73 protein-coding genes and 2 pseudogenes are annotated in these 87,124 nt (G+C 40.0%); 59 read left to right on the top strand and 16 right to left on the bottom strand.

The window, feature by feature from the left end; translation table 11 throughout:
- Positions 1-346: 346 nt before the first annotated feature.
- From T501_RS11325 to T501_RS11360, 8 genes are all read left to right on the top strand, one after another.
- Positions 347-655, top strand: coding sequence for a hypothetical protein (locus T501_RS11325; protein ID WP_155994843.1), 309 nt, complete (start codon positions 347-349; stop codon positions 653-655).
- Positions 656-903: 248 nt separating this feature from the next.
- Positions 904-1,929 carry an ABC transporter ATP-binding protein gene (locus T501_RS11330; protein ID WP_044914893.1) on the top strand — a complete coding sequence of 342 codons (1,026 nt, stop codon included), beginning with the start codon at positions 904-906 and terminating at the stop codon, positions 1,927-1,929.
- A 48-nt stretch (positions 1,930-1,977) separates the two neighbouring features.
- Complete coding sequence (locus tag T501_RS11335) at positions 1,978-4,038, top strand: M13-type metalloendopeptidase (RefSeq protein WP_044914894.1); 2,061 nt, start codon at positions 1,978-1,980, stop codon at positions 4,036-4,038.
- A gap of 116 nt (positions 4,039-4,154) precedes the next feature.
- A complete protein-coding gene (locus tag T501_RS11340) occupies positions 4,155-4,868 on the top strand; it encodes a response regulator transcription factor (protein WP_334291523.1) in 714 nt (237 codons plus the stop codon).
- Between the two features lie 67 nt (positions 4,869-4,935).
- Entirely contained in the window at positions 4,936-5,934 is a 999-nt protein-coding gene (locus tag T501_RS11345) for a sensor histidine kinase (protein ID WP_242845520.1), read from the top strand.
- 302 nt (positions 5,935-6,236) lie between these two features.
- Complete coding sequence (locus T501_RS11350) at positions 6,237-6,932, top strand: ABC transporter ATP-binding protein (protein ID WP_026510830.1); 696 nt, start codon at positions 6,237-6,239, stop codon at positions 6,930-6,932.
- Positions 6,929-9,520: an ABC transporter permease gene (locus T501_RS11355; RefSeq protein ID WP_044914899.1), complete on the top strand. Its 2,592-nt coding sequence runs from the start codon at positions 6,929-6,931 to the stop codon at positions 9,518-9,520. The genes T501_RS11350 and T501_RS11355 overlap by 4 nt, the downstream gene beginning before the upstream one ends.
- A 118-nt stretch (positions 9,521-9,638) precedes the next feature.
- Positions 9,639-9,986, top strand: coding sequence for a hypothetical protein (locus tag T501_RS11360; protein WP_044914901.1), 348 nt, complete (start codon positions 9,639-9,641; stop codon positions 9,984-9,986).
- On the opposite strand, the gene T501_RS11365 is transcribed toward T501_RS11360, so the two are convergent.
- Positions 9,983-10,552: an alpha/beta hydrolase gene (locus tag T501_RS11365; RefSeq protein ID WP_044914903.1), complete on the bottom strand. Its 570-nt coding sequence runs from the start codon at positions 10,550-10,552 to the stop codon at positions 9,983-9,985. The two genes, T501_RS11360 and T501_RS11365, sit on opposite strands and share 4 nt — an antisense overlap.
- Before the next feature lie 145 nt (positions 10,553-10,697).
- On the opposite strand from T501_RS11365, the gene T501_RS11370 reads away from it, so the two are divergent.
- From T501_RS11370 to T501_RS11385, 4 genes are all read left to right on the top strand, one after another.
- Positions 10,698-12,116, top strand: coding sequence for an MATE family efflux transporter (locus T501_RS11370; RefSeq protein WP_044914905.1), 1,419 nt, complete (start codon positions 10,698-10,700; stop codon positions 12,114-12,116).
- Positions 12,092-13,240 (top strand): alpha/beta fold hydrolase, encoded by a 1,149-nt coding sequence (locus T501_RS11375; RefSeq protein WP_044914908.1) that lies wholly within the window; start codon positions 12,092-12,094, stop codon positions 13,238-13,240. The genes T501_RS11370 and T501_RS11375 overlap by 25 nt, the downstream gene beginning before the upstream one ends.
- 299 nt (positions 13,241-13,539) lie before the next feature.
- Positions 13,540-13,749 carry a helix-turn-helix transcriptional regulator gene (locus tag T501_RS11380; RefSeq protein ID WP_026490098.1) on the top strand — a complete coding sequence of 70 codons (210 nt, stop codon included), beginning with the start codon at positions 13,540-13,542 and terminating at the stop codon, positions 13,747-13,749.
- The gene (locus tag T501_RS11385) at positions 13,749-14,228 is read left to right on the top strand and encodes a hypothetical protein (protein ID WP_044914910.1); all 480 of its coding nucleotides are present in this window, start codon (positions 13,749-13,751) and stop codon (positions 14,226-14,228) included. Before T501_RS11380 ends, T501_RS11385 begins: the two co-directional genes overlap by 1 nt.
- A gap of 68 nt (positions 14,229-14,296) precedes the next feature.
- Here T501_RS11385 and T501_RS22895 read toward each other — a convergent pair whose 3' ends face one another.
- On the bottom strand, positions 14,297-14,515 hold the full coding sequence (locus T501_RS22895; RefSeq protein ID WP_155994844.1) for a hypothetical protein: 219 nt from the start codon (positions 14,513-14,515) through the stop codon (positions 14,297-14,299).
- Between T501_RS22895 and T501_RS22705 the strand changes: the two are divergent.
- The 13 genes and pseudogenes from T501_RS22705 to T501_RS11450 form a co-directional block, all read left to right on the top strand.
- A pseudogene (locus T501_RS22705) lies at positions 14,451-14,597 on the top strand (LacI family DNA-binding transcriptional regulator); the annotation flags it as partial. The gene T501_RS22895 and the pseudogene T501_RS22705 overlap by 65 nt on opposite strands.
- Before the next feature lie 170 nt (positions 14,598-14,767).
- Entirely contained in the window at positions 14,768-15,334 is a 567-nt protein-coding gene (locus tag T501_RS11395; protein ID WP_044914911.1) for a hypothetical protein, read from the top strand.
- Between the two features lie 217 nt (positions 15,335-15,551).
- Positions 15,552-16,316: a sensor histidine kinase gene (locus T501_RS11400; RefSeq protein WP_050008272.1), complete on the top strand. Its 765-nt coding sequence runs from the start codon at positions 15,552-15,554 to the stop codon at positions 16,314-16,316.
- Positions 16,317-16,399: 83 nt separating this feature from the next.
- Positions 16,400-16,882: an NfeD family protein gene (locus T501_RS11405; protein ID WP_044914912.1), complete on the top strand. Its 483-nt coding sequence runs from the start codon at positions 16,400-16,402 to the stop codon at positions 16,880-16,882.
- A gap of 1 nt (position 16,883) precedes the next feature.
- Complete coding sequence (gene floA / locus T501_RS11410) at positions 16,884-17,849, top strand: flotillin-like protein FloA (protein ID WP_044914913.1); 966 nt, start codon at positions 16,884-16,886, stop codon at positions 17,847-17,849.
- An 89-nt stretch (positions 17,850-17,938) separates the two neighbouring features.
- Complete coding sequence (locus T501_RS11415; protein ID WP_044914964.1) at positions 17,939-18,688, top strand: LytR/AlgR family response regulator transcription factor; 750 nt, start codon at positions 17,939-17,941, stop codon at positions 18,686-18,688.
- 177 nt (positions 18,689-18,865) lie between these two features.
- Positions 18,866-19,222, top strand: a complete 357-nt coding sequence (locus tag T501_RS11420) for a BlaI/MecI/CopY family transcriptional regulator (protein ID WP_026510845.1) — start codon at positions 18,866-18,868, stop codon at positions 19,220-19,222.
- Between the two features lie 192 nt (positions 19,223-19,414).
- Positions 19,415-21,568 (top strand): M56 family metallopeptidase, encoded by a 2,154-nt coding sequence (locus T501_RS20280; RefSeq protein ID WP_050008274.1) that lies wholly within the window; start codon positions 19,415-19,417, stop codon positions 21,566-21,568.
- Positions 21,569-21,794: 226 nt separating this feature from the next.
- Complete coding sequence (locus T501_RS11430; RefSeq protein WP_044914914.1) at positions 21,795-22,223, top strand: flavodoxin family protein; 429 nt, start codon at positions 21,795-21,797, stop codon at positions 22,221-22,223.
- Positions 22,224-22,304: 81 nt separating this feature from the next.
- A complete protein-coding gene (locus T501_RS11435) occupies positions 22,305-22,994 on the top strand; it encodes a hypothetical protein (protein WP_044914915.1) in 690 nt (229 codons plus the stop codon).
- A 38-nt stretch (positions 22,995-23,032) separates the two neighbouring features.
- Complete coding sequence (locus tag T501_RS11440) at positions 23,033-24,400, top strand: MATE family efflux transporter (protein WP_044914916.1); 1,368 nt, start codon at positions 23,033-23,035, stop codon at positions 24,398-24,400.
- A gap of 276 nt (positions 24,401-24,676) precedes the next feature.
- Positions 24,677-24,808, top strand: a complete 132-nt coding sequence (locus T501_RS22900; RefSeq protein ID WP_442856369.1) for a hypothetical protein — start codon at positions 24,677-24,679, stop codon at positions 24,806-24,808.
- Positions 24,772-24,966 (top strand): annotated as a pseudogene (locus T501_RS11450) (VOC family protein); the annotation flags it as partial. The gene T501_RS22900 and the pseudogene T501_RS11450, both read left to right, overlap by 37 nt.
- A gap of 13 nt (positions 24,967-24,979) precedes the next feature.
- Here T501_RS11450 and T501_RS20825 read toward each other — a convergent pair.
- On the bottom strand, positions 24,980-25,246 hold the full coding sequence (locus T501_RS20825; RefSeq protein ID WP_081843135.1) for an HAD hydrolase-like protein: 267 nt from the start codon (positions 25,244-25,246) through the stop codon (positions 24,980-24,982).
- Between the two features lie 396 nt (positions 25,247-25,642).
- Between T501_RS20825 and T501_RS11460 the strand changes: the two genes are divergently transcribed.
- The 7 genes from T501_RS11460 to T501_RS11485 all read left to right on the top strand — a co-directional run bounded on the left by T501_RS11460 (position 25,643) and on the right by T501_RS11485 (position 30,238).
- Complete coding sequence (locus tag T501_RS11460) at positions 25,643-27,274, top strand: ATP-binding cassette domain-containing protein (protein WP_044914969.1); 1,632 nt, start codon at positions 25,643-25,645, stop codon at positions 27,272-27,274.
- A gap of 118 nt (positions 27,275-27,392) precedes the next feature.
- Complete coding sequence (locus tag T501_RS11465; protein WP_044914918.1) at positions 27,393-28,259, top strand: YitT family protein; 867 nt, start codon at positions 27,393-27,395, stop codon at positions 28,257-28,259.
- Positions 28,249-28,518, top strand: coding sequence for a hypothetical protein (locus tag T501_RS11470; RefSeq protein WP_044914919.1), 270 nt, complete (start codon positions 28,249-28,251; stop codon positions 28,516-28,518). The genes T501_RS11465 and T501_RS11470 overlap by 11 nt, the downstream gene beginning before the upstream one ends.
- A gap of 153 nt (positions 28,519-28,671) precedes the next feature.
- The gene (locus T501_RS11475) at positions 28,672-29,148 is read left to right on the top strand and encodes a hypothetical protein (protein WP_044914920.1); all 477 of its coding nucleotides are present in this window, start codon (positions 28,672-28,674) and stop codon (positions 29,146-29,148) included.
- Positions 29,149-29,273: 125 nt separating this feature from the next.
- The gene (locus T501_RS11480; RefSeq protein ID WP_197027953.1) at positions 29,274-29,510 is read left to right on the top strand and encodes a helix-turn-helix transcriptional regulator; all 237 of its coding nucleotides are present in this window, start codon (positions 29,274-29,276) and stop codon (positions 29,508-29,510) included.
- Positions 29,511-29,580: 70 nt separating this feature from the next.
- Positions 29,581-29,754, top strand: coding sequence for a hypothetical protein (locus T501_RS22905; RefSeq protein ID WP_207641191.1), 174 nt, complete (start codon positions 29,581-29,583; stop codon positions 29,752-29,754).
- Complete coding sequence (locus T501_RS11485) at positions 29,738-30,238, top strand: DUF2798 domain-containing protein (RefSeq protein ID WP_044914922.1); 501 nt, start codon at positions 29,738-29,740, stop codon at positions 30,236-30,238. Before T501_RS22905 ends, T501_RS11485 begins: the two co-directional genes overlap by 17 nt.
- 210 nt (positions 30,239-30,448) lie before the next feature.
- Here T501_RS11485 and T501_RS11490 read toward each other — a convergent pair whose 3' ends face one another.
- Complete coding sequence (locus T501_RS11490) at positions 30,449-31,693, bottom strand: 6-phosphofructokinase (protein ID WP_026510853.1); 1,245 nt, start codon at positions 31,691-31,693, stop codon at positions 30,449-30,451.
- Between the two features lie 343 nt (positions 31,694-32,036).
- On the opposite strand from T501_RS11490, the gene T501_RS11495 reads away from it, so the two are divergent.
- Positions 32,037-33,944, top strand: coding sequence for an EAL domain-containing protein (locus T501_RS11495; protein ID WP_044914923.1), 1,908 nt, complete (start codon positions 32,037-32,039; stop codon positions 33,942-33,944).
- A 42-nt stretch (positions 33,945-33,986) separates the two neighbouring features.
- Here T501_RS11495 and surE read toward each other — a convergent pair whose 3' ends face one another.
- Entirely contained in the window at positions 33,987-34,703 is a 717-nt protein-coding gene (surE, locus tag T501_RS11500; RefSeq protein WP_044914925.1) for a 5'/3'-nucleotidase SurE, read from the bottom strand.
- Between the two features lie 243 nt (positions 34,704-34,946).
- Between surE and T501_RS11505 the strand changes: the two genes are divergently transcribed.
- From T501_RS11505 to T501_RS11555, 11 genes are all read left to right on the top strand, one after another.
- Complete coding sequence (locus T501_RS11505) at positions 34,947-36,086, top strand: glycosyl hydrolase family 8 (RefSeq protein WP_044914927.1); 1,140 nt, start codon at positions 34,947-34,949, stop codon at positions 36,084-36,086.
- Positions 36,087-36,107: 21 nt separating this feature from the next.
- A complete protein-coding gene (locus T501_RS11510) occupies positions 36,108-37,295 on the top strand; it encodes an acyltransferase family protein (RefSeq protein WP_044914928.1) in 1,188 nt (395 codons plus the stop codon).
- Between the two features lie 272 nt (positions 37,296-37,567).
- Positions 37,568-38,437, top strand: coding sequence for a transporter substrate-binding domain-containing protein (locus tag T501_RS11515; RefSeq protein ID WP_044914929.1), 870 nt, complete (start codon positions 37,568-37,570; stop codon positions 38,435-38,437).
- An 11-nt stretch (positions 38,438-38,448) separates the two neighbouring features.
- Positions 38,449-39,552 carry a BMP family ABC transporter substrate-binding protein gene (locus T501_RS11520; protein WP_050008275.1) on the top strand — a complete coding sequence of 368 codons (1,104 nt, stop codon included), beginning with the start codon at positions 38,449-38,451 and terminating at the stop codon, positions 39,550-39,552.
- Complete coding sequence (locus tag T501_RS20285; RefSeq protein WP_050008276.1) at positions 39,545-42,094, top strand: response regulator; 2,550 nt, start codon at positions 39,545-39,547, stop codon at positions 42,092-42,094. Before T501_RS11520 ends, T501_RS20285 begins: the two co-directional genes overlap by 8 nt.
- An 11-nt stretch (positions 42,095-42,105) precedes the next feature.
- The gene (locus tag T501_RS20290; protein ID WP_197027954.1) at positions 42,106-43,422 is read left to right on the top strand and encodes a GGDEF domain-containing response regulator; all 1,317 of its coding nucleotides are present in this window, start codon (positions 42,106-42,108) and stop codon (positions 43,420-43,422) included.
- A 61-nt stretch (positions 43,423-43,483) separates the two neighbouring features.
- Positions 43,484-46,390 carry an ATP-binding response regulator gene (locus tag T501_RS20295; protein WP_050008278.1) on the top strand — a complete coding sequence of 969 codons (2,907 nt, stop codon included), beginning with the start codon at positions 43,484-43,486 and terminating at the stop codon, positions 46,388-46,390.
- A gap of 401 nt (positions 46,391-46,791) precedes the next feature.
- The gene (locus T501_RS11540; RefSeq protein WP_044914930.1) at positions 46,792-49,110 is read left to right on the top strand and encodes an ABC transporter substrate-binding protein; all 2,319 of its coding nucleotides are present in this window, start codon (positions 46,792-46,794) and stop codon (positions 49,108-49,110) included.
- A gap of 217 nt (positions 49,111-49,327) precedes the next feature.
- Positions 49,328-49,708: a diacylglycerol kinase family protein gene (locus T501_RS11545; protein ID WP_026510861.1), complete on the top strand. Its 381-nt coding sequence runs from the start codon at positions 49,328-49,330 to the stop codon at positions 49,706-49,708.
- A 23-nt stretch (positions 49,709-49,731) separates the two neighbouring features.
- Positions 49,732-50,016, top strand: coding sequence for a phasin family protein (locus T501_RS11550; RefSeq protein WP_026510862.1), 285 nt, complete (start codon positions 49,732-49,734; stop codon positions 50,014-50,016).
- Positions 50,016-51,749: an ABC1 kinase family protein gene (locus tag T501_RS11555; protein WP_242832993.1), complete on the top strand. Its 1,734-nt coding sequence runs from the start codon at positions 50,016-50,018 to the stop codon at positions 51,747-51,749. The genes T501_RS11550 and T501_RS11555 overlap by 1 nt, the downstream gene beginning before the upstream one ends.
- Before the next feature lie 123 nt (positions 51,750-51,872).
- On the opposite strand, the gene T501_RS11560 is transcribed toward T501_RS11555, so the two are convergent.
- Positions 51,873-52,739, bottom strand: a complete 867-nt coding sequence (locus T501_RS11560; RefSeq protein ID WP_044914931.1) for a DegV family protein — start codon at positions 52,737-52,739, stop codon at positions 51,873-51,875.
- 193 nt (positions 52,740-52,932) lie between these two features.
- On the opposite strand from T501_RS11560, the gene T501_RS11565 reads away from it, so the two are divergent.
- The 10 genes from T501_RS11565 to cysS all read left to right on the top strand — a co-directional run bounded on the left by T501_RS11565 (position 52,933) and on the right by cysS (position 66,466).
- On the top strand, positions 52,933-54,462 hold the full coding sequence (locus T501_RS11565) for a glycosyltransferase (RefSeq protein ID WP_050008279.1): 1,530 nt from the start codon (positions 52,933-52,935) through the stop codon (positions 54,460-54,462).
- A gap of 121 nt (positions 54,463-54,583) precedes the next feature.
- Positions 54,584-55,837 (top strand): hypothetical protein, encoded by a 1,254-nt coding sequence (locus tag T501_RS11570; protein ID WP_044914933.1) that lies wholly within the window; start codon positions 54,584-54,586, stop codon positions 55,835-55,837.
- A 147-nt stretch (positions 55,838-55,984) separates the two neighbouring features.
- Complete coding sequence (locus T501_RS11575; protein ID WP_050008280.1) at positions 55,985-57,787, top strand: alpha-glucosidase; 1,803 nt, start codon at positions 55,985-55,987, stop codon at positions 57,785-57,787.
- Positions 57,788-57,855: 68 nt separating this feature from the next.
- Positions 57,856-58,701, top strand: coding sequence for a hypothetical protein (locus T501_RS11580; RefSeq protein ID WP_026510865.1), 846 nt, complete (start codon positions 57,856-57,858; stop codon positions 58,699-58,701).
- A 5-nt stretch (positions 58,702-58,706) separates the two neighbouring features.
- Positions 58,707-59,360 (top strand): hypothetical protein, encoded by a 654-nt coding sequence (locus T501_RS11585; protein ID WP_026510866.1) that lies wholly within the window; start codon positions 58,707-58,709, stop codon positions 59,358-59,360.
- Positions 59,357-60,325 (top strand): hypothetical protein, encoded by a 969-nt coding sequence (locus tag T501_RS11590; protein WP_044914935.1) that lies wholly within the window; start codon positions 59,357-59,359, stop codon positions 60,323-60,325. Before T501_RS11585 ends, T501_RS11590 begins: the two co-directional genes overlap by 4 nt.
- A 187-nt stretch (positions 60,326-60,512) precedes the next feature.
- The gene (locus tag T501_RS11595) at positions 60,513-63,098 is read left to right on the top strand and encodes a M4 family metallopeptidase (RefSeq protein WP_044914936.1); all 2,586 of its coding nucleotides are present in this window, start codon (positions 60,513-60,515) and stop codon (positions 63,096-63,098) included.
- A 68-nt stretch (positions 63,099-63,166) separates the two neighbouring features.
- Complete coding sequence (locus tag T501_RS11600; protein ID WP_044914938.1) at positions 63,167-63,475, top strand: hypothetical protein; 309 nt, start codon at positions 63,167-63,169, stop codon at positions 63,473-63,475.
- Positions 63,476-63,709: 234 nt separating this feature from the next.
- Complete coding sequence (locus T501_RS11605; protein ID WP_044914939.1) at positions 63,710-64,516, top strand: ICP22 family protein; 807 nt, start codon at positions 63,710-63,712, stop codon at positions 64,514-64,516.
- Positions 64,517-64,927: 411 nt separating this feature from the next.
- The gene (gene cysS, locus T501_RS11610; RefSeq protein ID WP_044914941.1) at positions 64,928-66,466 is read left to right on the top strand and encodes a cysteine--tRNA ligase; all 1,539 of its coding nucleotides are present in this window, start codon (positions 64,928-64,930) and stop codon (positions 66,464-66,466) included.
- A gap of 120 nt (positions 66,467-66,586) precedes the next feature.
- Here the strand turns inward: cysS and T501_RS11615 are convergent, their stop codons facing one another.
- The 3 genes from T501_RS11615 to T501_RS11625 form a co-directional block, all read right to left on the bottom strand.
- Positions 66,587-67,222: a methionine ABC transporter permease gene (locus T501_RS11615; RefSeq protein ID WP_026510872.1), complete on the bottom strand. Its 636-nt coding sequence runs from the start codon at positions 67,220-67,222 to the stop codon at positions 66,587-66,589.
- Complete coding sequence (locus T501_RS11620) at positions 67,219-68,193, bottom strand: methionine ABC transporter ATP-binding protein (protein ID WP_026510873.1); 975 nt, start codon at positions 68,191-68,193, stop codon at positions 67,219-67,221. The genes T501_RS11615 and T501_RS11620 overlap by 4 nt, the downstream gene beginning before the upstream one ends.
- A gap of 293 nt (positions 68,194-68,486) precedes the next feature.
- Positions 68,487-69,518, bottom strand: a complete 1,032-nt coding sequence (locus tag T501_RS11625) for a MetQ/NlpA family ABC transporter substrate-binding protein (RefSeq protein WP_044914943.1) — start codon at positions 69,516-69,518, stop codon at positions 68,487-68,489.
- A gap of 225 nt (positions 69,519-69,743) precedes the next feature.
- Between T501_RS11625 and T501_RS11630 the strand changes: the two genes are divergently transcribed.
- Positions 69,744-72,059 carry a putative bifunctional diguanylate cyclase/phosphodiesterase gene (locus T501_RS11630; RefSeq protein WP_044914945.1) on the top strand — a complete coding sequence of 772 codons (2,316 nt, stop codon included), beginning with the start codon at positions 69,744-69,746 and terminating at the stop codon, positions 72,057-72,059.
- Between the two features lie 67 nt (positions 72,060-72,126).
- Here the strand turns inward: T501_RS11630 and T501_RS11635 are convergent, their stop codons facing one another.
- The 3 genes from T501_RS11635 to T501_RS11645 form a co-directional block, all read right to left on the bottom strand.
- Positions 72,127-72,732: a hypothetical protein gene (locus T501_RS11635; protein ID WP_044914947.1), complete on the bottom strand. Its 606-nt coding sequence runs from the start codon at positions 72,730-72,732 to the stop codon at positions 72,127-72,129.
- A 67-nt stretch (positions 72,733-72,799) separates the two neighbouring features.
- The gene (locus T501_RS11640; protein WP_155994845.1) at positions 72,800-73,294 is read right to left on the bottom strand and encodes a CinA family protein; all 495 of its coding nucleotides are present in this window, start codon (positions 73,292-73,294) and stop codon (positions 72,800-72,802) included.
- Positions 73,295-73,330: 36 nt separating this feature from the next.
- Positions 73,331-74,182, bottom strand: coding sequence for an endo alpha-1,4 polygalactosaminidase (locus T501_RS11645; RefSeq protein WP_026510878.1), 852 nt, complete (start codon positions 74,180-74,182; stop codon positions 73,331-73,333).
- A 307-nt stretch (positions 74,183-74,489) separates the two neighbouring features.
- Between T501_RS11645 and T501_RS11650 the strand changes: the two genes are divergently transcribed.
- The 3 genes from T501_RS11650 (at position 74,490) to T501_RS11660 (ending at position 76,974) form a co-directional block, all read left to right on the top strand.
- Positions 74,490-75,386 carry a transporter substrate-binding domain-containing protein gene (locus T501_RS11650; RefSeq protein WP_044914951.1) on the top strand — a complete coding sequence of 299 codons (897 nt, stop codon included), beginning with the start codon at positions 74,490-74,492 and terminating at the stop codon, positions 75,384-75,386.
- 71 nt (positions 75,387-75,457) lie between these two features.
- The gene (locus tag T501_RS11655; protein ID WP_155831471.1) at positions 75,458-76,114 is read left to right on the top strand and encodes an amino acid ABC transporter permease; all 657 of its coding nucleotides are present in this window, start codon (positions 75,458-75,460) and stop codon (positions 76,112-76,114) included.
- Positions 76,115-76,221: 107 nt separating this feature from the next.
- Positions 76,222-76,974, top strand: a complete 753-nt coding sequence (locus T501_RS11660; RefSeq protein WP_026510881.1) for an amino acid ABC transporter ATP-binding protein — start codon at positions 76,222-76,224, stop codon at positions 76,972-76,974.
- 53 nt (positions 76,975-77,027) lie between these two features.
- Here the strand turns inward: T501_RS11660 and T501_RS11665 are convergent, their stop codons facing one another.
- The 4 genes from T501_RS11665 to T501_RS11685 all read right to left on the bottom strand — a co-directional run bounded on the left by T501_RS11665 (position 77,028) and on the right by T501_RS11685 (position 86,190).
- Positions 77,028-78,212 carry a PAS domain-containing sensor histidine kinase gene (locus tag T501_RS11665; protein ID WP_044914953.1) on the bottom strand — a complete coding sequence of 395 codons (1,185 nt, stop codon included), beginning with the start codon at positions 78,210-78,212 and terminating at the stop codon, positions 77,028-77,030.
- A 79-nt stretch (positions 78,213-78,291) separates the two neighbouring features.
- A complete protein-coding gene (locus tag T501_RS11670; RefSeq protein WP_050008282.1) occupies positions 78,292-80,343 on the bottom strand; it encodes a TaqI-like C-terminal specificity domain-containing protein in 2,052 nt (683 codons plus the stop codon).
- Complete coding sequence (locus T501_RS11675; RefSeq protein ID WP_044914955.1) at positions 80,327-83,092, bottom strand: YfhO family protein; 2,766 nt, start codon at positions 83,090-83,092, stop codon at positions 80,327-80,329. The genes T501_RS11670 and T501_RS11675 overlap by 17 nt, the downstream gene beginning before the upstream one ends.
- Before the next feature lie 188 nt (positions 83,093-83,280).
- Positions 83,281-86,190, bottom strand: coding sequence for a transglycosylase domain-containing protein (locus T501_RS11685; protein WP_081843139.1), 2,910 nt, complete (start codon positions 86,188-86,190; stop codon positions 83,281-83,283).
- Between the two features lie 146 nt (positions 86,191-86,336).
- Between T501_RS11685 and T501_RS11690 the strand changes: the two genes are divergently transcribed.
- A complete protein-coding gene (locus T501_RS11690; RefSeq protein ID WP_044914958.1) occupies positions 86,337-86,969 on the top strand; it encodes a YigZ family protein in 633 nt (210 codons plus the stop codon).
- Positions 86,970-87,124 lie beyond the last annotated feature (155 nt).

Consider the following 87,124-nt stretch of genomic DNA (forward strand, 5'->3'; position numbering starts at 1 on the left):
CTTTGCCCGCCAGCACAGGTTTAAGCTTCCGATAAGTTTCTGCTATCGTAATTAAACAATAGAGTTCCACCATTTCCATATACAATCATACAACATTTATACTGATGAAGGCACCTCTCTATTAACATTAGGTGATTTCGTCTTTTTGTCATGCTTGTCAATTGTCAATGTGCAGTATAATAATATTTCTATAGCGATAAATTATGCTGAGGGTAGTGCAATAGCTTGGCTTTCGGAACTTATTGATGATGTATCATGCTAAAGTTAACCGAACATATCTTTGGCGTTGGTTAATTCATTCTAAAGTTAATGACATTGAATCAGAACTCCTTTAGTGTTCACTCATATGACATTGAACATGATAATGGGAGAGTTTATAGGAAGAGCCAGGTACAACAAATTAAAGGGCAAAGGTCCAACGGCGCTGTACTGGGCTTTGGCAATCATCATTCCAACTGCTTTACATACTCTGTATGATGCCGGAACAATTTTTAACTATCCGGTTTTGAAGAATGGCGATTTTATTGTAGGTGGCATACTTGGCGGAGTAGCAATTTTGACAAATATTGTTCTTTTGATCTATGTGCTGGTAAGAGCCAAGAAGAACGCTGAAAAGTTCTCTGCTCTTTCTGTCTTACCTGAAGACGCGCAGTAAAAGAGGAGAATACCAATGCTTAAAAAGTACATTGAATTCATGAAAAGATCTCCACTGATTACTGCTGCGCTCTGCATAGTATGCTTTCCCTATTGAGCACGGCTATGTAGATTCAAGATATGTGACCCATTTAGCAATATATGAACAGCATATATGAAAAAATGATTAGTGCGGCTTTCTCTTTTGAAATACAATTTATATGCGTAGGTTACGTGTATTTTTGCTTATAGACAAAAGGGGTAGACAGCATGGGGAGCGAATATAAAGAAAGTAAAGATAACCCACTTCATAGAGAATATGGAATATGGAGTAACACGGTTTATATACTAAAGAAAATGTGGGAATATAAGCCCTGTGTTATCTTTCTTGTTTTTCTTGGAATTGTATGTAATTCCGTCTTATCGTATTTCTGGGGAATTTTTGGAAAATACGTCATTGATATTATCCAACTTGGATTAAGCAGGCAGGAAGGGATACGGCAGCTTACAAGGCTGATGCTGATAGCAGGAAGTATAAATCTTGCCTTGAACTTTGGAAGAGCTTTGTCTGATAACAGAGTCTGGTACAACCTCATACTCGTTCGTATGAATATGCTCACAGAGAGGATTGCGAAGGTATTAACTCTGCGATTTGAACTAGTTGAGAGACCGGATGTACTTGATATTGCTGATCGTGCCATGAGGGCAACTAATTCTAATAACAACGGCGTAGAAGGTATGATGCGCCTTATGAGGCAGGCTTTAACAAGTGCATTTACACTACTTGTTACTTTTGCTGCTATTTTAATTCTTGATTACAGACTGATCATAGCGCTTATCATTCTTGGACTGTTGCAGTTTCTGTATTACAGAAAAATAGTCAGGGTCGATAAAGAAGAGGTGTGGGATAAGATGTCTCCCGCATCCCGCAAATCAGAATATATGACCAGGATTACTCAGGATTTTGACTTTGCCAAGGATATAAGGCTCTTTGGACTGAGCGATTTTTTGTCCGGTAAACAGGAAGAAGTAAATAAAGAAACAATTGAAAAAATGGATATTCACCGCGATCTGTGGTATAAGCATGCCTTTGTTGTTCAGATAGCTTATGTCATTATAAAGGGGCTTATTTATGCAACTCTTTTTGTGGCTGTGTTTAAAAAGAACCTCTCAATTTCTGATTTCACTATGTTCTTATCGCTGGCAATGGCCTTTTCCTCTGCACTATTAAATTTCTTGCAGAGATTTGGCGATTATAAAAAAGCTTCTCTCGAGGTTGATGACTTCAGGTCATAAAAGACATTGCAGGGACAATGCAAATTTCAAAATAAGTGGGGACTGTCTATGAAATACAGAAAAGTTGCCCGGAAGTTTTTTACCGGAAAAATGATAATAATACTGGGGGCATCAGTATTTGCCCTCTCTACAGGGTGTGGAAAAACTGACGCACCTGATGTTAGTACAGAATCGGGTGAGGAAATAAATCCTGAAGCGAGTACAGAATCGGGTGAGGAAACAAGCACAAATGCAGGTGCTCAAATAAGCGATGATGCTGAATCATCGCTTGTTGCTACAAAAATAGACGATAATAGTAAACCTATTGCAGACTTTGACGAATTTGTAAATGGACAGTGGAAAGAGCAGAAAAAACAAAATAGCGATAACGGTGATGCATACTGGTGGGATGAACAGGAGGAATTCGATAAGGCAATAAGGGACATCCTTGATAATACTGATTTAGACGAAATTAGTGAGGATAGTGATCTTTACAAAGCAGTATCTATTTATCGCCGCATCTTAGATACGGAGGACTATGATCAGAGAATAGATTCAGCAAAAGAGCACTTGCAGCCAATCGAAAACATAAAAAGCCTCGAAGATATTTACAAACTCTATCAAACAGAAGAGTATATGATGTTCAGCCAGGCTTTTAAATTTACTGTTTCAGCTGATCATAATGGCTATCATGCGGTATGGTTCGAGCCAAATAGTATGATGGGCGATATGGATTATTTCAAGAGTCTTTTTTCTGAGGATAATCCAAATGATTCTGCCAAAAAAGAGTTTCTTTCTTTGATGGAAAAGCTTGGATATTCAGAGGAAAGAACAATAGAAATATTTGATAATGCCTCTGTTGTAGGGGAGATGATAGATGATTATTGGAAAGCTCCTGTCACAAACGACATCGTCTATTTTGACTCTTCGACACTTGAAAAAGAAAATGTTTCTGTACCAGTGATAGACATTCTTGGAAGCCTGGAGGCGCTTGGAAAAAATAAGGATTTTATTGCAAAAGATAACTTTTCAGACCTTCTTAATACACTTTATCAGGAAGATAATGTGGAAGCCATAAGGGATCACATGCTTTTGGGGACGATTACAAGACTATTTACACTCTATGGCGAAGATGTGCTAAAAGCTTCATATGGAATAGAGTATAGTGATCAGGCATGCAAGGCTATAAAAACATATGCTCCTGATGCCATAAATAAAGCTTACAGCGAGCAATATCTTGCAGACTTCGATGAGCAGCGGGCTCTTGATATGGTTGAAGACATCAAGAATAGCTATAGAGATATTATAGATAATACAGAGTGGCTTGGCATCCACGGAAAAGAGCTGGCTAAGCATAAGATTCTTACCATGAGAGTAAGCCTTGGGAAAAATGAAATAGAAAACGACCTTTCTGATATAAATCTAACCGGAAATCTGGTAGACGATTATATATCACTTCTTGTCAGCAAGGAACGTTTTGAAAGAGGACAGATTAAGAAAGAAGATGAGAACAGACAGATTTTTAATGCAAATTTGTTTGAGGTAAATGCCTATTTTATGCCTGCCTATAATGCACTTTATGTAAGTAGCGGTGTACTCGTTAATCCTTATTGCTCCAAAAACGCATCATTCGAAGAAATGCTTGGTTACTATGGAATGTTAATAGCTCATGAATATGCTCATTCCTATGATCCTACAGGAATTAACTATGACTGGCGTGGATGGTGGGAACCATGGATGACGGAGGATGAGGACTCCGCATATACCGGGAATCAGCAGAAAATTGCTGACTTTTTCGATGGCCTTGAAGTCGAATACGGTCGCAAGATAGATGGTGAACTTATTAAAAATGAGACCTTTGCTGATCTTATGGCTATGAGGTGCTGTCTAAAAATTTTGGAACAAAAAGAAAATCCTGATTATGATTTATTCTTTAGAACCTATGCAAGGAAAAATGCCTGCTATATTACAGAACAGGACATTGACCGCGCTATGGCAGATACTCATCTTATTGGCAAGGCAAGAGTGAACTACATACTGGGACAGTTTGATAAATTCTATGAAGCGTATGATATAGATGAAAACAGCCCATACTATGTTCCAAAAGAAAAAAGACTAGCAGTGTTTTGAAATGTGACAAAACTGTAATGTAAAAGCCTGATATTTGTAATATGATGATATTGGTGTCTGGAAAGCATCCTGAACATTTTTTTAGATTTAGGGCACAAACAAATATGAGGAGCTGCATTATGAAGCTGTTTTTGCTGGAAGATGATGATGCCATTGGCATGGGACTTAAATACTCATTGGAAAAAGAGAATTATGAGGTGGTTCATGTAAGGACGAAGAACGAGGCGCTGGAAGTTTTTTGTGAAAATAGCTTTGACCTATGCATATTGGACATAAATCTACCCGATGGAAATGGTTATGATGTGTGCAGATACATTAAGGAAAAAGAGGATGTGCCTGTAATTTTCCTAACTGCCAGTGACGCGGAAGTCAATGTAGTCATGGGGCTCGAGATGGGAGCAGATGACTATGTGTGTAAGCCCTTTAGGATAAATGAGCTTATGGCCAGGATAAAGACTGTACTTAGAAGAAGCGGACGTGGCAGAGATAACAGCACTTCTGAGACAGAGGGCATTCTTGAAATTCAAAATGTTCGCATACATGTAAGCGAAGCCAAGGTCGGAATAGTAGATGAATCATCTGGAAAAGAGGATATGATTGACCTAACGGCACTGGAATACAGGCTGCTTCTTGCTTTTTGTAATAACAGAGGAAACGTTATGTCCAGAAACCAGCTGCTTGAAGATATGTGGGATGTTAACGGGGATTTTGTAAATGATAATACATTGACGGTTTACATCAAGAGATTAAGAGATAAGATAGAAAAAGATCCTGCGAATCCTAGGATTATAAGGACTGTACGAGGGCTTGGATATATTGTGGATAAATGATAAGAATCCGGGTTTGAAGGCTGCGCATTTAATAATGTTATTTTGGAATAAATTGGGGAACATAGCTATGCTTAAAAACAAAGACTTAAGAATAATGATACTATTAGCAGCTGCACTTACCGCAGTAGCTTCAATATGCGGATATGCACTATGTGGCATATCCGCATTTTTTCTATTACTGGTGGTTGGAGTGACCATAACATGCGGATTTGTATTCATAACAAAGAGAAGATATGAGAACATAAGCGTTCTTAATCTTTATCTTGAAAAGGTACTTTCAGGCGGGGAACCTCCAAATATCCTGGACCAGGAGGAGGGAGAGCTGTCTATATTAAAAACGAATATTTACAAAGCCACATCAACTCTGTGCCATCAAAAAGACCTTCTATCGAAAGATAAGGTAGCAATGGCAAATGCTATCGCAGATATCAGCCATCAGCTTAAAACTCCGCTTACATCTATGATAGTGATGAATGACCTTCTCATGACAGAAGAGGATAAACAAAAGCGAGAGGAATTCCTAAAAACACAGTCCAATCAGCTTGACAGGATGAACTGGCTGATACAGACACTTCTTAAATTATCCAAGTTCGATGCAGGCACGATTGCCATGAAGTCTGAAATAATAAATGCAGATGATCTGATAAGCGAATTGATAAATCCCTTTGAAATTCAGATGGAGCTTAAAAATATCACATATCATCATGAAAACAGAAACATGCAGGTAAAATGCGATAAAAACTGGACTATAGAAGCTCTTCAGAATATTGTGAAAAACTGTATTGAACATATAGACGAAGGTGGAAAACTAGAAATAACTGCGCATGAAACCAACATTTTCACGGAAATAGTTATAGAAGATAATGGCTGCGGAATTCCTAAGGATGAAATAAGTCATATTTTTGAAAGGTTCTACAAGGGAAGAAATGCATCAAAAGACAGCGTGGGAATAGGACTTGCTCTATCAAAGTCGATAATCACAAGCCAGCATGGAGATATCCTTGTGGAAAGCAACGAAGGGGAAGGAACAAGGTTCAGGGTAAGGTTTTACAAGACAATTTTATGAAAGAATAAGGTAAAATCCGTGTGCTTATATGCAGAGCACTTTTAGGGAATAACGGATTTGACCGATGTTAATCATAAAAACGGAGATATAAGAATATGTGACTAAATTGTAATCAAAAAGTCATTTGATAGTAAGGGTAAGACGATAATCTATTCTCAAAGCAGATGGAAGTGATGACAAATGCATTCTTTCGAGTGATTTTCTAAAAACCAGCATTGGTATGAATTTATTACTTAAATGATCCAAGAACACATTATCACTTGAAGATATGGCACCACCTGCTACGAGAAAGGGGCATGAAAATGAAAATATTAGAGATCAGAAATTTATGCAAAGTATATGGTCAGGGGGAGACAAGAGTTGATGCTCTTAAGGATGTCTCTTTTGACGTAGAACAGGGAGAATTCGTGGCAATCGTCGGGCCTTCCGGTTCCGGTAAATCGACACTCCTTCATATACTTGGCGGAGTAGACGTACCAACATCAGGAACCTGCAATATAGCAGGAACCGACATCGGCAAATTAAACGAAACAAAGCTTGCGATTTTCAGAAGGAGAAACATAGGGCTTATCTATCAGTTTTACAATCTTATTCCAATTCTGAATGTGGAAGAGAATCTTACACTTCCGATTCTTCTTGATGGTAAAAAGCCTGATAAGGCTCTGCTTAATGATCTTGTAGATAAGCTTGGATTAAAGAATAGGCTGTCTCATCTTCCTAATCAGCTCTCAGGCGGGCAGCAGCAGAGGGTATCCATTGGACGTGCACTCATGAATCATCCGGCACTCCTTCTTGCGGATGAGCCCACAGGTAACCTTGATTCTGAGAACAGCAAGGAGATAATTTCACTCCTTCGTAAGTTCAACAAGGAAAACAACCAGACAGTTATCATCATTACTCACGATGAAAGGATTGCTCTTTCTGCTGACAGAGTAATTACAATTGAAGATGGTCAGATTACCAGGGATTCGGGGAAAGCCGGGGTGATGGCGTCATGAATATCATATCGAAGTTAACACTAAGGCATCTTCTGGAAAACAAGAAAAGATCAATAGTAACAATTCTTGGTATAGCTACTTCAACAGCGCTTATCAGTGCTATTCTTCTTGGCGTATTTTCTTTCTTTAGCTTCTTTGGCTATATTTCGGTTCAGACCTCAGGAGCTGCACATGCTGTCTTTGAGAAGGTATCTAAAGAGCAGTATGAGGAGCTTCTAAATGATAAGACACTTGAAACTGTGGGGCTTAGGGAGCTCGATGGGAAAAAGAGCGGAGTAAGGCTGTTAACAGATACAGATGAAAGATTCAGAGTAGGAAACATCGATCATGCTACTATGAAGGATTATTCTATGAGAGTTGTTTCAGACTATGAAGGCACTTTGCCTGTAAACTCATCGGAAATCGCTGTTGAGGAGAAGTTTCTCAAAGATAACGGGCTGGATCTTAAGGTGGGTGATGAGCTCACGTTTGAAGAGGGTTACAGATATATAGATGATGAGCTTGAGGGCTTTTCATATCTTGGAGGAACTTACAGATCAGACGAACTTTTTAAAGCAAATTCCACAGAGACCTGCACGATCACAGCGATTCTGCATGGAAACCGCGCCACGAAGGACTGGGATATATTGCGCGGCATGGATGATGGGTATTTTCCGAAGCAGGATGCGGCACAGGTTTCCATAATGCTAAAAAAGTGTAACAGTTCAGCAATTAAGCAGATCAAGGATATAGTAAAAAAGTATGGAATACAGAAATATACTATAAACACTGAATATATGCTAAGTAGATTTGCATTTGAAGGCAGTGCCGGTTCCTACAAAAGCTTTTTCGTACTTATGGGAATTGCTCTGATAATTGTAATTGCCACTTCAGTTATTCTTATCTTTAACTCTATAGGAATGTCTCTTACTGAGAGAATGAGATATCTGGGAATGCTGGCAAGTGTCGGCGCCACGGCGCGTCAAAAGAGATTTTCAATCTATTACGAAGGCTTTGTTCTTGGCATTATCGGTATTCCGTTAGGACTTCTTTTGGGATATATCGGAACAAGGATTACGCTGGCTATACTTGGAAGAAGGATCCTTGAAGCAGATATTCTGGCAGGGGCAGAGGGAATGCGAGGAACAATCCCAATCGTATGCCAGCCATCTGTAATTATCGCAATTATTTTCTTTTCCGCTCTTACAATTATGCTCTCTGTGCTGGTTCCGGGCATTAAAGCAGCCAGAATAATGCCTATCGATGCTCTTAGACAGAGTACAACCATTAAGGTCAGAGCGAGGAACCTGCGTGTAAATCCGCTTATTCGTAAGATATTTGGCTACGAAGGCGAGCTTGCCTACAAGAATATCAAGAGAAATGGGGTCAAGGGAAAAGTGATTACAATTTCCATTGCGGTTTCAATAATACTTTTCCTGACTATCAATTTCTTTTGCGAATCTATAAAAAGGGCTAATGACTACGATGTTGATATTCCATATCAGATCATAGCTTCATGCTCGCTTGATGAAAGTGATAGACTGCGGAGTGAAATTCGTGACATGGACGGGGTTAAGGATGTTTATAGCGCAGGAATGATTCAGTTTGCTTTTAAGAAAAAGCCTGATGATAAATATACTACCCTGGCCAACACAGATATTGCTGATAGAGCATTTTTGACGGAGAGCTTTAGGGATAAGCCGGATGCTTTTGATCTGTATAGTATGTCTGTAGCAATAGTTGATGATGAGGATTTTAATAAAATACTTGATGAAAACGGGCTTTCAAGGGAGGATTATTATTCGGGGCAACTTAGAGGAGTCCTCCTAAACAGCTACTTCCACGAGGTTAATGATGCACCTGTATTTAATGACGGCATCATAGGTCAGAGCCTTCATTATGATGAGACTATGGGCTTTCCACCAGCAATTGAAGTGGCGGCACTGGTTCCCTATACAGCTGACAATAAAGTTCTTGAGTATGTACCAAGAGGTACAATGACCGTCTTTGTGCCAAGGTCGGTTTACTATGAGAAGGCAAAAGAGGTACTTCCTGAAGATAAGCTGACACTGGACCTTGCAGTTGAGACTACAGATAATAAGGCTGTTTATTCCAAGATCTATCAGCTTATGCAGGAGGAGGGCTATCACAACTACTATTGTACAGACCTGACTGATTCCCTGAAAATTATGGACACAATTACACTTATGCTAAACACAGCTATGTACGGCTTTTCCACATTACTTACGCTTATAGCTGTTGCAAATATTGTGAATACCATATCTACAGGAGTCCTTTTAAGAAGAAAAGAGTTTGCCATGTATAAGTCGGTGGGACTTGATAATGGAGGCTTTAAAAAGATGATATGGCTTGAAGTTTTTCTCTATGGATTCAAGGCACTTCTGTGGGGGATTCCGATATCGCTTTTGCTTAGCTTTATGATGTATAAGTCCTTTGATTCGGCGCTGTATACCTTTAATCCGAACTTACTGTTTTATGGCGTAGTTGTACTGGCTGTATTTGGAATACTGGGTATCAGCATGGGACTAAGTATCAACAAGATAAAGGACGACAACATCATAGAAGCCCTTAAGGAAGATGCAGTGTAAGTCGAATTTTCCAAACACGAAAAAAATATCTTTATAAACTAGAAAAATTGTGTATTAATATAATCAGCCTCTTCCAATACAATCATTACAAGAAAATGAGTTTGGAAGGGGCTTTAAAATGGAAGAAAAAAAGATTACTTACAAAGACATATTGAAGATACCTAATTGCAGAAAGCTTATATCATCGAATCTTATTAACAGATTTGGAGACTCGGTGGATGCCATTGCATTTACCTGGCTTGTGTATCAGATTACAGGAAGTGCAACCTGGTCAGCACTTATATTCGGGCTAAATCAGCTTCCCGGCATATTTGTTCAACCGTTTGCATTTGACGATCAGGGGCCTTCTGCCATGAAGGCAGTTGAAGGTATTGTGAGCGAGTTTTGTGATGAATTTACAGGCGATATAAAAAAGGCTGCAAAAAGTGTGCAGAAATATTTGGAGCTTTACCTGAAAAATGATTAACCTTGTAATATAAACTGCTCAGCTTTCTGCATTATGTCTTTCAGATTACGAATATCTTCTGCAGTATGCGTGGTTTCAAGGGAATGGTTGGCTTTATCCACTGTGTAAAGCTTAAGTTCAAGCTCTTTGCATTTTGCTTCGGCGATGTCATTTGGACACCAGGGGTCATCAAGACCATGGAAGACTACGCCTGCATTTTTTCTTATTATGTCAAAAGTCTGCGGAACAGGGGTAAATACAAGGTGCCTTGCCCCAACCTGCAGTTCATTGTCAAAATGCGCAGCCAAAGCTGTGCCAATACTTTTTCCAATAAAAATAACATCACTGTAATCTTCAAAAGAAATATTACCAAGGACTTCTTTTATCTGATCGGCGGCTGTTTCAAAAGCCTCCTGCATCCTGATCTTGTCGTTCATAATCTCACGTGCTTTATGAGGAAATTTGTAATTAACCTCGATTATTTCATAACTGTTTTCACGGGCGATTCTTTTTGAAAAATAAAGAAGCGGCTTATCGCTGTGATAGCCCATGCCCGGGAAAATGACTGCAAGCTTTTTGTTGTTCATGCGTGCCTCCAAATATTTACAAATGAATCAATAGCAAAACCAATAACGATTAGGTTTTGTTTTCGAAAAAATGATATCATATTTATGGTACAGAAAACAAAAGAAATGGAGGTTTTTCATATGTAGTTCATATGAAAACATTACTATGCTTGAGAGGATAATAGAACCAGGAGAATATTTACCGGATGAGCGTAAACGCTTTAATAATGCTGCTTTAAAGGCGATGATAATACCGCTCCTTATAGAGCAGCTTCTGCAGATGGTGGTAGGACTTGCAGATACCATGATGGTCAGCTATGCAGGTGAAGCCGTGGTTGCCGGTGTAGGGCTTGATACCATGGTATACACCATTTTCATATATCTGTTTACAGCTATCTCCGCAGGGGGATCAGTAGTTGTATCTCAATACATAGGAAGTAAGGAAAAGGATAATGCGGATTTATCCGCTTCTCAGATTTTTTTTATAGGTGGGGCACTTTCTTTGCTATGTATGGTGATTATGCTTTTTTTCGGATCATCACTTCTTCAGATAATGTATCCTAAGGCAGAGGCAGATACACTGGCAGCCTGCAAGATATACATGTGGATTGTGGCCTGGTCTTTTCCTGCGAATGCTGTTTATAATGCCGGGGCTGCAGTTTTTCGTGCAATGGGACAGACCAGAGTGACCATGTGGGTTTCATTTGTAGCTAATCTTGTAAATGTTGTGGGAAATGCGATAGGAATCTTTGTTCTTAAAGCCGGTGCCGCCGGAGTTGCATGGCCGACTACGATTTCATGGTATGTGGCAGCAACTATTATGACAGCGCTGTGTATTGAGACAAGAGCTTCTGATGAACTTCTTGGAAAAATTAAAGCAATGAGTAATCCCAGAATCAGTATAAGGATTCGGGATTCACTTCGCCTTGATGCTCCCATGGCAGGTCGCATATTAGGTGTGGCTATTCCGAACTCAATAGAAAACACCCTTTTTCAGGCTGCCAAGGTTGTTCTTGGTATGCTTACAGCAACCTTTGGAACCTCGCAGATAGCAGCAAACACCACAGGGCAGACATTTTGGTCTTTGGCTGCATGCATGGGCATGTCCATGGGAACGGTGTTCATTACAGTAGTCGGACAATGCGTAGGGGCAGGTGATTATGAAGCTGCAAAATGGAATATAAAAAAGCTCACGAGGCTGTCGCTCTTACTTGCGCTCATCTGGAATGTTATAGTAATGGCGCTGACTCCGATTTTGCTTACTTTATATAATCTCTCCGATGAGACTAAGCGTCTGATACTGATAATAGTTGCAATACATAACCTATTTTCTGCGCTGGTCCAACCTTTTTCCGGACCTCTTTCATCCGGTCTTCGAGCTGCAGGGGACGTGAAATTTACGATGTGGGCGTCTATCTTTGCTACGGTTGTATGCAGAACAGCTCTTTCATTCATTCTTGCTTTGTGGATGGGAATGGGGGTCATAGGAATAGCCCTTGCTATGGTACTTGACTGGTGCATAAAGGCTGCGCTGGATATATGGCGCTTCAGAAGCGGGAAATGGAAAGACCGGAAGATAATATGATAAGAGTAGAGGGCTACTACAGGAAAATGAAAACAGCAAATAGTAACAACTTAAGAAAAATCACTAAATTTATACTTATTGCTTTAATGATTCTTATATTAGCAGGCATTCTGATTATACTTTTTTTTAGAACTGCCAATTATATGCACCATAAGATGATGTACAAAGGAGGTGTAAATGAAACTACATACTTGGATATTAATGGGCAGCAACAATATGTATCGATGATGGGAGAGAACACATCGAATCCGGTGATTATCTATCTTCATGGAGGACCTTCTTCTCCGGATACATTTATAAGCTATTGTTTTTCGGATTATCTTACTGATGAATATACAGTTATTGCCTGGGATCAGAGAGGATGCGGAAGAACTTATTTTAAAAATGAAAAGACTGATCCTGATAATCAGACAGCTACCTTTGAACAGGCTTTGGAGGATTTGGATGTGCTTGTTTCCTATGCCTGTGACAGATTCGAGCAGGACAAGGTCATTATTATGGGACATTCTTATGGGACTGTTTTGGGAAGTGTCTATGCAAAGTCACATGCAGAGAAGGTGCAGGCATATATAGGAGTTGGACAGCTGGTATCCCTGGCAGATGCAGATATGTACAGCTACAATGATGCCATGGAAAAAGCGAAGGCTGCCGGAGATGATACTTCCACTATGGAAAAAGCCTATGAAGAATATTGCCAGAATCCTGGGATTCCCAATTTGCTCTCACTTCGAAATCAAACTTCAATCTATCATCCTGTGGAAAAACATGCAGATCAGTTTGGATTGGCACTATTTTCTCCCTACGCAGGTATAGATGACTTGCGGTGGTTTTTATTTCAAATGGGAGATATTAATAAATATGTAGACAAGAACAAGCAACTCTTTGACTTTGTGCTCTCCTTTGATGCATGCAAGGAATCTATGGATTTTTCTATGCCGGTCTGCCTGATATCCGGCTCAGAGGACTGGGTGTGCCCTGTACAAAAAGCAGAGCAGTACCTTAAGGCTATCAGCGCTCCCATGAAGAAAATGTATAAACTGGAAGGATTCGGACACGATACACATTGTGCAGATCCGGAGGAATTTGCAAAAGATGTGAAAGAGTTTTTGGATGGTTGCCCGTAATATGAATATTTAGGGCTATATCAATGGGGGATTCTTCTTAAAATAGCCCCACGGCTATTGCATAAGAAAACCTGCAGATTAAATCTGCAGGAACTTTGTTGACTAAAAGTTTAGAAAGTAGGAAAAGTCTTAAACTTTCTAGATTTTTCAAAATGGTATTCTGTGTGGGCTTCCTATTTAATGCTTACGGATGATTTTTGAAAAAAGATAAAAAATAATGCAAAGTTAGCTTGACATAATGCGCAAAGTAAACTATACTAAATTTGCAAAGCGAACTTAGCAAGAGTATGGAGGCTGTCATGAAAAACAAAATAAAGGAGTTAAGGAAAGTGAATAAACTTTCGCAATCTGAACTTGCTGATATTGTTGGAACTACGCGTCAGACAATTACCTCTATAGAGGTAGGAAAATATACAGCGTCTCTGATATTAGCGTATAAGATTGCACATCACTTCAATATGAACATCGAGGAAGTATTTGATTTTGAGAGCTTGGAGGAAGAAGACTAATGAATAACAAAAAAATGAATCAGATGAGAGAATCAATTAAAAAACAGAATTTTGCATATGTTGGAATTATGCTACTTAGTGCAGCATTGTATTTTGTGTCACAGAGACCAACTATAACTGCAAGGTATGCAACATCTAATTATGCTGATTTCATGCAGGGATTTGTAATAGGAATGGTAATCGTATTGGACATCATAAGTATTTATCATCTTGTAAAGTATTCAAATGCTCTTAAGGATGATAAGAAACTTACACAAATCTATAACGAAATGCATGATGAGCGTATGTGTCATATCGAATCACTATCTGGGAAGTTTACAGTAAAGTTTGCAGCTATTTTCCTATTATTATTTGCAATAGTAGTAAGCTTTTTCAGTTTTGAAGCAGCAATTGCTATTATGGCAGCATTGTTTATACTGGGGATTGCCAAGAAAGTAAGCATGGTACACTATACTAGAACATATACGGGCGAGGAATAAAAAGAAAAGACTCAAGTTTCTACGAAGCTTGAGTCTTTTCTTTTTGTACTTCATTTGTAAGCGACCAACTAGAGGGCTTTATATTTACCTCTTACCATTGGAAGCTGGATATTGTAATCATGGCAAATCTTCATACCTTCTTCGGTTGGAAGGCAGTCATGGATTATTCCGTGCCTGTGGTCTTTTCTTGGATAGCCCTGTATCAATGCATCCATTCCTTTCATAAATAAAGTAAGGATAGTGGATGTGGCTGATGCATTGGGGCTAAGTACTGCAACGGTGTCCAATGTAATACATGGTAAAACAAAAAAAATCTCGGATGGTACTGTGCGCCGGGTTCAGGAGAAACTCCGCGAAATGGGTTATATTTGGGATAATTATGAGAGAAACAGTAGCATTGGAGCGAGTTACTACCTATATCTTGTAGTTGTACTGATTTGAAAAAGTAATTAGAATAATAATTGCAATGGTATTTCGGTATGTGAGAATTGCAGGTGTGTAAACAGGTAGTTCTCACTGTTTTCTTGGAGGGTAAAAATATGAGGAAAAAAACATGGCAGGTTGTGCGTAGATTATTGTCGGTCGCGTTAGTATTTGCTTTGACGATTGTACTGGCGAATCCGGTTGTGGCTGAGGCTAAGACAAAAACGCTAAAACTTCCCTTTGGTGACTTTGGGATCCCCGAAGAGTCTTATATCGAATCAGTCGCTGTGACTATTAATAAAACAGGAACATATAAAATTCAAGAGAAGAAGACTTCCAACTATTTTGCTGGTTTTATAAAGTTTGTTGTTCCAAAAACAAAAAAATATACATTTACTTTCAGTGAGCCGAGAGCTAAAGGTAAATCACCATGCCTTCCATACGTGCAGTTTACCAGACCTACCGGGATTGAGAATCAAATAACTAATGTTCCTGGATATTCAAAGGGGTATTCAGGTACTAATCAGTTTCCTTTTGCGTACAGAGTACCAGGCAAAAATAACGTTGCCAAGCGAACTGTAACAATGAATTTAGAGAAAGATCAGGTTTTATATATTCAGATAGTAAATGCTTTTTATGCCTCAAAAGGTAAAAAGTTTACCTGCAAAATGAAAATCAAGTAATCAATGCAACTGATGTAATGATTAACAATTATTCATAACGAAGATTTGTGATGCCTCGTGGTGTGATAACTGCGGGGCATTTTTTATTTCATAGCTTCCTAAGAAATATTGTCCTGACTTTATGTCATTTCAGGCTCAGTTTTGTATAATTGAGAGAGAATGAATTGTTGAAAACGGCAGCAGTGCTATTATGAGAATATAGAAAACGGAGGCGGTTGTGGGAGATAAATATTTATATCTTATTGTCGTACTGGTTGTAATACTTATTGTGTGCATTGCTGTTCTGATAAAGAATTACATGAAGCTGATCGCCGGGAATGATGCTCTTCGCGAAAGTATCAAAAATCTGGGCGAATTAAATGACAAACTCAGAATGGACAGGCACGATTACCTGAACCATCTGCAAATTATCTATGGGCTGATGGAACTTGAGGAATATGATGAAATGAATTCATACCTCAGAAAAGTTTACAAGGAGTTGCTTAAAACAGGGAAAGCTGTAAAGACGTCAAAGCCTGCTATAAACGCACTCCTGGCAGCCAAGATGGCAGAAGCTGAAGCTAAGGAAATCGAGTTTTTGATTGATGTAAAATCCGATCTTAAAAAGCTTGAAATTGAGGACTGGGAGCTGTGCAAGATTCTTTCCAATCTAATCGACAATGCGATGAAAGCGCTTGAAGATTTTGATGGAGAGGAAAAGAAAATCAGAGTACAGATCAATGAAACGCCTGAGAGATATATTTTCAGCGTTGAGGATAATGGGCCTAAAATCCCGGAAAGCATCAGAGAGAGTATTTTTAAGAAAGGCTTTTCCACAAGGAAGGAGGACGGCCACGGAATGGGACTTGCAATCGTATCCAGCATTTTAAGTAAAAACGATGGAGATATCGAGCTTTTGTCGGATGATGAGGAGACAGCCTTTACCATAAGTTTTGGAAAAGAGGACGAACATATCGTTCATAGAGGAACTGGTTGTCTCTAGCGTACGGCACATGGGTGCTTACGGTATCCGAATCCGATCGGTTTTAATCGTATTTCAACTTGTATTTGTAGGAGAGAATAATTATGGGATCAGTTCAGATATTGGGAGTGATAGTCCTGATAATAGGAATACTTCTGATAGGTGTCGAGTTCTACATGCCCGGTTTTGGATTTCCCGGGATAGCAGGTATCATCTTCACCGCTGCCGGTGTTTTTTTAACCGGAAGGAATTTTCAGGAAAGAGTTATGGTGGGCGTAATCACTATCGTAATAATCGCTGTAATGCTAGTGGTGAGCATAGTGATATTCAGCTCAAAGAAAATAAAATCACCGATTAAGCTTGATGAGGATCTACAGGGAAAAAATCTTTTCATAGAAGAAAAAGATATGGAATACCTCATTGGGAAAAAAGGAATTGCAATAACAGATTTAAAGCCTGCCGGAAAGGGCGAGTTTGATGGCGTTAAGCTGGACATTCTATCTGCAAATTATTATGTAAAAAAAGATTCTGCCCTTGTAATAACAGAAGTGAAAAATAACAGAATAATCGTCGAGGAGGAGAAGTAAAATGATGGCACCTATAATAATAGCAGCGATAGTAATAATACTGGTAGTTATGTTCTTTGCTGTAATCCCGGTTGGTATGTGGATTTCAGCGGTAGCAAGTGGAGTTAAGATAAGTATATTTTCACTGGTAGGAATGAAGCTTCGCCGAGTTAAACCGGTCAAGATTGTGAGTCCCCTGATAAAGGCCACAAAGGCAGGGATAAATGTTACAACAAATCAGCTTGAAGCTCATTATCTTGCAGGCGGAAATGTGGATAGCGTAGTAAATGCGCTTATAGCCGCAGAGAGAGCCAGTATGAACCTTTCTTTTGAGCAGGCATCAGCGATTGACCTTGCAGGACGCGATGTCTTTGAAGCTGTAACCATGAGCGTTACACCCAAGGTGATTGAGACACCTCAGATTTCAGCAGTGGCAAAAGATGGTATAGAGCTTCTTGTTAAGGCCCGTGTGACGGTACGTACAAATATCGATCAGCTTATTGGCGGTGCCGGTGAAGCAACTGTCCTTGCAAGAGTAGGAGAAGGAATTGTAACAACTGTGGGCTCAGCTACGACACATAGCAGTGTCCTTGAGAATCCGGATGATATTTCAAAAGTTGTTCTCGAAAAAGGTCTTGATTCCGGTACTGCTTATGAAATCATGTCCATTGATATAGCCGATATCGACATTGGCAGAAATATCGGAGCAAATCTTCAGAGCCTTCAGGCAGAAGCCAACACCAAGATTGCGCAGGCCAAGGCAGAGGAGAGAAGAGCAATGGCGGTAGCACTGGAGCAGGAGATGAAGGCAGAGGTTGTCAAGGCAGAGGCTGATATTCCAAGAGCAATGGCGGAAGCTTTAAGAAGCGGCAATATCGGTGTGCTTGACTACTATAATCTTAAGAATGTTCAGGCTGATACTAAAATGAAAAACGATATTGGGAACAGCATTGCTGAATATGTTGAGACGAAGAAGGATAAGAAATAAGCTTGCAGGTTGCAAACAATAATAAAGCAATAAAGCTGATAAATATAACAACGACTGCACGGTCAAAGGCCAATAAATGGGGAGAAGCTATGATAAGAGTCATGATAGTTGAGGATGAGGAACAGATAAGGATTATTCTAAAGAAAATGATTGAGAAAACATCCGATTGCGAAGTGGTATCCTCATGCGGCAATTTTGCTACGGCTATCAGCGACTTTTTAAGGCTTCGCCCCAATGTTGTTTTTATGGATATAGACCTCTCGGGGGAGAGCGGGCTTGAATGTGCAAAGGCCATTACTGAAGTGGATCCAAAGGTAAAGATTGTTTTCGCCACAGCCCACAGCGAGTATATGGCTAATGCTTTTGAAATATACGCTTTTGATTATCTAGTAAAACCCTTTGACCTTGAGCGAATCGGTAAGACACTTGGCAGAATAAAGAGCATGATGGAAGAGCAAAGCTCTGTGCCCCAAGGAACGAAGAATGAATCAGCCAGGAATGACGCAGCATATGAGAAGCTGATTATTCGTGGAAAGGAAGAGATAAATCTAGTCGACACCAGAGATATCATTATGGTAGAGCGAACCGACGGCATGTGCAGGATAGTGACTAAGGATGAGATTTTTCTTACAACAGCTTCGCTTTCTTCAATCCAGGAAAAACTGGATCCGGAAATATTCATGAGATGCCATAAGTCCTATATAGTCAGAACTCAGGCAGTTAAAAAGCTTGAAACATACGGCAGATGGACATACACGGTTAAGCTTAAAGACACCAATGAAACTGCGCTTATGACTTCTGAAAAATATAATGAAATGAAGCAAAAACTGGCGCTGTAATCAAAACAAAATAATTGTTGACAAATTGGTCTATCGTGAATAAACTTTAAATATAAAGTCGATTCATGATAGACCAAAATCTTTTTGGCTTGGAAATAAGAACTAATTTTGTGTTGAACTTGATAAAGTTCCATATAAACAAGCCAAAATGATTTGAATCAAGTAGTGGAGGGCAATATGGCGATTGAATTAGGCGAAGTTCAGATGCAGTTTGCAGAGCTCATATGGGAAAGGGAACCGGTAGGATCAGGAGAACTGGTTAAACTGTGCTCTGATGAATTCGGGTGGAAAAAATCAACCACCTACACTGTTTTAAAAAAGCTCTGCGAGAAAGGGCTGTTTCAAAATGTGGATGGCGTAGTCACATCCATTATTTCCAAAGATGATTTTTATAGAAAAAAGAGTGAGCAGTTTGTTGAGGAGACCTTTGGGGGATCACTTCCGGCATTTCTGGCGGCATTCACATCAAAGCAGAAGCTTTCAAAAAAAGAGATTGATGAGATAAAGAAGATTATCGACAGGGCAAAGGATTAGAATGTAGATATTGGCTGAGGATATGCTTTTGTTTTTCCAAAGAGAAACAAAAAAACATAAAGCTCTTATCCAATAAGAAGACACTGTTTGAAAATAGTTTTTATGGGCATACAGGCTAAGAGTACACTGCTTGATAATAGTTTTTATGGGTGGCTAATAGGGTAAGGCTTGATAGTAGGATGGAGGAAACGTATGGGGACAATTTTTATAAAGATCATAGAAATGAGCATATCTGCTGTGTTTCTTATGCTGGCAGTTATTCTGATAAGATTTCCACTTAAGAGGGGACCGAAGTGGTTTATGGGTATCTTGTGGGCTATAGTGGCTATTCGACTTGCGATTCCATTTCAGATTGAGACTAAGATAGGCTTAATGCCTGATTTTAACGGAGTAGTCGAGAGGTTTTTCAATGCAGAAGGAACGGGAAGTGCGGCTGTAGAGACTCGCCATACCTTTGTGCAATATTCTGATGCAGGATATGTTACAGAAGTAAACGGCAGAGGTGGCATAGATAAAGCCTTATCTGAAGAGAAGGATTATCTTCCTGCTGAAGAAATAACAACAACCTATACTGATGAAAGTAAATTGGGCACTTTGATACGTAGAAATGGTATGTTGAAAACTCTGTGCATAATCTGGCTTCTTGGAGTGTTTGCAGTCATTTGTTATGCGGTTTTGAGTTTCGTTTCTATTTGGAAAAAGACCAGAGCATCTATAATGCTTGCAGGTGGAACGGATAGGGATGGAATTTGTGGTTCTATGAAAAATAGCAACGGAAGTGTAAGAGCTTTTATTTCAGATGAAATTGATACACCTTTTATACTTGGCATTTTCAGGCCTGTGGTTTATCTGCCTTCAGGACTTGATGATGAGACCTTGAAAAATGTGCTTGCTCATGAAAAGGCACACATCAGAAGAAAGGATCATCTCCGCAAGCAGTTTGGTTTCATTCTTCTTGCAATCCACTGGTTCAATCCTCTTGTGTGGATTTCCTATATTCTTTTTTGTAAGGATATAGAGCTATCCTGTGACGAGATGGTTATTAGCCGCATGTCACTTGATGAGAAGAAGTCCTATGCAACATCTCTTCTTCTTTGCAGTACTCATCAGAAGCTAATTTTGGCTTATCCCCTCGCATTTGGTGAGGTTGGAGTAAAGACGAGAGTTAAGCAGATTTTCAATTATAAAAAGCCCTCATTCTGGCTAATCATGATGCTGGTTGTAATCAGCACAGTGTTATCAGTCTGTTTTATGACGAACGCGTCTGAAAGTGTAGTTGGTGGAGAAGGGAATTCTCCAGTAATATCAGGCGTGGATGAAGCTAAAGAGAGCATAATTGTAGATGGAAAAGATAATAGTAAGGAAGAACTTTTGACAACTGAAAACGAAGGAGAAAAACTGGCATCTACTGAAGGCAGAGAAGTTATTGAAGACAGTTCAGAATACGCTAAATACGTAACTACACCTCAGGAGCAGCTTTTATGGAGATGGGATCAGAGCTTTAGTAGCAGGGATGTTCAGGGAATATTAAGCGATTCTACCAAGGATGTTCAGACAAAACTTGTTAATGAAGGTGTGTTGTTTAAAGATGAGGACGGGGAGACCTTTGGCTGGTCAAGTCCATGGCCATTCGCCTATGAAGTAAAAGGACAGGCTGGTTCTATGTCATATTGCACGAACGAGGAAAAAACAGAGGGTGAAATTCACTACTATGCCACTGATTCCGAGCCGCATCTATATGTGTGGATAGAGAAAATCAAGATGGGTGAAGCGGAAGATGGAACCTACAAAGTAGTGGGTGAGCATCTTGATATGTACGACAATATTGATTCTTTTAAGGATTTGGAAAGCGCATATTTTAATAATGGTAGTGATAATGATGCAATTAATTACTGCAAAAACGGACTTGGTGAATATCTGAATGATCATGCAAAGTCAGATACTAATGGAATTTACAGCATATATTTTGATCCGGTGTCATCTGCTCGTTTCCTTCTTAATCTATCTGATGATGAGAGCAAGGTAGAAATAGTAAGAGGCGAAGATAATAGTGAAGGCACAGTAGTTTCAATCAGATTTTTAAAAGAAAACAAATATATGGACATACTCATGATAAAGCCGTGGGGAGAGGATGGAATATATGTTCCACAGATGAAAATGCCACAGGATAATTATGGCGAAAGACTATACAGTTTAAATAATCCGAAGAATGATTATCCTGTTGATGGTGAAGATGCTAGGAATCTGTTGTACACTGAGGATACAGAGGCTAAGATTGGCAATCTTCCATATTCAGATGATGTAGAAGAACAATTTGAGGATATTCATAAAGATAGCAAAAGATGATTTCTGCCGCACTTTATGGATAGCCGAAAAGCAGTGGAGAGAATAGCAGAAGTTGTTCTAACGTATTTCGTAGATAGGCAAAAAGCGTTAGAGAGAATAGCAGGAATCGGTCTACCGCATTTTTAAAATAGCCCAAAAGCTTGCATTCATTAGACTCTTGAATCCGGATACAAATATGATACAATTGCATTGCGTAAAATATGGCTGAATTTAAGAGGTTTATATCATGAATATTGTAGTAAGATATTGTTCAAAGACACCGTTTGGTAACACCAGAAGGATAGCAGAGGCTATTGCGGAAGGCATTGGGGTGCAGGCAGTGAGCATTGCTGACGAGCCAAAGCTTAATGAAAAAGCAGACATTTTTTTCCTTGGTGGAGCGCCATATGCAAATATCATGGCTCCTGAACTAAGGGAGTATGCTAATAATATTGATCCTTCTATGGTATCAAAGGTGGTTCTTTTTACAACTTCAAACTGGTCAAGAAGAACGGTACTTGCCCTTAAGAAAACTCTGAAAAGCAAGGGGATTTCTGTGTGTGAGGAATATTTCTTTGCTCATATGCTCAAGATAGATGAAAAGATTGAGGAAGCAAGGGCATTCGGGCAAAGAATGGCAAAGAGGAAATTGCCCACAAGAAGTTATTTTATTTAAAAGGTACTATATCCGCCACCTGATAAATGTGATAGTTTCATATAAACACTGATGAAATGAACGATCACAAAGGTGAACGGGATGAAGAAATCTACCAGAAAAACCATCATAGCAATTCTTTTGGTAAACTGCATATTAGTTGCAGTGGCAGTATGTGGAAAAATACTCAGCAGATTTGATTACAAGGATCATTTTGATGACATTGTAATCACTGTTAATGATAAGGGAATAACACTTAGAGAATTTGGATATTACATCTATGAGGTGGAAGCATTTGTTCAGAAGCAGGCGCTTTTATATGATCCTGAAAATCCCAAGCATTGGTGGAATACTCACTTTTCAGCGGGGCTTGATTCACAATTTGTTTGTGATTATGCTAAAAAAGTTGTCATAAATACGTGCATAATGGATGAAATCTATTATGAGGGTGCAATTAGCAAGGAAATCACATTAAGCAGTTTAGAAGAAAACGAAATTCGTGACGAAGCAGAAGAAATGCTTGATAGTATGAGTCCCGATCAGCTCGAAGCTACGGGACTGAATTTGTCTCTAATAATCAAAATAAAGCAAAAGCACGCTCTGGCTTCAAAGTATGCTCAGTATATCGTGGAAAATGGGGATTTTTCAGGATATTCCATGGAGCCGGAAAAACTGGTAAACTGGGATGGGGAATACTATCTGGAAGAGATTTTGCCGGGGCAAAATGTTGTGACAAATGACAGGATTCTGGATAAAATAACTTTGGGGAAAATTACCGTGAATAATGATTAGAGCCATCATTGCCACGGAGATGTATTGAGGGAACAGGTATGAATGAGGAACGCGATCTGACTAAGGGGAAACCATTATCACTGATTTTGAGCTTCGCCTTGTCATTGATAGTTGGGAATATTTTTCAGCAGCTCTACATTATTGTAGACAACATCATTATAGGCCGGAAAGTAGGCGCCGAAGGGCTATCTGCCATAGGCGGAACTGAATGGTTTATTTTTTTGGTAAATGGATTTGTCATAGGCTTGATCCAGGGATTTTCAGTTTTACTGGGGAATAAGTACGGGGAAAAGGATGAAACCGCTTTTTCTCAGTACTATAAAAAAGCTAAGGCAATCTGTTTTGTTCTGGCTATATCTTTAGTGGCGATTCTTTTAAGCACTTCCGGATTTGTACTAAGGGCGCTTGATACAAAAGAGGAAGTGTTTTCTTTTGCCAAGATCTATGTTGATGTCATATTTTTGGGGCTCCCTTTTCTGATATTTTATCAGTTTTTCGCAGCAGTTTTAAGGAGCAGAGGAAACAGCAAAATTCATCTGATGGCAATGACAGTTTCTTCACTGTGCAACATTGTTTTGGACCTACTGTTTGTAAGCGTTTTGAATATGGGCACAGGCGGGGCTGCTCTTGGAACAATCCTTTCAGAATGCCTTGTTATGATTATCTGTGGTTATAACGTTTATAAAAACAGGCAGAATATTTCTAATGTTACCCCTGGAAAAGGTGCCGGCTCTAAAGACGGATTTACCGTGGTAAAAGAGCTGATGACAATCGGCCTTCCCATGGCACTTCAGAGTGTGATCACGGCAATAGGTGGTCTTATTGTTATAAATAGAATCAATCAGTATGAGCTCTCATTTCTCACCGGATATACCATAGCGGGAAAAATATATGTGCTTCTTGAGATTGCAGCCTCTTCGTATGGACTTGCTGTAGTTGCTTATGTTTCTCAGAATATGGGTGCAAGAAATTATGAGCGTATTCGCAGCGGAGTAAGAGTAAGCGTGCTGCTTGGCATCATCACGGCTCTTTTGTGTTCAGCTGTAATGATCATTTTCGGACAGCCTTTGATGAAACTGTTCATGGATGCTGAGACTGCCAACGAGGCAGTATTTTCTTATGGCTATAAGTATCTGCAGGTTCTGGCTGCATTTTTCCCGCTGCTCTATATTTTATATATTGTAAGGTCGACATTGCAGGGTATGGGAAACAGCATAATTCCTATGCTTTCAAGCTTCGCACAGCTGATAATGAGGGTGAGCTGCGCACTTATTTTAACCCGCTTCATCGGATACTATGGCATCTATTTCGGGGAAATCTGCGCCTGGGCACTTGCTGATTGCATTCTGATATTTACATGTTTTCTGTCATTGCGGAGTGTTGGGGAACTGCGGGTAAATGAGTAAATGGGTAGTAAGTGGGGTGTTATCTTTTCTGCTACTATGTGGGGGATTTATTCTGCTACTATTGGTGGAAATGGAAATGGTGGCAGGGGAAGATGTGGGATGTATACTGCTACTATGTGAGGATACTGGAATAGTAGCAGGGGGAAAAGGCAGTTGAGATCGCAAGAAAATTTGATGAAGCTCCTGTCTATGATATTTCCACAGGTGCCAGTCTGTGGCTTAGTAAAGTCACGGAAGATGCACCGGTTGCCTTTGAAGAAACGGGGGCCCTGCGCTATGAAAGCCCTTGAAAAAATATTGAGCGATTTTGAGGCGGATTTTACAGGTGATGTAAAAAAGGCTGCAAAGAGTGTACGGAATTATATGATGCAGAAAAACCTTTGGCCAGGACCGGCTATGCGCATATAGCTTTTTCTATAGGCAGTAAGAAAAAGGTTGATGAACTTACTGAGCAGTTTAGGGCAGATGGTTATGAAGTTGTCAGCGGCCCTCGTATAACAGGAGATGGCTATTACGAGAGCTGTATTGTGGCTGTTGAAGGGAATCAGATAGAGATTACTGTTTGATAACTTAGGGCGTTCAAATCTTCAGAATATTCCCGATTTCCTTTGCCAAATCAACCATGAAATCTGCACCTGAACGCATCATTTCTATAGGGTTGCCGTATCCATAAGTCACAGCGATGCTGTCTACACCCGCACCAACAGCTCCTTTAATATCATAGGCGGTGTCACCTATCATCACGCATTCACTCTTATCCAGTCCATATTTTTCTATGGCAATTTCTATGAGACGCTTTTTATCAGAACTGTGATGAGTGGATAAAGTTAATTGACAATGCATCATTAAATGTTATCATATCATTATAAAAATTTTCAGAAAGAGCACTCATGTGCAAAGGTGAAGAAATGCGGAATTGATAATCATTTTTAAGTTAACACGATTTATGACCTGGGAACAGGTTTGTTTGTGTACGCTTGAAATGATTAGAGCAGATCATCTGACGAAGTATTTTTCGTTTGATGTGAGCTCTGCAAGTCCGACCGTGATGCTTCATTAGTCCGGTGGATTTTGTTATCGCTATAAATTCCTCATTCTTATATATTTGCCGATTGGCTTATATAGGTTTGTTTTAGCGAGTCTGTTTTTGCGTACACATTGTATGCAGAAACAGACTTTTTTTATCATGCAGGATATTCCGTTGGATTTCCTAATTTTGTTTCTGCAAGGAAGGAGGAATATATGGCACAGATAAATGTAACCGGCCTCACTTTTGGATATGAAGGCAGCTTTGATAATGTTTTTGAAAACGTTTCTTTTATGGTGGATACAAATTGGAAACTTGGATTTATAGGGAGAAACGGGAAAGGGAAAACAACATTCCTGAATCTTTTAATGGGAAAATATGAGTATCAGGGAAGTATAACTTCAAATGCATACTTCGACTATTTTCCCTATGTGGTTTCGGAAAATGACCTTGAAAAAACTCCTGATGAACTGATGGAGAAATGGAAGCCGGGGGTTGAGAGCTGGCGAGTAATGTGTGAGCTGCCAAAGCTATCGGTAGAAACTGAGCTCTTGTACAGACCTTTTAAAACCTTAAGTTTTGGAGAAAGAACCAAGATTATGCTTGCTGTTCTGTTTTCCGGAGATAATGATTTTCTGCTTATAGACGAGCCCACAAACCATCTTGATATGGAGGCGAGGGACATCGTCAAAGCTTATCTTGCGGAGAAAAAGGGATTCATACTGGTTTCCCATGACCGAGATCTTTTGGATGCCTGCATAGATCATGTTCTTGTGTTGAACCGGGCTACCATAGAAGTGCAGAATGGCAATTTCTCAACCTGGTGGGATAATAAGGAAAAGGCGGATGCCTTCGCCAGATCAGAAAATGAAAAACATCTGAAGGAAATAGGCAAGTTAAAGGCAGCAGCTGACAGAACAGCAAGGTGGGCTGACAAAAGTGAGAATAGCAAAATAGGATTTGATCCTGTAAAAGAAAATGACAGATCAATATCAACAAGGTCTTTCATTGGTGCAAAGACCAAGAAGATGCAGTCGAGAGTAAAGTCCTTTGAGGATAGAATGAACAGGGAAATCGAAGAAAAAGAAGGCCTCCTTCAGGATATCGAGGAAACTATAGATTTAAAGATCATGCCACTTAAGCACCACAAGGAGAGGCTCATTGAATGCAGAGATTTGTCACTTAAGTACATTGATGGGAATGAAAATGTGATAGAGAATCTGACATTTGAAGTGCTTCAGGGTGAACGGGTTTTTCTCAGCGGTGCGAACGGCAGTGGAAAATCCAGTTTGATAAAGGCGATATTATTTCAAAATGCTAATTTTGCGGGTGGAAATGGTGTTAATGACTTCATGGGAGGATATGATGCCGATGCGGATGTCATCAGGAGAGAAGCTACGGGAAAAAACGGCAGCCATGCTACAGACTCACAGAGTATGGGAAAACTGTCACTTTCCGGTGAACTTAAAGTTGCCTCCGGACTTAAGATATCCTACATAAACCAGGACACTTCTCATTTGAAGGGGAGCTTAATGGAGCATGCACAAAAAAATGGATTGGATTACAGCCTTCTTCTTGCTATTTTACGGCAGCTTGATATGAACAGGGAACAGTTTGCCAAGAATATTGAGGACTTTTCAGAGGGACAAAAGAAAAAGGTGCTCATAGCATCAAGCCTTCTTACACCTGCTCACCTTTACATCTGGGACGAACCGCTAAATTATATCGATGTGTTTTCAAGAATGCAGATAGAAAGGCTTATTGAGAAATATGCACCCACTATGCTTCTTGTGGAGCATGATGTAAGGTTCAGAGAAAAACTTTCATCAAAAGAGATTTTCCTATGAGGACCAAATTAAAAGATAAAGTTTGGAATTACAGCTTTTATATTTGTATTGTAATATTTTAGCTGTATAATTATAGCGCAAAATCTTGATAAATTGGCTATTGAAGAGGTAAAAGTTAATGAAAAAAGTTGCACTTATAAAAGAAATATTGATTTTAACACTGGCTACTATAATAATCGGAGCAGCGGTTTTCTTTTTCCTTATGCCGAGTCATGCATCTGTCAGCAGCATATCGGGATTATCAATTGTACTGACAAATTTTATACCGCTGTCGGTTTCAGCCATAACAATGATACTCAACGTATTTTTGCTGATCATCGGTTTTATCACCTGCGGTACTGAGTTTGGATATAAGACTGTATATACGTCTATTTTATTGCCTCTGGTGATTGGAGTATTTGAGAAGACATTTCCGGATTTCACCTCATTTACAGGGGATGCAACTCTTGATGTTGTGTGCTATATATTCTTTGTAAGTATAGGAATTGCGATTCTTTTTAACAGAAATGCGTCCTCAGGCGGGCTTGATATTGTGGCAAAAATCATTAACAAGTATCTAAGAGTGGATCTAGGTAAAGCAATGTCAGCAGCCGGACTGTGCGTAGCTGCTTCGTCAATACTTGTCTATGATGCCAAGACCCTGATACTCAGCATTCTGGGTACATATTTTAACGGTGTCATTCTGGACCACTTCATTTTTGATCAGAAGCTCAAGAGGAGGGTATGCATTGTTTCTCCTTTTGAAAAGGAAATAAGAAACTTTATATTGAATGAGCTTCACAGTGGAGCAAGTATATACAAGGCTATCGGTGCATATCGAATGCAGGAGCACAACGAGATCATAACCATCGTGGATAAGAGTGAATTCCAGAAATTGATGGCATTTATTGATAAGGTGGATCCACAGGCTTTTGTTACTGTATATAAGGTTAGCGAAATGCAGTACAGATCCAAATCCATGCCGGAGAGGATTTTTGAGGATTGATAATGTAAAGAAGGTAATGCAATACGCTTATATCTTTTGCAATGATCTTTTCAAATGCAGCAGCTATGTCCACACAGATAATCACAGGACACCTTGTGGGAGCCGGAAAAAACTGATGAAGCAGTTACTGTTCAGACAGCTCTGCGCACTTGCTGCGCTGAGCGTGAGAATGTTCTACGTCTTGAATATAGGATTTGCCCCTTTGCCGAAGGCAACTGGAATGGGCAAATCCAGTTGCTGTGAGCACCGTAAGGTGTGAACAGTAACATGAAGCATACAAAAGACCTGAAAAAGGTACTATATATTTTTAATCATGCGTATGTTAATTTCATAGTAGGAACACGTTTATTGCACTCGATATATCGTTTGCTGGTAATTGCTGGTGCAGCGATTTTTACAAAGGAGCTTATCTATGAAAAAGAATATACGCATGATTTTGCTTGGAGAACTACTGCTTTTCATAATTCTGTTTACTGTTCTTATGGTAGGAGGAAGTTATGGGATGTCAGCTGTATGGTGGTTTCTTGATCTTCCGTCACTTCTGATTATCCTGTTGGTTTTTATCCCGGGACTTATGATCATGGGAGAGTGGAAGGATTTTCTTAAATCCTTTTCTGTGGGGATTAAGGAGTATCGCCTTCTGGAACTTAAGAACATAATAGGAGCTGTGGATGCAGCTCAGAAACTGACTGTATTTGCGGCTCTTTTTGCTATTATTATTTCAGGTGTGCTGATTCTTGGACACATTGATGATCTGTCGCTGATTGGACCTAATCTGGCTGTATGCTTCCTGTCAGGATTATATGCGGTTATCATTGAGTTCTTTCTTCTTCCATTAAAGCTTAATGCTGAGCGGAAAATGAATGAAGAAATGGATCTTGGTGAGTGATAGAATTTTAACCGGCATCGTTCATAATAGATATGTGTGGTGCTATAATGATATATAGTGAAAATATATACTAAAAACAGTTTAATTGCCCAGAGAACCTGGCAATACAAAGATAATAAATGGTTATGAAAATGAAAGATCCGGGTATAACAAAAGCGAAGTATCTTCAGGTGGCCGGCAGTTTTGGACTTACCAAGAGAGAGCTGGAGCTTGGATACTTAAAGGTACATGGCTTTTCAAATAGAAGAATTGCATATATGCTTGGTATTTCTGAACAGACAGTAAAAAATCATTTTACTCATATATACGAAAAGGCGTGGGTTCCCGGACGAAAGGAATTCATTGCGTTGTTTTTACAGTGAATATTATTTATATAGGAAGGCAGTGACTTGAATAAAAAAGGTATTACATGAAAAATTAATATCTGTTATAATGGCATCCGTATCGGCTCTGCAAAGAGAATCGATATCAGTAATAATAAATATCGAAGATGTAAAGCTGGTATCATTGGAAACGAAACACCTTACGGGTGATAACGAACAACACGCCTTAGGTCTTCCCCTGGTAAAGAGAAAGGAGAACCCCGGGTATGTTACCACAGAATAAGTTTCAGGATGTTATTTTCACAATATTAATGGCCGCCGTTATGGTCTATGCAATGATTTGCTACAACATTTCGCTAAATGTAGGCGGAATGCAGAATTTTGTATTTCTTGCAGCCTTTAAGGAAATGATAATCATGTTGCCTGTTGCAGTAGCTATAGAGCTTATATTTGTTGGAAAGCTTGCGCAGAAGCTGGCATTTAGATTTGTCACTCCGGGAAAAGACCCAATGATCATGACGATTCTTGGTATTTCCGCAATGAGTGTTGTTCTTATGTGTCCCTGCATGAGCCTTGTGGCTACATTCCTTTTCAAGGATGCAGGCTTTGAGTTCATTGCTGTATGGATTGAGACAACAATAAAGAATTTCCCCATGGCACTTTGCTGGCAGATATTCTTCGCAGGACCTGTTGTACGTGGAATTTTTGGATTCTTTGTAAAAAAGTTTTCTAAGAATAGCATGGTAGAAGTCAAAAAGGCAGCCTGATAAATGAAATGAATAAAACAATTAGTAAAATCGCCAACCATTTGGAAATCTATATTTCCTGATGGCTGGCGATTTTTTGACTAGTGCTGCTGTCATTAAATACCTCGACTTTTTTTATTTGATGACAGTAGCACTAGATGCGGCGCCTGAAGACAATACAGCATATCTTAGAATTGGTAGAAATAGTCCAAGTGATTGTAAGATGCTGTACTATCCCAAAATTGAATTCAGATGTGATATATCCAGATATTTCGGAAGCCCGTTTTCGTAAACCTGCTGAACCTCACCTGCAATGAGAGGCTTAAGGTAATCTACAAATTCAGAAGTTATATCATTGCCTTCTTTTGTTATCCAATCTGTCGGAACTGATTTTGCTTCGTTGGCTATATTTTTAATCTGGGCATAGCTATAATCCACTTTGTAGGGATCATTGCTTATTCTGTTCAGGACAACCATACATCCTGTCTGTCCTTCTTCAGACAAAGCTACAGCTTTTTTACCCTGTGCAAAAGATTCATCAAGATCGGTTTTACTTGCCATGTGTGCTGCACATCTCTGAAGTACATTGATCTCCACTGAGCGTACCTTTACATCAATGTTCTCTTTTATAAGGAACTCAAGAGCTTTACCTGCGCCGGAGAGCTGCTGATGTCCAAAGGTATCGGCCATTGCCTTGCTGGATGTGATATAGTTGCCTTCCTTATCTCTTATACCCTCAGATACTGCAACTATTACATTATTGCGCTTGGAAAGCTCGCTGCGGACATCTATAAGGAACTGCTCCTTATCAAAAGGAACCTCCGGAAGGTAAATAAGGTGAGGCGCAGATGAATAACCGTTTCTCGCAAGAGCTGATGCTGCGGTAAGCCATCCTGCGTCACGTCCCATGATTTCCACGATGGTAACTGACTTGACTGCATAAATGAAGGTATCATGAGCAATCTCTAAGACAGAGCTTGCTATATACTTGGCAGCAGAGCCAAAGCCCGGGGTGTGATCTGTAGAGCACAGATCATTATCGATAGTCTTGGGAACACCGATTATCTTTATGTCTGAACCTATTTCCCTGGCATAATTTGAAAGCTTTAAGACAGTATCCATGCTGTCGTTACCACCTATATAGAAAAAGGCTCCAATATTATGTTTTCTAAATTGTGAAAAGATAAAAGAATATGAAGAATCATCATCCCTGTATTCCGGGAGTTTATATCTGCAGCTTCCTAAATACATGGCAGGTGTGTGAGTTAAAAGGGTTATAAAATCAGAATCGCTTTGAGCTTTTGCGGTAAGATCCAGATAATTCTCAGATAATACGCCCAGGATTCCATTTATGGCTCCATAACATCGGTCATAGTTTTTAGATTCGATGGTAGCGCTAACCACTCCTGCAAGACTGGCATTGATAGCAGAAGTAGGTCCTCCTGATTGTGCAACAAGAACATTTTTATTGTCCATTAACAAGACTCCTCAATTTTTGCTTTAATTCTATCACTTCAAAATTCTGATGTCACTATGAAATACTTGATAAATGCAGTATTTATGCGGTTTATATAGTTTTACGAAACATTTGGCGTCTTTTTCGTTAATGTGCATATATTGCTATTTTTGTTCATTATAATGTGGATCAAAGAGAGCTTATTGGAAATCCCGTGGCAGATTCCTATGCTGTGAGCACCACAGCGATTAAACAACTAAGATTTAATAGTTATTTAATATAGGAATCATCAAATGTTTATGCCTCCTTTGCAGCTTCTTTGATACAATACGATTGTAGAAAAGTTGTGCAGGAGGCATTATTGTGAATTGGGAGTTTAGCTATGTAATTCCTAGCTTTCTGGTACTGATCATAGTGATGGGATATTATTATTCATTGCCCAGATTACCGATAAGGCTGAATAAAGTATTTCTTACAATAATGATAGCTGAAGGCTTAGTGATAATAACCGACATGATTTCCAGCTGGGCGGATAATGAGTATAAATTATTACCTGCCTGGCTTTTAGTCGCTCTAAACACCATGTTTTTTATCACTTTTCATGTTCGAACCTATCTGTTTTTTGAAATCACACTTGTACTTCTCAGAGCATTTAATCTGAGGAGTAAACTAAGCGTCTTGCTTATGAAAATTCCGTTTATTCTCACTGAACTTATAACCATTATAGGTGTTTATACAGGATACGTTTTTTATATTGATGGTACGGGATATCATCGAGGTCCTCTTCATTACATTGTTTATGTATGTCTCTATTTTTACTTGGGAGCATCATTCCTTTATATTTTAAAAAATTGGGACAGAATCAGGCGCAGGCAGGAGCGAGTGAGCATAATAAGTATTAATGTTATTCTTTTTATTGGTTCATTTGCCAGAATATTACTGCCGCAGCTGCTGCTGTATGATACATTCTGTCTTATGTCCACACTTGTTATTTACCTGTCATACGGAAATCCGGAGTTTTATCTGGAAAGAAGGAATATGACTTTTAATAACAAGGCACTAAGGACCTACATTGAAGAAAATGAGGGTCGGGGTCAGTATAAAATCCTGTCTTTTGTTCTACGTGATTATCATGATTTGCGGGAAATCTATGGAACAGTGCAGATGAATCAGGGAATAGCACTGATTTCAGCCTATCTTAAGAAAAATTACCCGGATTTTTTAGAGTTCTATTATCAGAATGGACGGTTTGTTTTGCTTGGTGATAAGGATATGGAGTGGGAGGATATCCATGAGGAACTGAGACACAGATTTATGCTTCCGTGGAAATCAGGTAATTCCGAACTGTATCTGGAAGCCGGTTTTGCGTATATGGATTTTGAGGAGGGCTATACATCAGCTGATGTTGTCTTAAATACAATAACCATCATGTTGGAAAAGGCTAATAAGCTCGGAGATGATTATAACATCCTTACCGACGATGATCCCTTGGGAGAGTACGAGGAGAGATTGTACTTAAAGCGTACCATGGAAAATGCCATCGATAAGAAAGCGGTGGAAGTATTTCTTCAGCCAATCATTGACGCAAAAAAGAGAACTCTTGTAGGTGCTGAGGCACTTGCAAGAATAAGAGACAGTGAAGGTAATATAGTTCCTCCCGGAGCATTTATTCCCATAGCGGAGCAGAATGGAAGAATAAATCAGCTTGGAGAGCAGGTTTTTGAAAAGGTCTGTGAGTTTATAGCAGATAATGAAATGGACAGAATGGGTATGAAATTTATCAATGTAAATCTTTCGCCTATTCAGTTCATGAGATCTGACCTTGGAAGAAGATTCCTTACAGATACACACAAGTACGGTATTCCCCCGGATAAAATACATTTAGAGATAACAGAGGAAGCAATAATAGACGATCAGCTTATGGATAAGCAGATTCAGATCATGCAGAAGGAAGGTTTTAAATTTGTTCTGGATGATTATGGAAAAGGGTATTCCAACCTGAACAGGCTAAAGAAAGGACCGTTCATAAACGTTAAGCTTGATATGGAAGTAGTATGGGATTATTGTGCTACTCCCGATCACATAATTCCTATGATGGTAGAAGCTTTCAAAAAAATGAATTTCAGTATAACAGCCGAGGGAATAGAGACTGAGGAAATGGCAGTAAAGATGACAGAAATTGGCTGTGATTATCTGCAGGGCATGTTGTTCTCATACCCTGTTCCGATGGATGAGTTTATAAGAAAATATGGAAAAACAGATGAGACCTGATATATGGCCCCATCTGTTTTTAATTTCATAGAAATTCTTATTTTAACCGATATTATTTACTATTCCAAATGAAATATAGTTTTCAATCAGGGCTCTGAAGTCAGTGCCTTCTTCACATTTCTCGTTATAAATCCCATCTACCATGAGGCGAACTCCTCCGCCCTCAAAGTGTTCTACTACCTTGTATCTGTCTTTGTAAAAAGTACTTCTTGAAACGGCGACATTTTTTCTTACGCCTTTGAATTCCGACAAGGGACATCCGGGGAAATTAATATTTACAATCTGGCCGTAATCAAGCTTTACCTCAAGGGCTTCCTTTATCATATCCTTAAGACAGGCATTGGTTACTTCGTGGACATCATCGATATTTTCAGACAATGCAACAGCATGAAGCCCCTGAAAGGCGGCTTCAAATGCGGCGCCTGCTGTGGCTGAATACTGAATGTCGGTTGCGGCGTTGTAGCCATAGTTTATTCCGGATAATACGTAATGCGGCTTTTTAGGCATTACGTTAAGGCTTCCAACCCTGACACAATCTCCCGGTGTTCCGCTGCAGGAATATGCATGAACGCCTTCGACCGGAAAATCATGTGGGAAAACATCTATGGGTTCCCTTAGTGTTATGCTGTGTGATGCGGCACTTCTCTGATGAGCCGGGGCCACAACCCATACTTCGCCAAAATCCCTGGCAGCCGCTGCAAGGCGGCGAATTCCGCCGGCATCTATTCCATCATCATTAGTAATAAGAATTCTTTTCATGAACGTATCCTCTTCTTTGTGTATTGGCACGATTACTTCGTAATCCTGCCCTATCGGTCGGAACCATTCCGAATCATGACTTCGTCATGATGGTTCCTCCTTGTGAGTTGATTTTTTTTGATTATACCCTAAAAATGCTAAATAGCAAGAAACAACAAGGAAATAAGCAACATTATGACAGACAACAGACTCTAATAATGGGATTATTAATCATAAGTAAAACAATATGGGAAAGGATGGAAAATGGGAGCTTATAAAACAGGTAATTACAGAAATTTACTTAAAGAAATCGGTAAAAGCGATGCCGAAATAAAGGCCCGGATCGAAGAAGCCGTACAGACCTTTTTCTATGACGAGAATGAGCGTATATACCATGATGCCGGAGAGGATATGGGATACCTCACTGACACCGGCAATAACGATGCCAGGACAGAGGGTATGTCCTACGGCATGATGATGTGCGTTCAGCTTGATATGAAGAAGGAATTCGATCGCATCTGGAAATGGTCAAAGACCTATATGTTCATGGATGAGGGCGAAAACGAGGGCTATTTTGCCTGGTCCTGCCAGACTGACGGAACAAAGAATGCCTATGGTCCTGCTCCTGATGGAGAAGAGTTCTATGCCATGGCATTGTTTTTTGCATCCCACAGATGGGGCGACGGTGAAGGAATATTCGATTACAGCAAGCAGGCAAGAGATATCCTGAGCGCATGTCTGCACAAGGGTGAAAACGGCAGACAGGGAGCACCTATGTGGAACAGGGATAACGGACAGATACTGTTTGTTCCGGGAAGTCCGTGGACAGATCCTTCATATCATCTTCCGCATTTCTATGAACTGTTTGCATTGTGGGCTAATGAAGAGGACAGGGAATTCTTCAAAAGAGCTGCAAAGGTCAGCAGAGAGTATCTTGTGAAGGCATGCCACGGTAAAACAGGTTTAAATCCAGAATATGCAAACTTTGACGGAACACCTATGGACAAGGAACTTCCCTGGGGAATTTTTTGTGATTTCTTTAGTGATGCCTACAGAACTGCAGCAAATATAGGGCTTGATGCAGTCTGGTTTGGCGAGGATGAGGGACAGCTTAGTGTACCTCTTAAAATGATGAATTTCTTTGGAACTGATCTGGAGGCTGTAAGATGTGCATACAAGATTGACGGTACACCGCTTGAAAAACCGGTGCTTCATCCGCTTGGACTTTTGGCAACCATGGCACAGGGGGCTCTTGCGGCAGCAGATGAGGATTTTGAAACCGCTAAAAAATGGGTAGAGTGGTTTTGGAATCAGCCACTTAGAAAGGGCCAGCGCAGATACTATGACAATTGCCTTTATATGTTTGCGCTTCTTGCACTTTCAGGTAATTATAGAATCTATTAAAAAAGGGGAGGTTTTTAAACAATGGGGAAACAACTAATTTATTCGGTGTATTTTATACTGCCGATCATTTTGCTTTGGGGGGCAAAACCTACAAAACGGGGCGAGTGGAATGACAGCTTTGCGCTTGATCAGACAAAGGTATTCCAGGGATTTTTGACAATTTGCATCATGCTTCATCACATAGGACAAAAGACCTGTGCTTCATGGCTTTTTCCTAAAAGCAGAATAATACCGGGACTGGAGTTCTTTGTTCCGATAGGATACATTTTTGTTTCATTTTTCCTGTTCTTCAACGGATACGGGGCATACAAGAGTTATCACACAAAGAAGAATTATCTTAATGGTTTTGTGAAAAAGAGAGTGTTGCCGGTAGTCCTTTCACTTTACTCCACAACTGTGATTTTCTTTATTGCAAGACTCTTAGTTGGTGAAAAGATGGATCTGCCCGGAGCGCTTTTGTATCTGTCAAGCATTAAGCTCTGCAATCCTAACACATGGTACGTAATTGTACTTCCGTTCTTCTACCTGGCTTTTTATTTTTCATTCAGATTTATTAAGAAGGATGGGGTTGCAGTAGCTGCTACTACAGCATTTGTGCTTCTTTACATTCTGGTTGGAACAAGCATAGATCACAACGATTACCTTATCAGAGGTGAATGGTGGTGGAACTGTGTTCACATGTTCCCGATCGGAATCATATTTGCTAAGTATGAGGATAAGATCATTCCTCACCTTAAGAAATACTACTGGGTATATGCCATTGTAGCTGTTTTGGCGGTTTATCCTTTATATCTGTATTCAGTATACGCACAGGATGCATTCTCATATTATGGTGAGAACTTCTTTGCGCCTGACAAGGTAATGAGAAGAAGACTGACACTCCTTAGCCAGGTGTTTGTGACTACTGATTTTGTTTTTGCAGCACTTCTTCTTGGCATGAAGGTGAAGATAGGAAACAGGTTCTTAAGATTTATGGGAACAATAACCCTTGAGTTCTATCTGATACACGGACTGTTTGTAGAACTTTTTGATCATACCTTTGACGGAGGAGTACCCTCTCCATTCCCGATCAGAAATGTATTCTTGTATGTAATTGCCGTGTTTGCACTGGGTTTACCTTCAGCTATTCTTTTAAAGAAGCTTCATCAGGTTATACTGGGCACCGGAAAAAAGAAAGCAGAAAATAAACTTCTAAATAAGGCTTCTTAGAATATTGGGCGATTTTTCCATAGTACGTTCAAAAAGTAATGACTTCTTGCGGGCAAAAGCGGAAATCGCAGGCAATAAAATTTAATATACCGGTAAGGGTAATCGACACATGAAAACCATCATACATGAGGCTGCAAAGGCAGGCATGTACGATGGTTTTTTTATCGTAACTTAATGTCTTGTTTATCACAATTTTATAGGAATGGGAGATAATAAATTTATGATGATTATTAACATGTCACAAGCATGTCCATTTTTAAGAGGATTGATTTATGAGAAAAAGAGTGCTCTCTACATTACTTATTGTAGCTCTTTCAACACTTATGCTGGTAGCCTGCTCAAATAAGAAGGATTCACTTGTGGGCTCTGATGCTAAGGCAGGAAACAGTACTGTCAAAGTTATAGATATTCTTTTGACAGAGGAAGAGTATGGAATCGGAGTTGATAAGAATAAGCCTGAATTATTGGAGGCTATTAATAGTTTTATAGAAGAAGGATTAACCAATGGCAAGTATGAAGAAATAACCGGCCATTATTTTGGTGGTGAAGGGGAGCCTGTTCCGATATATTCAGCTAATAAAGATAATTCAAAGGATCAGCTTATCGTTGCAACAACAGGAGATTTTGAGCCATTTGATTACGATGATGGGGATAAACACTATGGCATAGACAAGGAACTTATAAATGCTATAGCTGAAAGTCTGGGAAAAGAGCTTGTGCTTGAGTATATAAATTTTGAAATTTTATTTGCCACTGTAAATCAGGGAAAATGTGATGTCTGCATAGCAGGCATAACGATAAACGATGAGCGCAAGGAATATGTGGACTTTTCTATTCCCTACTTCCATGCAGGGCAATGTCTTGCCACCAGAAAGGATAATACAGAACTGGATTATGCCAAGACTTTGGAGGATATAGAGAAAAAGCTGTTGGAATTTGATGAGAATGTGGTTATTGCTGTAGAGACAGAAACGACAGGCGAAGATTATCTTAATGGTAAGGAAGGGACCTTTGAAGGCGTTAAGTGCAAAATACTAAGATGTCCCACTTTGAGGGACTGTCTTATAGAACTTAATAATGGAAACGCCGATTATGTAATAGGAGATTCTGCAGTATTAAAGTATCTTATTGCCAATGGATGAGAAAATGAAACATGAGAAAAATTAGAGACTACATCGGAATTATAATTTTCATAATTATGTTGGTAGTTCTATTAGGCCTCCTGGCAGGCCTTATTTCCATGTATAAACCCGCCAAAAAAAAGCAGATTATGGTTGGGGCGGTATTTATTGATGACATTGATGACGACGGATGGAATGAGGGGCATTACAACGCTATTCTTGCGTCCTGTGAGGAATACAATTACAAATTGCATATTGTTACAAATGTCAAGGAAACTCTCGCTGATACAGAAAAAGCTGTTGATCAGTTGGTAGAAAATGGTTGTAATGTCATTTTTCTTACAAGTGGCGGTTTTGGTAAGGAAGTATATCCGGTATTTGAAAAGTATGAGGATGTGCAGTTTTATACTATAGCTGCAGATTCAGAGCCGTCTAATGCAATCTCATATTTCCTTAGAATTTATCAGATGCGCTATCTTTCCGGAATACTTGCAGGAATGAAAACGAAGAGTAATGTACTTGGATTTGTTGCTGCTTCAAATACGCCGCAGGCTAACAGGGGAATAAATGCATTTTTACTCGGGGCCAGAAGCGTGAATCCTGATGTTGTTGTTAAAGTCAGATTTCTTGGGACCTGGACTGATGCAGAGGCCGAAGAAAAGGCGGCCAGAAGACTCATATTGGAGGATGGTGCCGATGTAATAACATATCATGCAAGCATCCACACTGCTGTGGATGCTGCGGAAGAGCTGGGAGTGTATTCAATCGGCTATAACAATCATAATACAAGCTATTCAGATAATTATCTGGCATCAATTCTATGCAATTGGGATGTTTTATATGGTGAGATATTAAGTGATTTTACAAAAGGAAATATTTCTGACGACAAGTATTACTGGAGAGGAATATTGTATGATGCAGTGGGACTTTCTGAGCCATCCGATGCGGTCACGGAAGAGATGAAAGAACTTGTAAGAGAGCGAAGAAAACAGCTGAATCAGGCTAACGATGTGTTTAGAGGAGATCTTATCAGCAACGAAGGAAAAGTAATGTGCAGACAGGGAGAAAGGATAACTGACGATGCTCTCCTTCATAGAATGAACTGGTTTTTGGAAGGAGTGGAAATATATGATTAAGAAACTCCGTTATTTAAATAATCAGATCATGGCTGTGCTGGCAATCTCTCTGCTGGTTTTGGTAATGCTTGGTGCTTTTCTCTATATGAGTATAACCAGTCATGTGGATGAAATCACAAAAAAGCTCCTGGCAGATTCGGCTAAGGCTGCATCGAATTACTATCAGAAAGAGCTTATGACAGAAATGAGAACCTTAGAGCACATTTCAATTATTCTGGATGATAAAAATCCTGACAACCAGACTTCAAATATTGAACGTACAAAAACTCTGATAAACGATGTTTTTGACAAAGAACCCAGTGTTTTGGTTGGGGTTATAGATGCAGACGGCAAAGCTATTATTGGAGAAGACTTATCTATTTCAGAATATCAGGGCATTCTTTATACTTTGTGCGGAATAGCAAATGTAAGCTACTTAAAGACCGGAGCAATTCTGTTTTCTTATCCGGTATTGAATGGGGATAATGTTCACTATGCAGTTTACGCGATGTGCTCTGCTTCATATATCAGGAAATATCATAATCTTGGAACCTTCAATAATATTGGAAATGTATCTCTTATTACTAAAGATAATGATGTGGTAATTTCGTTTAACAATAAGGAGGAAGGTGACGAGGCGTTTTATAACAGCAATTCTGTAAGAGAAGTATTTAAGAAGCTTAGGGTCGGACAAAAAAGTGAATCCGTAAATGTTGAAAAAGTGGAAACCGTTAAAGGAGAACTGCTCTTTTATACTGCTGAAATAAAAGACACACCATTTGTGCTGGCAGGTACTATTGATTATGAAACAGCTGCAGGAGAGATGGATACACTGGTGTGGTCGATAATGAGTGCATATGGTTTGTTCGTGTATCTTGCTATGATACTGGCTATTTTCCTGATCATATCTTCTGTTAAGGTACGTGAGAGTGACGAGCTTAGAAATGCCAAGCAGGTGGCTGAGAAAGCATCTAAGGCGAAGGGTCTTTTCCTGGCAAATATGTCTCATGAGATCAGGACTCCCATTAATGCGATTCTTGGTATGGATGAAATGATACTGAGAAATACCAGGGATAGAAAGTTGATTCAGTACGCATACAGTATTAAGAGCTCTGCCAATTCCCTACTCTCACTGGTCAGTGATATTCTTGATTTTTCGAGACTCGAGGCAGGGAAACTAAAGCTTCGTAACGAGCCATATCACTTTGCATCTCTGCTCACGGATGTCATTGTGATGATCAAAGACAGAGCTGACTCGAAGGGGCTTTACTTTAACATCGCCGTAAATAAAGAAATGCCTGATCAGCTTGTGGGTGACAATACCAGAATCAAACAGGTAATCATAAATCTGCTTACAAATGCCGTGAAGTATACCAATACCGGCGGTGTTAATCTGGGTGTTGATTTCATAAAAGTTAATGAAAATGAAATAGATCTCAGCGTAAGCGTCAAGGATACAGGAATAGGACTTAAGCAAGAGGATTTGGACAAGATATTCCTTGCGTTTGAGAGATTTGATGAAAAGAAGAACAGTACTGTTGAAGGCACCGGTCTTGGAATGAGTATTGTTAAGCAGATACTGGATGCCATGGGCAGTAATATTCATATTAACAGTATCTATGGTGTAGGAAGTGTGTTCTCATTTGTCATCAGGCAGAAGGTAGCAGATTGGGAACCCATAGGGGACTATGAGGATACTTCAGAGAAAGCCGCAGAACTTGAAGTATATAAGCCGGGACTGTATGCACCCACAGCCAGAATACTGGCAGTAGACGATATGGAAATAAACTTAAGAGTTGTCAAGGGACTGCTTGAGCAGACGGCTATAGTTGTGGATACAGCACTTAGCGGAAAAGAGGCACTGGAGCTTATTGCCAATAATAAGTATGATGTCATGCTTATCGATCACAGAATGCCAGAAATGGATGGCATTGAACTTTTGAACCGTATCAGGAATAACGCAGATAACCCCAATAAAGATTGCATTTGCATAGCACTTACTGCCAATGTAACTGAAGGAGTAAGGGATATGTATATAAATGCAGGCTTTAATGATTATCTGGAAAAGCCTGTCAGCGGAACGGTGCTTGAGGAAACACTTCATCAGTACATTCCTGCAGAAAAGCTTGAGAAGATTGAAGGAGACGAGGATGAAACATCTGAAGCAAACAAAAATCCTGGTGCTTCAGAAGGAAATGAGAATGCACCTGAGGATAAACTGGGATCTATCCGCGATAAGGGAATCTTTGACATAGAAACCGGAATCGACTATGCAGGAACAGAGGATATGTATATTGATACTCTCAGGTTTTTCAGAGATACGATTGAAGAGAAGGCTGATGAAATAGAGAGCTTATACTACAAAGAAAATATTGAGGACTATACGATCAAGGTTCACGCGCTGAAAAGTTCAGCGAAACTGATTGGAGCCAATGATTTATCCGAGCACGCCAAACGTCTTGAAGAAGCAGGAAAGAGCGGAGATTTGGATTATATCAGAAACAATACCTACGATCTTCTTACAGAATTTCGCAATATAAGGGAGTTATTAGAAAAAATCTGATGGATGAGAATATGAACAATAAAAAGATTCTGGTTGTGGATGATGATGATATTGTCAGGATGATCACGGTCAGGATGCTTAAAGGAAATTACAATATTATAACTGCCGCATCAGGTCAGGAGGCTATAGATCTCTATGAAAAGGAGAGGCCTGATCTTATTCTGTCTGATCTTATGATGCCCGGAATGAGCGGATTTGAGATGATGGAAAAGCTAAGGGAGATGCACAACTTTGTGATCCCTGTAATGTTCATGACGGCATATTCAAGTGATGATGCGGAGAAGAAAGGTCTTGAAGTAGGGGCTGTTGACTATATCAGAAAACCCTTTAAGGCTGAGGTTCTGCTCCACAGGATAAACAATATCATGATGAATCTGGACCGCATAAGAGGACTTCAGAGGCAGGCAGAGATTGAGCCTATGACGGGACTGTTAAACAAGATAACCACCGCCAGGGAAATAGGCATAGTGGCTTCAAGAGGCCGGGGCATTTTCATGATGTTAGATCTTGACAGTTTTAAGCTTGTCAATGATCTGTATGGTCATGAAAAAGGAGACAGAGTTCTCATATGGTTTGCTGATCTTCTCAGGAATATTACAAGATCTTCAGATATTGTGGGAAGAGTTGGCGGTGATGAATTTGTGGTCTTCTGTCAGAATGTCAGAGATGAAAAAATGGTAGCCGAAAGAACAAAGTTTATGAACAGAAAGATCCTTTCTTATGCAAAGGAGCTTCTGGGGGAAGATATGAACATTCCTCTTGGGGTATCTGTTGGAGCTGCCATTTGTCCGGATGAGGGAACTGAATACAGCACACTCTTTAAAAAAGCGGACCAGGCGCTTTATTTAATAAAACAGAGCGGGAAGCATGATTATGCTTTTTATAAACTGGCATCAGATATTGGACAAAATGAGAAAAAAGTTGATGGAATGGATGAAATACACTTTCTTCTTAAGGAGAGGGATGTGAAACGGGGGGCTCTTTTGCTGGAGCTGGAGCAGTTTAAGCTTATTTACAGATATATGATGAGATTCCAGAACAATTACGCCTGGGATGTTCATTTAATAGTTTTCAATATAGAAAAGGAAGGTGCTGCTGAAGAGGAGATAAAGAGGGCTGCTGACCACTTTATGAAGGTTGCGGGATCCTGTCTTCGCGGAAGCGATGCGCTCACCAGATTCGGAGTATCAAACGTACTTGCAATATTCTTAAAGACTACCGATATTGACTGTCAGGTGCCGGTGGACAGAATCAGGGAAAAGTGGGAGCAGGATACAGAAGCTGCAGGATTTACATTCAGCTGGGATAAAGAGTTCATGACTTCTTAAATATTGAGAAAAAAATCCAGAATCCTGCCTATCGCTTTAATACTAATTGCAGGGAGAATCTATGTTTAAAGAGAATACTTCAAGCAATAATAATAATCTGAAAAAATATCTTACCCCTGCAGGTGCCTGGGCACTTGCCTTTGGAAGTAGTGTGGGTTGGGGTTCGTTTGTTATGCCCGGGACTACTTTTTTACCGCTGGCAGGTCCGATAGGAACAGTTATTGGAATGTTGTTGGGCGGACTTGTCATGCTTCTTATTGCTGTGAATTTTCACTATATGATGAATAAGTTCCCTGATGATGGCGGAACCTACGCGTTTTCTAAAAATGTCTTTGGCTATGACCAGGGATTTCTTGGTGCATGGTTTCTTTTGCTTGTATATATGGCTATCGTATGGGCTAATGCCACAGCTATTCCGATAATCTGCAGAAATCTTTTCCCGGGAATACTTGAAAGTGGACCAAGCTATGAGATAGCAGGTTTCCATGTATATGTTTACGAGTCTGTGGTTTCTGCAGCGATAATTGCATTGGCAGGTGGAATCTGCATGTACGGAGGAAAGGTATCTTCCGTTATACAGACTGTTCTTGCATTTATGCTTATTGGCGGAATAGTGCTGACGACAGTTATGATAGCAGGTAAAGGACAGCTGGATATAAGCGCAGTACGTCCGGAATTTGCAGAGGGTAAACCGGTTTATTTTCAGGTGTTCCAGATCATGGCACTTGCACCCTGGGCATATGTGGGCTTTGAATCCATATCCCACTCCACTGAGGAGTTCAGCTTTTCAACAAAGAAGACGCTGCCAATATTTTTCTTTGCACTGCTGGCAGGAGCCGCAGCATATTCTTTCCTTGCAATCATAGCAGTATCTGTGCTCCCCGGAGGCGTATCTGACTGGACTGAATATATAGGCAATCTTGGAAAATATAATGGTCTTGAAGGCCTTCCAACTTTCTATGCGGCTACGACCGCCCTTGGAAATGGGGGCTTTGCCATTCTCGGACTTGCTGTTGCGGCAGGAATACTAACAGGGCTTATTGGTAATCTTATAGCGGGCAGCAGGCTTATCTATTCCATGGCAAGAGATAATCTGTTCCCGAAGTGGCTTACCGGGATAAATGAGAAATATGTGCCCTACAGGGCCATTATGTGCATTACCCTGTTATCGATGGTTATTCCCTTTTGCGGAAGAACAGCAATCAGCTGGATAGTAGATGTCAATACTATAGGCGCAACGCTGGCATATGCTTATACTTCTTATGCTGCATATAAAAGTGCAAAGGATGACAAGGTTTTAAAAGTACAGATTACCGGTATGCTGGGATTTATTATTTCAGTGATATTCACTTTATATTTCCTTATTCCCAATCTCTGGACGGTTGAAGCACTTACATCTCACTCATACCTCATAATTATTCTATGGAGCATTGCAGGCTTCGGTGCTTTTTATTTCATTCTAAAAAGAGATACACAAAAGAGATTCGGACATTCGACAATATCTCTGCTGGCGCTGCTCTTTCTTGTATTTTTCATAAGCATGCTTTGGTTTAGAGAGGTTTCAAGGGATATTGCCCAGGATTCCCTTGATGATCTCAACAATTATCATAATGAGATTATCGCTGCGAGGGGAATTGGCATCAGGGATATTGAGAAGCTGGATATCGATGGATTCATAGAAAAGAAGGTAACGGAAGTAAATAACAAACTCCTGATAAACAGCGTTGTGCAGATGGTTATTATTATGGCTGCCCTCTTTGTAATGTTTTCTGTATACAATACCATGCACCGTAGAGAACGTGAACTGGAGAGACAGAAAATAACTGCTGAGGAAAACAGCAAAGCCAAAAGTAACTTCCTTTCCAATATGAGTCATGATCTGCGGACACCAATGAATGCAATAATAGGTTACACAGAGCTTTCAAAGGACATCGAAAATATGCCGGCGGAAGCCATGGATAATCTGGAAAAGATTGAATATTCCGGAAAGCATCTTCTTTCACTTATAAATGATATTCTTGATCTTGGCCGCATTGAGAGCGGAAAGATGGAACTGGAAATAGAGGATACGGATATAACCGCAGCTATTCAGGAGGTTGATGTAATATTTACGCCTCAAATGAAGACAAAGGGAATTACTTACGAGGTCATTACTGAAAATATTACAAATAAATATGTCAAATGTGATTCTAACCGCCTGAACAGAGTACTTCTTAATCTCATAAGCAATGCTTTTAAATTTACTCCGCAGGGCGGAAATATCACTGTTACACTGCTGCAAAAGGGTGTGGAAGAGAAAAAGGGACGGTATGAGATCAGGGTAAAGGACAACGGTGTGGGAATGAGTCCTGAGTTTGTTGAAAATATCTTTGAGGCTTATTCAAGGGAAAACTCTGCGAATAAGATTCAGGGAACAGGTCTGGGAATGGCTATTACAAAAACAATCATAGATCTCATGAACGGCAGCATAACCGTAAATTCCGAAAAGGGTAAAGGAACCGAATTTATTATTAGTCTCGATTTTGAGATTATCAGGGATGAGGATTATGCAAAGAAGCATGTTCAGGTGGAGGAGGATAAGGAAGACTACAGTAAATACAATATCCTTCTTGTGGAGGATCAGGTGATAAATAAGGAGATAGCTACAAGGCTTTTGAAGAGATTTGGTTTTCGTTATGACACGGCTGAAAACGGTCAGATTGCAGTGGATAAGGTGGCATCCTCTGCTCCGGGAACCTACCAGCTTATCCTGATGGATATTCAGATGCCTGTGATGGATGGATATACTGCGTCCAAGAAGATAAGAGAGCTGGATAATCCGGAGCTTAACAGTATTCCGATAGTTGCCATGTCAGCAAGTGCCTTTGCGGAGGATGTGAAGATTGCAGAGGAAGCCGGAATGAACGGACATATTGCAAAACCTATTGAGGTTAATAAAATGCTGGATACCATACGGAGCCTGGTATAGTAGTGGCTTGTAAAAACAATAAGGAAGAATGCAGACAGAAGATGGTATGATCAAATCAACCTAAAAAAGGCAGGCATTTTTGTCCGAGATTTCGTTACGAAATTTATGACTTCTTGAACGCAAAAAGGTAAAAGCGTTCAAGAATCCTGCGTTCCGCAGGACACGCCCCTCGCTTCGCGAGGGCCTGGTCCAGTACGATTATTGAATTTCTGAGGAAATTCAATAATCTATAGGATTCTAATATAATATATGATATTATTAATTATCTGAATTCCACCTGGAGAATTGGTATAACTCCAGGTGGAACTTGTTCTAAGGATTGTATAGTAAACGCAAATACTTTTGATGATTACTATAGAAAGCCAAATGTTGAGGGGGTTAACAACTAGGAGGCTTTGAGTATGAGAAAAGGGAGATTAGTTAAGGCAGCTGCCATAGGAATGGTATGTTCTATGGCTTTTTTAAGTGCCTGCGGAAAAAAGGAAGGAGTTATTACGGAGGGCGGCGACAGACCTGCGAAGGAATTAGACAAAGATCATGTGTATTCCTTTGAGGATATAGATATTCCAACTGATAAAAACAGCAATGTTTCAAAGGTCTGTGCAAATAAGAATGGTCTGTTTCTTAGCATATATAACTATGATGCTGAGGCAGGGGATATGAAGTTCTACAGATTTCCTTATGAGACAGGCGAGATGGAAGAAGTAGCACTAGGTGATAAGAAAAATACATCTTTTGACAACATGGTTTGCGATGATGACGGTAATATTTATGCCGTAGAATATATTTTTAATGATGAAGATACTGCTGATGAAGCCGCAGATGGTGAGGAGAACGAGGACTACGGATCATCAGATACGGAATACAAGCTGGTTAAGTTTTCTTCCGATGGAAAGGTTGTTTTTGAACAGCCTCTTACAGAGGAAGATTCAGGATCTTACGTCAGCTCAATGGCATACGCTAAGGGGAAAGGTGTGCTGACCTGCTCAGAATCCGGAGTAAGTCTCTATGATGAGAATACCGGTGAAGGCAAAAATATCTACAAGAGAGAAGCCAAAGAAAACACATATTTTGACGGAAATCTTTTCAGAACCAGAAATGACGATGTTTATCTTATTGCAGATGAGGATGGACAGGGAACAACCGTAAGTAAGCTTGATCCTTCGTCAATGACTTTTGCGGACACAGGTGAAGCTTTGCCGGAGGATGTTTATGGCGGTTATGGTTTATATCCAGGTACCAGCTATGATTTTTATAAATATGATAGTAATGGCATCTATGCTTTCAACATAGGAGATAAAAAGTGTACCAAGATCTGTGATTTTACTGCATCAAATGCTCTGGTAGAGATGGTCAACTTTATTGGTGAGACTCCTGATGGGAGACTTCTCATAGAGAATTCTTCAATTGATGGTGGAGTTTTAAGTTATCTCACAAAGGTAGATCCTTCGACTGTTGAAGATAAAGAGATGATAACGCTTGGTACTGTGTACATGGCTGATCAGGTCAGAAAGCAGGTCGTGAAGTTCAATAAGAGCAGTGAGAAATATAAAATAAGCATCATTGATTATGCAGACCTTGTAGAAGAAGAAAATGATGGTGATGACGATTATTCAGATACATACATGACAGGAATCAATAAGCTCAGCCTTGATATCACACAGGGAAAAGCCCCTGACATCATTCTGGTTGATGATAGCATGCCTTTTGAGAGCTATGCCATAAAAGGAGCTCTCGAACCACTTGATCCTTATTTTGAGGCAGACGATGAAATAACAGTAACGGATTATCTGCCAAATGTAATAGAAGCAACTAAGGTCAAGAACCACATGTATTCAGTGATTCCGAGCTTTTATGTGACAACCTGTGTTGCAGCAAAGGATATTATCAAGGATGAAGTTGTTACCCTTGATAATTACAAGGATATATGTGAGAGCTGCGGTATAGACCCTGAGGTTGGTATGGGTATGCTCACAAGAAGTGATGCAAGACAGCTTTATCAGACAATTGGCAGTACTTATGTTAATTATGAAGATGGAACCTGCAGCTTTGATACAGACAGTTTTGTAAAGTTCCTGGAATTTATCAAGCAGCTTCCTGAGAGTGATGAAAACGTTGATTATGAAAAATACGAATCCTACTACAGAGAGAACAAATCACTCTTAAAGAGCTACTGGCTCAGTTCCTTTGAAGATTATCAGGTTCTTAAAAAGGGATATTTTGGAAAGGATATAGTATTTAACGGATTTCCTTCAACAAAGGATGGAAAGTCCTACATCAATCCCATGCTTCAGATTGCTATGAGCAGCGATTGCAAGAATAAGCAGGCTGTGTGGGAATTCATGAAATCCTTCCTGACTGATGATTATCAGAAGAGCATTGAGTGGAGTTTTCCGGTAGAGAAAAAGGCTATTGATGCACTTGCCGAGAAAGCGCAGGAGAATCCTTACTATATTGATTCCAATGGCAAGAAGGTTGAGACAACTTCTGTATGGAGTATAGGAGGAACCGATGTAAATATCGAAGCTCTCTCCAAAGAAGAAACCCAGACAGTGGTTGATTTCATCGAATCTGTGACCAACAGTGACGGCAGAGATGAAAATATCATCAATATAATTGATGAAGAGGCAGCAGCTTTTTACGAAGGACAAAAGAGTGCTGAGGAAGTAGCTGATATAATTCAGAGCAGAGTATCAATATACCTTAGCGAACAGATGTAATAAAGAATTTGGCCCCGGCCTGCATGATGAACAGATATGTTCAACTGCAGTACCGGGGCTTTTTATTTGCGCGGAGCACTTGGCGAGGTATTTTCGAGCCTAGTGATATTTGTTTGCCCGGTGCACTTAGCGAGGTTTTTAGCTGGCTGGTCTGCGCATAGTATTTACCTCATTATTTACTGGAATTATCGCTAATTAGGCTATATACTAATAGTATATGGATAATAAAACACCTAAGAAAAACAAACTTTATAAAAGCTTTGAATATGCTTTTGAGGGGATAATCACCACAATGACCCATGAGCGCAATATGCAGATACACTGCACGGTCGCTGTTCTTGTGATCATTTTTGGTATCATTCTTAAGATTTCCCTTTTGGAGTGGGCATTTTGCGTCCTTTTATTTGCACTGGTGATAAGTCTTGAGCTTGTAAACACCGCTATTGAGGCAGTGGTTGATCTTGTAACAAAGGAGAAGCAGCCGCTTGCCAAAAAAGCAAAGGATGCAGCTGCAGGTGCTGTTCTTGTAAGTGCCATAAATGCGGCGATCATAGGTGGAGTTATCTTTTTCCCAAAACTCTGGGAACTGTTTTTTTAACAAATTTGAGGAGGGTACAAAAAATGGATAATCTTACAGATGGACTTAAAAAAATCTTACTTGCAGGTGTAGGAGCAGTAGCACTTACTGCTGAGAAGGCAGGAGAAATTCTTGAAGAGATGGTTGAGAAGGGCGAGATTACTGTTGAACAGGGGAAAGCTCTTAACCAGGAGTTAAAGCGCACTGTTAAGGAGAATGCCGGCAAGAAAGAAAACGAAGAAAAGGATCTTAACAAGATTGTGGACGGACTTTCTTCAGATGAGCTTTCAAAGCTTAAGGAAATCATTGCGGCAGCAGAGAATAAATAATGGCTGATTTATCGGATATTGTTAGTAAGATGAGAAAGATGGCTGATGCTCAGGCAGACAGGGCGGAGGCTATGGCGGCTGACGGCGATCTTATATCTCAGGACAAAAAGTATCGAAGTGCTGAGGACAATGCCAGATTCAGGGAGATCAGAGGAGTACTGGCAAGAAATAAGATCACCAGAGGCATATCGCCTGAAAAACTAAGAATTATATTAGAAGAGCTTGGTCCTACTTACATAAAGCTTGGGCAGATTATGTCAATGCATTCTGACATTCTGCCGAAGCGTTATTGTGATGAGTTGGCCAAGCTTAATTTTGATGTTCCGCCTATGCCTTTTTCAGAGGTTATAGAGATCATTGAGGAATCCTATGGCTGTTCCTATCTGGATGTTTTTGAACATATAGAGGAGAATGCTCTGGGCGCTGCTTCTATTGCTCAGGTTCACAGGGCTACTTTGAAGAAGGATGCAGGAGAGGGGAAAAGCAGGGACGTAATAATCAAGGTTCAGCGAAGGGGAGTCTTTGAAGTCATGTCCAGAGACATCAGCCTTCTGCATAGGCTTGTTAAGCTCATGCCTCCGGTTGGTGATCTTAAGAATATAGTGGATCTGGATATGGTTCTGGATGAGATGTGGACCGTTGCCAGAGAAGAAATGGACTTTTTCAAGGAAGCCTGCAACATCGCTGAGTTTAAAAAGAACAACAAGGATATACGCTACGTGGGATGCCCTGATCTGTATATGGAGTATACCACGGACAAGGTTCTTGTTATGGAGTATATAGGCGGATGTGCCATAGATGATGTGGAATATCTGGTCGCTAACGGTTATGACCTTGAAGAGATCGGTAAGAAGTTTGTAAACAGCTTCATCAAGCAGGTTATGGACGACGGATTTTTCCATGCGGATCCCCATCCCGGAAATGTAAGGATAATGGATGGCAAGATCATATGGCTCGACATGGGAATGATGGGCAGACTCTCAGACAGAGACAGAAGGCTCATGGTCCGCGGAGTCAGAAGTATTGCCATGCACGATATTCAGGCTACGGTCAATGCCGTAATTGATCTTGGTGATGTGAGCGGTAAACCGGACAGGGATAAGCTCTATGGGGAAATAAAGACATTCCTTGATCAGTACGGATCAGTTGCTTTCGGAAGTCTTGATATATCAGCAGCACTTCAGAGCCTTATGGACATAATGAAGGAAAACGGAATAGCTCTTCCTCACGGCATGACGATGTTATGCAGGGGACTTGCACATGTGCAGGGAGTTCTTGCAACCATCAGTCCTGATATCAATATGATGCAGATAGCCACCACCAAGATCATGAGTGATTTTATGGAAAATCTGGATCTGACAGAAGAGATGTCAAAGTATGGCAGGGCAATTTATCGCGCCGCTGACAGAGGTATAGAGATTCCGGTTTTGCTATCCCAGGTAATGAAAGAATATCTTGCTGGTCAGAGCAAGGTAAATATAAATATCAATCCTTCCAAGGAATTTGATGAGCTTATCTATTCATCAATTAGAAATATGGTCATAGGACTTGGAGTTGCAGCACTTCTAATTGCATCAAGTGTTATGTGTACAACCTCAATGGAGCCGAGGGTTTTCGGGATTCCGGTCCTGGGGGCTGTAGGCTTTTCCTTTGCGATGGTGGTGAGTGGATTTTTGATTCTGCGAAATATCGGATTAAAAATTCTGGCAAGAAGAAGGCGCAGAAGAAGATAATAAGTGAAGGCACCGGCAAAGTGCTCTGATTAAAAATTAAACCCTGTTCCGCATATTTTACACCGGAAGGTTATAACCTTCAGAATTGGTGTGAAATATTTGCGGAGCAGGGTTTATATTTTCTTATCTCTCGATTCCCCAGAAAAACAGACCAAGCATTCCGGGACCAACATGAGCACCTGAGAAAGGTTCATGCTGTGATATGGTTATGCGTGCCTTGGGATTTATCTCCATTACCATGGCAGCCAGTTTATTGGCATCATCTATGCAGTCTCCGTGGGAGATGCATACTATCTGGTCATCGGTATCAACAATGCGCTTCTCGGCATATTTCTGAACGATGGCCTTTATCGCATTTTTTCTTCCTCTGACTTTGTCACAGGATATAATGTGGCCGGTGCTGTCACCGAATAATATGGGCTTGATATTAAGAATGGTTCCTATCTGAGCAGTAACACCACTTACGCGACCTGTGTTTTTAAGAAAATTAAGGTCATCCACCGTGAAGTACTGACATGCGTGCGGAACTGCTTCATCCAGTATTCTTGCAGCCTCTTTAGTGTCGCAGCCCTCCTTGTTAAGCTTTGCAGCTTTTAATGCAAGGATACCGTTACCAAAACCACAGCCATGTGAATCAACTATATGTATAAAACTGTCAGGATATTCTTCCATAAGATCAGTTGCAGCAGCAACAGCAGCGTTATAGGTTCCGCTAATCCCGGAACTCATCGCTATGTAGATAATATCTCCACCCTTACTTGCGATAGGTGTGAAATGCTCCAGAAACAATGCGGTATTAAGAAGGCTCGTTTTTACCTTATCCCCATTTTTAAGTCCTTCATAATATGCATGACCATCAAAATCTTCAATATCACCTGTGTAAGTTACAGGTATGTCATTTACAAGATAGTCACAGGGCAAAAGCTCAATTCCATCAAGCAGCTGCTTGGGCAGATTGGCACAGCCGTCTGCAAATACAGTAAAACTCACTTTTCATTCCTCCACAAAAGATAAAAATCATGTAGTACATTATACCATATTTAAGATTATAATAGTATGAGTATGGGGAGTAACAAAAATAAATCCGCAATTCTGCGGGTGCTATTTTGCCTTGAAATCTACAGTACAACAGACATTAGAATGAATATTTGAATTTCTATATTACAACTCGGAGGGGAACTTAATGAACATATGCTTATTGAACGATTCATTTCCACCGGTCATCGATGGTGTGGCAAATGTGGTAATGAATTATGGAAGGATTTTGACAAGTGAACTGGGAGCGGAAGTTGTCGTTGGTACTCCGCGCTATCCGGATGCCAAATATGATGGATATCCATACAAGGTTATTCCCTACAGCAGCTTTGATACATCTGAGCTTGTCAAAGGATACAGGACAGGGAATCCTCTTGCCATGCGTGAAATAATGCAGATGGCAGAATTTGGTCCGGATATCATTCACACACATTGCCCTGCAGCTTCAACGCTTATGGCGAGGATTCTTCAAAACGAGACCGGTGCACCTATAGTGTTTACCTATCACACTAAATTCGATGTGGATATTGCAAGAGCAGTAGGTGATGGATTCTTAAAAAAAGAAACCGTAAAAGCTATGGTTAAAAATATAGAGGCCTGTGATGAAGTATGGGTAGTATCGGAGGGAGCAGGAGATAACCTTAAATCCCTTGGATATGAGGGCGATGTGCACGTTATGAATAACGGAGTTGACTTTGCCAAGGGCAGGGTAGATGCAGATAAAGTGAAGGAAGTCACAGGAGGTCATGACCTTCCTGAAGGTATTCCGGTATTTTTATTCGTGGGAAGAATTATTAAGTACAAGGGACTTCCACTCATAATCGATGCTCTTAAAAAGCTCTCAGAGGACGGTATTGATTATCGCATGGTATTTATAGGAAGTGGGCCTGATATGGAGGAGATGCAGCAGAAGGTAAAGGACATTGGAATATGCTGTATAAATGAAAAGGGCGATGCATCTGAAAGCTCACTTCCGGGAAAAGTTATTTTTACAGGACCTGTTTATGACAGAGACATTTTGAGGGCATGGAATACAAGGGCTGACCTTTTCTTATTCCCATCTGTATATGACACTAATGGAATAGTTGTAAGAGAGGCAGCAGCCTGCGGACTTGGAAGTGTTCTTATAAAAAAATCCTGTGCCGCAGAGGGTATCACCGATGGACGAAACGGTTATCTCATAGATGAGAATGCTGAATCAATGGCAGCACTTTTGAAAAAGGCAGCAGGAAATCTTGATGCTGTACATGATGTGGGACAGCATGCCATGGATGAGATTTATATCTCCTGGAGCGATGCTGTTCATGCTGCATATGAGCGATATGGGATAATACGTGACATGGTAAAAAACAAAAAGCTTCCTGTTAAGAAGAAGCAGAGCTCAGATTATGTTCTTGAGTCAGCAGCTACGATAATAAAGGGAACGGAGCATATTTTCGACATACCAAGAAATATATACGGCGGTATGAAGGAGAACTTTGAGGACTTCAAGGTGGATTTTAAAGAGGATCTTGAGGAGTTTAAGGACAGGCTTCCTGATGGCGTTAAGGAATTCTCGGAAAATGCCAGGGAAATCACTGAGAAGACCAAGAACAGCGTGTTAAAGAGCATGGAGTTTGCAGGCAGAAGCGTAAAGGAAGGCCTGGACATGAGCATTAACGGAATGAAGAGAGAATGATTTTCCATAAGCAGATTATACATATTATATCTGTCATTTGCCATATGTTGGACATTTGTTGGACGCAGCATACTAGACTGATAGTAGATTAAGAGTGTTTCTTACTTTGAAGGAGGGAAAAATGAAGAATAAGATTTTATTATTGGTTATTGGTTGTGTTTTTGCAATGTCAGGTTGTGGCAGCGCTGCTACCCAGACAGAAAGTGCTGTGGAAAACATATCAGAGGATGCAAGCGCAACTACAGATACTGCTTCATCAGAAGGTGAAGAGTCTACTGAAGAGGCTGCAAGTGCTGAGGATGCAGCATCAGAGGACGAATCATCAGAGGATGCTCTTGAGGAAGAAACAACTGGCACCGATGCGGAAAGTGAAAATGTTGATGAAGACTGGATGGGTAAGGAAACTGCTCCTGACGCAGACGGTAAGATTTCCAACGGATTTATGTCAATTACAATGCCAAAGGAACTTGAAGGAACTTATCTGGCATATACAAATGATAATGAAATAAATATTTATGAAAAGGAAGGCCATGATGACGGATATGGCGGATTCGTTTTCGGTATTTGCTTAGCTGATAACTATGGAGAATACGGCGGAATGAGAACCAAGATTGGTGAGCTCACAGATGCCGATGGAAAGCTTCATCATGTGCTCCTTAGCTTTGCTTCAGAAGTGCAATGGGATTATACGAAGTATGAAGAAGTGCCGGAGGCATATAAAAAGCTTGAGGACAGCTGCAGAGATATAGCTTCTACTTTAGAGGCAGAACAGGGTGGAACTTATGTAGACGGTGGCGGCACTAAGGGTGAGGATTTATATGGCGATCTTGCAAAGGAAATTGCCGCAACTGTTGAGAGTGCCAAGGATGCAAACGAGCTTGAGGCAGCTGATTTAAGTCCCGTTTACTACGCAATCTCACAAGGAGATGAAGCAAAGGATCCCATGGAGGCAATCGGAGTTGCTTATGCTGACTGCAACAGTGATGGCGTTGATGAGATGTTCATAGGTGATATTGAGAACCAGCAGGTATATGACATTTTCGGTTCTGAGAATGGTAAGCCTGTTCATGTAGTTTCAGGGCATTTCAGAGATTACTATAAGGTTAACGGTCCCTTTATTTCAGAGTATGTCTCTGAGAGTGCGGGAGTAAATGTAGCAACCAGCTGGAATCTTGAGCCTAATTCAAGTGAACTGTTTTTACAGTACTCTTTGAAACTTGATGAAACTGACGAAGCTGAGTATAAATGGGCAGTTTCCTATAGCGATGGAAAATGGGAGGAGCTTTCCGAAGAGGAATATAATGATCGCTTTTCCAATTTGGAATATCCTGATGCACCGGCTTTGGAATTTAAGCCTCTTAACAGCTTAAAGTAAAAGTTTTATAATGAATATAAGGATTTGGGGTGACCGGCTGAAATATTCAGCCGGTTGCTTTTTTGACCTTGGCACTTGACGATTATTTCTATCTAAAGAACCCACAAGAATCTTGCATTCTGCAGTAAACGATTATTGAGGTGTGATATGTGTAATGATGATCTGAAAGAAAATGAAAAAGAAATCAAAGAAAGTAGTGTCAATAATTCTGCTGATGGTAGACAGGAAAAGTCTGCGGAAAAAGAAAAAGACTGGTACAAGCGGATGGCTTTTTATCAGATTTGGGTCAGAAGCTTTGCTGATGGTAATGGCGATGGTATCGGTGATTTATATGGTGTCTATGACAAGCTGGAATATGTTAAGTCCCTTGGGGTGGACGGAATCTGGTTTTCACCGCTTTATCCTTCGCCCAATGCGGACTTTGGATATGACATATCTGATTATAAGGACATTCATCCTGATTACGGTACACTTGATCAGTTTAAAAAGGTACTGCATAAGGCCCATGAACTTGGGCTTAAGGTTATCATGGACCTTGTTATAAACCATACTTCTGATGAGCATCCCTGGTTTATCGAGAGCCGTAAGGGGAAGGACAACCCTTACAGTGATTATTATATATGGCGTGATAAGCCCAATAACTGGGACAGCATTTTCGATGGAAAGGCATGGGAATATGACGAGCAGCGAGGCCAGTACTATCTCCATCTGTTCGCCAAAAAGCAGCCTGACCTCAATATGGACAATGAGAAAGTCAGGGAAGAAGTAAAGTCCATAATGCGTTTCTGGCTTGATATGGGGGTGGACGGTTTCAGAGAGGATGTAATAAACTTTATATCCAAAAAAGAGGGGCTTCCTAACGGGATTCCTTTTATTCCTGCGGTTAACGGTATGCCATACTATAAAGACGGACCGCACATTCACGAATATCTTGGCGAATTCAGACAGGTATGCAACGAATATGATTGTTTTCAGATAGGTGAGGGGCCTATGACTACGGTTAACTCTGCACTTAAATATGTGACAGGGGAAAACAAGTCTCTGGATATGATGATTTCTTTTGATCATATGCTGGCAGATTGTCTTTTCACGCAGTACATTCACAGACCATTTTCACTTATAAAACTGAAGAAGGCGTTTACCAAGTGGCAGCTGGCACTTGCAGGAAGAGCATGGAATTCTCTGTATCTTGAAAATCATGATCATCCGCGTATCATAAGCCGCTACGGAAGTGAGTATTATCACAGGGAAAGCGGAACTATGCTGGCGGTATGCTATCTGTTTTTACAGGGCACTCCGTTTATATATCAGGGGCAGGAGATTGGAATGACCAACATACGTCTTAACTCTATAGACAAGTATGTGGATGTTTCCAGTATTGCAAATTACAATACCTATCATTTAAAGGACAGTGAGGAAAAAAGACTTAGGAGAATACATTTGTCAAGCAGGGATTCTGCGCGCACTCCCATTCAGTGGAATGACTCAAAATATGCAGGTTTTTCCACTGTAAAGCCGTGGTTTTATGTTAATCCTAATTATAAAAAGATCAATGTGGCAGCAGAGGAGAAGGACGAATTCAGTATATTGAATTTCTACAGAAAATGTCTTTCTCTCAGAAGAAATTCCAAGGCTCTTTTGTATGGTAATTATAAGGAATACTATCCGAATGATCCGAATGTTTATATGTATGAGAGAAGCTATGGAACTGTGAGCTATCTGATAATATGTTCCTTTGCAAAGATTCCGGTAAAGGTTACGATTCCGGAAAAGTATATAGGAAAAAGGGGACAGCTTATGCTGTGCAATTATCCTGACAGAAAGCAGTACATAAGATATGGGGATAACATGTTTCAGGATCTTGTGAGAAGTGAAATGTGTACTTATGCTGTGAGACATGGAATGTACAGACCTTACGAGACCAGGGTGTACAGATTCAGGATAGATTGATAAAAAGTTTTGTGTGCAGGATTACGTAGTAATCGTGCCAATATACATCTAGGGGAGGAAAACTACAAATGACATTAGATGCTTATTTAAACCCGGAGTTTACATGGCTTAAGAAACTTCTTTTCTTTGCCGTGGGATTACTGGGGGTTTTGGTTTGTAACTTTGTACTTTTGGGAGGGGCGGAATTTACAGCGACCTTTTTGCCAAGAAGGGAGCGTAAAGGTGCTGTGCCCGTGAACTTTCACAAATATGTTCAGCTTTTTTATGAGATGATAATTGCAGGTACATCTGTTATGTCGTTCGCCTGTGCTTATGTTGTTTTTAATCATGTTTACACACTGATGCAAAATGGTGCAGGACATTCGGGACGTTTTACGGGACTGTTCTACAGAGGATGGAGTGATGGTAAGGACTTTGCACTTCTGCTTCTCATCTGTTTATCCTGTGTATTCAACTCATTTCTGGATAAACTCATTATTCCGCTGGCACGTCTTTCTAAGGAAGAAAAGGCTTCCATCAGAATGTTGGCTATGTTTTACGCGATAATAATTCTTATTTATCTGAACTTTATCGGTGATGAAAGTGAGTACAGTCCGGTAATGATGTATTATCTGGGATTAATGGTTGGTAGATTTGTTTACTTTGATGCATCCTTCTGGGATTTTGTGGAAGCTATAAAAAATGCATTCTTAAGAATTCCGATGCTTATACTGTGCATAATTTTGTGTGGTGGAATGTGCTTTTTCGGATTCAGAATGGGATTTTTACTGGAGAGGAATTATTACATAGTCGGTATATTTTATACGCACCTTTTCCTGCTGCTGGCAGTTTTTATAATCCATCACAGCAGACTGATGAAATTTGTGGTTAAGGAGAGTCCTTCTGAAAATGAAGAATATGAGGATTTGGAGTAAGTATTATGGAAAGTGAGAAGCAATCAATATTCTTAAATGAATACATGATGACGACAGCCTGCCTTTTTGCTGTTATTACCAGTGTCATCTCTGCAGTTCTTATACGGCCTTATGGCGATAAATTTGCCATGTTTGAAGTATTGGTAAAGCTTGTGACTGTAGTATGTATGTATTTTGCCTACAAGAGATACAGCTGGGATGTTGCCAAGGGAATGATGGGCGGAGTACTGTTCTGTCTCATGTATCAGGAAGCGCATCTTGTGCTTGGACAGTTGTGGGGAGAGGAGGATTTTGATACCTATCTTGTGATCGGTGTGCAGGGAAGTATATACCTTGCGGCAGCAGGCATGTCGTTTCTGATGACGATAATTATTACGATAAATCATTTCATAATCAATTATGCAAAAAAAGGCAATCCGGGGAATGTTATATTGAACAGAATAGCCATTATCTATAAGGTTGTGGTTTATATCATCCTGATTGTGGCTAACAGTAACCTGGATTTTGCCAAAGATATCTTGTGGGAGAACGGGCTTCAATATTTGACAGACATTGCCATTTTCCTATTGATCGTAAGTATCGAATCACAGATTGATTCCTTTAAGGTGCTTAGGGATGAGCTGCTTAAACAAAAGAAAGAAAGGAAGAAAAGCCAATGAATATGAGAAAACGTTTATCAGGAATGTGGCTTATGTCCATGGCGCTCCTTTCATATGGTGCTTACACTACTTTCTTTGTAGCACAGATGTCAGCTCCTTATATTGTCTATTGGACATTGCCTGTTTTTCAAAGTGTGGCACTGGTCATTTATTTATGGGGACCTGAGAAGATTAAATTCAAGCCCTTGAGGATCATGTATCATCTTTGCTACATGACTTCGTTTTTGGTACTTCCCGCTTTTATATTTATTTTTATGGGGCTTATATCTCAGTATCACATTAATATTCCTGAGAGCATTGATGCGACTCGTATGTCGGTAGAAGAGATACTTCCGGGAGATGGAACCACCATTTACAGGACAGATAAGGTGTATATATTTTTCCCTGAGTATAAGACAGTGGATATGGAATGCGGCAATCGTCCTTCACAGTCCGATGAGTCAATAACCTGGTGCTGCGGGGCAGCTTTTCAGCATGCAGTCGAGCTGGGATTCTCACAGGACAATATTGAAGGGGATCATGCATCCCATGGCGAGTTCTATGACAGTCCCTATGACAGGGATGCGGACGGAGCCTTCGTGTTTGCTGATGGAAAATTCGGTTTTGAATTTGGTGATAAAGAGAAAGCTGTCAAAAAGGCTGCAGAGGCAGGCGGCAGCGGATTTATGCAGCTTGCGATGATAAATAATAAAAAGGCAGTGATGAATTTCGACAGACCCAGAGCCAGATGTTACAGAACCCTGGCAGAGCTCAATGGACATCTTTGTGTAATCGATTCTGTGAAGATGATGCATTTTGGCGAGTTCATGGAGGAGCTTAAACGAATCGGTGTTACTAATGCCGTATACATGGATATGGGTGCAGGCTGGAATTATTCCTGGTACAGGAAGGCAACAGGAAAAGTAAGAACGCTTTTTGGATTACCTGTTCCGTGGTCACATAACTGGGTTGTTTTTAGAAAGTGAAAATAATAACCCTCTCTGAACAGTTCATAAAAACTTAATAGTTAGTATATAGAAATGATATGGATTCCTCCAAGATTAGCATATTTACTATGTTATCATGGATTAAAGTATTTGCGATCGTATTGCGTACTCCAGGCAATTGATGTTTGTATCAGTGGCGTCTTTGGTCCATTTTTGGAGGTTATCTATGAGAATGAAGTTGTGTAAGCTTGTTTTTTCATATCTTTTGATTGTGTCAATGATTGCTGTTCCCGTAATTGCGGCAGGAAGTGATTCAAAAGACGTATCCGACGAATGGAATCAGGATATTAGATTATCAATAGCTGATGAGCACCAGCTGATGAAAGAAGCCGGAATGAATCTGGATTCCTGGGATAGTGCTGTTGCTAAAGCAATGCAGGATGGATTTTCAAATCCGATTACGGAAGCTGCACTTAAAGATTCTAATGGTGATGTTCCATTCAAGAAGGAGAATGACCAGATCTATTATATTGGCAAAAGCACCCTGTTTGGGAAAGTGCCTGATGCTATTGCGGCTTATCACCTGGCATATCAGCTTGTAGATATACTTGGAGGTTCATCGGATACAGAGCTTCAGTTACGTTTAAAAATAACCATGAACAATAACACGATATATGTGTTTTGTCAGATGTGTGATTTTGAAGAAGTGCTGGGAGGAGGCATTAAAATTGCTCTTGATGAGAACGATGAAGTGACTGCTGTTTTTTCCTGCATTGATTCAGAGAAAGAAAATAAGGCAGAGAGAATAAGCAGAATAGAGGCGGAAGAGATTGCTGTTTCCAATTGTAAAAAAAATAGCCTGGAAACAGAGGTATATAGTGAATATACAGAAAGGATCTACAGATGTCCGGTTACGATAGGTGAGCTTTTAAATTTGGATTATCAAGATTATATGATTAACGAGCTGGTATGGGTTGTATATACAAAAAACACCGAAGGAGAGGAGAAACCATACCTTGCACATTATATTAAACTTGATGGTACATATATCATTAGTTTTCCGGTAAAAGAACCATCTGATCAGGAAGCCCGGGGCGGATATCCACGGAAGGATATTTTTGAAGGCCTCATAGCAGATACCTTTACCGGCGTTGTTACTGACGCTTATGGTAATGAAAGAACAGTTACGATTCCTGTTATGCGAAGTGAGTCTGAGGGATGCTGGTATCTTGGAGATCTTGACAGGAGAATTGCTGTTGCAGACTTTTATGAAGCGGCATATGGCGAGAATCATGATATTGTGCTTGTAAAAAGTGAAGACAATAAGGATTGGGATAATCATGATATTTATACTCTATATAATTATATTCGCGCCAATGATTTTTATTCAGCTATGGGATGGAATGGTCCGGATGGAATGGGGACTGATCAGATAATTTTGAAGGAGCTTCGCTTCAGAAATGGAAATGTTTATGAAAATGCCGCCTTTCTTGGAAAATTTAATGGTTGGGTATTCTTTGGATATACACCGTATGGAGCAAGTGGGAATCCAACAAACTTCACATTGGCGCTTGACGTTATGGTACATGAGTACACACATGCATTTACAACAACAGTAATGATGCAAAACATGTATGAAAATGATACGGGAGCTATAAATGAAGCAATGTCTGATATAATCGGGAATCTTGCTGAGTATATATGTAATGATACTGAAGATACAACATGGTTATTGGGAGAGAATATGGGTTATCCAGTTAGAAGTATGCTTAATCCGGAAGACTTTTCACAGCCCAGTAGTGTATGGGGGAGATTTTATACTCCTAGAACTGACAAACCAAGTGACATGAATGATCGAGGCGGAGTACATTATAACTCATCATTGCTTAATTACTTTGCAGCAAAGCTTTGTACAGAGTATGGAATGAGCTATCAAGAGGCGGTTTCTCTTTGGATTATGGCAGCTGTTGGAATGGCACCAAAAATTGATTATATTCAGATGGAAGGCTTGATTTCATGGGCGATGGAACAAAGCTTAAGAAGTGACAAATATAAAGAAGCTCTCACAAATATGATTGATGAGACCAGGATTTACACTACAGAATTACCGGATAAGCTGCCTAAGGGACAGAAAATGATAATGCTGGAATATCCGGATACAGAAGCATTTGAAAACAAGAACTGGGTGCTGCTCATATATCAATATAAATTGAAAACTCCTGTTGACAGATTATGGGATATTTTTGAATTCTTTAGAGAACTGTTTGTTCGAACGAAGGATGAGACTGAACAGGCGCTTACCGATTTTGATGTGGAAACTGAAATAGACAGAAGACTTGAAGCGCTGCAGAACGATCAGCTTAATGCTATGCTTACGACATTTGCTTCTGAAATTATGAATTATTGGATAAAATCAGAGACTTATTCAATATGTTATGAAGATATGGATACAGGGGTAGTTCCGTCTGTTGTAATGGATGAACCATCAGTATATTTACTGGTGAACTTCAGTGATGAAGGTTTGGAGATAAGGAAAACTCTGCTATTTGTAGATGGCGGATGGTTGGATGTTACTGACAAAGCACAGTCCTTACATGGGAATATGAAATTAGATGAAAGTTGGATAGAGCTTGTGAGCAGGGCTGTTAGTTATGCGATTAAAACTGTGTATAAATATAAGTTTATCAATTTCTGGGATAACTTGTTTAACAGTTCAGAAGAAATCCCAATTGAATATTTGCCTTCAACAGGACTCGAGAGTATTCAGCTGGAAGTTTATTATTCCAAAACTGTATTGAATAAATTGTTGTAGAATAAGTAGGAAAGGTATAGTATATCATGGGAAATATTTTATACAGGTGAAGAGGGAGAAGTGAAATTGTGAAAAATGTGACTGTTGACTTTACAAATCATATCATACATATCAGAGCAAAGAAGTATCAGGATAGCAAAGAGATGGATGATGTGGAAAAAGAAATGTTTTCATCTTTTTTTCCTGAAAAGAAATATATGACTGATTACAATTCATATACATGGGATTTTGAATCAGAGATTTTTATTGTAAATCAGGATAAACGAACTGTTATAAAAGATGATGGAGAGATGAGGTACCTTCCGGAACTAATAATTCCTATGCCGAATCTCTCGCGTAAATATAAGGAATTTATGAATATTGTAATGTCTATCTAATGCCTGGCTTTCCACACAGATACATATACTGTAGTTTCATTATGACTGCATGTATGAAATAGTGTGGAGAGCCTTTCTTATCATATAGGAAATTCCGTTGGATTTCCTATGCAGAGTTGTGGTAAGCAACAAAGTTTATAAAATCTTTATCAAATGCATAATTGTGTAACTTTAGTTTGGGAGTAGCATAAAGTATAATTACCATATAGTTTTATTTATGAGGAGGGGAAGTTAATGAACAGAAATTGTAAGAAGTTCCTGGCACTTATGTGCGGAGCGATGCTCATTATAAGTGGATGTGGTGGCAAAAACGAAGAACTGGTTGGCAGTGATGCGGAACCTGAAAGCTCTACAGAGACTATTGAAGCAGACATTAGTGCTACAGCAGGGTCTGTAGAGCAGGAAGAAGCACCTGCAAAGGAAGAAGTTCAGCCAGAAACAGAGGCAGAGGAGGCATCAGATACAGAAGCAGAGTCATCGGATAAGGAACAATCTGAAGCAAAATCTGAGAACGAGGCAGAAGCAGGAGAAGCGCTGACTAGTCTTCCACAGTATGAGTATCCTGATAAGGACTCAGTTTTTTATGCAGTTAACAAGCATCTGGTTGAGGTAGTAGCTGCTGAATATGAGAAATCTGATGTTTCAATTCCGGTAGTACGTGAAGTGGCTATAGACGAATCAAATCCTGAAGATGTCATAGTGTATGGAGATTTTGATATCTATAACTATGATCTTGATGGGGATACCCTAATGACAGCATCCGGCGGTAATTATCCGGGAGCTATGCACCTTAAAAAGACAGAGAACGGTTATGAGGTTACATCCTTTGATGTATGCGAGGATGGCTCTGCCTGGAATGCCAGTGCGAAAAAAATATTTGGTGAATATTTCGATAGATTTATGGAAATACAACCTGATGATGAAAACAGGCAAAAAGTAAGAATAGATACGATTGCGCAGTATGTTGAGGCTAATAATCTTCCAATAAAACAGTATCAGGATTTTGGCTGGGATCCTGTTATGATAACTGAGACAGACTAAATGAAGCCAAAGTTTTTTGTAATCAAACAAAGGCAGACATTTAAATCATTTGAATATAAGAAAAATATTGTAAAACCTTGTCTATTAGTTTAGGCAAGGTTTTTATATTGATGTAACGTTGTCATTAAGGCATTGTGAGAATCCCAGGAAGGTTTTAGAAAGCTTCTTTATGTGCGAAGAGAGTGTGACAGGCTTTGATTTCATAACGTTAAAATTTCATGGAAACTGTAAAAATCGCAGTTTTTCTGATATAATCTCAAATGATGTTTATCGTATAAGATTCTTGAATGCTTTTTCTTATTGTGTTCAGGAAGTTATATAAATCAAAATCTATTTAGCTATGCAAGAGTAGTTATTTCTTGCGAGCACCATGAGATTATTTATAAATACTTATTTTCAAGGAGTAGAAAAATGGCCCGTAAATTTAGCTTTTATAATACTCTTTCAAGAACAATTGAAGAGTTTGTTCCCAATGAAGAAGGCAAGGTGTCCATGTACACCTGTGGCCCTACAGTTTATCACTTTGCTCACATCGGTAATATCCGTACATATATCATGCAGGATGCGCTGATCAAGGCTCTTGAATATTGCGGTTACGAAGTTAATCGTGTTATGAACATAACCGACGTAGGACATCTTTCATCAGATGCTGACACAGGTGAAGATAAGATGCTTGCAGGTGCTAAGCGTGAGCACAAGACAGTAATGGAGATCGCTGATTTTTATACGAAGGCTTTCTTCAAGGATTTTGACGCTGTAGGCAATAAGAGACCTGATACAATAGAGCCTGCAACAAACTGCATCCCTGAATTCATCCATATGATTGAGGTTCTTCTTGAGAAGGGCTTTGCATATGTAGCCGGTGGAAATGTGTATTTTGATACCAGTAAGCTTGAGGATTACTATGTGTTCTCATCTGCTGTAGAGAAGGAACAGCTGGCAGTAGGTGTCCGCGACGATGTAGAAGAGGACACTGCCAAGAGAAATAAGACAGACTTTGTATTATGGTTTACAAAATCAAAGTTTGAAGATCAGGCGCTTAAATGGGACAGCCCCTGGGGTGTTGGTTATCCCGGCTGGCACATAGAGTGCTCATGCATCTCCATGAAGCACCTTGGTGAGTACATCGACATCCACTGCGGCGGTGTTGATAACATTTTCCCTCACCACACCAATGAGATTGCACAGTCCGAGAGTTATCTTGGTCACAGATGGTGCAAATACTGGTTCCATTCCAATCACTTAAATGACAGAGCAGGAAAAATGAGTAAATCCAAGGGAGCTGTACTTACAGTTTCAGTTCTCAAGGAAAAAGGCTATGATCCTCTGGTTTACAGATTCTTCTGCCTCCAGTCACATTACAGAAAGCCTTTGGAATTCTCCTTTGATGTGCTTGATAACACTGTGACTGCTTACAACAACCTTGTTAAAAAGGTTGAAGCACTCATTAACTCTGATGATGAGCTCAAGGCTGCAGCCAATGCTTACAAGGCAGCTGCCGAAAAGTCCGCTAAGGACAATAATGGAAACAATGAGAATATTGCAGCATTCCTTGAAGCAGTAAGAAACAGCAATGCAATTGACGCTGATGTTAAGAAGGACTTTGAAGATAAATTTGCAGAAGCAATATCCAATGACCTTAATACATCAATGGCTATCACACTTCTGTATGATATCCTCAAGGCAGATACAAATGCAGCAACTAAGCTCGCTGTAGTTGACAGCTTTGACAAGGTTCTTTCACTTGATCTTATCGGACATGCACTTGCAGATGATTCTGCTGATATCGATCCTGAGCTTGAAGCATTCATCAAGGATGCAATCGAGAGAAGAGCTGCAGCCAAGAAGGCGAAGGACTTCGCAACAGCTGACGCTATCCGTGATGAACTCCTTGCTAAAGGTGTTGAGATCAAGGATACCCGCGAAGGTGTTAAGTGGTCCTTAGTATAAAAATGTATTATTGATTTATAAAGATACTTAAAACTAAAACAAACCTCCAAAGTTAGCTGCTTAGCGCTAACTCTGGAGGTTGTTTTTTTGGGAATTTTTTTTAATACCTTTATAGTGTTTTTACGACATCTTTTTATACATGAAGTTACCAAGCATCTGAATAGCCTGAACGAAGGCAATCAGAATTATTGAGCAAACAATCAGGTAATCGGTCTTGTACTGCTGGTAGCCGTATCTGATGGCAATATCTCCGATACCACCGCCGCCTACAGTTCCTGCCATAGCGGAATATCCGATGAGAGATATTATGAGAAGTATGATACCATTTAGCATTCTCGGAATAGATTCTTTTACATAAACTCTCATGAGTATCTGGAAATTGGAAGCTCCAAAGGATCTTGCCGCCTCTATAACTCCGGGATTGGTTTCACGAAGCGCACCCTCAAATACTCTTGCTATAAAAGGTATAGCTGAAATAGTAAGTGGTACAATTGAAGCAGTGGTTCCTATTGACTTACCAACAACCATTCTGGTAAACGGAATTAGTATTACCAGCAAAATAATAAAAGGAAAGCTTCTGAATACATTTACGATAAAACTCAATATTTCATAAACTATCTTGTTGGGCTTTAGTCCGTCAGGCGCTGTAAGCGTCAATATAATTGCAGGAATAAATCCCAGTATTACTGAAAAAAGCGTTGACCAGAAAACCATATACAGCGTCTGGTTAAAAGCTTTTAATATAATATCTGTCATTTCTTAATAACCTCCCATGTGACATCATGCTTATCCAGAAAACCGCATACACTGTCAAGATCATCCGGATCAATGTTGAGAACGAGACTACCGTACACATCCTCTCTGAAATCTTCAAGCTTTGCCCAGCAGATATTGAAATCTCTGTTCAGCTCCCGGCTCATCATGGTAACGATAGGACGCTGATTGCCCTCTCCATAGAAAAAGAGCTTGATATTAAGTCCGGTTTCAGGGAGCTTATCGCTCTCTTCTCTAAGGAAATCTCTTATTTCTCTTTCCTTGGGCCATACGAAAAGCTTCTCAGGCTGACCAACTGAAAGAACCTTACCATTACTAAGGAATGCTACTTTTTTACAGATCTGTTTAACAACTTCCATCTGGTGAGTAACAACAATGATAGTGATTCCCATTTCTTTATTAATTTTCTGAAGAAGGGCAAGAATGCCTTTCGTGATTTCAGGATCAAGTGCACTTGTGGCTTCATCACAAAGAAGAAATTCCGGATCAAGAACCAAAGCTCTTGCTATGGCTACTCGCTGTTTTTGTCCGCCTGACAATTCTCTTGGCTTAGCATGAACCTTTTCCTCAAGACCAACAAGCTTTATCAGTCTGAGGATTTTCTCTTTTGCTTCAGGGGTATTGGTTTTCATGCCCCAGAATTTCATCGGAAGAGCAACGTTCTGATAAACATCTAGTCTTTCAAGAAGATTAAAGCCCTGGAAAATCATGCCCATTCTTTTTTGAAGCTGGCGGAGTGCCTTTTTATCACGTAAATTTACTTCCTTACCATCCACTGTGATAAAACCGGAATCATAGGATTCAAGACCGTTTATACAACGAAGAAGGGTAGATTTTCCGGCTCCACTTTGACCAATGATACCAAAAATCTCATGATCTTCGATATCTATTGAAATTCCTTTTAAAACATCTGTGTTTTCGAAGGATTTTGTAACGTTCTCAATTTTAATCATTATTCATCATCCCTAAAAATACTAATATGATTTATTGTGTAAGCATTTAACAGTCACACTAAGACATTGTATCATAAATTGCTTTTGTTAAGTACCTTATAAAAAAGAACTCGCCATAATTACGGTCTTTTCTTATCCTGCGAAACGAAATTATTCTGCCGGATAAGGATTAATCGAAACTACGGCGAGTATAGATTCTTGAACGCTTTCTCCTCATTGCGTTCAGGAAGTCATAAAAGTCTAAAGCATTCAGATATATTCACATATATGACAGCTTAGATATTCCGTACAGATTACTGAGCATCTGTGAATGAAGGAATAACAGCTCCTTTGTAAGTATCCTCGATGTAAGCCTTAACTTCATCTGACTGAAGAGCATTTACAAGAGCCTTGATCTTTGCTGAATCTTCATTGCCCTGCTTAACAACAAGGAAGTTTGTTCTCTTAAGTGTTGTCTCATCATCGAATTCCTCGATATCAAGTGCAGGATGTGAATCCGGAAGACCTGCTTCAAGAGCATAGTTACCATTGATTGTAGCTGCATCAAGATCAGGCAGTGAGAGAGGAAGTGAAGCAGCCTCAAGAGGTGTGATTACATAACCGTGAGGGTTAGCTTCTGCATCATTTGTAAGTGAATCCTCTGTATAGTTTTCATCAGTGCCATAGTCGCCCTTTGATGTAAGCAGTCCCTTTTGAACAAGAAGATCAATTCCGCGCTCTGCGTTATCGGGATCGTTCGGGATACCGATTGAAGCACCGTCCGGGATATCAGCGATTGACTCATATTTTTCTGAGTAGATGCCCATGGGTTCAATGTGAACGCCCGCTACAGCTGTGAGGTGAAGGCCTGCATCTTCATTCTGCTGATTCATATAACCAAGTGTCTGGAAATAGTTGGCATCAAGTTCGCCTTCTTCAAGTGATGTGTTGGGAAGTACGTAGTCGTTGAATACTACAGTTTCAAGTTCCCAGCCGTCCTTTGCAAGAACGTCCTTCAGGATGTTATCAAGGATCTCTGCGTGAGGAACGGGTGTTGCACCAACAGTGATCTTGTTATCTCCATCTTCAGGAGTAACAGCTTCTGCATCGCTTGATTCTTCAGCTTCTTCTGTTGTCTCTTCAGCAGCTGCTTCTGATTCCTCAGCTTCTTCAGCTTCTGTGGACTCAGCTTCTGCAGCAGTATCTTCTGTAGATTCTTCAGCAGCCGCAGTTTCTGTAGATGCTTCAGCAGCTGAATCTGCGCTGCTTGTAGAACCACCGCAACCTGCAAGAACGCCTAATGTCAGAGTGCTTGATAAAACAATGCTAAGTAACTTCTTTTTCATAATATTTTTCCTCCTCTTAGCCTCTCTTGTTAAGAGCGACTTTATTTATAGGTGATATAATATACCACTTTTTTTTATTGCGCAAACAAAAATGACGTTTTTTCGCATAAGAAAAAGTTATCGCAAGCGAAAGGGGAATTAATAATTTTTACTATCTATGTTTATAAAAAGATTATTATTACGTGAAATATATTATGATAATATGATAAGTAGAGGGATGTGCTTATGAGTAATAAACGGAAAGTCTTAATTGGCATATGTGCATTATCTTATTTGATTACAATTATAGCAACGTTTATAGGCAATCAATACGCAACAGAGCTGATGGCAATAGTAACGGTGCTTTTGATATTCACTGGTCTGATGTCCTATATTAAATATCTTGGGCCGCATAAGTTTTCTACAACTTGCATGGGGCTGGGTTTTTTGTGCATTGCATTAGGATATATCTATCGATTCGTTAATCATTTTGTTGCAAATATTGAAGCTTTTTATTTTATATGGGGAATAATATACCTGATGCCAAGCGTGTTTTTTGCACTTAATGAAACCACGTTTATGCTCTATAAATTAAAAGGCAGAAAACGTGATATTTCACATCTGTTTTCTAATTGTTTTGCTGTATCTATAGTTGGTTATGTGCTCATATACAAATTTTTCTCTGCAGCAGTTGGGAGTATTGAGACTTCTGCCCAGGTTCATTATCTGCTATTTATTTTCCTTGCTTTCTTTGTTGTGATGATGGGAGTACAGACTTTCTACCTGGTGGGAGAGGAGAATATAAAAAGAGGCACGCTTCTTACCACAATTGCCATGCTGATCTATGAGCTGATGGATATTCAATATATCTATCTGGTAGCCATAGGAAAAGATCCGGAAAACTATTTTGAAGACCTGGTTTATATGCTGACACTTATCGTAATGACGATGGGAATAGCAATACAGGTTCACAAGAAATACTATTTTGAATTTCAACACTGGGACTATACTGAGAAATCTACGAGGTTAAGGGTCCTTATTTCGGCTGTGGTTTTGATTATTACAGGATTTGCAGCATATTATGAATATCTTTCTTATACGGAAGCCAACTATATAGTAATAGTGCTGATGGCATATATGATAATGACATATATTTTAAGGACAGACAGCCTTACTGATGAGCTTTTGGATAAAGAAAAAAAGCAGAATATTATTCTTGAGGAAAAGGTTGAGGAGCAGACTAAAAATCTTATGGAGATAAATAAAAAGCTTGAACTGCTCTCTTCCACAGATATGCTCACAGGCCTTTACAACAGGTGGTATGCGGGAATTTTCCTGGATGATATCGTTATGAAATATAAGAATACAGGTAAGAAGTTTGCTCTTTTTGCAATTGATTTAAATCACTTTAAACCTATAAATGATACATACGGTCATGAGATGGGAGATAAGGTCCTGGAAGAATTCGGGAACCGTATGAGAGAGCTGCCGGATGAATATACGTCCTTCAGGATGGGCGGAGATGAGTTTTTGATCTTCTACAGGATTGGAGAGAAGGTTGAAAATCTTAATACTGTTGCGGAAAAGCTACAAACACTTTTCAATACACCGGTAAGACAGGATACTTATGTTTTCAATTTGTCAGCCAGCATTGGAATTTCAATATACCCGCAGGATTCAGTAGTTATAGAAGATCTTCTTCAGTATGCAGATACTGCCATGTATTCTGTAAAGCAGAGCGGACATAAGGATGGTTATAAATATTTTAACAGCGGCCTTATAACGCTTATTTCAGCTAAGGCTGCTATTGAAGAGCGGCTAAGAACTGCAACTCCTGAGGGAGATTTTATTCTGTACTATCAGCCTCAGGTGAATATAAAAACGGGAGAAATCATCGGTGCAGAAGTATTTCCTCATTTAAAGGGTGTGATGGAGGATATATCACCATCAGAGATAATTCCCGTGGCAGAAGAATGCGGATTTATGAGTAAGCTTGGAATTTGGATCATATATACAGCGCTGAATCAGATTTCAAAATGGAATAAAAACTACAATAAGGCGATTTCATTGACCATAAATCTTTCGCCGCTGCAGCTAATAGATGAAGAATATGCTTCTGCTTTGAAAAGAGCAACAGAGCTGCTTGAGTTTTCGCCTTCCATGGTGACACTTGATGTCTCGAATGCTGTTATTATGGGGGCTGCCAGCTCTGCAAAGCATGCCATGAAGGAACTGCATGAAGAGGGATATATGCTGTCTCTTAATGATTTTGGAGGCGGAGATATCAACCTTTCATATATACATGACTGTGATTTTAACGGACTTAAGCTTTCCAGATCATTGGTTAAGGAGGCTGAGAATGATACAAAGGCAAAGGTGCTTATAAATGCGATTATGGCCTTTGCAGAACAAATGGGAATCGTGATAACTGCTGTCGGAATAGAGAATAAGGAACAGTCAGAAAGTATGAAGGAGCTGGGGATTTATCAGCATCAGGGTTATTTTTATGGAAGGCCTATGAACGCTGAGAGCTTTGAAGCTATACTAAAGGAAGTCAGATGAAGAATCCTATATTAGAAGCGACCTCCAAAGAGTTTTGGAGGTCGCTTTACAATACTTTTATGGATAATTACAGAGTTCGTTCATAGTGATCGCCGGTTTTTACAAATCCGGTCTTTTTCAGATAAGCCTTATGATATTCATCTGAACCTCTGTAGATCAGCTTATCAATATTTTCATGTATAAGATTATCCATCAGGAAAGTACCGATTGAAAAATCTCTGTATTCAGGAATAGAGTAGTCAAGTTTGATATCAAGTATGTGATCCTTAAGAATGCCAAGTGTGATTCCAACCGGTTTGCCGTTATGACATACAACAAAAGCGGCATTTGCTCCGGAAAAGTCCATTGATATTCCCGGGAAACATTTTGAAATATCATCCTTATATAAATCTATAGTATATTTAGTCAGGCCATCGTCTTCGGAAACTCTTATCATATCGTAGTTCTTCTCAGTATTCATCATCTTGATAAGGTAATAGACATTTATAGCCACAAGAGCCAGGTTCATGACAACAGTGGGGAATGCGCCTATAAGAAATCCATAAATCACACAGAAAAGGCTGCCCAGGGTGTTTACAATTCTAAGCTTGTAAACAGACACCATCATGAAAGAAATAAGAACAAGAGCGGAACCGATATAACCAATTATCTCAAAAATTATCTTTGTATCCATAATATTTTATTCGAAAAACCGAATGCTCCTTTCTTGAAAAATTATAAATAGTTTCAACAATATTGTATCATATTAACGTGAGGAGTTTATCTGCAATTTTATCTGCTACATATAATTTGTAGTCATGTCTTGTGGGAAGTGCTTCGTTTATTTGAAAACTGAAAGCATGAACCTTATCGCCAATATTGATAGATGCATATATTTCACCTGGGACGCTGTCTGCGTTATTAGGGTCGATATTTCCCATGGTCCCTGTTACACCTATTCCTATATCTGCGCCGAGGCTTTTCTTGCAGGCATTTGCCATGTGAGTTGCGGTTTCAATCGAATAGACGCCATATTCATTTATTATATTTTCAGGTACTCCCTGAAGAATTTTTGCTTCATTACTATATGTGATATATGCCCCCTTAAGTATGGCAGAGGATCCTTCAGTGTCGGTCAAAAGATTAGCAATCATTCCGGCAGTGCAGCTCTCCATGGTGGTTATGGTGAGGTGCTTACTAATTAATGTTTTTGTGATCGATTCGTATTTTTTTATAATAAAATCCTGTGTGCTCAAATGATATCTCCTTTGAATTATTGCTTTTGTTTTTACTTATGACAGATTGAGATTTTCTGAAATGTAGTACTTGTATCCATGCTTTTTACAGTATTTTTTGATTTTGGTTTTAAGCTTTTTGTCCTTTGTGTATTCAAGAAGGTAACAATTCTTTTTCTCTTTTTTTAGGAGCTTTAAGTATTTTTTGAAATACTTGATGTCAGATGAATTGTTTTGTCCAAACTCATTTTTGTCATAATCTATGATTTTTGAAAAAACCGATTCCTGATTAATGCCATCCAGAATAGCATCAAGGCTTTTGTTTCTGTCATAATACTCGGTAACAAAGGTGTCGCCTCCGTTTATGATTACTTTTCCCTTTTTCTTCAGACCTTTGAGAATGGTTTCAACACCTGAATAAATATTCTCATTATGATACTGATAATATACATCAACGTTATCAATGAAAAATCCGTCAACTCCGGTATTTGCAATTTGAGAGGAGAGATCTTCTAAAATAAATTTCTGCCATTTCTCAGAAGATACATCCACCCACCTCTCATCGGGCCAGTTTTCATAGACATCGAGAGTGATATCTTTGTAGGAATTGTAATAATCCCTGTATTTTTCGACAGACCCGATATTGAGGTAACTGTACACGATGTGGCCTTCTTTTTTTAGTTTTTTTATATCATTTTCAGAAAAATCATTCTGGACATCAAGAATAATTGTTTTGTAGTTCTTGAATTTTTTGAAGGTGCTTTTGCCGGAATTACATGAAAGAAAAACTCCGTAGCTGTACTTGAATTTTTTTGCTGCTGCATATGAATCAACTCTACAATAGGAAAGGATAATAATTATAAGAAGAGAGTGAATTATAAGTAGCTTTAATATTTTCTTTTTGTTCATATATTACTTCCTCGTTAGATAATTGTTGTAGGCTGAAAATATTATACAGGCGCTAAGATATATGAGCAATGTTTGTAGTGCACTGTTTTAATAAGGAAAAACATAACTAAACCGGTCCGTGAAGTGGGGATCAGATTGTTTGAAGTAAAAATGGTGAAGAGACAAGAGATTTGTTGCACAAAAGATTTTAGTGTGATAAAGTGGTAAAGAATGAAACTGTAAATTCACGAACACATTAATATTGTGACATATGAATACTACTTTTTTAATTTAGTTAAGAGAGTAAAGACGAGGAGGATAATTTATTATGAAAAGAAAGATTATGGCAGGTATTCTTGCAGCTGCTATGACAGTATCAATGACAGCATGTGGACAGACGGGAGAAAAAGCAAATGCTGACACAGCTACAGCAGAGACTTCAACTGAAGAAGCTCCTGCAAATGATGCAGAGGAAAGCTCAGAAGATAGTGCCGAAACAAGTGAAGAAGCTGCAGCAGATTCCGATATCGAGTATATCAAAGGCAAAGGTAAGCTTATCGTAGGAATCACAGATTTTGCTCCTATGGACTACAAGGATGACAATGGTGAATGGATCGGATATGATGCTGACCTTGCAAAGAAAGTTGCTGAGTCACTTGGTGTAGATGTTGAGTTTGTTGAGATAGACTGGGACAACAAGATTCTTGAGCTTGAGAACAAGTCAATCGACGTAGTATGGAACGGTATGACACTTACAAACGAAGTTACTAATTCCATGGAGTGCACACAGCCATATCTCAATAATGCACAGGTTGTAGTTGTTCCTTCCGATATTGCAGATACCATCAAATCTACTGATGATGCAGCTACTTTAAGCTATGCTGTAGAGGCCGGATCTGCAGGAGAGCAGGCAGCAACAGATAATGGTTATGATTTCATATCAGTAACTTCTCAGGCAGATGCTCTTATGGAGGTTCAGGCAGGAACATCAGGCGCATGCATTATCGATCTTCTTATGGCAGGTGCAATGATCGGAGAGGGTACAAGCTATCCTGATCTTACACACACTGTTGAACTTACTACCGAAGAATATGGTATTGGATGCAGAAAAGGCTCAGATCTTGCTGCTTACATAGACGATCAGTTAAACGCTATGAGCGCTGACGGAAGTATCCTTGAAATAGCCAAGACCTATGGCGTACAGGATGCGGTTATAAATAGATAATTATCTTAAGCGTCAGATATATCTGACGTTTAATAGAGAGTATAATTGATAAATTTGAGGTACGCATACTTATGTTTTGGACTGTTACCATCTCCCTTCTTGAGGGATTTCTTGGAACACTTAAGCTTTTTACACTTACACTTTTATTTTCATTGCCGCTGGGACTGGTCATCAGTCTCGGCTCAATGAATAAAACACCTATAGTACATATTCCAATAAGATTCATTATCTGGGTAGTTAGAGGAACGCCGCTTATGTTGCAGCTTCTGATCATCTATTATGGACCGGGTATATTCCTTGGAAATAATATATGGGGATCAGGAGGAAACGGAAGATTTTTAGCGGCGCTTTTTGCGTTTGTATTTAACTATGCCTGCTATTTTTCTGAGATATTCAGAGGTGGAATACAATCAATTCCTGTAGGACAATATGAGGCAGGTAAAGTACTCGGACTGACCAGACAGCAGATTTTCTTTAAGGTTGTTTTACTCCAGGTTATAAAGCGTATTGTACCTCCCATTTCAAATGAAGTTATCACGCTTGTAAAGGATACATCACTTGCCAGAGTAATAGCCGTTTATGAGATCATATGGAATGGTCAGGCATTTATCAAGAGCAGTGGTATTATATGGCCGCTCTTTTACACAGGTTTATTTTACCTGTTGTTTAGCGGATTGCTGACACTTCTGTTTGGATACATTGAGAAAAAGCTCAGCTATTTCAGATAATATTTACCTGATGTAGATGTTTGATATTTACAGTATTGTCATCAATAGCTGATGGAGACCGGTGATAGTTGAGCAAGCGCTGATTTATTTTAATAAAGGTAGGAATTATGCCGATACTTGAAGTTAATAATATAAAAAAGAAATTCGATCATTATAATATTCTAAATGGAATATCCTTCAGCATGGAGGAAGGACAGGCGATTTCCATAATCGGTTCATCGGGAAGTGGAAAGACTACATTTCTAAGGTGCCTTAATTTCCTTGAAAGACCGGATGAAGGTACAATAGTTGTAAAGGGTGAAAAAATATTTGATGCGTCAATGCCTCCTGAAAATCCTAAGCAGCTTCGTGAGAGAAGACTCCATTTTGGTCTGGTTTTTCAGCAGTTCAATTTATTCCCTCAGTACACTGCTTTGGAAAATGTAATACTTGCACCAAGGCTTCTGAAGGATGGAAGAAGCGAACAGGAGCTTACGGATATGGGCATGGATCTTCTTGATCAAATGGGACTTGCAGACAGAGTGAACCAATATCCGCACCAATTATCAGGTGGTCAGCAGCAGAGAGTTGCAATTGCAAGAGCACTGGCTTTAAAACCTGATATCCTTTGCTTTGACGAACCGACTTCTGCACTGGATCCTGAGCTCACAGGGGAGGTTCTTAGAGTAATCAGGAATCTTGCAGAGAAAAAGACGACCATGATAATTGTTACTCATGAAATGGCATTTGCAAGAGATGTTGCAGATGAGGTAATCTTCATGGATAAAGGAATTATCCTGGAAAAGGGACCTGCAGAGCAGGTGATAAATAATCCTAAAGAAGAAAGAACAAAGCAGTTCTTATCAAACTTAAATAACTAAAAAAAGTGCCTATGGCACTTTTTTTGTTTGAGCAGAGCATTAGTGTAGAGGTATCAAATCTGATAGTCCAGTGGTGCAGCATCAAGTATAATAGTTGCCGTGAATACACTACCTAGTCCTTCCTCGCTCTCTGCCGTGATATCACCCCTCATCATGCCGGCAAGTCGCTTTGATACTGACAAGCCAAGTCCGGTTCCTGTACCGTACTTACTGGGATTTCTTTTCTCCTGTGAAAAGGTCCTGAAAAGGCTCGGCATGAAGGACGCACTGATTCCGCAACCTTCATCCTTAACGGTAAAACTTATTTTATAAGTGTCATCTATACGCTTGGAATTGACCGTGATCTCAATCGTGCTGTCACGCTCACTGAATTTTACTGCATTTGATGTGAGGTTGTTGACCATCTGCTGTGTTCTTCCAATATCGCAGACAATCTGGGGATTGGCCCTGTAGTTTCTATTTATTATCACATCGATATTTTTATCACCGGCAAGAGCCATGGTAATATTCTCTATTCCATCAACCACGTCATTGAGAGAGGTTCGCTGGGGATCAAGACTGAGATTCCCTCCATCGATACTGTTTATGTCCAGGATGTCACTCATAAGCCTGGATAAATAGTGACTGGAAGTGTATATTTTACGCATATCACTTCTTAGTACATCAATGTTTTCCTGGGTCATGCCAAGGTAAGAAAGAGCTGAGATTGATTTCATGGGATTTTTTATCTCATTACTCATGCGGGATAAAAACTCCGACATTCTTCTGTTTGCTTTTTTTTCGTTTTCAAGAAGCTTATCATTCAACTTGTTGAGGCGTTCAATTTTGGCAATACGTTCCTGTTCCTCGGTTACATCCATGAATGAACCGACAAAGCCGATTATTGCACCGTCATCATATATGGGAGTTTTGGAGGCGATTATTTCACGGACTTCGCCCTTTACTATGCACTGACCATGGACATTGTGTGTGCTTATACCCTGAAGTACTCTTAACTCATCATTCATAAATGGCACCGGATCAGGATGCCATCCCATATCTTCATCAGTTTTTCCCAGTACACAGTCAACTGAATTAAAGCCGTAATAATCAAGGAATGCCTGATTTACCCCGACAAATCTTCGCTGAGTATCCTTCCAGAAAATGCAGTCCTGAGTTGTGTTGATGATCTTATCAAACAACTGATCCGCATGTTCCTCAAGGGATATGGTTTTTAATTTCTCAATTCTGTCCTCCATACATAACCTCATAAAAAAGTAAAATCGTGATTTGCATTAAGAAAGATTGCTTCAATTATAACACGAAATTTCGTAAATGCTATATGGGAAGAAACAAGTTTTCATCACTTATTGTTTGTTTTATAAGATGTATGTTTTTATTTGAAAGGTTATACAGTTTAAAGCATATATTATCGATGTCGGAGTGAAGTTTTTTTATCTCATTGGAGCAGCTGATGCGCTCGGAAACTTTTACTTCTGAATACTGATTATTAAGTCTAATTATTCTATCTATTTTAGAAACTATATCGCGCTGTATATTATCATCAGCATAAGGAATCGGAATCTGTTCTATATGAGATCTCAATACTTTTACTGAGCGGAATTTTTTCCTGAAAAAGTAGTCGGCAACGCTGCTGTTCAGGACAGCCAAAATGTATTTTATGTCCAGGCCATCAATGTTCGGAATTACGATATTACAACTGTTGAGAGACAACGTTTTATTATCATCATAGGCGAAGACAAGACGACCTCCGATAAAACGGTAAAGCAGTTTTTGGGGAGCACGATACAACTCAATCGGTGCCACCTGCTGACATTTTTCAGGGACAAAATTTATGTAGCACTTTGGAACGTGAAAAGCATATTTAAAGATATCGGTTCCCTTAAGTATTATTTCGTTCTTTGGGCTCTTTCGTGATTGAAGCATTTCCTTGTTGGCACCTGTTACAATTCCGAGAGCGAATTCAGCGTTACCCTGCAGTGTTCTGGCTCCGGGTAAAGTGGAAATCGACTGAAGCAGAGCGTACTCTTCATCAGGCATGAGGAAATTGAAACTGTAGGTGGATATCTCCCTTTCAGTCATGATGTTATAGGTAATCTCATTATCGTAAATGGTGGGATTAGAGCTTAAAAATCCGACTTCTGCATCAGACTTTTTCTCTACCTGCAGGATGATTGAAGGGCACTGCACATGATTGAACACATCCCCAAGGTATTCAAGATGCGAAAGGCTGGATCTTTCTACTAATTCTTTTCTTGCCGGGGTATGAGATTTTACAAGAAGGACTGACTCCGGAAGAACATAGGAGAGCATCCCGCCTTCTTCCAGCAGATTAAGTCCCTGCTCTATAAAAAGGTCAAAGGAGTCAACGGATTTTTCTCTGCCACATATGAACTTTTCGCTTATGAAGTTTTTTTCTTCTAAAGAAAATGAAGCTCCCCAGGGAGGATTGCCAAGGATTACGTCAAAGCTTTGGGTGGATCTGTCAGCATGCAAAAAATCAGACTTGACGATATGCTTTTTCCAAAAGGTAATATCAGGAAGTCTGTATTTAAATGCCAGTGTCAGTCTGGCAATCTGTACGCTTATTTCATCTATATCGTAGCCGTAAAGGTTCCCAGCGGGAACTCCGGGAGGAAGACAGAGGAGAAAGTTCCCACTTCCACATCCGGGATCAAGTATTTTTTTATTCTGACCATCTGTAAGAAAGGATGCCTCAAAAAGATGACCTAAGAGCCTCTGGACTATGGCGCCGGGAGTGTAGTAGGCTCCGGTGCTCTTTCTGGATTGAAGGTGTCTTAAGGATATATAGATAAGGCCAAGGGTATCCTCTCCGGATACATATGAAAAACTTAAGAAGGTATCAGAAAGCTCTGACAGTTTGCCACTTGCTTCCGGTGATAATTCATCACAGGATGCTCCTCTAAGATCAGATAAAAGCGGATCATATTTATATATTTCGTCCGCAGGAACACGCTTTTTGAGGATTCCTGCTGCACATCTTTTCAAAATACAGCGAATGAGATTATCATCCAATATGAGCGGTAAAACGAAAGCTGCATCAGCTTCGTCCTCCGTAGCTGAAACAGCATTTATGATCGTCTCTATAAGAGGAAGGTTTGGTGAACCTTCTGTAATGTAATCACTGTATAAAAGATTTCCGGAAACAAAGCTTTTGTTTCGTCTGCTTTTTAAGGATTGGATCTTTCCACTGTTAAGGTCATCCTTCAAGGCTTTCAGGTAGCTCTCTGAAAAAACATAGGAGCGGCCTTTTTTGCCTTCAGGCTTCAGCTTTCCAAGCTTTATCCAGTTTCTGCCGGTCGCAGTCGAAATCGACAGCGCTGTACATAGTTCAGTTAGTGTTAACATCTGTATTCCTTTCAGAATAAAACTTTCTGGACATTACAAGAAGAATTATCCCTAAAATGCTCAGTATAAAACCTGCCAGCAGTCCGGGAGTGTGATATTTAAGCGTAATATCGTGATGTCCGGCCTCCAGGGAAATAGCGCTGAACATTGTGTCTGCCCTAAGGAGATCTGCTTTTTTGCCATCAACATATGCGCTCCATCCGCTTGTGTAAGGGATAGAGAGGAAAAGAATCTCTGAGTCTTTAGTATCTATGCTGCCTGTTATTTTATTGGTGGCAAAAGATATAGGGTTCTTATGCAGGTCTACATTTGTGAGAGTATGCTCTTTTAATGATGCAAGCCTTTCATGCATTGTTGAAAGAGATCTGTTGTAAACCGTCATTTCATCGAATTTATAGGTGCCCTTGTCATTGAAGGTTATGGTTATCTGATTTTTGGCATCTGCAGAGTAACCAAGATTAACTATATAATCATGCCAACCTGAATAATACCAGGAGTTTTCTGTCTTGTAGTCAATGTTCTTAACAACCTGAGTACCATCTGAAAGCTGTGAGCTTACGGTAATTCTTGGTACATCATTTTTGCTCTTTATGTTCAGATTTTTTAAGTAAAGAAGAGTTTCAGCTTCTCCGCTGCCGTTAAAGCTCAGAATTACGGATGAGCCGGCATCGGCTTTATAACCGCCATTCTTTTCCTTAATATCTCCATCAAAGGAAATTTCATAAGGAATGCTGTTTGAAGTAAATACTGTCTCAGCCTCAGGATATTTTGCAGCCTCTTTATCAGACAGAACTGCTCCATATAACAGTGCTTCTTCTCTTTGGATTGGAGTCATATCATTAAATTCAGTTTCGGATATGGCATTGTTATAAGTAAAACCAAGAGGCATGGCTTCAGGATTCTCATAAATTTCGAAATTGTATTTCTCGTAGGAAGGCACATAGCCATAGGGCACAAATGCCTGCTGGTCCGGAGTGTTATAACGAAGTGAATAGAAGCGTACACCGGCTATGGAATTCAGTATTGCGCGGTCATCCAGGGCATAATAAGCAAAGCTCTGCTGGTCGTTGTTTGCCATGAGTTTAAAGTATTCGGATACACTTTTGTCAGCAAGACTGAAGAAAAACTGGGTAGAAGAAATACCATCCAGCATGGCGGCATTCCACACAAGGTCACGGCCAGAATAACGGTAGAAATCACTTATTGGATCAAGACCGGACTGTGCAGCGTTTTCTTCTACAACCTGTACCTCGGTGCTCTGCAACTGGGTAGATATATCTTCAGTACTATCCATGTAATCTCTGATCATATTTCCCTGATCAGGTGAGTATGCAAAGCGACCGTTTTTAATAATCATGCCGGCAGTGACTATGAATATAAGTACACCAAAGATATTGGCGATATAGGCTGTCAGATTGATATTCTTGCCACATATGTAGTTCGCGATTCTTCTTGAGATGAAATCTACAAATTCAGCAGTTACCACTCCTGCAAATAATGCGCAGGCAAAAGCCCATCTGTTCACAGCATAGGAAAAAGCTGCAAAGGTGTAGCCTACATAGGGAAGGCACAGGAACAGGGACATTAGGATAAGGAACACGCACTCCTGGTAAAGTGACAGTTTATGTCTGTACTCGGGAGAATCCTTCCAGGCGATAAAAATGCCGGTTGGACCGTCATTTTTTGCGTCCTTAAGTAATTCTTTCTTTTTCCTGTTTATATCAATTGCTGATTTTACCAGGTGATAGATGCTTCTGACCACAAGGAATATTGCAGCTATAACAAACATGGGAGTAAAGCCCAGCTGTGTATCGTTCTGACCATGATACACAAAGGAGTACACGTTTTTGATAAGCTCCTTGTAATAATCAGCGGAATAGAGAAGCGGAATAGTGATTCCTGATGCAGCTCTCGGATTGTTCGGGAAAGCCAAAAGTACGGGGAGAAGAATGAACATGCTCATCAGTGTACCGATTATTCCATAGGCAAAAAAAGTGAGTATGGTTTTAAGAGCTCCCTTTTTATGAGTTCCAAAATGAATAAACAGGAGTCTTACAGCGACATAAATAATAGTCAGAAGTACGATTATGTAGAAAAAGTAAAAGTTGTTAGTGCCTGCGAGAAATACTGAAACAGCAAAAAAGACAGGCTTGTTTTCCTTAAGGATTTTCTCTGCACCAAGAAGAACCAGTGGAAGGTAAATAAGCGGATTGGCAAAGAATGGATGCCACAGTCCAAGGTACATAAAATAGGAACCGAAACTATAGGTGAACATACCTGTCAAAAGTGCGGAAGATGTGAGGTTCCTATTGAGGTAGCGTGCATACAAAGAAAACGTGATTCCGGCAAGGTATGCTCGAAGTATCATCACTACCTGAAAATAAATATGGATATATTCAGTTTTTACAAATGCTGAAAAAAGATTGAGAATATCGCCCAGCGCGTAGTACTGAAGAGTTGAGTACATGTCACTTCCATAGCCTATGCCAAATGCAAAGGTCTGGAGAGATAAACTGTGTTCATGAAAAAGCTGATAAAAGACGCCGCGCAGCCATTTGGAATAGTAAGCAGCAGCTTTTAGATGCTGTCTCCAGGTGTCACCCTGAGAGATAAGGATTTTACCATTTCTGAAAAACAGACCATAGATGATAAATGATAATGCTAAAAATAGCAGAGTGTAAATTAAATAGAAGATTATGTATCCGGAAATAGAGTTAGTATTTATTCTTTTTTTTGATGTCTTGTCCATTGAGAAATTGCCCCTTTTAATTGAGTAGAGCACCAGTGAAGTTTCTCAGCGGACTTGTATAAAAAAATCCCCTGAGAACCGGTACAGCATCGCTGAAATAACTTGACTGATTTCAAGATGCTGTACCAGGCAGAATCCTGCCAGGTACTCAAGGGGATTATACCATAAATTTTATATGGACGTTATTACTACTCGTCGTCCTCTTCTTCGTCATCTTCCTCTGCCGGAGGAGCCTCAGCTGCCGGTTGTTCAACAGGAGCAGCTTCCTGTGCAGGCTGGACTTCCTGAGCCGGAGTCTGTTCCACAGCAGGTGCCGGATTAGCATCTGCAGCGTTCTGCTGTTCAGCAGGAGCCGGATTAGCATCAGCAGCTGGTGCAGCATTCTGCTCTGCAGCGGGAGCCTGTTCTGTAGCAGGTGCCGGTGTGACATCAAGTGCAGGAGTAGTATTTGGTGTCGGTTGATACTGAGTATTTACAATACCCTGCTGGATAAGTGATGTCTCCTGAGCAAGTATCTCCTGGATATTGGGCTGAGCCATAAACTCAGGAGTGTGATGACAGGTAGCGGCAGGAGTAACAATCGTATTACCTGCTTCGTCAACAGTAGTGGTGAATCCATTCGCTGTAGTTGACTGTTTTGACTGAGCCTGAAGTGCTGCGGGTTCAGGCGGTACCAGCTCAAATACACCGGTAATCTTGAACGGACACTGCTCTGATGCAGGATATCTGTCTGACTGACATATTGTTCCTGCGTAGTGTACGTTACAGCTGTCTGTCGGAACTGTACCTTCCTCGAAATATTCTGTGAGGTGTGTTCCATCACAAAGTCCGCCGATTGGCAGTTTTCCTGACCTTGAGCAGACAGTGGCTGATATTACGGAAGCCGGTTTTTCAAAGGTTGTGGATGGCAGATTCTCATGTATCTTTGACATGACTGCACGCCACATGGTTTTTGCAAGTCTCTGTTCATCCTTGGTTGTAAGGTCAACGTTGTTGTCATAGCCTGCCCAGGTTGTTGCAGTGTAGTATGTGGAATATCCTGCAAACCATACATCGTTTTCATCAGATGTGGTTCCTGTTTTTCCTGCAATGGCAGTTGTTCCGAAATTAACGGCAGTACCTGTTCCGCTTGTTACTACATCGGTCATGGCACTTGTAAGAAGGTAGGCTGTTGATTCCTTAAGGATTCTTGTGGATTCCATCTTAGTGTTATCAAGAATTGTATTACCTTCATGATCTACGACTTTTGTGTAAAGCTTGGGCTTAATGTAAAGCCCGCCGTTTGCGATGGCAGCGTAAGCTGCGTTAAGCTCCATGTTTGTAACACCGTGTGTAAGACCGCCAAGAGCAGTAGGAAGCTGTACATCTGTAAAAATCTTGCCGTTTATCTCTTCATTTTCAGCAAGGGTTGTGAAACCGAAATTCTTCAGATAATCGAATGCCAGCTGCGGAGTTATGAGTGTCATAGTCTTAACAGCTATGATGTTCATGGAATCCTTAATAGCGGTTCTTATTGTAGTAAGACCTCTGTAGGATTCTCCGTACCAGTTGTTAACAGGACGACCATCCGGATAATTGAAAGGTGCGTCGTTAAATACGGTAGCAAGAGTAAGTCCTGCACTGTCGAGGGCGGGAGCATAGGTTGAAAGAACCTTGAAGGTAGAACCGGGCTGACGAACGGTATCCGTTGCGCGGTTTAAGGTTCTTGAAGCTGTCTTGCTTCCTCTTCCGCCTACCATGGCTACAACATAACCCTGCTTGTGATCCTCTACTGTGAGTGATACCTGAGGCTGAGGAGTCAGGTTGACAGATTCACCTTCCACAGTGTCGGAGCCAACAACTGCAGCCTTATATTCTTCAATGGCTGCCTCTGCGTCCTCTTTGGAGTTAAACAGCATGTTGAAGCTCTTTGTCTCCTGCTGGAAATAGCTCTTCATCATCTCAGAGCTGTAGTTATTCTTATTTCCTTCAGAATCCACAGTTGTAAGTGCGTAATCAAGAAGGTACTTGGTGCCTTCAGGATAATTGGACTCATCTGAATATATTTCGTCACAGATTGACTGGATGTGAGGATCCTGAGTAGAGTAGATTTTAAGACCGCCGCTGTAGAGCAGTGTGTAGGCCTGTGTTTCGTTATAACCTGCATCAATGAGATCGTCGATCAGCTGATTTGTAAGTGCATCCACAAAATATGAGTTGATGTTGTTGTCGGTTGTCTCCTGGTCAACTACCTGGATTCTGGCATAAACATCATCATTTATGGCTTCATCATATTCAAGCTGAGTGATGTATCCCTGCTCCAGCATGTCATTCAGAACCTTTTCACGTCTCTTGGCATTATTGTCCGGGTGAGTGATAGGATTATATCTGCTGGGGTTCTGGGTGATGCCTGCGATAACAGCACATTCTGAAAGTGTCAGATTGGTTACCGGCTTATTAAAGTAGCGGAGTGAAGCAGCCTGAACTCCAAGGGTGTTGCTTCCCAGGTTGATGGTATTTAAGTAATTAAGAAGGATATCCTCCTTGGTCATAGTCTTCTCAAGCTGAAGAGCAAGGTACTGCTCCTGAATCTTACGCTTTATCTTGGCAATATCAGAGTTTTCACTTGTCCAACCTGTAAAGACGTTGTTCTTAAGAAGCTGCTGGGTTATGGTACTGGCACCCTGTGTCAGGTCCTTGCTTGTTATACCTATTACTGCAGCTCTGACGATACCTTCAATATCGATACCATTGTGAGTGTAAAAACGTCTATCCTCGATAGCTACGAAAGCATGAGCCAGATTTTCAGGAATCATGTCCCAGCTGACAGGGATTCGGTTTGAATCGGTTGATACCAGCTTGGCAGTCTGATTACCCTCTGTGTCATAGACGAAGGTTGAATAACCTCTGGGTGTGACGCTTATGTTACCTATGTCTGGAGCAGAATCGATTATTCCTCTGAAAACACCGATTCCTGCGCACACGCCGATAACAACGATACCGATGATCAGCATGATTATCAGCTCAAAGGATATGAGGGAAAATTTCTTTCCCCACTTTGTGGTAGATGAGGTCAGTTTATGTTGCTGATCTCTGATACCTTTTCTTCCATAATTCATAACATCCTCCATGTAAGACCTGAATTGGTAGCCGGTGCGTCCGTCTAAAAGTGAGATACACCGGATAGCAAGTCTATCTATAACATGATATTATAACATATAAAAAGTAAAAAATAGACTAAGATATATCGAATGGAATAGCGTTTATGGGAAAAACAGATAATTATAAAGTGGTTCTTCAGCCGGGAAGCGATGAGATAGTAGAGAAAAAATCAAGATTCATAGCAAATGTATTATCCGTGTCCAGTGTTCAGGAGGCAGAAGAGCAGATAGCTGCTTTTCAGAAGAAGTACTGGGATGCAAGGCATAACTGCTATGCCTTCGTGATAGGCTCTGATTTTGGAACCACAAGGTGCAGCGATAACGGAGAGCCCTCCGGCACCGCAGGTAAACCTATCCTTGAGGTCATAAAAGGAGCAGGAGTTACAAATGTACTTATTATAGTAACGAGATATTTTGGCGGAGTGCTGCTTGGCACTGGCGGACTTGTGAGAGCTTATACAAAGGCGGCTCAGGCAGGACTAAATGCAGCCATGGTAGGAGAGATGATTCTTGGTAAAAGATATCATCTGACTGCTGATTATACTTTGGTCAACAATATTCAGTATTACCTCAGACAGGAGGGGATTCCACTTGAAAATGAGGTGTATACCGATAAGGTTGAATATGATATCACCGTAAAAATGGAAGATGCTAAGAGAGTAACTCAGGGACTGACACAAAAAACTGAAGGCAGGATCGGAATCGAAGAAATCGAAGAAGGGTATTTCTGTTTCTAGTGCTACTGTCGTTACTGTTCACACCTTACGGTGCTCACAGCAACTGGATTTGCCCATTCCAGTTGCCTTCGGCAAAGGGGCAAATCCTATATTCAAGACGTAGAACATTCTCACGCTCAGCGCAGCAAGTGCGCAGAGCTGTCTGAACAGTAACC

The organism is Butyrivibrio sp. WCE2006 (assembly GCF_000701985.1).
Lineage (GTDB): Bacteria > Bacillota > Clostridia > Lachnospirales > Lachnospiraceae > Butyrivibrio.

What these genes read in the sequence shown, in the direction of transcription:
- floA (WP_044914913.1), top strand. Translation starts at nt 16,884, where the DNA reads ATGATGGCACCTATAATAATAGCAGCGATAGTAATAATACTGGTAGTT.
- T501_RS11395 (WP_044914911.1), top strand. Translation starts at nt 14,768, where the DNA reads ATGAGGAAAAAAACATGGCAGGTTGTGCGTAGATTATTGTCGGTCGCG.
- T501_RS11505 (WP_044914927.1), top strand. Translation starts at nt 34,947, where the DNA reads ATGGGAGCTTATAAAACAGGTAATTACAGAAATTTACTTAAAGAAATC.
- T501_RS20280 (WP_050008274.1), top strand. Translation starts at nt 19,415, where the DNA reads ATGGGGACAATTTTTATAAAGATCATAGAAATGAGCATATCTGCTGTG.
- T501_RS11650 (WP_044914951.1), top strand. Translation starts at nt 74,490, where the DNA reads ATGAAAAGAAAGATTATGGCAGGTATTCTTGCAGCTGCTATGACAGTA.
- T501_RS11420 (WP_026510845.1), top strand. Translation starts at nt 18,866, where the DNA reads ATGGCGATTGAATTAGGCGAAGTTCAGATGCAGTTTGCAGAGCTCATA.
- T501_RS20285 (WP_050008276.1), top strand. Translation starts at nt 39,545, where the DNA reads ATGATTAAGAAACTCCGTTATTTAAATAATCAGATCATGGCTGTGCTG.
- T501_RS11550 (WP_026510862.1), top strand. Translation starts at nt 49,732, where the DNA reads ATGGATAATCTTACAGATGGACTTAAAAAAATCTTACTTGCAGGTGTA.
- T501_RS11670 (WP_050008282.1), bottom strand. Translation starts at nt 80,343, where the DNA reads ATGTTAACACTAACTGAACTATGTACAGCGCTGTCGATTTCGACTGCG.
- T501_RS11655 (WP_155831471.1), top strand. Translation starts at nt 75,458, where the DNA reads ATGTTTTGGACTGTTACCATCTCCCTTCTTGAGGGATTTCTTGGAACA.
- T501_RS11605 (WP_044914939.1), top strand. Translation starts at nt 63,710, where the DNA reads ATGAACAGAAATTGTAAGAAGTTCCTGGCACTTATGTGCGGAGCGATG.
- T501_RS11335 (WP_044914894.1), top strand. Translation starts at nt 1,978, where the DNA reads ATGAAATACAGAAAAGTTGCCCGGAAGTTTTTTACCGGAAAAATGATA.
- T501_RS11685 (WP_081843139.1), bottom strand. Translation starts at nt 86,190, where the DNA reads ATGAATTATGGAAGAAAAGGTATCAGAGATCAGCAACATAAACTGACC.
- T501_RS11570 (WP_044914933.1), top strand. Translation starts at nt 54,584, where the DNA reads ATGAAGAATAAGATTTTATTATTGGTTATTGGTTGTGTTTTTGCAATG.
- T501_RS11590 (WP_044914935.1), top strand. Translation starts at nt 59,357, where the DNA reads ATGAATATGAGAAAACGTTTATCAGGAATGTGGCTTATGTCCATGGCG.
- T501_RS11430 (WP_044914914.1), top strand. Translation starts at nt 21,795, where the DNA reads ATGAATATTGTAGTAAGATATTGTTCAAAGACACCGTTTGGTAACACC.
- T501_RS20825 (WP_081843135.1), bottom strand. Translation starts at nt 25,246, where the DNA reads ATGATGCATTGTCAATTAACTTTATCCACTCATCACAGTTCTGATAAA.
- T501_RS11415 (WP_044914964.1), top strand. Translation starts at nt 17,939, where the DNA reads ATGATAAGAGTCATGATAGTTGAGGATGAGGAACAGATAAGGATTATT.
- T501_RS11660 (WP_026510881.1), top strand. Translation starts at nt 76,222, where the DNA reads ATGCCGATACTTGAAGTTAATAATATAAAAAAGAAATTCGATCATTAT.
- T501_RS11565 (WP_050008279.1), top strand. Translation starts at nt 52,933, where the DNA reads ATGAACATATGCTTATTGAACGATTCATTTCCACCGGTCATCGATGGT.
- cysS (WP_044914941.1), top strand. Translation starts at nt 64,928, where the DNA reads ATGGCCCGTAAATTTAGCTTTTATAATACTCTTTCAAGAACAATTGAA.
- T501_RS11620 (WP_026510873.1), bottom strand. Translation starts at nt 68,193, where the DNA reads ATGATTAAAATTGAGAACGTTACAAAATCCTTCGAAAACACAGATGTT.
- T501_RS11365 (WP_044914903.1), bottom strand. Translation starts at nt 10,552, where the DNA reads ATGAACAACAAAAAGCTTGCAGTCATTTTCCCGGGCATGGGCTATCAC.
- T501_RS11350 (WP_026510830.1), top strand. Translation starts at nt 6,237, where the DNA reads ATGAAAATATTAGAGATCAGAAATTTATGCAAAGTATATGGTCAGGGG.
- T501_RS11625 (WP_044914943.1), bottom strand. Translation starts at nt 69,518, where the DNA reads ATGAAAAAGAAGTTACTTAGCATTGTTTTATCAAGCACTCTGACATTA.
- T501_RS11325 (WP_155994843.1), top strand. Translation starts at nt 347, where the DNA reads ATGACATTGAACATGATAATGGGAGAGTTTATAGGAAGAGCCAGGTAC.
- T501_RS11440 (WP_044914916.1), top strand. Translation starts at nt 23,033, where the DNA reads ATGAATGAGGAACGCGATCTGACTAAGGGGAAACCATTATCACTGATT.
- T501_RS11480 (WP_197027953.1), top strand. Translation starts at nt 29,274, where the DNA reads ATGAAAATGAAAGATCCGGGTATAACAAAAGCGAAGTATCTTCAGGTG.
- T501_RS11405 (WP_044914912.1), top strand. Translation starts at nt 16,400, where the DNA reads ATGGGATCAGTTCAGATATTGGGAGTGATAGTCCTGATAATAGGAATA.
- T501_RS11385 (WP_044914910.1), top strand. Translation starts at nt 13,749, where the DNA reads ATGAATAACAAAAAAATGAATCAGATGAGAGAATCAATTAAAAAACAG.
- T501_RS11515 (WP_044914929.1), top strand. Translation starts at nt 37,568, where the DNA reads ATGAGAAAAAGAGTGCTCTCTACATTACTTATTGTAGCTCTTTCAACA.
- T501_RS11630 (WP_044914945.1), top strand. Translation starts at nt 69,744, where the DNA reads ATGAGTAATAAACGGAAAGTCTTAATTGGCATATGTGCATTATCTTAT.
- T501_RS11360 (WP_044914901.1), top strand. Translation starts at nt 9,639, where the DNA reads ATGGAAGAAAAAAAGATTACTTACAAAGACATATTGAAGATACCTAAT.
- T501_RS11615 (WP_026510872.1), bottom strand. Translation starts at nt 67,222, where the DNA reads ATGACAGATATTATATTAAAAGCTTTTAACCAGACGCTGTATATGGTT.
- T501_RS11675 (WP_044914955.1), bottom strand. Translation starts at nt 83,092, where the DNA reads ATGGACAAGACATCAAAAAAAAGAATAAATACTAACTCTATTTCCGGA.
- T501_RS20290 (WP_197027954.1), top strand. Translation starts at nt 42,106, where the DNA reads ATGAACAATAAAAAGATTCTGGTTGTGGATGATGATGATATTGTCAGG.
- T501_RS11575 (WP_050008280.1), top strand. Translation starts at nt 55,985, where the DNA reads ATGTGTAATGATGATCTGAAAGAAAATGAAAAAGAAATCAAAGAAAGT.
- T501_RS11435 (WP_044914915.1), top strand. Translation starts at nt 22,305, where the DNA reads ATGAAGAAATCTACCAGAAAAACCATCATAGCAATTCTTTTGGTAAAC.
- T501_RS11585 (WP_026510866.1), top strand. Translation starts at nt 58,707, where the DNA reads ATGGAAAGTGAGAAGCAATCAATATTCTTAAATGAATACATGATGACG.
- T501_RS11690 (WP_044914958.1), top strand. Translation starts at nt 86,337, where the DNA reads ATGGGAAAAACAGATAATTATAAAGTGGTTCTTCAGCCGGGAAGCGAT.
- T501_RS11485 (WP_044914922.1), top strand. Translation starts at nt 29,738, where the DNA reads ATGTTACCACAGAATAAGTTTCAGGATGTTATTTTCACAATATTAATG.
- T501_RS11545 (WP_026510861.1), top strand. Translation starts at nt 49,328, where the DNA reads ATGGATAATAAAACACCTAAGAAAAACAAACTTTATAAAAGCTTTGAA.
- surE (WP_044914925.1), bottom strand. Translation starts at nt 34,703, where the DNA reads ATGAAAAGAATTCTTATTACTAATGATGATGGAATAGATGCCGGCGGA.
- T501_RS11645 (WP_026510878.1), bottom strand. Translation starts at nt 74,182, where the DNA reads ATGAACAAAAAGAAAATATTAAAGCTACTTATAATTCACTCTCTTCTT.
- T501_RS11490 (WP_026510853.1), bottom strand. Translation starts at nt 31,693, where the DNA reads ATGGACAATAAAAATGTTCTTGTTGCACAATCAGGAGGACCTACTTCT.
- T501_RS11345 (WP_242845520.1), top strand. Translation starts at nt 4,936, where the DNA reads ATGCTTAAAAACAAAGACTTAAGAATAATGATACTATTAGCAGCTGCA.
- T501_RS11555 (WP_242832993.1), top strand. Translation starts at nt 50,016, where the DNA reads ATGGCTGATTTATCGGATATTGTTAGTAAGATGAGAAAGATGGCTGAT.
- T501_RS11510 (WP_044914928.1), top strand. Translation starts at nt 36,108, where the DNA reads ATGGGGAAACAACTAATTTATTCGGTGTATTTTATACTGCCGATCATT.
- T501_RS11665 (WP_044914953.1), bottom strand. Translation starts at nt 78,212, where the DNA reads ATGGAGGACAGAATTGAGAAATTAAAAACCATATCCCTTGAGGAACAT.
- T501_RS11520 (WP_050008275.1), top strand. Translation starts at nt 38,449, where the DNA reads ATGAGAAAAATTAGAGACTACATCGGAATTATAATTTTCATAATTATG.
- T501_RS22905 (WP_207641191.1), top strand. Translation starts at nt 29,581, where the DNA reads ATGGCATCCGTATCGGCTCTGCAAAGAGAATCGATATCAGTAATAATA.
- T501_RS11375 (WP_044914908.1), top strand. Translation starts at nt 12,092, where the DNA reads ATGGAAAGACCGGAAGATAATATGATAAGAGTAGAGGGCTACTACAGG.
- T501_RS20295 (WP_050008278.1), top strand. Translation starts at nt 43,484, where the DNA reads ATGTTTAAAGAGAATACTTCAAGCAATAATAATAATCTGAAAAAATAT.
- T501_RS11460 (WP_044914969.1), top strand. Translation starts at nt 25,643, where the DNA reads ATGGCACAGATAAATGTAACCGGCCTCACTTTTGGATATGAAGGCAGC.
- T501_RS22900 (WP_442856369.1), top strand. Translation starts at nt 24,677, where the DNA reads ATGAAAGCCCTTGAAAAAATATTGAGCGATTTTGAGGCGGATTTTACA.
- T501_RS11370 (WP_044914905.1), top strand. Translation starts at nt 10,698, where the DNA reads ATGCTTGAGAGGATAATAGAACCAGGAGAATATTTACCGGATGAGCGT.
- T501_RS11540 (WP_044914930.1), top strand. Translation starts at nt 46,792, where the DNA reads ATGAGAAAAGGGAGATTAGTTAAGGCAGCTGCCATAGGAATGGTATGT.
- T501_RS11380 (WP_026490098.1), top strand. Translation starts at nt 13,540, where the DNA reads ATGAAAAACAAAATAAAGGAGTTAAGGAAAGTGAATAAACTTTCGCAA.
- T501_RS11595 (WP_044914936.1), top strand. Translation starts at nt 60,513, where the DNA reads ATGAGAATGAAGTTGTGTAAGCTTGTTTTTTCATATCTTTTGATTGTG.
- T501_RS11475 (WP_044914920.1), top strand. Translation starts at nt 28,672, where the DNA reads ATGAAAAAGAATATACGCATGATTTTGCTTGGAGAACTACTGCTTTTC.
- T501_RS11465 (WP_044914918.1), top strand. Translation starts at nt 27,393, where the DNA reads ATGAAAAAAGTTGCACTTATAAAAGAAATATTGATTTTAACACTGGCT.
- T501_RS11330 (WP_044914893.1), top strand. Translation starts at nt 904, where the DNA reads ATGGGGAGCGAATATAAAGAAAGTAAAGATAACCCACTTCATAGAGAA.
- T501_RS11635 (WP_044914947.1), bottom strand. Translation starts at nt 72,732, where the DNA reads ATGGATACAAAGATAATTTTTGAGATAATTGGTTATATCGGTTCCGCT.
- T501_RS11355 (WP_044914899.1), top strand. Translation starts at nt 6,929, where the DNA reads ATGAATATCATATCGAAGTTAACACTAAGGCATCTTCTGGAAAACAAG.
- T501_RS11580 (WP_026510865.1), top strand. Translation starts at nt 57,856, where the DNA reads ATGACATTAGATGCTTATTTAAACCCGGAGTTTACATGGCTTAAGAAA.